This window comes from uncultured Aliivibrio sp. (assembly GCF_946479765.1).
Taxonomy (GTDB): domain Bacteria; phylum Pseudomonadota; class Gammaproteobacteria; order Enterobacterales; family Vibrionaceae; genus Aliivibrio.
The window spans coordinates 1-81,599 of the sequence record NZ_CAMLHO010000012.1; the positions used below are offsets into that span (position 1 = coordinate 1).

General features: G+C 39.1%; 63 protein-coding genes and 2 CRISPR repeat arrays. Of the genes, 25 read left to right on the forward strand and 38 right to left on the reverse strand.

Annotated elements, in window-relative coordinates; translation table 11 throughout:
* Positions 1-225 precede the first annotated feature (225 nt).
* Positions 226-795 carry a DNA-3-methyladenine glycosylase I gene (locus Q1K78_RS06545; RefSeq protein ID WP_300175655.1) on the reverse strand — a complete coding sequence of 190 codons (570 nt, stop codon included), beginning with the start codon at positions 793-795 and terminating at the stop codon, positions 226-228.
* Between the two features lie 298 nt (positions 796-1,093).
* Between Q1K78_RS06545 and Q1K78_RS06550 the strand changes: the two genes are divergently transcribed.
* The gene (locus Q1K78_RS06550) at positions 1,094-1,990 is read left to right on the forward strand and encodes a DMT family transporter (protein WP_300175657.1); all 897 of its coding nucleotides are present in this window, start codon (positions 1,094-1,096) and stop codon (positions 1,988-1,990) included.
* An 89-nt stretch (positions 1,991-2,079) separates the two neighbouring features.
* Here the strand turns inward: Q1K78_RS06550 and Q1K78_RS06555 are convergent, their stop codons facing one another.
* On the reverse strand, positions 2,080-2,337 hold the full coding sequence (locus tag Q1K78_RS06555) for a YdcH family protein (RefSeq protein ID WP_300175659.1): 258 nt from the start codon (positions 2,335-2,337) through the stop codon (positions 2,080-2,082).
* 217 nt (positions 2,338-2,554) lie between these two features.
* Here Q1K78_RS06555 and Q1K78_RS06560 point away from each other — a divergent pair, with 217 nt between their 5' ends.
* The gene (locus Q1K78_RS06560; protein WP_300175661.1) at positions 2,555-2,803 is read left to right on the forward strand and encodes a DUF3297 family protein; all 249 of its coding nucleotides are present in this window, start codon (positions 2,555-2,557) and stop codon (positions 2,801-2,803) included.
* 109 nt (positions 2,804-2,912) lie between these two features.
* Here the strand turns inward: Q1K78_RS06560 and Q1K78_RS06565 are convergent, their stop codons facing one another.
* The 17 genes from Q1K78_RS06565 to Q1K78_RS06645 all read right to left on the reverse strand — a co-directional run bounded on the left by Q1K78_RS06565 (position 2,913) and on the right by Q1K78_RS06645 (position 31,110).
* On the reverse strand, positions 2,913-3,713 hold the full coding sequence (locus Q1K78_RS06565) for a siderophore-interacting protein (protein WP_300175663.1): 801 nt from the start codon (positions 3,711-3,713) through the stop codon (positions 2,913-2,915).
* 35 nt (positions 3,714-3,748) lie between these two features.
* Positions 3,749-4,510 carry an iron chelate ABC transporter ATP-binding protein VctC gene (vctC, locus tag Q1K78_RS06570; protein WP_300175665.1) on the reverse strand — a complete coding sequence of 254 codons (762 nt, stop codon included), beginning with the start codon at positions 4,508-4,510 and terminating at the stop codon, positions 3,749-3,751.
* Positions 4,511-4,518: 8 nt separating this feature from the next.
* On the reverse strand, positions 4,519-5,469 hold the full coding sequence (locus tag Q1K78_RS06575) for an iron chelate uptake ABC transporter family permease subunit (RefSeq protein WP_300175667.1): 951 nt from the start codon (positions 5,467-5,469) through the stop codon (positions 4,519-4,521).
* Positions 5,462-6,397 (reverse strand): iron chelate uptake ABC transporter permease subunit VctD, encoded by a 936-nt coding sequence (vctD, locus tag Q1K78_RS06580; protein WP_300175669.1) that lies wholly within the window; start codon positions 6,395-6,397, stop codon positions 5,462-5,464. The genes Q1K78_RS06575 and vctD overlap by 8 nt, the downstream gene beginning before the upstream one ends.
* A 90-nt stretch (positions 6,398-6,487) precedes the next feature.
* Complete coding sequence (locus Q1K78_RS06585; protein ID WP_300175671.1) at positions 6,488-7,393, reverse strand: ABC transporter substrate-binding protein; 906 nt, start codon at positions 7,391-7,393, stop codon at positions 6,488-6,490.
* A gap of 126 nt (positions 7,394-7,519) precedes the next feature.
* Positions 7,520-12,170: direct repeats of the CRISPR family, unit length 28 nt; unit sequence TTTCTAAGCTGCCTGTGCGGCAGTGAAC.
* Positions 12,171-12,308: 138 nt separating this feature from the next.
* Positions 12,309-12,860, reverse strand: a complete 552-nt coding sequence (gene cas6f, locus Q1K78_RS06590; RefSeq protein ID WP_300175673.1) for a type I-F CRISPR-associated endoribonuclease Cas6/Csy4 — start codon at positions 12,858-12,860, stop codon at positions 12,309-12,311.
* An 8-nt stretch (positions 12,861-12,868) separates the two neighbouring features.
* Entirely contained in the window at positions 12,869-13,852 is a 984-nt protein-coding gene (csy3, locus tag Q1K78_RS06595; protein WP_300175675.1) for a type I-F CRISPR-associated protein Csy3, read from the reverse strand.
* 24 nt (positions 13,853-13,876) lie between these two features.
* Positions 13,877-14,848, reverse strand: a complete 972-nt coding sequence (gene csy2, locus Q1K78_RS06600) for a type I-F CRISPR-associated protein Csy2 (RefSeq protein ID WP_300175677.1) — start codon at positions 14,846-14,848, stop codon at positions 13,877-13,879.
* 1 nt (position 14,849) lies between these two features.
* Positions 14,850-16,196, reverse strand: coding sequence for a type I-F CRISPR-associated protein Csy1 (csy1, locus tag Q1K78_RS06605; RefSeq protein ID WP_300175679.1), 1,347 nt, complete (start codon positions 16,194-16,196; stop codon positions 14,850-14,852).
* Between the two features lie 226 nt (positions 16,197-16,422).
* Positions 16,423-19,827: a type I-F CRISPR-associated helicase Cas3f gene (gene cas3f, locus Q1K78_RS06610; RefSeq protein ID WP_300175701.1), complete on the reverse strand. Its 3,405-nt coding sequence runs from the start codon at positions 19,825-19,827 to the stop codon at positions 16,423-16,425.
* A complete protein-coding gene (gene cas1f, locus Q1K78_RS06615; protein ID WP_300175703.1) occupies positions 19,824-20,819 on the reverse strand; it encodes a type I-F CRISPR-associated endonuclease Cas1f in 996 nt (331 codons plus the stop codon). The genes cas3f and cas1f overlap by 4 nt, the downstream gene beginning before the upstream one ends.
* A 36-nt stretch (positions 20,820-20,855) precedes the next feature.
* Positions 20,856-21,848: a WYL domain-containing protein gene (locus Q1K78_RS06620; protein ID WP_300175705.1), complete on the reverse strand. Its 993-nt coding sequence runs from the start codon at positions 21,846-21,848 to the stop codon at positions 20,856-20,858.
* 144 nt (positions 21,849-21,992) lie between these two features.
* Positions 21,993-23,342: a CRISPR direct-repeat array (repeat unit 28 nt; unit sequence TTTCTAAGCTGCCTGTGCGGCAGTGAAC).
* Between the two features lie 793 nt (positions 23,343-24,135).
* Positions 24,136-24,495, reverse strand: a complete 360-nt coding sequence (locus tag Q1K78_RS06625) for a glutaredoxin (RefSeq protein WP_300175707.1) — start codon at positions 24,493-24,495, stop codon at positions 24,136-24,138.
* Between the two features lie 157 nt (positions 24,496-24,652).
* A complete protein-coding gene (putP, locus tag Q1K78_RS06630; protein ID WP_300175709.1) occupies positions 24,653-26,149 on the reverse strand; it encodes a sodium/proline symporter PutP in 1,497 nt (498 codons plus the stop codon).
* A gap of 115 nt (positions 26,150-26,264) precedes the next feature.
* On the reverse strand, positions 26,265-26,972 hold the full coding sequence (locus Q1K78_RS06635) for an aldehyde dehydrogenase family protein (protein ID WP_300175711.1): 708 nt from the start codon (positions 26,970-26,972) through the stop codon (positions 26,265-26,267).
* 14 nt (positions 26,973-26,986) lie between these two features.
* Entirely contained in the window at positions 26,987-30,145 is a 3,159-nt protein-coding gene (gene putA, locus Q1K78_RS06640; protein ID WP_300175714.1) for a bifunctional proline dehydrogenase/L-glutamate gamma-semialdehyde dehydrogenase PutA, read from the reverse strand.
* A 185-nt stretch (positions 30,146-30,330) separates the two neighbouring features.
* Complete coding sequence (locus Q1K78_RS06645; protein WP_300175717.1) at positions 30,331-31,110, reverse strand: AraC family transcriptional regulator; 780 nt, start codon at positions 31,108-31,110, stop codon at positions 30,331-30,333.
* Between the two features lie 503 nt (positions 31,111-31,613).
* On the opposite strand from Q1K78_RS06645, the gene Q1K78_RS06650 reads away from it, so the two are divergent.
* On the forward strand, positions 31,614-33,461 hold the full coding sequence (locus tag Q1K78_RS06650) for an SUMF1/EgtB/PvdO family nonheme iron enzyme (RefSeq protein ID WP_300175720.1): 1,848 nt from the start codon (positions 31,614-31,616) through the stop codon (positions 33,459-33,461).
* 168 nt (positions 33,462-33,629) lie between these two features.
* The gene (locus Q1K78_RS06655) at positions 33,630-34,682 is read left to right on the forward strand and encodes an aldo/keto reductase (RefSeq protein WP_300175724.1); all 1,053 of its coding nucleotides are present in this window, start codon (positions 33,630-33,632) and stop codon (positions 34,680-34,682) included.
* A gap of 82 nt (positions 34,683-34,764) precedes the next feature.
* Here the strand turns inward: Q1K78_RS06655 and Q1K78_RS06660 are convergent, their stop codons facing one another.
* Entirely contained in the window at positions 34,765-37,824 is a 3,060-nt protein-coding gene (locus Q1K78_RS06660) for a DUF748 domain-containing protein (RefSeq protein ID WP_300175727.1), read from the reverse strand.
* 372 nt (positions 37,825-38,196) lie between these two features.
* Here Q1K78_RS06660 and Q1K78_RS06665 point away from each other — a divergent pair, with 372 nt between their 5' ends.
* Together Q1K78_RS06665 and Q1K78_RS06670 are read left to right on the forward strand one after the other, a co-directional pair.
* A complete protein-coding gene (locus Q1K78_RS06665) occupies positions 38,197-39,099 on the forward strand; it encodes a M15 family metallopeptidase (protein WP_300175730.1) in 903 nt (300 codons plus the stop codon).
* Positions 39,100-39,179: 80 nt separating this feature from the next.
* Entirely contained in the window at positions 39,180-41,150 is a 1,971-nt protein-coding gene (locus Q1K78_RS06670) for a GGDEF domain-containing protein (protein ID WP_300175733.1), read from the forward strand.
* Positions 41,151-41,223: 73 nt separating this feature from the next.
* Here the strand turns inward: Q1K78_RS06670 and speB are convergent, their stop codons facing one another.
* Together speB and speA are read right to left on the reverse strand one after the other, a co-directional pair.
* Entirely contained in the window at positions 41,224-42,156 is a 933-nt protein-coding gene (speB, locus tag Q1K78_RS06675; RefSeq protein WP_300175735.1) for an agmatinase, read from the reverse strand.
* A complete protein-coding gene (speA, locus tag Q1K78_RS06680; RefSeq protein ID WP_300175738.1) occupies positions 42,156-44,066 on the reverse strand; it encodes a biosynthetic arginine decarboxylase in 1,911 nt (636 codons plus the stop codon). The genes speB and speA overlap by 1 nt, the downstream gene beginning before the upstream one ends.
* A gap of 325 nt (positions 44,067-44,391) precedes the next feature.
* Between speA and Q1K78_RS06685 the strand changes: the two genes are divergently transcribed.
* On the forward strand, positions 44,392-45,651 hold the full coding sequence (locus Q1K78_RS06685) for a hydroxymethylglutaryl-CoA reductase (protein WP_300175741.1): 1,260 nt from the start codon (positions 44,392-44,394) through the stop codon (positions 45,649-45,651).
* A gap of 47 nt (positions 45,652-45,698) precedes the next feature.
* Here Q1K78_RS06685 and Q1K78_RS06690 read toward each other — a convergent pair whose 3' ends face one another.
* Positions 45,699-46,211 (reverse strand): lipocalin family protein, encoded by a 513-nt coding sequence (locus tag Q1K78_RS06690; RefSeq protein ID WP_300175841.1) that lies wholly within the window; start codon positions 46,209-46,211, stop codon positions 45,699-45,701.
* 294 nt (positions 46,212-46,505) lie between these two features.
* On the opposite strand from Q1K78_RS06690, the gene Q1K78_RS06695 reads away from it, so the two are divergent.
* A complete protein-coding gene (locus Q1K78_RS06695) occupies positions 46,506-47,696 on the forward strand; it encodes a leucine-rich repeat-containing protein kinase family protein (RefSeq protein WP_300175746.1) in 1,191 nt (396 codons plus the stop codon).
* A gap of 123 nt (positions 47,697-47,819) precedes the next feature.
* Here Q1K78_RS06695 and astB read toward each other — a convergent pair whose 3' ends face one another.
* On the reverse strand, positions 47,820-49,154 hold the full coding sequence (gene astB / locus Q1K78_RS06700) for an N-succinylarginine dihydrolase (RefSeq protein ID WP_300175749.1): 1,335 nt from the start codon (positions 49,152-49,154) through the stop codon (positions 47,820-47,822).
* Between the two features lie 330 nt (positions 49,155-49,484).
* Here astB and Q1K78_RS06705 point away from each other — a divergent pair, with 330 nt between their 5' ends.
* Entirely contained in the window at positions 49,485-50,669 is a 1,185-nt protein-coding gene (locus tag Q1K78_RS06705; RefSeq protein WP_300175752.1) for a putative manganese transporter, read from the forward strand.
* 101 nt (positions 50,670-50,770) lie between these two features.
* Here Q1K78_RS06705 and yghU read toward each other — a convergent pair whose 3' ends face one another.
* From yghU to Q1K78_RS06720, 3 genes are all read right to left on the reverse strand, one after another.
* Positions 50,771-51,631: a glutathione-dependent disulfide-bond oxidoreductase gene (yghU, locus tag Q1K78_RS06710; protein WP_300175755.1), complete on the reverse strand. Its 861-nt coding sequence runs from the start codon at positions 51,629-51,631 to the stop codon at positions 50,771-50,773.
* A gap of 44 nt (positions 51,632-51,675) precedes the next feature.
* Positions 51,676-52,296 (reverse strand): DsbA family protein, encoded by a 621-nt coding sequence (locus Q1K78_RS06715; protein WP_300175758.1) that lies wholly within the window; start codon positions 52,294-52,296, stop codon positions 51,676-51,678.
* 93 nt (positions 52,297-52,389) lie between these two features.
* The gene (locus Q1K78_RS06720) at positions 52,390-53,259 is read right to left on the reverse strand and encodes a GyrI-like domain-containing protein (protein WP_300175761.1); all 870 of its coding nucleotides are present in this window, start codon (positions 53,257-53,259) and stop codon (positions 52,390-52,392) included.
* A 113-nt stretch (positions 53,260-53,372) separates the two neighbouring features.
* Here Q1K78_RS06720 and Q1K78_RS06725 point away from each other — a divergent pair, with 113 nt between their 5' ends.
* Together Q1K78_RS06725 and Q1K78_RS06730 are read left to right on the forward strand one after the other, a co-directional pair.
* Positions 53,373-54,527, forward strand: coding sequence for a PLP-dependent aminotransferase family protein (locus tag Q1K78_RS06725; protein ID WP_300175764.1), 1,155 nt, complete (start codon positions 53,373-53,375; stop codon positions 54,525-54,527).
* A gap of 45 nt (positions 54,528-54,572) precedes the next feature.
* A complete protein-coding gene (locus Q1K78_RS06730; protein ID WP_300175767.1) occupies positions 54,573-55,697 on the forward strand; it encodes a M14-type cytosolic carboxypeptidase in 1,125 nt (374 codons plus the stop codon).
* A gap of 96 nt (positions 55,698-55,793) precedes the next feature.
* Here Q1K78_RS06730 and Q1K78_RS06735 read toward each other — a convergent pair whose 3' ends face one another.
* Positions 55,794-56,453, reverse strand: a complete 660-nt coding sequence (locus tag Q1K78_RS06735) for a hypothetical protein (RefSeq protein ID WP_300175770.1) — start codon at positions 56,451-56,453, stop codon at positions 55,794-55,796.
* Positions 56,454-56,652: 199 nt separating this feature from the next.
* Here Q1K78_RS06735 and Q1K78_RS06740 point away from each other — a divergent pair, with 199 nt between their 5' ends.
* From Q1K78_RS06740 to Q1K78_RS06760, 5 genes are all read left to right on the forward strand, one after another.
* The gene (locus Q1K78_RS06740) at positions 56,653-56,994 is read left to right on the forward strand and encodes a winged helix-turn-helix domain-containing protein (RefSeq protein ID WP_300175773.1); all 342 of its coding nucleotides are present in this window, start codon (positions 56,653-56,655) and stop codon (positions 56,992-56,994) included.
* Between the two features lie 173 nt (positions 56,995-57,167).
* The gene (gene arsB / locus Q1K78_RS06745; protein WP_300175776.1) at positions 57,168-58,202 is read left to right on the forward strand and encodes an ACR3 family arsenite efflux transporter; all 1,035 of its coding nucleotides are present in this window, start codon (positions 57,168-57,170) and stop codon (positions 58,200-58,202) included.
* Positions 58,203-58,322: 120 nt separating this feature from the next.
* A complete protein-coding gene (norR, locus tag Q1K78_RS06750) occupies positions 58,323-59,852 on the forward strand; it encodes a nitric oxide reductase transcriptional regulator NorR (RefSeq protein ID WP_300175779.1) in 1,530 nt (509 codons plus the stop codon).
* 247 nt (positions 59,853-60,099) lie between these two features.
* Positions 60,100-61,761, forward strand: a complete 1,662-nt coding sequence (hcp, locus tag Q1K78_RS06755) for a hydroxylamine reductase (RefSeq protein WP_300175844.1) — start codon at positions 60,100-60,102, stop codon at positions 61,759-61,761.
* 92 nt (positions 61,762-61,853) lie between these two features.
* On the forward strand, positions 61,854-62,885 hold the full coding sequence (locus Q1K78_RS06760; protein ID WP_300175782.1) for a hybrid-cluster NAD(P)-dependent oxidoreductase: 1,032 nt from the start codon (positions 61,854-61,856) through the stop codon (positions 62,883-62,885).
* Positions 62,886-62,999: 114 nt separating this feature from the next.
* Here Q1K78_RS06760 and Q1K78_RS06765 read toward each other — a convergent pair whose 3' ends face one another.
* Positions 63,000-63,470: a YhcH/YjgK/YiaL family protein gene (locus tag Q1K78_RS06765; RefSeq protein ID WP_300175784.1), complete on the reverse strand. Its 471-nt coding sequence runs from the start codon at positions 63,468-63,470 to the stop codon at positions 63,000-63,002.
* Positions 63,471-63,574: 104 nt separating this feature from the next.
* Between Q1K78_RS06765 and Q1K78_RS06770 the strand changes: the two genes are divergently transcribed.
* From Q1K78_RS06770 to Q1K78_RS06780, 3 genes are all read left to right on the forward strand, one after another.
* Complete coding sequence (locus Q1K78_RS06770; RefSeq protein WP_300175787.1) at positions 63,575-64,585, forward strand: AraC family transcriptional regulator; 1,011 nt, start codon at positions 63,575-63,577, stop codon at positions 64,583-64,585.
* A 128-nt stretch (positions 64,586-64,713) separates the two neighbouring features.
* On the forward strand, positions 64,714-65,091 hold the full coding sequence (locus tag Q1K78_RS06775; RefSeq protein WP_300175790.1) for an MFS transporter: 378 nt from the start codon (positions 64,714-64,716) through the stop codon (positions 65,089-65,091).
* Complete coding sequence (locus Q1K78_RS06780) at positions 65,084-66,307, forward strand: efflux RND transporter periplasmic adaptor subunit (protein ID WP_300175793.1); 1,224 nt, start codon at positions 65,084-65,086, stop codon at positions 66,305-66,307. The genes Q1K78_RS06775 and Q1K78_RS06780 overlap by 8 nt, the downstream gene beginning before the upstream one ends.
* Before the next feature lie 102 nt (positions 66,308-66,409).
* On the opposite strand, the gene Q1K78_RS06785 is transcribed toward Q1K78_RS06780, so the two are convergent.
* Entirely contained in the window at positions 66,410-67,204 is a 795-nt protein-coding gene (locus Q1K78_RS06785) for a RecX family transcriptional regulator (RefSeq protein ID WP_300175796.1), read from the reverse strand.
* Positions 67,205-67,435: 231 nt separating this feature from the next.
* Between Q1K78_RS06785 and Q1K78_RS06790 the strand changes: the two genes are divergently transcribed.
* Both Q1K78_RS06790 and Q1K78_RS06795 read left to right on the forward strand, forming a co-directional pair.
* Positions 67,436-68,146, forward strand: coding sequence for an ABC transporter ATP-binding protein (locus Q1K78_RS06790; protein ID WP_300175799.1), 711 nt, complete (start codon positions 67,436-67,438; stop codon positions 68,144-68,146).
* Entirely contained in the window at positions 68,146-69,018 is an 873-nt protein-coding gene (locus tag Q1K78_RS06795; protein WP_300175802.1) for a hypothetical protein, read from the forward strand. Before Q1K78_RS06790 ends, Q1K78_RS06795 begins: the two co-directional genes overlap by 1 nt.
* Positions 69,019-69,094: 76 nt before the next feature.
* Here Q1K78_RS06795 and Q1K78_RS06800 read toward each other — a convergent pair whose 3' ends face one another.
* The 6 genes from Q1K78_RS06800 to Q1K78_RS06825 form a co-directional block, all read right to left on the reverse strand.
* Complete coding sequence (locus tag Q1K78_RS06800; protein ID WP_300175805.1) at positions 69,095-70,525, reverse strand: cyclic diguanylate phosphodiesterase; 1,431 nt, start codon at positions 70,523-70,525, stop codon at positions 69,095-69,097.
* Entirely contained in the window at positions 70,526-71,854 is a 1,329-nt protein-coding gene (locus Q1K78_RS06805) for a GGDEF domain-containing protein (protein WP_300175808.1), read from the reverse strand.
* Entirely contained in the window at positions 71,844-73,175 is a 1,332-nt protein-coding gene (locus Q1K78_RS06810; RefSeq protein ID WP_300175811.1) for a GGDEF domain-containing protein, read from the reverse strand. Before Q1K78_RS06810 ends, Q1K78_RS06805 begins: the two co-directional genes overlap by 11 nt.
* A 172-nt stretch (positions 73,176-73,347) precedes the next feature.
* Positions 73,348-74,628, reverse strand: coding sequence for a hemolysin family protein (locus tag Q1K78_RS06815; RefSeq protein WP_300175814.1), 1,281 nt, complete (start codon positions 74,626-74,628; stop codon positions 73,348-73,350).
* Positions 74,629-74,825: 197 nt separating this feature from the next.
* On the reverse strand, positions 74,826-75,371 hold the full coding sequence (locus tag Q1K78_RS06820; protein WP_300175817.1) for a sugar O-acetyltransferase: 546 nt from the start codon (positions 75,369-75,371) through the stop codon (positions 74,826-74,828).
* Between the two features lie 118 nt (positions 75,372-75,489).
* Positions 75,490-76,866 carry an MATE family efflux transporter gene (locus Q1K78_RS06825; RefSeq protein ID WP_300175821.1) on the reverse strand — a complete coding sequence of 459 codons (1,377 nt, stop codon included), beginning with the start codon at positions 76,864-76,866 and terminating at the stop codon, positions 75,490-75,492.
* Positions 76,867-77,073: 207 nt separating this feature from the next.
* Between Q1K78_RS06825 and Q1K78_RS06830 the strand changes: the two genes are divergently transcribed.
* Positions 77,074-77,517 (forward strand): dCMP deaminase family protein, encoded by a 444-nt coding sequence (locus Q1K78_RS06830; protein WP_300175824.1) that lies wholly within the window; start codon positions 77,074-77,076, stop codon positions 77,515-77,517.
* Positions 77,518-77,579: 62 nt separating this feature from the next.
* Here Q1K78_RS06830 and Q1K78_RS06835 read toward each other — a convergent pair whose 3' ends face one another.
* Entirely contained in the window at positions 77,580-78,431 is an 852-nt protein-coding gene (locus tag Q1K78_RS06835) for a mechanosensitive ion channel family protein (protein WP_300175827.1), read from the reverse strand.
* Positions 78,432-78,564: 133 nt separating this feature from the next.
* On the reverse strand, positions 78,565-78,759 hold the full coding sequence (locus Q1K78_RS06840) for a hypothetical protein (protein ID WP_300175830.1): 195 nt from the start codon (positions 78,757-78,759) through the stop codon (positions 78,565-78,567).
* Between the two features lie 315 nt (positions 78,760-79,074).
* On the opposite strand from Q1K78_RS06840, the gene Q1K78_RS06845 reads away from it, so the two are divergent.
* Genes Q1K78_RS06845 through Q1K78_RS06855 form a run of 3 tightly spaced genes read left to right on the forward strand, consistent with a single transcriptional unit; the run spans position 79,075 to position 81,413 of the window.
* Positions 79,075-79,812, forward strand: coding sequence for a nucleoside recognition domain-containing protein (locus tag Q1K78_RS06845; protein ID WP_300175833.1), 738 nt, complete (start codon positions 79,075-79,077; stop codon positions 79,810-79,812).
* Complete coding sequence (locus tag Q1K78_RS06850; protein WP_065592729.1) at positions 79,812-80,279, forward strand: YjiG family protein; 468 nt, start codon at positions 79,812-79,814, stop codon at positions 80,277-80,279. Before Q1K78_RS06845 ends, Q1K78_RS06850 begins: the two co-directional genes overlap by 1 nt.
* 9 nt (positions 80,280-80,288) lie before the next feature.
* The gene (locus tag Q1K78_RS06855; protein WP_300175838.1) at positions 80,289-81,413 is read left to right on the forward strand and encodes a M20 family metallopeptidase; all 1,125 of its coding nucleotides are present in this window, start codon (positions 80,289-80,291) and stop codon (positions 81,411-81,413) included.
* The last annotated feature ends 186 nt before the right edge of the window (positions 81,414-81,599 follow it).

Genomic DNA, 81,599 nt, shown 5'->3' on the forward strand with positions numbered 1-81,599 from the left:
ATCTTTATTACGACGCTCTTCTTTAAATCTTCTTTCATATAAAACTGACTTAGAGGGGTAATTACGTCGTTCTTTCTTTTTACGTAATTCTTCTTGGTACGTCCCATCAACATCAACCGTCTCTATAATTGTTTCTTCTGAATTTGGTAAGGATTTCTTGTCCATAATTCTCCCTCCCTTTCTGATAACAATGTGTTTAATAAATCATAAACACCCAAATTTTACTTATATGTTATTTTTAACATAGCAAGGGCAGTTAACCAAGTGATCATTAACAACACCAGTTGCTTGTAAAAAGGCATAGCAAATAGTTGGGCCAACAAATTTAAAACCACGCTTCTTTAAATCTTTACTTAATTTATCCGATAATTCTGTTGTTGCAGGGACTTCAGCCATTGTTTTCCAATGATTTTTAATTGATTGTTTATTTACATAACCCCATAGATACTCAGAAAATCCGCCAAACTCTTGCTGGATCGTCATAAATGCCTGAGCATTAGTAATCACCGAATTAATCTTTAGTCGATTACGTACAATTCGTGCATCTAACATTAGCGTTTCTATTTTTTCTTGATCGTATTGGCTGATGAGTTCAATATCAAAATTATCAAATAGAAATCGATACCCTTCTCGTTTCTTCAAAATCGTAGACCAACTTAATCCCGCCTGCGCGCCTTCCAAGATCAAATATTCAAACAACTCACGCTCATTATAAACAGGAACGCCCCATTCATTATCGTGATAATCTCGGTCTAAATCAGAAACCTCTGCCCATTCACATCGTTTTTTTTCCATTATCCTAACCTCTTTTTTTAGACAACCTAACTAAGCTCACACTACAGTAACAAGTACCCTATTCTGTATATTTCTTATGCTACCATTTACTTACTTTAACTTTGGCCTTATAGCCTGCATAACAACTCTTCCTTCTGTATTCAAAATACTCTGCGTTACTGCCTTATTCCTTACCGGCTTCTTTTTCTAAGATATCATAATGTCTTTCTACTAAATCAAAATGTCTGATTAAAGATATATACATTTCAATAGACCTGTCAAACTGCATCTCATTAGCCATTAACGAGATGCAGGTCACGTGTATTATTTATTACCTCTCTTTACTGTCCTTATTTGGGGCGGTAACTCCATCATCAATAAAATGGCGGCATCGGCTATAGAACCAAGTGCCATGAGTTTTTATCGTTGGGCATTTGCAATGCTGATTTTGACGCCTTTTTGTTTACCTTCAGTCATTAAATCACGCCATGTTATTCGCCCTTACCTATCTAAATTGGCATTTTTGGCGTTACTTGGCATGGTGCTAAACCAATCATTAGGTTATTACGCTGGGTTAACCACCACTGCGTCTAATATGTCACTAATTACCTCGTTAGTACCCTTGATTAGTATTTTTCTCAGCTTACCTTTACTCGGTAAACGAATCTCTAAACTAAGTATTGTTGGCGCGGTAATTTCGTTAGCGGGTCTTACTTTTATGTTAGGCCATGGTGATATTACGTTCTTCTTGCATCAACCAATCACAGAGGGGGATGGCCTAATGGTTATTGCTGCCTGTTGTTATGCGGCTTACTGCGTATTAATAAAGCGTTGGAAAATGCCCATCACAAGCTGGCAGCTTATTTACATGCAAGGCTTGTTTGCTGTTGTGATGCTGACACCACTATGGCTCACCAGTGACAGTTTATTACCAACCGAAAGCTCTATTCCGCTTATCATGTATGCATCAATTGCTGCCTCTATTTTAGCCCCTTGGATGTGGGTAAAAGCCATTGATGTCATTGGAGCTGAATCAAGCGCGATGTTCATGAACTTACTGCCGGTGGTTGCAGTCTCACTTGCTGCTATCCTGTTAGGCGAGAAGATTGAGAGTTATCATCTAATGGGTGGGTTAATGGTGATTTCAGGCGTTATTCTGGCTCAAGTTAAAACCAAAAAAGCCAAACAAGAAGCCAACCTACTTATCAAAGCGTAACCATCGTTACTGATAACTCCTAATAATAAAGCCGACTGAGAGTCGGCTTTTTTGTGCGTTCGAGTTTAATAAGTAAATTATACTTTAGATTAGTTACTGGCCATTTGATGATGCTGAGTTAATTGCTTATACAAAACGTCTTTTAATTCTATACGCTGGAGTTTTAGAATGTTCATGTTTTCATCATCAATCGGACTGCCGGATATCTCTAATTGACGAATATTGTAATCCAATTCGTGATACTTCTGAAGTTCTGCTTTGAATGTTGGATCATCATGATTTAGCTGAACAATATCTAATTTTAGCTCTGGAAAATCTAAGATAAAAGCATGGTTTTCATTTAGCATTGGCATTTCCTTTTCAATCGAATTACTGACCAGTATAGGAGGTATTTATTGAAATAAATGTGGGCTAATACGCAAAGTGATGAAGAGTTTACATTGTTGATAAAATAGCAGATTCAAGTTTACTAAATATATGAATACGATTTATCACTACAACTCTTGAGCGTTAGGCTTATAACGCCTACAATAGCGCACTTTTTATTAAATACAGGTCACAATCATGAACGATACTACATCGCAACCCGCTTTACCGGATCACCTTTCTGGCAATCCTCGTAGTCCACATCATGTTGCAGAATGTTTTGAACACCACATCGGTATTAAACTTAACGGCAAAGAGCGCTTTGATGTTGAAGAATACTGCATTAGTGAAAGCTGGGTAAAAATCCCATCACCTAAAGCACTAGACCGTCGCGGTCAACCGATCCTAATTAAATTAAAAGGCACTGTTGAAGCCTTTTATAAGTAAGTCTCGATATAAGAGCACTTATCATAAATAACAAAGGGCCTAATTGTATAGTTAGGCCCTTTTTGTTAACGCTATTTATATTAGAGTACCCACACTCTATAACTAATCATCAATCCGCTAGCTGATCTTCATGCTTAGCGATTTTATGGCCATCTTCGGTACAGCCTTCTTTCCAGTAACTGCTAATGTAAATATCGTCTTTATCGACGGCTTTTTCATTACGGAAATACGTACGTAGCTGCCTCATATTATTGAATTCACACGCACTCCATACCGCCACTCGACCTTGTTTCCAATCTTGAGCACGAACCGCGTCAATCAACCCGCCGTTCTCTGAATTCACTTCTGATTGAATAATCCAAACAATATTCATTCCTTCCGGTTTAGCTAAGGCTTGCTTGTCGGATTCATGGTTAATTTCAATCACCGCGTATCCCACCGCACTTGATGGCAGGGTTTCTAATTTTGCAGACAACGCAGGTAATGCGGTCATGTCAGCCACTAAGAAAAACCAATCGGCCTCTTTCGATAAACCTTTGATGGAACCCGGACCAACAATGGATATTTGACTGCCAGCTTTAGCTTGTTGCGACCAATTCGATGCAAAACCGCCACTATCAGTACTCACACAATCAACAGAATGATGATGACGTACAAAGTCCACATCCAATTCATTCTGTTCTTGGCGCAAATGACGAATGGTATAAGTACGCATTTTTGGACGAGTGCCTTCTTCAATACCAGAAAGGTCCGTTCCACCATTCTCATTAAACAACAGCTTAATGTAACCGCCTTCACTCTCGGTTTCAAAATCAGATAAATCATCGGCTTTAAACGTAATACGCTGCATATTTGATGTCAGCAGTACGCTACTAATAACCGTTAGTATTCGTGGTGATGGCTTACTCATAAACGCGTTCCTTATCTTATTTTGTACATCGTCTATTACTGACCATAGTACATACAAATACGTTGTCCATTAACTTCATGGATATCAAATTCAGTGTCATAAATATCTGAAAGAACGTCTTTTCTGATCACTTCTGCTACCGTACCATTAGCAACCACTTTGCCTTTTTTAAGCGCGACAATATTATCTGAATAGCATGAGGCAAAGTTGATATCATGAATCACAATTACGACGGCTTTTCCTAACTCATGCGCTAAGGTTTTAATGTTTTTCATGATCTGCAATGAGTGTTTAATATCAAGATTATTCAATGGCTCATCTAAGAACACGTAATCCGTATCTTGAGCAACAACCATTGCAATAAAGGCTAATTGACGTTGCCCCCCACTCAGCTCATCTAAATATTTATCTTGGATGTCCGTTAAATCAAGGTAATTAATCGCGTTATCAATCACCTCGTTATCATGCTTCGTTAGCTTGCCTTGGCTGTAAGGAAACCGCCCAAAAGCAACCAATTCACGCACGGTAAAGCGCATATTTAGATTGTTTGATTGACGAAGTACCGACAGTTTTTTTGCTAAAACTTTTGTGTCCCAATCGACCACTTCTTTGTTTTCAATTAATACGCTACCACTGTCTTTTGCTAACAAACGGCTCGCCATTGATAACACGGTACTTTTACCTGCGCCGTTAGGTCCAATGATTGACGTCACTTCACCTTTAATGAACGAGGCAGAGGCTTGATCAACCACTTTTTGCTGACCAAATGATTTTGATAGTTGAGATAATGAAATCATACGTTTCTCTATTGAATTTTTTGTCTAACAAGCAGTGATAAGAAATACAAACCACCGATAAAATTAATCACTACGCTTAAGGTCGTTTCAAACTTAAAGACATTCTCAATTACCCATTGGCCCGATAACAACATCGACATCGCCATTAAGCTGCTTCCCATTAATAGAGTTCGGTGACGGTAGGTATGAAAGAATTCTTTAGCTAAGTTTGCCACTAATAAACCAAAGAACATCACAGGGCCAACTAAGGCAGTAGATACCGAAATTAGAATCGCCACTAAAATCAGCACCTGTTTGGTTACCTTACCAACATCAACCCCTAGACTCGTGGCGTTGTCATTATCCAACCAAAAGATATCTAACACGTTAGACAGTCTAAAAAGCAATGCACTGATAAGTAGTAGAGGAATAACACAGAAATAAACGAGATCTTTATTGATGTTGTTAAAACTCGCAAACATGCTGCCTTGAATGGTAGAAAACTCATTTGGATCGATAACCATCATGAAAAATGACGATATATTGGAAAACAGTTGTCCAAAAATCACACCCAATAACAACAAGGTAATGACATTGCTATTGTTCTTTTTAAAATAAAAACCAAACAGCAATAACGAGAACCCAATCATAATAAAAACAGACAAGGCAAAGTTCACAAATGGGTTCAATATGAACACACTAAATGAACCAAAAATCACGACAACTAAAACTTGAGTTAACAAATACAAGGCATCAAATCCCATAATACTTGGCGTTAAAATACGGTTATGAGTAATGGTTTGAAACACCAACGACGATTGAGCAATCGCAATACTTGCTAAAATCATCGCCAATACTTTAGGTACACGACGAGATAAGAAATACTCGTAATTTGATGCATCTAACCCAATACCAATAAATAAAAACGCAAACAGAACCGTAATGAATGCTAACCCTGTTAATTTAATTGAATCAGACATTTTGTTTTCCTTTAACGATGAAAGCAATAAACACGACACCGCCAAGAATACTAATGATCATAGAGATAGGAATTTCATAAGGGAAGATAACAATACGCCCAACAACATCACACACAAGGATAAGAATCGCCCCCACAATCGCCGTTAATGGAATATTTTTACGTAAGTTATCCCCATAAAACTGAGCGACTAAATTTGGCACAATCAGGCCAAGAAACGGCAGTTGACCCACAATCATAACTACCGTTGCTGACATCACCGATACCAACATAATACCGATAAACAAAATTTGTTTGTAATTCAGGCCAATATTCGTCGCGAAGTCTTTGCCCATACCCACAGCAGATAAACGCGTGGCATACCAGTAGCTGATAATTGAAATCGGAACGGCGATATAAAGCAGTTCATAGTTACCTTGCAAAATGCTGGCAAAATTAGCCACTGTCCATGCTGACAGGTTTTGAACCGCATCATATTTGTAAGCGATAAAGGTCGCCGCAGAAGAAACAACATTACCAAAGATGATGCCGACTAATGGCACAAAAATGGCATTTTTGAATTGAATACGGTGGATAAATTGGATGAAGATTAACGTGCCAACAATCGACATACCGAAGATCAGTAATAAATTATCACCATGCCCAAAAATCACTAAACTGAGTACATAACCAAGCATTGCACACTCAATCGTACCAGATGTCGATGGTGCAGCGAATCGGTTCTGGCTAATCTGCTGCATAATTAAGCCCGCAATACTGAGACCCGCACCCGATAATAAAATAGCCAATAAACGCGGTAAACGACTCACTGCAAGTAATTCTAACGCTTCTATGTCACCACTAAAAATAGCGGTCAACGATAAGTCAGCAACACCGATAAATACAGAAGCAACGCTCAGTACAATAAGAACAAGCAATAACTTTTTCAAAGCTAACCTCAGCCTGCACAAAGCGTGCTATCTCAGAGAAATAACACGCTTTAAGGAAAATTAAGTGTAAGAATATTAGGAATTATTATCCTAAAGGTGAATAGATTGCTTTACGTCTTCAATCATCTGATCTGTTGCTGTAACCCCTGCGATGGCTATATACCAAGCATTGATATCTAAGTAAGTTAAGCTATCGTTTTTGTAGGCGTCCGTCGCTTTTACTAGTGGGTTAGCAAATTCTTCACGTGTGCGGCTTTTGTCTTTGTTAATTAATTTATCTTTATCAACAATAAGAAGATTTGATGGGTTCACATCACGAATGTACTCATAAGACACCAAGTCACCATGGTTAGATTCTTTAATGCCTTTCGCCGCTTCTTTAAAACCAAAATCTTTATAAATAGCAGAGAAACGCGATTGAGCACCAAAAGTCGTGATATTTCCACCTGCACTCATGACCGTTAGTGCCGCTACATTATTATTTTGGTTATGTGTATTTATCTTCGTTATTTCAACATCGACACTGGCAATTTTCGCTTCAACTTTAGGCTGAATTTCAAATACATCCCCTAGCATGCGCCATTGTTGTTGTGTGCTTTCCCAATACCCTTTTGAATCGACAGCAAATACAATGGTTGGGGCGATTTCAGACAATTCTTTGTACGCTTTAATGGCACGAGATCCCATGATAATCACATCAGGTTTTTGCATGTAAATTGTTTCAAAATCAGGATCACTAAGGCTGCCCGATGAAGCAAATTCGTTGGTTGTGTATTTAAGAAGATAAGACGGCATGGTTGTCGCTTGAGTTACCGCTACTGGTTTAATACCAAAATAATCAAGTGCATCAAGAGTGCCAGTTCCAATAACAACAACACGTTGAGGTTTCGTCTCAAGTGTAGTTTTACCTAACTGATGAGAAACTGTGATCATTTCTGCATAAGAAGACGCAGAAACCAGCAAACCCAATAACATTGTAGCGATATTCTTTTTCATACTCTTTACACTCAAGTGATAACTATTCGTATTTATGTTTACTATAATGAAAATCACTCTCATTCGCTAGAATAAAAAAGTAAAGATTGTAAAGGCGTAGAATTAAATGTGCATGCCTGCACTAACACATTTAACTGCCTGTGCGGCAGTGAACGCGAAGCGGCGCGGAGAATCGACAATTAATGGTTTCTAAGCTGCCTGTGCGGCAGTGAACTTGTTGGATATGATCCGAGAGGCGGCGGCCAATTTCTAAGCTGCCTGTGCGGCAGTGAACATCTCAGAGTTTCAAATAAACGCAGAGTCTCCTTTCTAAGCTGCCTGTGCGGCAGTGAACCCAAGCTTTTGAAGTGGTTGCGGGTAGCGCATTTTCTAAGCTGCCTGTGCGGCAGTGAACGCATTCACTTCAACCGAACCAAGTGATGTGATTTTCTAAGCTGCCTGTGCGGCAGTGAACTTATGGCCATTTCAAGTATAGCCAATGCGCCATTTCTAAGCTGCCTGTGCGGCAGTGAACATTTATTAGTACCAATAATAAAACGAGTTACATTTCTAAGCTGCCTGTGCGGCAGTGAACGATAGTTGAGCTGGCCGCCGCTGATGGTTGCGTTTCTAAGCTGCCTGTGCGGCAGTGAACACTATTTTCTTTTGCATTTCTCGCAACTGCTTTTTCTAAGCTGCCTGTGCGGCAGTGAACATTATCAATGGGGTTCCGAATGTTGGGATCGCTTTCTAAGCTGCCTGTGCGGCAGTGAACGCTAATTCAAAATTTCGCTGTTCATGCTGCAATTTCTAAGCTGCCTGTGCGGCAGTGAACGCTTTACTTGGCATTTCATTGTGCTTGCTGTTTTTCTAAGCTGCCTGTGCGGCAGTGAACCTTTGATTGGCGATCCATTATCTACAGTCGCGTTTCTAAGCTGCCTGTGCGGCAGTGAACCCTCGCTTTTTGGCGCTAATTGGGACAATGCATTTCTAAGCTGCCTGTGCGGCAGTGAACCGATAAATAAAACAATGCGCCGTTTTTTTGAATTTCTAAGCTGCCTGTGCGGCAGTGAACGCAACCAACCTTTACATACGTCTTCACCGTTTTTTCTAAGCTGCCTGTGCGGCAGTGAACGCAAACCTCACGAGGTTGTCAATACCTCACGATTTCTAAGCTGCCTGTGCGGCAGTGAACTACTGAATGGAAGCAGCGTTGGCATCGTGCAATTTCTAAGCTGCCTGTGCGGCAGTGAACGGTGGAATATTGCGAAGTTCTCACCCCCTACTTTTCTAAGCTGCCTGTGCGGCAGTGAACCTTCCGCCGAACTCACCCGCTACACTTGGATATTTCTAAGCTGCCTGTGCGGCAGTGAACAAACAACTCGATGCCGAATGGTACGCGGCCAATTTCTAAGCTGCCTGTGCGGCAGTGAACTTGAGACAGTCAGTGTAATGACACTATCGTCTTTTCTAAGCTGCCTGTGCGGCAGTGAACAGAATACAAAGAGGGGTTTCTCTTGCTTTGATTTTTCTAAGCTGCCTGTGCGGCAGTGAACTAATGTCATCACTAGAACTTGCTGAGGTATGTGTTTCTAAGCTGCCTGTGCGGCAGTGAACACCCCAACAACTATATCAACTTTAGGTTCGTGTTTCTAAGCTGCCTGTGCGGCAGTGAACCAAAAAAGGCTTTACCAGAGTGGGCTTGCTCTTTTCTAAGCTGCCTGTGCGGCAGTGAACGTTGCCGTATGCGCTGGCGCTATTATGCATACTTTCTAAGCTGCCTGTGCGGCAGTGAACGCTCTGGTGAAAAATCTATATCTTCACTTAATTTTCTAAGCTGCCTGTGCGGCAGTGAACTAACCATCGCTCGTAACTTGGGCGAACGTGCTTTTCTAAGCTGCCTGTGCGGCAGTGAACTCTAATATTACGTTGCTCATAATCTACCTTACTTTCTAAGCTGCCTGTGCGGCAGTGAACGCGGCTGACTCATTCAAAGATAAGCCTGCATTTTTCTAAGCTGCCTGTGCGGCAGTGAACGCGCCTTTACTTAACAGCGCCGCCCCCAACGCTTTCTAAGCTGCCTGTGCGGCAGTGAACGGCAGCGATTGTCGCGGCTATTCCGGATGAATTTTCTAAGCTGCCTGTGCGGCAGTGAACATGCAAGCGGCGTAATGGCAATTGCCGCAGGTTTTCTAAGCTGCCTGTGCGGCAGTGAACAATACACTTGGTTTAAAAACGAATTTGCAGCATTTCTAAGCTGCCTGTGCGGCAGTGAACTTTCATTATCAAACTGAAAGCCAAGAGTGAGTTTTCTAAGCTGCCTGTGCGGCAGTGAACCGACACGTTGACACTCATAACGAGGTTCTACTTTTCTAAGCTGCCTGTGCGGCAGTGAACCACGTCGAATAGGTTTGAGTTATTCCGTATACTTTCTAAGCTGCCTGTGCGGCAGTGAACGGGACAAAATCGCAACGGAAGTTCCATCGTCTTTTCTAAGCTGCCTGTGCGGCAGTGAACACAGCCTTTGAAGGGTTCCGCTCTTTACTATGTTTCTAAGCTGCCTGTGCGGCAGTGAACGAAACAACGATTGAAACGCTAGAAGAATGGGATTTCTAAGCTGCCTGTGCGGCAGTGAACTGGCTCAGGAGCGCCTATCTCTACTTATCTTTTTTCTAAGCTGCCTGTGCGGCAGTGAACGGTTTTCGCCATCCACATACCACCATTCGACGTTTCTAAGCTGCCTGTGCGGCAGTGAACATCCCCGACCTGAAGGACGGGGCTTTTCGTGCTTTCTAAGCTGCCTGTGCGGCAGTGAACAGTTATTGAAAAGAACGCTTGCTTAAATGGGTTTTCTAAGCTGCCTGTGCGGCAGTGAACTCGTTAGGCAACGGAACAGTAACAGCGAAACATTTCTAAGCTGCCTGTGCGGCAGTGAACAAGTAAATGTATTCGATCAGTGGGATTTCATATTTCTAAGCTGCCTGTGCGGCAGTGAACTAAGAAGCGGCGGAGAGTGGCCGCCGCTTCCATTTCTAAGCTGCCTGTGCGGCAGTGAACGGGTGCTGTACGGTTTACGAAACTACCTGTAGTTTCTAAGCTGCCTGTGCGGCAGTGAACGACCAACTACTACTACCCGTATTATTGCTATCTTTCTAAGCTGCCTGTGCGGCAGTGAACAAGTATTTTTTGAAATCAGTAACTTTTATCAATTTCTAAGCTGCCTGTGCGGCAGTGAACTGACTGCTGATATATTACTAGAGTTTGGTAACTTTCTAAGCTGCCTGTGCGGCAGTGAACCCAGCGTTGCGAAGTGACCCGAATCTTATAGATTTCTAAGCTGCCTGTGCGGCAGTGAACACGTATAAAACCGGTGGTGGCGGCCAAGGTGTTTTTCTAAGCTGCCTGTGCGGCAGTGAACACGCCACACTAGGTGCTATGCTACATTACGGTTTTCTAAGCTGCCTGTGCGGCAGTGAACTGAAACGATTAATGATATTAGCTGTACTTACTTTTCTAAGCTGCCTGTGCGGCAGTGAACGATTAAAACAGAAACCCAAGGCAACTGTTGACTTTCTAAGCTGCCTGTGCGGCAGTGAACAAGCAACTTAATCACTTCTAAATCGCTGTTATTTTCTAAGCTGCCTGTGCGGCAGTGAACACTGAGTGCGATATTTTCAGAATTGCACAAATTTTCTAAGCTGCCTGTGCGGCAGTGAACAGGCTCTGGCAAGACATTTGCCGCCGTTGCCTTTTCTAAGCTGCCTGTGCGGCAGTGAACGATTCTCTTATGTTGTATATTTAGATATCAATTTTCTAAGCTGCCTGTGCGGCAGTGAACTTAGACTCTAGCGGTGTACCATCTTTAGACGTTTTCTAAGCTGCCTGTGCGGCAGTGAACACCACTATAATACGTGAATGTGCCAAGGCTATTTTCTAAGCTGCCTGTGCGGCAGTGAACCGGGTAAATCATCTGTACCGATCGGTTATGCTTTTCTAAGCTGCCTGTGCGGCAGTGAACCTGATTTAGCAGCGACGTTCAATCTTGCAGTATTTCTAAGCTGCCTGTGCGGCAGTGAACAATCGATGCCTGTATTATTAACGTTAGATGACTTTCTAAGCTGCCTGTGCGGCAGTGAACGCGGCGTAACACTCGGAGCTGGTTATCGTGAATTTCTAAGCTGCCTGTGCGGCAGTGAACGTAAATTAACGTAGGGGTGCTCTGTGATGATTTTTCTAAGCTGCCTGTGCGGCAGTGAACTAAGTTGACTGATTACGTACCAGACTACATTATTTCTAAGCTGCCTGTGCGGCAGTGAACGTGGATGCAAGCCAGATGAGCGGCGGAATTAATTTCTAAGCTGCCTGTGCGGCAGTGAACTTTCGGTTAATAGTTCCATTTCGTCTAGTTCTTTTCTAAGCTGCCTGTGCGGCAGTGAACATGAAAAAACCCCGCAATTACGCGGGGTTTTTTTTCTAAGCTGCCTGTGCGGCAGTGAACAATTAAAGGGCTTCCATGAATTAGACTGTAGATTTCTAAGCTGCCTGTGCGGCAGTGAACCTTTCCGTTTTTTATTGCTGGCACATGGTAATTTTCTAAGCTGCCTGTGCGGCAGTGAACATCAGAAAAACAGCTTTTTAGAGGTTTAGTATTTTCTAAGCTGCCTGTGCGGCAGTGAACCTTTGCCGTTAACAAAAATGTCTTTTAATATCTTTCTAAGCTGCCTGTGCGGCAGTGAACAGCAGATGTTGTCGATGATATGGACAATGTGTTTTCTAAGCTGCCTGTGCGGCAGTGAACAATAGAATATCAGCACAAAAATAAGTTACAACAAGTAGATAAGTAAAAATACCCATTTTTACCTAATTTTTTATACCTATTGTAACTTACTGATTTTATTGACTCGTTTTTAAAGAGCAATTTTTTGGTTATTTTTGATTAAAACCAAGGGACAGTTGCTGATGAGCTTAATCCATAACGATTAAACTGCCCTTCAACTGCTTTATCTTGCAACCCACCATGCTCAATGAATAACTTCATCACCTGCCCTGTGGATGTACTTTTTAATTGAACAAAGGGTAAGCGCAGCATTTTTTGCTGTTCATTACCAATTTTCAATGTCGCTTCTTCTGCACTAAGCCAACCTTTAGCAATAGAACGCTTGCGTTTATTGTCCGCACTTTTAGCTTGTTTACGCTTTACGCAGCGATATTCACAGACATCAGGCACTTTTAATACTGATGTTTGAGAGCAATAATCACGTAAACCTTTCAGCCAATTTAAGTCAAATAACTGTTTTAAATCGGCCTCATCACCATGCAGGCGTAACGTATCCTCTAGCGTTTTATCCACATTTGGAAAGCTAATTCCAATATTAACTTCTTTTAACTCCACCAAAGCTCTGTGTAATTTCGCCATTAAATTGCTAATGAGTACAGGCTCTGACGCTTCTGGATCTGGTAATACTTTAATATCACAGTAAAAATTCATGACGACCTCTATTCACCAAATACGCCACCACGAATAAGCATTGCCATAATGTAATGCTGTTGCTCTTTCTCTGGTTGCTTATCTTTTAACATCCAACCATCCAATAACTTATAGAAATCATTATTTTCTTTTGGTTGACGGTAAGCAGCACCACGGTTGGTTACAGAGCCATACGGTTCAACCGCAATTGGGCCAACCTCTTCAAAAGCAGGGTGCCAAGTATCAATGGTACGTAATGCATTACCAATCTTTTGAGAGTGCATTGCCGCTTGACCATTTAACTGATACAAGAATTTACTCTTATCCCCTTTACCCCCACCCATCACTAGCTCTTGTGATGGATACACAGCTTGGCCTTCACCTAACTGCGTGAATGCTTCAACTTTAATTAACGAGTGATTTTCAACTAACCCTTTTTGAATAATCTCGGCTAGTTCATCAACCGATGGATTATTATCAAAGCTACGTAAATTAAAATCATGACTATTAAAGGTAAATTCTTTTCCTTCTGCTGTTACTTTCACTAATACATTTTCAGCGCCAACACGGTTACGCCACAAGAAACGACCATTAGCAATATTTTGTGCATAACGTTTGGCTAATTCAGAAAAGCCTTCTCCTTGCGTATAAGTTTCAATTTTTTCAGCAAGCGCCGCCTGATATTCAGGATTATTACAGGTCGATGGTACTTGTAAGTCGCTTAATACTCGCAGGGTAAATTGCACTTTCAATGTATCTGTGTGATGACCTAATGCTGCAATATCAACGGTTTGTAAATTGGCCTTTGATACTTCTGCATCAAGCTTCGTTGGATCATTTGCCATTGCTGCTTTTAAGCGGTTTGAGATCGTACCACGTACCGCTTTTTCACCCACCATAATTGGTGCCCACTCTTGTTTCTCCCAGTTACCCGCAAACATTAATGCATCAGATGGAAGTAGTTTTGCTTCAAACGCCAAGACTGACGGTGTTTTCAAAGTTGTTTTAGCCATTTTAAATTCTCTCTATTTTATAATTTAAATTTCTTCGTCATCTTCATCAAACTCATCCATAGATAGTTCGATAATAGGATCTATAAACGGTTTTGTTTTAGCGACATACCAAGGTTCACAATGCTCATAACGCCAAATGGCATCATCAATACAGGTTAAGCGATGCGGACTCATCCATTCACCAATACCATACGCTGCTTCAGCAAAAGCAACTGGAACCGTGGTGTCTCGTACATTGTCAACCTTTCCAGCCTCATACAGTGGCGAGATGGCACAATACCCTGACATGATTGGTACCAAGTATCCCATTTGAGGTTTCTTCACAAACTCCCACTTGGCTTTATTACTGAGTTCGCCTTGATCTTCTGCCTCACTTTCTACGCGCGTGGCTTGATATTTAACTTTGTAAAAATCACACCATGCATCAAATGCAGAGATTTGCTCACCTTGCTCATGTTTATTTTTAACGTATTCAGTTAAATATTCACTGCGATCTAACAATATAAACCCTGGCATTAAATGACGTAATACTTTTTTATCTTCATCTTTATTGGTCAGTGATATAGAACCAATTTGTGTTATTTGCCCTCCGGCAATTCTGAGTTTAGGCAGTAGATTTTCAACATCATTGACGAGTTGATCTTCCTGATACATGGCACCACCCAACAAACCGTGCACTTCAATTAAGAGAGAAATCGTCATATTCATACGACCTTCTTCATTAATTGGAGCTGTGGTTCCTTTTTGAGTTAATGGGTTACGCGTTAAGGCAAAGACATAATCTCCCCACTCTTTAGGTTGCCTTGCGTGAACCATATTTTCATGACTGATAACGGCCACTCCACCTAATGTGATGGCTAATTCAGAAGATAATTTTCGTGATAAAGCATGGGTAAATCCCAAAAAATTCGTCATGGCAGGGAAACCATACGTTAAGCCTGCAATCGCATTGGCGTTTTGTACGCTGATGTCTTTTAATAATAAATAGCGGCTCATGTTACAGCTCCCCTAATTTTGGCGTTGAGCGTTCAAAATGCTTTAATTGATGTAAAAACAACGTTGAAAAATAAGCGTGTTCAATATCACCTAAAACGTATTTTTCTTTCTGGCTCTTTAATTTATGTATTAACCAACTGGCAAAATCCGTCGCGATAAGCACCAACCAATCCCCTTTTTCACGGTGTTTTTGGAATGCCTCATCGGTGTTGTAAACATCTAACCACAATGCATGATTGGGCTTCATTTTACATTCATCACTATTTGACCAACCTGCATGATCTTTCATCATTTGAATGACCGCGGCGTGGTTTAACACCGTATCAATGATTGGCAAAAGGTACGCGTTATCTCGTTGACGGCGGATATTTACGTTTCGCTCATCTTCCCTTAAGTTTTCAAGAAATAAACGAAAATCACGGATCAATGCTGCCGTTTTAAAGCTTAATTCTCGCCCAAATACGCTTAAGCTGCTTATTGGTGGTGAGGTGATATGCTTCCATTGTGGTGGCGCACAATTTAATAAAAACGTTTCTCCATGACGTTCATTATTTAATTGCGAGATATTTTGAGGTTTAGACCCTCCAAAATTTTGCACAGCAAGGTTAAAGAAACGTTCATCTAACTTTTCATGATATTTATCTGTCTTATGAGCATCACGGATCTCTTTTGAGTCACCATACCGAGTGCGTCTTACTTCATGATATAGCTCATGCGCAAGAGCCGATGAAAACAGTGGGCATAACAAATGGTATTCAACTGAGGTTTTATCTTTACTAATTAAGGGAAAGTACAGTTGCTTACTTAATGTATGGCTAGATAACTTGCTGTCACCAAGGGCTTGTGCAAATCCCTCTTTCCACTCTTGTAATTGTTGTTCATCTTTAGCAAAAGGACGCAACGTATCAACATGGCCTTGCTGTAATTGTGTAATTAAACTTTTACCATCACACTCTAGCTTGAGTAATCTTGCGACATCTAACGCTGCGGCATTACCTACTGCATCAATGGCTTTCTTATTTAAGGATGCCGTCACCAAATAGTTTGACTCACTTAATTGCTCACTGACCAACATACTACTGGCTTTGGCATCACTGTGAGTAAACTTTGCTGCATGGGTAGCAAGACTTATCTGTTTTGCTCGTTTTGCTGCATCAGAAAGCCACATGTTAGTAACAAATGCCGCTTCTATTGGGGCTGATTCTTCTGCGTAAACCGCTTTCGCTTCTGCAATCTCAATAGGGTCTTCACTTTTTTCTAAGATCTTATTTAGTGCCTTTTGTAATGGCTCTAACTTTGCTTCTTTTCGTTGCTGAATATAATCAGCAATGGCATTTGATAATGTCATTCCATCAACCTTTTAGAACATTGCTTATGTATCAATTGACTTAAGTTTGCCACCATCAGTAAAACTGATCAACCTAAATATTATTTTTAATATGAATAATTTTTTAGGCCGTGACATCCGTGTCACTATTTATTAAGATTCACTGACTACTGATAATAGGTAGCTTAGAAATAAATCTTATTCTTAATTCGTCAACTACCGTACAGGTAGAGTGTTCAATACATTTCTATGTATTGAACACACCCAACTGCTCATGCCAATTCCAAATGAATTCTTGACCATCTTTTTTCGCAGCTCTTAAGCTAATACCACCAAAATATTGCCCGGTTATTATTACTGTTTGTTCTAACTGTTCTGCTAAATTGCTATAGATGGTTTCTGCATCGGTATTCATCCACCAGTAGTTACCCTCTGATAGCTCAATGCTTTGTGTTAGCACTCTATGATTTTGTGGCGTAAATACCCATTTTTTTTGCGTGGTGTCTTTTTGATGCCAGCCTAAATCGCCCCACTCATCGGCTTGACACAAAATGAATTCTTCTTGTGGATCGGATTTCCTAAACTGCGTTTGATTGATAAACTCACCATACCAATCAGCATGATAGTTATCTTTCCACCATAACAAGGCTTCTTTATCACTTTGATAATACTGAACTTGTTGCCCTTTTCCATTTGGAGAACTAGGGAGACCAAGAGCCAATTTCAACGCCCTATGCTCTTGCATAACAAATGAGTTTACCCCTACAGCTACTTTTTTATTCTCTGCAAGTTTTATCTCTTTTTTAGTGATCTTAGGTTGCTGGATCCTTGAAATCGCAGAAATACTTTCTAGTTCACCATTTAATAGTTCATTCAAATCATGAGTTGATAAAGGCAAATCTTTACTTTCAAAACCCGGTTTACAGTAAGCCGTCGAATTACCTTTTAATGCTCTGATATTTTTATTCAATACGATTAAGTTGCTACTGCTCGGCTCTTGTTGGCGATGACGTTGAATACGGCCAGCGAGTTGGATCAATGCTCGTAGTGAACTTGGCTCTGCAATGCCCCAATCGTAATCGTGATCTCGCCCTACCTCTACAACCGAAGTGCCAACCACAACAAATATATTATTGGTCGTCGTAGTTGTGTTTAATGCTGCAATTATTTCGGGTTGTTGCCAAAGTTGCGCTTCATCATATCGAGTCAACGTATTGTCTAAACGATTCTCTTTGTGAGATCTCACTGCTAATGGAAACTGTGAGTGGTATACACAAAAGTGAATACTGTAGTCATCTTGTGGCGAGATTTCCGACAAGCATTTCATCACATTAATCATTGGGTCAATATTCGCCATTCGCACAACACCACAAGAGACTTTTCGCCCTGAGCTATGTTTTACGTGATGACTATCGTGTAATTGATGGATCTGGCTATGAATGGTTGCTGCTACTAACTGATAAATATGATTATCATCTTTCTTTTCGCTTAACTCATCATCAAGGTGAACAGTGACTAACTCCCCTTTACGCAATATTTTTTTATTTTCGTTCAATTTTTTAATGCGCTTCTGCACGAAAATATCATTTTCTTCTGTAAAAGCGTCGGGAGATTTTATCTCGGTTACATGACTTTTATTCTCATCAAACCATCCACAAACCACACTTTGCAGCTCCCCTTCAGGAAAGTTGGCTTCATTAAAGTGCTTTCTTCCTGCTAAATAGGCGTGATATAGCGCACTGATTAGTGACGGTGGTAAGGTTGCAGAAGAGAGTAATACACGAGAACCAAGCATACCTGCCCAGTTAACTAAGCGGCATAGTGCTGGCAAATCTTCCAAACCAAAATCATCAGGCTCATCCAAAATAAGGTCAGAGGTTAATAAACGCAGCATTGGCGCAATTTGTTTGCCACCACGCAAGCTTTCTGTCGCAGGCATCAGATGATCAATAGTGCTAACGACTACTGGCGCACTCAATAGTTGCTCTAACTTAGGGTTGCCTTTTAACCAATGCTTTAAACGTCCATCATAAATTTGACCATCATAACTAATAAAAAGTTGCTCAAAAAAGTCGTCGCTTGATTCGCTGCCAGAACTCGGTTTCTCTTTATTTGATTCTTTATTAACTTGATGCAACGTTTTAACGGCTTGCGATCCAATTAATACAGCCAGTTCATCGTCACCTAACTTTAGTAAATCACGGTAACTGTCACCCGTTTGCAGTGTCAGAGTTCTTAAGCCAACGGCAACAGAGAAACGACACCCTTCTCTTTCATCAGCAAGTGCATACATAATTCGAGCATTGGCAATGGTTTTACCACAACCTGTTGAGGCCATATTGATTCCAAAGAAGCCCTGTTTTTCACTTAATCGAGCATACTCTTTGGCTGCCTTATAAGATTTATCTTGCCATGCAAATTTTTTCGGTGCATTTCGGCTGAATAGTTTATGCTGCCCAATAGCAGGTAAGGCGTATTTCAATGCTGGTAAATTTAACGCAAAGTGCATGGCATTATGCGCAACACCTATATTATGCTCATCCAACTGCTGTTTAAATACCGCTCTCCCTTCAAGCTGAGTCGCTTTTCTATCCGTGTTAGCTTTTGGTAAATAATCGTTATCTCGCCACTCCAATTGAGATCGTTCAGCTTCTAAAGAGGAATAATAGTGATCCGAAAGCATTAAAGACAAACGTGACAAATGAGCAACAAAACGTTGTTTCAGCCACTCTTGCTCATGATTTAGCTTTGTGTTTTTTAGCGCTCGATACGCCAACTTAGACGCTTGTTTTTGCCATGTTTTACTAATAAACGGAGTCCCTTGGCTGAAGGTCCAATTTTTAATAATGGTGTCATTACCAATTTGATCTAATTGCTCTGCGTTACTCGAATTCCAATCACAATTAAAAACACCCATTAACCAGTTTTTCATATTTCCATTAACGACATTTTGAGTGCGTTTAGTCTGAGGTAATGGCAACCGGTGATGAGACACAATCAACCAAGCGACCAAGGAGGCAAAAGGCGTTAATGACTTAAATGGAGATTGTGAGTTTGCCCCATTATCGTGATGAAGATTTTTTAGCACATAAGATTCAGTGTTATTAGCATTCTCTGAGCGATCTATTTCACTTAATTCAGATAGCCATTCTTGATCTGTCTTTCCTTTTACAAAAGCTTCAAACAAGCGTAGAGAAATCCACTCATGTCGATAAGGTTCACCTTTTGACCCACTTATTCCCTGTAGCTTTGCTTGAAATAAATCATTGGCTTTACCAAAGTCATGAAACAAGCCTGCAATGCTGGTGGCATTCGCAATCACTTCTAGCTTATCCCAACCGTTTTCCCATTCTTTATGATCAAGATTCAAACTGGTTCGATTCACTGGCACTACGCCTTCGGTATTAAATTTCAAACGATTTCCTACCACCCATAAAAACTGGCTGCGAGATCGTGATCGTATCCAATGACAACTCACCGCAGTGCTTTTACTCGCCGTTTGGCGCAGCATTTTCTTGACCGTTAGCAGGCCATCTTCGGTAATAATGGTCTGCCATGTGTTATCACCAATGCGGTTTGCAAAGGCATCTAATACTCTACGTGTTTTCTTTAAGGCATTTTTCTCGCACTGAGAAACAAAAGTAACCATCATAGAGTGTGCTCTCCACCATCAATGTGCTTTTGTTTTTGATACGACAACGCCACTTCTTTCACGGTATCAAACATGAAATCCAACACTTTGTGATCGGTAAATGCTTGCAGTACTTGTTGGCGAAACTCTTGCTCTGTGTCGTTTTCTTTGGCACAAATAAACGCCCACGGCAGCACGATGGTGTCTTTTATTAAATCCGCAACATCAAAAACTAATGCGCCTCGGCGAGTCTTGCCATGCATTACGGCAAAACCGTGAGGAATGCCTAATACCCACAATGTTGTCGCTGCCAAGCCATACGCCAAATAGTTACCATGATTCAAAAAATCATTAGCTTTGTCGGTTGATTGATGTTGTCTTTTAAAGTCTTGTAACTGGACATTGTTAGCGGCAAATTTATATAAATACTTCGTCAGCTGTGCCTCAGTTAATAATAAATCACTCTGCTTTGTTGCGGCTTCTGTACGTTCTTCAAACCGTTCAAACGCGGCTTGTAGTCCAGTATCTTTTACATTAAAGCCTTCTTGCTTTAACTCTCTGTCTTTTCCCCAAACTTTTTGTAAAAAACTTAATCTTGCTTGCTGGAATGCTTTTGCTGCTGCCAAGCGTTTTTCGTCATCAAACCAGAATGACATCCATCCTTGTAAATACTCTGTCGGGCGATATTCACTTTGTGGAGTAAACCATTCTATCGGTTGCTCGGCATCATTTGCCATGTATAAGGGTGTTCCACCGCCACCACTAAAACCAACAAGAACACCTGCTTGAGCTAACATTCGCATTGCAGCTTGGGTAATTGAAGTGCCATTGCCTAATAGCAATACAGTGGTATTGGCAATTGGGATATTAAAGTATTGATTCTCATTCTTCGCTTCTGTGAGATAAAGAACACGACCATCTTTTTGCATCACGCGACAATACTCAAGGTAGAACATATTGGCTCGCTTAGAATGCAAGATACTTTTTAGATCAGAAGACGAAAAATTGTCCATATACATTACCCTTGAATGATTAATATATTCATTTTACTAAACAACAAGGCCACATACTGACCCTGATCGCTCTTTTTGTATTTTTTCTACTGCTTGAAATAAACATTGTTCTACCGAGTCTTTCAAAAAATCAGGTGACACCACAGTTACATTAGGTTGAAAGCGCATAATTTCACGTACTAATTCACGATGATCACTAAAAGAAAAACTTAAAATTAAATCTCCATTATCTTTAGTTTCGATCTGCTGATCACCATGCCATGTATGATCTAAAACCCAAGGTGCTACTGATTTATCAAAACAAAGAATTGCTTGGTGCTGAGAGCAACCAACCATAACGCCATAGCTATTTTTTAGATAAGCCTGAATACTGTCTTCAGGTAGTGGATGAAATACAACATCACTATCTTGTGCCGACATCAATCGATTTAATGAAAATATACGAATTTGATTTCGCAAGTGGCACCAAGCTAAGAGGTACCATGCATCTTTATATAAGAAGACTTTTTGAGGTGAGAGTGTTCGTTGAGTAATGTTTTGCTGGCTGTCTTGATATTCTACATTAATACTTACTTCAGACCATAGTGCGGTGGTTATTTGATTAAATACATCTGCATGATTAATGGTTTTTATGGCACTGAGGATTTCTATTTTATTAGCGATGCCTAAATCTGTTGCTCGATTTTTTGTCTTTTGTAGAACGTGTTTGATCCCTTCTAGTTCTTTACTTAATGAACCGGTATGTAAATCAGTAAATAGCTTTTCTGCGGTTAATAACGCAAACCATTCTTTATCAGTAAAGTTCAGATATGGCAATGCAAGTTGAGGGCTATCAGGATCGTAAGCGTACCCTTTTAGCTCTCTATTATAGATAATTGAGGTATCAAATTCATCGTTGATTTTTCGAAGTAAGCGCTTAAGTGTCGATTCTGAGCACTCTAGCGCTTCTAATAATTGACTCTTCGATACCGGGTATCTTGAGTGACTTAGTAATCGATGAATGACGGATAAACGAGATAGCTGTTCCATTATTAATACTCTTATCAATAATCTATACAAAACAATAGCTTATGATAGCACCGTCTAAATAAAATGACATTCTAATTGTGGTTCAGGATTGATCTTTCTGTCGGCAGTGGACGATGATTCATTTGATATGCAACAACTGATTAATTTCTAAGCTGCCTGTGCGGCAGTGAACATAAAGAGCAACCCACGCTTTTGTGCCTCTTTTTTCTAAGCTGCCTGTGCGGCAGTGAACGATTCAATAACCATTTCATAAAGCTCTGAAACTTTCTAAGCTGCCTGTGCGGCAGTGAACGTACTTTCGTGATCGTCAGTGTAAGTATCGATTTTCTAAGCTGCCTGTGCGGCAGTGAACGATACGCGAGCATTAACAGCTTCGTCGCTAGCTTTCTAAGCTGCCTGTGCGGCAGTGAACTGCTCGCAGATTTGACGAGCCGCCATAATTACTTTCTAAGCTGCCTGTGCGGCAGTGAACCATGAGTCGCTATTACGGTCGGTTATGGTCGTTTTCTAAGCTGCCTGTGCGGCAGTGAACATTAAAACCTTTCGGACAGGTGATTATTGTTGATTTCTAAGCTGCCTGTGCGGCAGTGAACGTTTTTACAAAACAACGTCATTATCATTAAATTTTCTAAGCTGCCTGTGCGGCAGTGAACTTTATCGCTGTTTACGCTCATTGGTTCGAATTTTTCTAAGCTGCCTGTGCGGCAGTGAACATTGACCGACTGCGTGTTGTTTCGCTTGCACATTTCTAAGCTGCCTGTGCGGCAGTGAACTATTTGCTACTCATCAAAGCATAATAACAGATTTTCTAAGCTGCCTGTGCGGCAGTGAACATTTATCCATCTAAATCAATCACAACAATTAATTTCTAAGCTGCCTGTGCGGCAGTGAACAACTTCTTGCTCATCTTCATCAACCGTCTTTTTTTCTAAGCTGCCTGTGCGGCAGTGAACGTGATAAACACCTGTTTATTGCCGATACGGGTTTTCTAAGCTGCCTGTGCGGCAGTGAACAGCAAAGCAAAAACAACTGTTAAATTTCTATATTTTCTAAGCTGCCTGTGCGGCAGTGAACAGCATTATTTAACAGGTAAGGCAACTCGGAATTTTCTAAGCTGCCTGTGCGGCAGTGAACTGCATTACGTTACGTTCGTAATCGTTGGACTGTTTCTAAGCTGCCTGTGCGGCAGTGAACGTTGAGCTACGTCAGCCCTAACTCTAACCACATTTCTAAGCTGCCTGTGCGGCAGTGAACACCTTAAGTACCTTGACACGACACGGTGTTGATTTCTAAGCTGCCTGTGCGGCAGTGAACTTTACGTAAAGACTCTTCACCCTGACTTAACATTTCTAAGCTGCCTGTGCGGCAGTGAACTTGCTCACTAACTCTAATTGTCGCCGTCCAGTTTTCTAAGCTGCCTGTGCGGCAGTGAACATTATTTCCCACAGGGGAACTGCCGGACACTATTTCTAAGCTGCCTGTGCGGCAGTGAACTATAGAATATCAGCACAAAAATAAGTTACAACAAGTAGATACATAAAAATACACGTTTTCACCTAATTTTTCTAGCTCTCATAACCTACTGATTTTATGGTTTAATTTTTTAAACGGATTTTTTAGGTTATTTAAGCATATAAACAATAGAGAGTTTTAAATCACAAGTAGAACTTAAATGAATCAATATAAAAGAGAATAATGTGCAGATAATTACTTGAATTGGTATATACATTAAAAAAGGCCATTATTGGGGGAACAATAACGGCCTTAAAAATACATAGCTGGTTTACTTTAGTGTAAGTGTCTCTTCGTTATTTCACATGAAAGAGTCTCATGATCAAATAAGAAGCGAAATGCATGAGAATTAAAATATTTCCCATCACTCCAGAGAACTTCACCAAAGATCTTGCAGAGATCCATGTCTGATGCTGAACCTTTCTTATCAATTAATCCAATAACAGATAAAACTTGGCTCTCTATATCCTTGGGACAATTTTTAATTGACCATTTATGAGTCATACTCATTTTTTCCATAATCACTAGCCTAATGTGTTTTTATTTTATTGTGAATCAATTCACGGGAAGCAGTTTAACTGAACCGTAACCTAAAACCAAGCTTTTTGTGACTTAAGTCTCATAAAGTAATAAAAACGATTAATAATAGAACTATTAACAATCAATTCTCACAAACAACACACTTAGTTTTTCACATAAAAAAAACATAAAAAAAGCGAGTAAAAGTATACTCGCCTTTTAATACCACTTTAGTGGTATGCTAACCCTATGAGTTTTAAGGGTATTTTTGTTCTAAAAAAGTCATGATATCTGATGACTCATACATCCATGTTGTTTCACCTTCTTTATCAATACGTAAACACGGTACTTTTACACGCCCTCCACCGGCTAATAATTCAGATCTATGCTGTTCATTATTTTTTGCATCACGCAGCTCGATCTTTAATGATTGACGTTTAATTGTTCGGCGAACCTTCACACAAAATGGGCATGCTTCAAATTGGTATAATGAATAGTTAGCCGTTTCTACATCTATTTCTGCTTGCTTCTCTGATGCTCGTTTTACACCCGATGGTGAAAATACACAATCCAAGCCTAAAATGACTTTCCCAAGCACGAAACGAATTAATTTCATGTTTACTCTCCTAGTAATGCAATCTAATTGATTATAATTGTTATTTCTTTTTGAAGTGTTCGGATTGTAACAGTTTCATTTCATTGAACATACAAAAAAGCCCCAAATAGATAAGACTCTAAATGGGGCTTTCAATTTAAACTGTGATTACATTGATTTATTCAAATTCAGTTAAGTTACGCTCAAATTGTTCATGCTGTTTACGCACTTTTTCTTCTGGCTCACCTGTTAATTTACTTACTGCAATAATAGCCACAGTTGCAAAGATGATCCCTGGAACAATTTCATATACATCAAACATGCCGCCAGTTAACTGCTTCCAAATAACAATAGTAAAGCCACCAACAACAATACCAGCAAGTGCACCATTACGGTTCATTCCTTTCCAGTACAAACTTAGAATGATTGCAGGACCAAATGCAGCACCAAAACCAGCCCACGCATAAGATACAAGACCAAGTACAGAGCTATCAGGGTTCATCGCTAATGCAAGTGCAACCAGTGATAAACCAATAACAGCAAAGCGACCTACGTTAACGATTTCTTTACTCGTTGCATCTTTCTTAACTAATTGTTTGTATAAATCTTCAGACAATGCAGAAGATGAAACTAATAATTGTGAATCCGCTGTACTCATGATTGCCGCTAAAATCGCCGCTAACAAAACACCTGCAATTGCTGGATGAAAAATCGCGTTAACTAATAACATGAAGACTTTCTCACCATCGATCACTTCACCAGCCATTGACCCATTAACGTAAAGTAAACCAACCAAGCCAACTAATACCGCACCTGCCATTGAAAGCGCAGTCCAAACTACTGCAATACGACGAGCAGCTGTTAGATCTTTATTTGAACGAGATGCAAGGAAACGTGCCAAAATGTGTGGCTGTCCAAAATAACCTAGCCCCCAAGCCGCTAACGAAATAATCGCAATCGCACTTAATGGCTTACCATCCATACCGGTCCATAATGTCATCAACTCTGGATTAATGGCTGTTAAATCCGCACTTAATTGGCCAAGGCCTCCTTGCATTGCTGCGATTGGAACAATCATTAGTGCAGCAGACATTAATAACCCTTGAACTAAATCCGTCCAAGCTACTGCTAAGAATCCACCAAATAAAGTATACGATACAACACAAAGCGTTCCGATCACGACCGCAACTTTGTAATCAAGACCGAATACAGTTTCAAATAACTTGCCGCCAGCAACTAAACCTGAACTGGTATAGAAAAGGAAAAAAAGAAGAATAAACAATGCAGAAATTGTCTGGATAAGTTTTGAATTATCGTTAAAACGACGAGATAAGAACTCAGGTAAAGTAAGCGCATCATCTGTTGTTATACTGTACGTTCTTAAACGTTTAGCACAAATCAGCCAATTCAACCAAGTTCCTAGTAATAGACCACCAGCAAGCCATAGTGACTCAAGTCCTGCCGCATAAGCGTATCCAGGTAAACCAAGCAGTAACCAGCCACTCATGTCAGAAGCTCCAGCAGATAATGCCGCAGGCCAAGGACCTAATGTACGACCACCTAAAAAGTAATCCGATGAACTGCTTGTTTGCTTATATGCGTATACACCAATCGCAAGCATCACTATCAGGTAGGCGATAAACGTACCTGTAATGGCAAAATTATTTTCTATCATTTTATTTCCTTTATTTAATTGGCAGTAAATTTAACGTCGTTACTACTATGTATGAGCATCAAGGCCCTATTGTTATGGTGCAATAACGACGATGGGACATGTAATTATTAACTTGTTAGTGGTTACCGCCTCCAAGTTCTAGCAGCGTTGCATTGCCACCAACTGCTGTCACATTGATTGTTCGAGTACGCTCTGTGATAAAGCGTAGAACAAAATGAGGATCAGTAATATTTGCTAAACGCTCTTGGTCTGTTTCTGCGATCAATTGCGCTAATAATCCATCTCGTTTTGCTAATTGTTGATTAAGCTGTATTTCTTTTTGTTTACTTCCTACAAAGCAAACTCCAGCTAATCGAACATCATCGACATCTGTTTCTGTTGTATTTACCTGTTGAACCGTAAATTTTGGTACCTTTGCTTGATGCAAACCTTTAACAATAACAGAGGCAATCATTACCTCCTCATTTTTAAGGCCAACAATAATAGCGTTTCCAGCTGCTAATGCCGCAGTTATTTGCCCAACGATGGCAACAACTGATGCTTTATTATCCGATGTGATATAAAAAAAACCTCTTGACGCCGTATAGAGTTCGTTACTTTCACCTGTTGGCCCCGGCATCAACTCTGTTTCTGCTATCAAACTCAACGCTCTTTGACATTGAAAGCGCACCATTTTTGCAGCAAGCACACCAAAATCAGGATGTTCAGCTAAATAATTAGACCATTGAAGTAGCTTTTCTATACGCTGAGAAAATGAATGCTCAGCCCACTCGGCATGGCCTTGAGAAAGAGCTGAATCAATAATCTGAGTAATAGTTGTCATGAGGTTCTCCTTTCTCATTTATTCGATACAAAATTAGATGCAACTGCTTGGGTGTAGCGGAATAAATAACGCGGCCCACCCGCTTTTGGTCCTGTCCCTGATAACCCTTGCCCGCCAAATGGTTGCACTCCAACAACCGCTCCAACTTGATCACGATTGATGTAACAGTTTCCTACCTTACTATTTTTCTCAATACGGCTATAAGTCACTTCATTACGACTATGAATCCCCATTGTTAAGCCAAATCCTGTTGCATTAATATCTGCAACCATTTGGTCTAATTCACTCGCTTTAAAACGCACAATATGAAGAATGGGACCAAACTGTTCATTTTCTAATTGGGTAATTGAGTCAATCTCAAACGCACTCGGTGGTACAAAGTCCCCTTTTTCAGACCAATCAGGCAATGTCGCTTGAGCGATAAGTTTGCCTTCTTTTGTCATTCGCTCAATGTGCGCTAAGAGCTTTTCTTTTGCTTTTGTATCTATTACAGGCCCAACATCGGTACTATGTAGCTCAGGTAGGCCCACACTTAATTCAGCCATCGCACCTTTAATTAGATTAATAATTCTGTCTGCAATGTCTTGCTGAATAAACAAAACCCTTAAAGCAGAACAACGTTGACCAGCAGACGCAAACGCAGAGCGCATAACATCACGCACCACTTGTTCTGGCAGTGCTGTACTGTCAACTATCATGGCATTTTGACCACCTGTCTCTGCAATAAATGGGACTGGCGATATTCCTTGATTTTCAAACGTTCGATTGGCTAGTGTTCGATTAATTAGCTGAGCCGTTTCGGTTGAGCCCGTAAACGCAACGCCAGCCACTCGGTGATCTGATGTTAATGGCGCTCCCACCGTTTTACCATCACCTGGTAATAAGTGAACCGCCTGTGGTGCAATGCCCGTCTCTAACAATAATTCAATCGCTCGAACGGCAATAAGTGACGTTTGTTCAGCTGGTTTTGCAACCACGGTATTCCCGGCTACTAGTGCGGCAGTGACTTGGCCTAAGAAGATTGCTAATGGGAAATTCCACGGACTAATACAAACGAACACACCACGGCCTTGACGTGCAATTTGATGTGAAATGTCGTCAAAACCAACAATAGTTTCTGCTGTAGTAAAATTCAGTTTTGCTTGAACCGCGTAATAGCGACAAAAATCCACTGCTTCACGTACTTCGTCAATACTGTCATGAATGGTTTTTCCTGCCTCTTTATGGCATAACGCCACAAGTTCTGGCATATTTCCTTCAAGTTTATCAGCCAATGCATTCAAATAATCAGCACGATCTGTTACTGGGGTTTTCTGCCATATAGGGAAATAATCATCCGCTACCGTTAATGCTGTAGATACCTGATCTTGGGAGCTCCATACTAATGAACCGGCATTATTACTGCGATCATACGGAGACGTAATTACATGGAGTCGAGAGTCTCCATCCTTGATCATGCTTTCATAATTACGCGTATTATTAACAATAGGGCCCCCTTGCCAATAAGTATCCATTTTTGCTTTTATTGCCGCTTCAAATGGGTGCGCTTCACTCTCTACATCAAAATTAATGCTGTATGAGTTTTTACGATCAGAGAAAATATGTGGCGGTAATGGGATTAATTGATTCTCGAACGATGGGCAAGACAATAGTGTATCTACTGGATGTTCAGTCAAACTTTCAATGGGGCAATTTGCATCAACCAAACGATGAACAAACGAACTATTTGCTCCATTTTCAAGTAATCGACGAACTAAATACGGCAACAAGTCTTTATGGCTTCCGACTGGTGCATAAATTCGAACACTGCGATTGAACATGTCCAACGCATGATCGTATAACGCATCCCCCATCCCATGTAAACGCTGGAACTCAAACTCATCATGCGTTGCCATAGAAGCAATAGCTGCCACTGTATGGGCGTTATGGGTAGCAAACTGAGGAAAAATATTGCCTTTAACGTGATCACTTAATAGGTAACGAGCACAAGCAAGGTAAGACACATCTGTTGCTTCTTTTCTGGTAAATACTGGGTAACGAGCAAAGCCAAATTGCTGTGATATTTTCAACTCTGTATCCCAGTAAGCACCTTTTACCAAGCGAAGAGGAATCGTATCACCTTGCTCTTTTGCTAAAGCAGTTAACCAAACGAGGACTGGTAGCGCACGTTTTGAATATGCTTGTACCACGATACCAAACTTACCCCAGCCTTTAACAATATCGCTGTGATATAGCTTCTCAAATAATTCCAGTGACAATTCTAAACGATCGGCTTCTTCTGCATCAATCGTGATACCTACATCTAATTCACGAGCACGTTCAAGAAGCTGTAAGATTGAATCACGCATTTCTCCCATTACACGGGCTTTATTCGCCGTTTCATAACGAGGATGTAATGCCGATAATTTAATCGATACGGTCGGATCAGGGGAGCCTGTTATATTAGCAGTACGGCCCACGCTCTCAATTGCCACAATGTAATCTTTGAAATATTTATGTGCATCGGATTGAGTTAATGCCGCTTCACCTAACATATCGAACGAATAGGTATAACCCTTATCGCGCATAGGTTTACCTTTCTTTTGCGCTTCTTCAATGGTTCTGCCTAATACAAACTGGTGCCCCATTATTTTCATTGCTTGATTCATCGCTTGACGGATCACGGGTTCTGAAAACTTGTTAACTAAACGAATAATTGCATTAGAAGGCGAACCATCAGACTTAACATCCATACTCACTACTTTACCAGTCAGTAATAACCCCCACGTTGACGCATTTACAAACGTAGAATCGGAGTTTTTAAGGTGTGATTTCCAATCAGCAACGCTCAACTTGTCACGAATAAGTGCATCAGCGGTTGTGGCATCTGGGATCCTCATCAACGCCTCAGCAAGGCACATTAATAAGATACCTTCTTTAGTATCTAAGCTATATTCCAATAATAGAGCATCTATCATCTGTACTGCTTGTTTATCGTTACGCACTCTTTGAATAAGTTCAGCGGCTTGTTCTCGCATCACCTTAGCTTCATACTCACTAGGTTGAGCTAATGGGATCAGCTCTTTTAACCATTTGGCTTCATCTACCATATAAAGAGGAGAAATGGTTGACCACAACGCAGTTAATGATTGATCAACAATGGACGACAACAATACATCTTTCGCTTGAAACATACCTGTTTCCTCTTAATTACTGACAGGATTAACTAAAAGAACCCAATTCTTTAAGCTATCTTTTTATTATTAGAGCAAGTTGCGAAAGATTCTATTTCCTATTCAGAGGTAATACTTGTCAAAAACTCCGATTTAATTGCTTAATCATCCATGCAGTTACAAAATGAGAACAAAAGCAGTAATTTTCAGTTACGAATAAAGTGAATTTGACGATGTTTACTTGGTGAATGGCCGATATGCTTCATGAACGCATGACTAAAAGCGCTTTGATTAGCAAAACCGGTTTGCTGGGCTATCTCACCCACCGTGAATTGACCTGTTTCTAATAATGTCTTCGCAAATTTAAGACGTTTTTCAACAATATATTTATGAGGAGTAATACCAAGCTCTTGCTTAAAAATGGCATAAAATTGACTCTCTCCAAGAAAAACAGTACTTGATAGTTGAGCTATTGTGATCTTTCTTCCAATATTCTGCGCTATAAAATTGTCGATCACTTCTACATTGAGTCGTTTTATTATTTTATCGGTATTTTCATCAATTAAATGACGGTGTAACAATGAAATAATCGTATCACTGCACGCCTTGTTTAAAAGAGAATCATCACGACTTGCTTGGATTTCACACACTAGCAACTGAATTAAATTCTGAATTTGTGCATCGAGTTGGTAGTAACCAGAATCTACAAATAAATCATTCACTCTGTTGGCTAGCTCATTACTACCAAAAAATTGAGGAAAATTAAGAACTAAGACTTCCGCTTGAAATAAACTTGAAAAAGCATGCTGATAGTTTGCAGGTATAACGCCCACCTTCCCCGCATAAATAATGCTACTTTTATCATTAATTTCAAACTCCGCCTGCCCTTTTAAGCCAATCACTAACTGATGATATTGATGAGAATGCAGATCTTTTTCTTCAGGTAGCATGATGATTTGTGTCGGTAAAATCCAATTCATTTGCATGATAAATCCATTAATAAACCATAGCGCTAGAAATAGAGAGTGTAACCAAGATAATTAAAACAGTCCATCCGTATGGATTCACGAAAGCATGATCATGCCCCAATATAATACAGTCAATGTGATTTCAATTATAAATAGATAGCTTAGTGAATGACTTATGATTAAAATCATTTTATTTACAATAAGTTATGCAAACCAAAACATTCAATAAAGCCATAGCACATTATTAACCTTGATCATGTTTCATAATTAATAGAAACAATGATCAAGTAAATCAACACATCACACACCTGATTAATATGCCTTCATGTGGTATAGATATTGCATTAAATTACAAGTGTCAAAACTATGAATAATAGATACTCATCTGCCTAGGTTATTTATTATAAATGAGCTATGCAGATCAGTATCAACATACGATTAACCTTATAATAAATGAGTTAATTCAAATCAATTTCAAATGAAAAAATTATCTTATGTCTAATATTAAAAGCAGAAAATTTATGAACCGTAAAGGATTACCCGCTCTAGCACTATTGTTATCGCCGGCACTTTTTACCTCTGTTGCGTTTGCTAATACTGACACTCAATCTACTGCCCCTGCGGTTGATTCTGTTGCTTCAATTGATGCTAAGCTAATCAATAAGCGCAGTGAAGTGAAGCAATTAGAAAGCACTGTAATTAGCAATCAAAATCAACTTCGTGATTTACGCAATCAAAGTAACGCTTTAGATAAAAAAGCAGATCAATTGGATGCAAAACGTAAACTTGCTCAACGAAATTTAGACGAGCAATACAACCAAATGATTGATGATCCTGAATTAGATATCACTCCTTTCCAAAAACAATATCAAGATTCTTGGAAAGAAGTAAAAGAAAATCAAATCGCTAAACTGGCAATTCAACAAGATATTCAAGAACAAACTCGCGTATTAAAAGCAAGTAGTACTAAAAAACAACGATCTTTAGATGAATTAGAAATCCTTGGGGAATCTCGTCAAGAAGCCCGAGTTATTCGCCTACAAGATGAATTAGCGGCTCAAGATACTCTAGATGTTGTTCATACGATTACTTGTAAGATGTCAATGACATTGAGTGCGTGTGCAAGCCAAGGTAAAACCCTGAGCATGCAGAAAGCCGTAAACAATTTTCAACAGCAACTTATCAATGGCTTTACTGAAATGGATACAGTAAAACAGCACATTGAAAATGTATCGTTAAATATTCACGTATTAGACAGCGCGATTATCGATAGTGGTTTTAATGGCAGCAATCGCTACACAACTAAGTTGCAAGCATCATTACTAGCTCGCCCAAATACAGTAGCAGCATGTCAACTACTTGGTTTAGAAAATCGTTATTGTATTGAACAAGGCACCGCTCAATCCTCTAACGATAAGATTAAAAAAGAAAAAAAATGGGTTGGTATTACTATCCGTTCAAACCGTCACGAAGATAACGTAACCGTTAACGGTGTTAACTACGGCAGTACACCTGTTGATGTAATGCTACCTGCGGGTCAGCACCAGATCACGGTTGAGAAATCAGGCTTTGAACCATACAGCCGCCAAATGTCATTAGCTAAAGATATGTCCATTTGGGCAGAGCTTAAAACACAAGAAAACCGCCCAAAGCCAGGTAAGAAATTTGCTGATAGCTTAAGTAACAATCAAGAAGCGCCTCAAATGGTTGTAATTGGTTCAGGTGATTACCAAATCGGTAAAAATGCAGAACAAAACATCAGCATTCCAAAAGCGTATTCTATTGCAGCAACACCTATAACGGTAACTCAGTTTGAAACATTTGTTGCAAATTCTGGCTATATTACAGAGTCAGAAAAAGGTGCTGGTTGTAACGCGATTAATGGCGGAGAAACAAAACGTCACCAAAACCAAAACTGGCGTAAACCAGGGTTTGAGCAATCAAAAAATGCACCCGCTGTATGTATTACAAAAAAAGATGCTGAAACTTATGCACAATGGTTAACTGCACAAACAGGCTTTACTTACGCTCTTCCTTCTGAAGCACAATGGGAAGTAGCAGCACGAGCTGGCAGTAAAGAAGCTTACTGGTGGGGCTCTGACATTGGTTCAGGTAATGCGAACACTGGCTGGGGCGGTTCATCTTGGGCAAACAAATCAACCTCTCCTGTTGGTAGTTTTGGCGCAAACCCTTACGGCATCTATGATACAGCAGGTAACGTATGGGAATGGACAAATACTAAATCAGGTGTTGTTCGTGGCGGCGCATGGAGCTTTGCACCAACAAAAGCAAAAGCGTATGAGTCTCTAGAATTATCGCCATCAACAAGCGCTAACTACACTGGTTTCCGCGTGGTTCGCTCTTTGTAATTGACACAAAAATAACAGAATCTAAAGCCGTAAACTGATGAAGTTTACGGCTTTTTTTAGTTCTGAAGCATCATTACACACAACAAATCTAATTATTTTATTTAGAATCCTCTCTATTATTGCGATAATCAATAATCTAATAAAAATCAAATAAAGGAGCCTTCTTAAATGGAATATACAACACTCGGTAGCAGCAATGTGTCTGTTTCTCGCATCTGCCTTGGTAGCATGACTTGGGGACAACAAAATTCTCAAGAAGATGCCAATCAACAAATTGACTACGCGCTTAGCCAAGGAATAAACTTCATCGATACCGCTGAGATGTATGCGGTTCCGCCTTCCCCTGATACGTATGGGAAAACAGAAACTATCATTGGTAACTGGCTGGCCGAAAATCCTGATCGCCGTACAGAGATTATTCTTGCTTCAAAAATTGCAGGTCCCGGTTTACCTTGGGTTCGTAATGCAGGACCAATCACAGGTGAAGCCGTTATTGCCGCGGTAGATGCATCACTTGCGCGTCTGCAAACCGATTATATCGACCTGTATCAACTGCATTGGCCTAATCGTACATCGCCACATTTTGGTAAGCACTTTCCTAATCAATTCAAGTTCAGTGATTTTGATGCGAAGAAAGAAGAAGCGGATATGCTTGAGATCTTACAAGCACTAAATGAATGCATTAAGGCAGGGAAAATTCGTCATATTGGATTGTCTGATGACACACCATGGGGAATTAATACTTACCTTAAACTGAGCGCTAAATACGATTTACCACGCATGGTTTCCATTCAAAATGAGTTCAGTTTATTACACGCAAAAGATTGGCCGTATTTAATTGAACATTGTCTTCACGAAGACGTAGCCTATTTACCATGGTCACCACTAGCGGGTGGGATGTTAAGTGGTAAATATCTGGATGGTAAAATGCCTGAAGGAAGCCGTTGGACCTATTCACAACGTAACGGCATATTTCGTGACACACCCGCAGCAAACGAAGCGGTCAAAGCTTATATGGATGTTGCAGACAAACACGGTTATACGCCTTGTCAGCTTGCATTAGCTTGGTGTAATCAAGTGGATGGCGTGACATCAACCATTATTGGTGCTACTTCTCTAGAGCAGCTAAAAGAAAATATTGACGCGTTTTCTAAACCATTAAGTGAAGAAGCTTTAGCAGATATCAATACGGTCTTTAGAAAATATCCAATGCCATTTTAATGATAAACACTAGATAAAAAAATAGCGCATCCCTTCATGGCGCGCTATTTTTCCGTCATTTTCACAGCTATCTAATCGGCTATTATTTAGCCTCTAACGATAATAATACACTGCTTGTGTCTTGCTCGATATCAAATCTGCTATCCAATAAAAACACGCGTGATGCATCAATTTTAACAACATCAACCAAATATGCTTTCACTGCTTGTGCGCGTTGTTGAGCCAGTTTACCTAATTCGCCTTTCGCTACTTCTTGCTTATTAAGCACCAGATTATAAAGTGCTATATGCCAGCGCTGATCTAACTCTTCATCGGTTAGTTCAATGCCCTTTTCATCTTGCTCATCTTCGATTTTATCTTCTACTTTACTTGCTTTTTCACCAAATTCGGCTTTATAAAGTTCTTGTAAGGCACCAGATAATTTTCCAGAAGTTGGCATAGTACTCGCACTTAAATTCTCTGGTAATTCAGCGACTGTCATTTGCGCTGTCTCTGCTAATTTCTCATTAAATTGGACAAGTGCTAATGCTTTACTGTCTTCTGGAGCATTCACCGCACCATCGACTGTTAACTTTAATTTAGGACGAGTTTCTAATGCGGTACCAAGTGTTTGTAACTTTTCTTGCTCTTCAGCCGTTAATGTATTCGCACCAAAATCAAAAACGATTATATTCAACTCTTCATCTGAGCCCGCAAGGCCAGCAATGAAAGAGAATGGCGCAGTTACGGCTTTAGTTATGATATTAGAAATCGTACTCCAAATAACCGCACCAAGGCTGAATTCAGGGTCATTCACATCACCAGACACTTCAACCCCTAAGTCAATCACCCCATTATTATCTTGCAATAAGGCGATAGCTAACTCTAATGGCAGTGAGGTTGCAAGGTCACTATCACTGGCTTTACCTAATTGTAACTGGTCGATAATTACGTGGTTCGATCCCTTTAATTGGTTATTTTCTAATTGATAATTAAGCGCTAACGTTAATTGCCCTTTATCAATATAATGCCCTGCGTAAGTGCCTGAATAAGGATTTACCGTTGTTAATTCAACACTTTCGAAAATAACATCCAAATCCAAATAAGGCTGCTCAAGTAGTGGGTTGATCTCTCCTTTTACTTTCATTGGTGCATATTTTTCAATATTACCGCTGATATCAACCGTTGCTTTTGTTCCCGGAATACTGGACACATGACCAATATTGCCTTTTAGTTGTTCAATACCCGATGAGAAATTAGGCGTTAACGAGTTATCAGCAAAGAACGCTGACCCGTTATTAAACGCTATTTTTCGCATGCTTAATGCAAATGGCTTTTCTTTCTTACCCTTTGGCGCTGCGGGTGCTGACTTCTTCTTTTTAGCTTTTGGTTGAGCAACAATCAAATCACCAATATTAGTGCTTCGATCTTCATTAATCACGACTCGTGCGTAAGGTTGACTTAAACTCAACGTATCTACTGCCAGTGTGTTTTTTTGTAAATCAAAATCAAATTTATTAACAGCCAGTGAACGCCATTTTACAAACGGTTTTCTTAGTTTATTATCACGAATTGAAAGATAGTTAACTTGAACCCCGCCACTAACCTCAACGTTACCTTCAGCATTTGCGTCTAGCTTAGCTTGCGTACTAACTTCTCCTTTAGTTAACGTCGCATTTACTACTGTGGCTAAATAAGGTTGAAACTGAGCTAACTTCAATGATTTCACATCTATATCCGCCAGTACTGATTGTCGCTTGGCATCCGCTTGACCTTTAACGCTGATATCACCTTTGCCATTGACAGAAGTAAAGAAATCAAAATCAATCGGCTTAGATAAATCACTTACAATCTGACTTGTGGTTAGATTAATTGGCGACATCACCCATTGGTTGGCTTTTTTAGTAACGACTTTTTCTTCAACGTTTAATTGGTAATCTTTTATTTCAATACCATCGAGAGTGACTAACCACGCAGGAGAGTCGTTCTTAGGTTCTGATACCTCTTCTTTCACCTTTTTTGAGGTCACCGATTCTTGAGAAAGAAATTTAGGCGTAAATAAGGTCACTAAATCAGCGCCTTTATCGTCTACTTTTGCTGATACATTCAGCCCTTGGGAGGTAATAGAAGTAATATTGACGGTTTGATTTTCAACATTAGCCGCAATATTATTCACTGATAAATTAGGCAGAGAAACGATAGATTTATCGTCTGCATTAAAATTCACATCATTAAGAGAGAACATCCCTTTCGTGGTTGAAAGACTCATGGCATCATCCGCTTCAGTGTCACCCATCGTTTGTGCAAGATGATAATTTGATGAGAAGTTCACTTCACCCGATGTTAATTTTGCGATGATGTTTTTTTCAATAAATCCCCATAAACGTGGTAATTGAATATGCTGAACATCAATATCACCTACGACTTCTAGTGGTTTTAATTGAACTTGACCAATCAACTCAACCGTACCTGAATCCACATCAGTAATATGTAAGCGGTAGTCGTTCTTTTTCTCTATATCCGTCAGCAAGCTTTGGGTCGAAAACTCACCAAGCGTGATAGTAATATTTGGGTAAGCAAGCTGAGTTCCTGTTACTCCATCCAACAAACGGACACTGCCCTGAATTAATGCGGTGTGTTTAATCAATACAGGGAATAACGGTGCTTTTCTATCAATGACTTCATCTGTCTTTGGTTCTGGCTCTGGATTTTCTGTCGCCGTCGTATTACGCGCAACGGCATCGATAATATCACTAAAATTAAACCGCAATTCATCCGTATTATTTACGCGTTCAAGATTAATGTAGGGCTTATCAAGCGAAATATATTCGACTGAAACAGCGGCATTTAAAATGGATTGCCAGAAATTAACCTGAACACTGGCATGTTCAAATTGAACGAAAGGCTTAGTGTCTTCTAAAATAGTAAATTGATGGACATCAAACTGAAGCGTAAAAGGGTTAATCGTGATATCTGTTAATGTCACAGGACGTTCAATCAGTTTCGATACTTGCTCTGGGATTTGTTGCTTCGCAATATAAGGAACAAGTAATCCGAGTAAAGCAGCATAGAGAAGGTATGCGCTTAATGTATACGCACTCCAACGAATGTATCTAGGAAAAGCACGAAACGTTACAACTGCTGCTTTAAATTTGTTCGACATTATGACTCTCTACTCCTACGTCTATATCGACAATAATCTGATACTCACCTGGATAATTCTCATTTAAGGAACTTATTCAAATGGGTATTTATCCCTGATTATTCTAAATAATGGCCATCAATGGCATAACTACAATAAATGGTTACTTTCTGCTATCGACATTAAGTAACATGCAAAATATTATCCCTCCCGCATTGGTATGTCTACCACTCTCACCTCATCTGTTCACAAAATCCAAAGATATTTACTTTGGAATAAAGATCGCTATAAATCATAGGTGAGCAATGCTCGTATTCTTGTTGCTAGGAACAATTCATAAATCATGGCATTATCTTTTCATAATCAAAAACACAAAGTCAACTAGGACTATTTATGAATAAAACTCACTTTATTGGTACATTAATATTAGGGCTTTCCTCTGCCTCTGTTATGGCAAGTGTTTCAAACGTTACCCCATCACAGTGCCAAGCCATGAAAAATAAAAATGTCATGTCACCAAACGCACCTGTGCAATGTGAACGATTAAAGAATATCACGTTTACGCATTATGACTTTAAGGGTAAAACGGTAACAGGTCATATCGTTGTTTTAGATGCTGTAGCCCCATATGTTGATCGTATTTTTACTGAATTATATCAACAAGGCTTTCCTATCGCTCAAGCAAAACCAATCGAAAACTATGCTGGTGACGATAGTAAATCAATGGATGCCAATAACACGTCTGCATTCAACTATCGCCCCATTGCCGGAAAATCTTCTCTTTCATTACACGCTTATGGTGTAGCGATAGATATCAATCCATTGCAAAACCCATTTGTTGAATTTACCTCTTGGGGTACCGCCACATTCAAGCCACTTAAAGGCCATGAATATTCAAACCGAATGATCCAGCGCTTAGGTAAAGAAAATAGAAAGGGATTTGCAGAGGAAGTAATAAATATCTTTACTAAAAATGGATTCATTTATTGGGGTGGTTACTGGGATACGCCGATTGATTTTCAGCACTTTCAAACTAGTCGAGATATGGCGTATTTGATGACGGCTATGCCAACCAAAGATGCCTCAATATTCTTTAAAAACTACGTTAGTTGGGTTCAATCCTGTCAGCAAAATTACGGCTATGAAAACATGAATAAATTCAAAGATTACAGCTCATATTTACAAGCAGAATTAAATACAACAACGTCTTTGAACCGCCTATATAAAGTCGATCCTAAAAAAATAATACACGTGATAAACAAGAAGGCAAAAGTGTCGTCATCATCTTGTTTTTAATGATCAATTCATCATTGTCACAAGCATGAATCCATAGTATTATCGCGCTTTTATTGTTTCATTAAAAAACGAATATCAGCATGAAAAACAACAGATTACTGCTCATTGTTATCCTAGGTATTAGCGTGTTTGTTGCCATAATAATCAATGAACTATGGATTCAAGCTGATTATAACAAATATAATGCAACAACACCGACTCAATTTCACCCAGATAATATCGTCTCATCGACTTCAAATGGAAAGCAGCTTATCAAGATAAGAGAGCTCTCATCTGTCGATCCTCAAAAGGCACGTGATGCAATCCATCAATTTGATATAGCACATTCAGAAGACTTAACACCAATTGAGAATGCATATCGATTGTTGATCCTATTGTCGATAGAGTGGCCTAACAAAAACCAAGAAACTATTGATAAATATATTAAAGAGTTACATCTCATCGCTGATAAAGAGCAATATGATTGGTTAAAAGCCACTGTATATATCGATCAAGCTGGAATTTATGCTCGCCATAATAAAACCGAACAAGGAAAAGAACTAATAATTAAAGGTATTGAACTCGCAAAAAAGAGTAATGCTCTTTATCTTTTACCAAGAGCCTACAATACCGCAGGATTTGTAAGTAACACCTCAAATAAATTAATACATGCTCAAGATTATTTTATGCAGGGAATAGATATTGCCAATCAACTATCAATGATTGAAGAAAATGCGAAATTGCATAACAATCTTGCTGTTGTATATATGGTTATTAAAGACTGGAACAAAGCATTAGAAACCATAATAATAGCAAATAAGTTATATAAAGAAAGTCCGATTGAAAACAAATCGATAATGCATATTTTTTACTCAAACAAAGCACGAATATATGGCCATCTAAATAATAAAGAAGAATCAAAGCGAGCGATTGATGACGCTGATTTATATTATAATGAAAAAACAGCCTCTCCTCGCAGTAGAATACTTCACTGGAAAGGGCATAGCACTCTCATGTTACTGCTGGGAAAATATGCCGAAGCAAAGAAACTTGCAGAGCAATGTTTATCTTACCCCTTAATCAAGAGTTATCCACATGAAGAGGGACAATGCAATTTATTGCAGTCAAAAATATTATTAAAACAACATGAATATAATGAAGCCTTAGTAAATATAAATAAAAGTATATATTTATTCTCCTTAATTAAGCACGACAGATCACTCACGCGTGCTTATTTACAAAAAGGCGATGTTCTAATATCATTAAAAAGAGATCGCGAAGCATTATATGCATATAAGCTTCATTACCAGAGAGATAAAGAACAATTTTTAAACGAAATGTATGATGTAGTACATTCTGTTGCCACTCGTAAAATTTCACAAGAGCGCGATCTATTAGATATTAAAAATAAACTAGCAGAAGCCTTACTATCAAAACAGAAACTGCATTTAAACATTGCTTTTGTCTGTACAATAATCATTATTATGATATTACTACTTGTCGTACGCCAAGTAGTAAAAATAAGAAAAACAAATAAAGAACTTGAAACATTATCATATATAGACACATTAACTGGGTTATATAATCGCCGTTATTACTATCAACAACTGACCCAATGCAATGCCATAAATGCTAAAAATAAATATCGCATTATTTTATTCGATATTGATAACTTTAAATTAGTTAATGACCAATATGGGCATGATATCGGTGATGAAGTGCTCGTTGAAATGTCAAACCGTATATCATTATCACTATTGGACAAAGAGCTACTGACTCGTTGGGGTGGTGAAGAATTCTTAGCATTGTTGGAAGATAATGAACAACTTATTTCTAGAGTTGAAGCGATAAGGAAAACCATTAGTGAACAGCCATTTTTAACTAAAGCTGGAGAGTTACCTATCACGAGTTCTATCGGTGTCAGTTTTTCAGCTCTTCCTAGTGAGATAGATGGTAATGATGACTATTTCCGTAAAGCTGATAAGAACTTGTATGAAGCTAAACGTTCGGGAAAAAATAAAGCGATTTTCCCTAGTGTAGAGTATTCGAATCGCTCAAGAGAGTTGAAATAAAAAATAATATACTAAATAAAAAATGGTCACATAATGTGACCATTTTAGTTTTATATAAGATAAATACTAATGTTTAACTTATTTTATTAATCTGATTTGCCGTCCAAACATAAAGTAGTTCTAAAGCAATCGTCGCACCGGCTAATGCTGTGATATCGCTTTGATCGTAAGCTGGTGATACTTCTACCACATCCATACCAACCATATTGATACCTTGCAAACCACGAATGATTTTTAAGATCTTATCTGAATTCAAACCACCACACACAGGAGTTCCTGTACCCGGTGCAAACGCAGGATCAAGGCAATCAATATCAAACGTTAGGTAGACTGGCTTATCGCCCACAATGCCTTTCACTTGTTCGATAATTGCCTCTGCACTCATGTCATTTGCTTGCATTGCGTTGATAACATTAAAGCCGTGGCCTTCTTGTTTATACTCAGTACGGATACCAATTTGTACTGAGTGCTCAGGCGAGATTAACCCTTCATTTGGCGCATGATAAAACATAGTACCGTGATCATAACGGCTGCCGTGACTGTAAGTATCAGTATGCGCATCAAAATGGATCAATGCCATCTCACCGTATTTCTTACCGTAAGCACGAAGCAAAGGTAGAGTAATAAAGTGATCGCCCCCTAAACCTAGTAATGTTTTACCACTATTGAGGATTGCATCTGCGGCTGCTTCTAAGCGCACAGTAAAGTCTTCTGCATCACCGGTATCAAATACTAAATCACCCGCATCAATCACTTTAGTATGATCAAATACATTGAAATCCCATGGGAACTTTTTGCCTTCCCATGCTAGATTGACTGAAGCACGACGAATGGCATCTGGCCCTAAACGCGCACCCGGACGACCCGACGTTGCCATATCTAATGGCGCACCTAATACAACGATGTCTGCATCATTATCAATTGGGTTTTGTACCAATGGACGACGCATAAATGTCATTGCATTTGAGTACAATGAGTAATCTTTTTTAGTGAATAAATCGTTCATTAAAAATCTTCCAAATAGGTGTAACCCATCAAGCCTTGCTCTAACTCTTCAAGCACGCTTTGCTGTTCTTCTTTCGCCACTTTCGCCGTCACCATGTCTTTGTAGTTTTGACGGATCAAATCCACATCGATATGTACATAACGCATCATGTCTTCGACTGTGTCACCTTCATTGATGTAATCAATATTGGCTTCGCCATGTTCATCGACATTAACGACAACGCTGTGAGTATCACCAAATAGGTTATGCATATCACCCAAGATCTCTTGGTATGCGCCCACTAAGAAGAAGCCCATCAAGTACGGCTCATCTGGGTTCCATGCTGGTACAGGCAATGTAGTTTCAATGCCTTGACCATCAACGTATTGATCAATAATACCGTCAGAATCACAGGTAATATCGAGTACAACTGCACGATGCTCATCCGCATTATCAAGGCCGCTTAATGGCAATACAGGGAAAACTTGATCAATACCCCATGCATCTGGTAACGATTGGAATAGAGAAAAGTTAACAAAGAACTTATCAGCTAAACGCTCACTCAATTCATCTAAAATTGGGCGATGGTAGCGGTTCTTTGTGCTCATTTTTACGCTTAACTCGTAGTTAATACGTAATGAAACTTGCTCTGCCCATGCACGGTGCTGAAGATTGATCATCCCCGTTGCAAATTGATTATGCGCTTCAGAGACATCACATTGTGTGTCGTTGTAGATCTCAATTAATGCGCGATCATCACTGCCATTTTCTAACTGCTCTAGGTTACGCCACATGTTGTTCAGCAATAACGGTGCATCACAATGAGGAGCTTCAATCGCTTCTGGTGTGTAGCTTTCTGTGCCGATCACATTGGTAATTAATACCGCATGATGCGCCGTCAATGAACGACCAGATTCAGAAATAATCACTGGCATTGGTTGTGAATATAACTGACAAATATCACCAATAGTCATCACGATATTACGTGCATATTCAGCTAAACCATAATTCATTGAATTAGACGATTGACTACGAGTACCATCGTAATCGACAGCCAAACCGCCGCCAACATCAAGGTATTTTAGTTTCGCTCCAATATCGCGTAATTCACAATAGAATCGTGCAGCTTCACTTACGCCATTACGCACATCACGAATATTCGCCATTTGTGAGCCTAAATGAAAATGCACAAGCTCTAGAATATCCAATTGGTTTTCTGCTTTTAAACGCTCAATTACGGTTAGCACTTGAGAGGCAGATAAGCCAAATTTAGATTTTTCGCCACCACTCGCTTGCCATTTACCCGCACCTTGCGATGCAAGACGGATACGCAAACCTAATCTTGGTGTTACTCCTAATGCTTTTGCTTCGGATAACACCAAATCTAATTCTGATAATTTTTCTAATACGATGAATACACTATGACCCAGTTTTTCACCGATAAGCGCCAGACGTACATACTCACGGTCTTTATAGCCGTTACATACAATCACTGAACTCGCTTTTTGAGCCAAGGCTAATACTGCCAATAACTCAGGTTTACTGCCTGCTTCTAAGCCAAGCTGTTTCTGTTCTAATTGCGCTTGGCTTGCCAATATCTCATCAACCACTTCTTTTTGTTGATTTACCTTAATTGGGTAAACTAACAGATAATGGTTTTCATACTGATATTCTTCAATCGCTTGGTTAAATGCATTACAAATACTATGCACACGCTGATGTACTATTTGAGGAAAACGAACCAAAGCCGGCAGTCCAATATTTCGCTGCTCTAATTGATTTACAATATGACTTAGTGGGACCTGATGATCGGAATCGCTACGTGGTGATACATACACTTCACCATTATCATCAATACCGTAAAAACCTTGGCTCCAATGCTTTACATTATACTCCGCACGAATGCGTTCCAAATTAACCGAATGTTCCAAATCTAGAGACCTCACACAATAGGGCCATCAACAGAAAATACCTCGTTGGAATATCGAGGCATAACCCAACAAACATCGCAATCTAGCGAAGTGTTGACGGCATTAACTAACATAATTTAAATGTAGTCCAATAATTAATATTTATCGTAAATATCAAAAACATTTATCGATAAATATTACCTTTATTGTGCAGTTTTATCACCTTATTTTCGCTCTAATAAGCACCACAAAGACAAGCAAACTGTAACCGTTTATATCTAGCTCTTGTTTCTAATGTATTACTCAGTAAAATCATCATCAACATTTTCTGTTATATATTTTTCTTATGCCAAAATTGAATCTGCACCGCCGTGACTACGTATCAATCTTAGGGAGTGATATCTCAGCAGATAACTTAAAGCAATCACTCAAACCTAATTTTGAAAAACCAACCAACAAACTAACTCCAAGCCCATACCTCACTGATAAAAATCTTATTCGTCGTTGGGACAAATTAGCGAACCCTGCGTTGCAAGCTGAGCTACTTGATGTTCATACTCAAGCGCAAAGCCAAGCCTACGAAAAAAACATCGAGCACTTTATTGGTACCGTCAAAGTGCCTGTTGGACTGACGAGTCCCTTACGTGTGAATGGTTTATTTGCCAAAGGCGATTATCTAGTCCCCCTTGCGACGACAGAGGCTGCATTAGTCGCTTCTTATAGCCGAGGTTCACAGCTGATCACTGCCTGCGGTGGTGCAAGTGCCATGTTATTAAATGAAGGCGTAACTCGCACTCCTGCATTTGCGTTTTACAACTTAGCCGAAGCTGGACAATTTGTGGCGTGGGCCGTCACTCAATACGATACGTTCAAACAATTAGCTGAAGCCACCACTTCTCACGGTAAACTCAGCGACATTAATATCAGTATTGAAGCCAATCACGTTTATTTAGTGTTTGAATTTTTAACCGGTGACGCTTCTGGTCAAAACATGGTGACCATTGCGACTAACGCTATTTTTGAATTCATCATGGATAACTCCCCGATCACGCCTGAAAATGCGTATTTAGATGGCAACTTATCAGGCGACAAAAAAGCCTGTAGCCAGTCTCTTCGTAGCGTTCGCGGTAAAAAGGTGACTGCTGAAGTGCATATTCCAGCCGAACTGGTTAAGAAATATCTGCACACCACACCAGAAAAAATGATGCAATTTACTCAAATGAGTACTGTGGGGGCAACGCTCAGTGGCACGATTGGCATTAATGCTCATTATGCTAATGCACTGGCTGCGCTATATATTGCGTGCGGTCAAGATGCGGCGTGTGTTGCTGAATCTGCCGTTGGTATGACGCGAATTGAAGTGGATAGAGATGGTGGATTATACGCAAGTGTAACACTACCAAATCTAATGCTAGGAACGGTTGGCGGTGGTACCGGATTACCAAGTCAAAAAGCCTGTTTGGAAATCATGGGACTACACGGTTCAGGTAAATCTCAAGCACTTGCGGAAGTGTGTGCGGCATTATGCCTTGCTGGCGAATTATCTATTGTGGGTGCATTTTGTGCGGGACATTTTTCACGAGCGCATCATAAATTAGCGCGCTAGTTAATCAGTTGGATTTCCCAAACCCCATTAACTAACGCGACAATCAATTATTGCTCAACAAAAATAAGTTCATTTGTTTTAAAACCTAGAGATTGAGCTGTTGATACAAAACGCTCAATCACTTCTTGGTCAACGTCTTTAGTTCGAGATAACAACCACAAGTAATCAAGATCAGGGCCTGATACAAACGCATATTGGTAGTTTTCTTTATCTAGCTCAAACACCACGTATGACCCGTAGAAAGGCCCAAAGAACGAGACTTTAAGATAGCCTTGATCTTCTGCATCAATAAACTTAGCTTTCCCTTCTGCCTCATTCCATTCTTGATCTTTTTTTGAATAGCCTCGGTTAATGACCTTAACGCTTCCATCTTCATTAATGCTGTACTCGGCGCTGACTTTACTCAACCCTTCTTCAAAAGAATGATTTAACCGTGCCACTTCGTACCATTTACCTAAATAACGATTTAACTCAAAGCCTGAAACAGGCTCAACACCTTTTGGCATACCTAAACAACCACTAAGTGCTAACAAACTTATCCCTGCAAGTAGTGTTCTCATCGTATTTTTAATCATCGTTAACTCCCTTAACTTAGTATGTAGACTATATACAGCTACTGTGATGAAAAAGATCACTTGTCGTTATTATTCTTTTTATCACACCTATTCAATACAATCCATTTACATCGCTTGATCACATCTTGTCACCTAGGATGACGCGGCATTAATCTACATTCGCTGTTATTAGATTTTCACATTAAAACACCGTACAATCAGCGCTAAATTTTGAGACGGTTCATTCCAAATGACACTTTCCAATAAGCCTCATATATAAACGACAATAGGTAGAGAAGTTTGCATACATTAGCGCAGTTACAATCCGGCGAATTACAAGGTATTACTCGATTACAATTAAGTGAAGGGATAACAGAGTTTCCACTTGAAATCTTATCCCTTGCTGACTCATTGGAAATCTTAGATTTATCGAATAATCAACTAACTACGCTACCGATTGAAATCACTCAATTACCTAAATTGAAGATCTTCTTTGCATCAAACAATCCATTTACTGTGTTCCCTGATGCTCTGGCGCAGTGTCCAAATCTTGAGATGATTGGATTCAAATCGTGTCAAATTCAGCATATTCCTGAAGATGCCTTTCCACCGAAACTGCGTTGGTTGATCTTAACGGATAACCAAGTTGAAGCATTGCCAAACTCATTAGGTAACTGCCACTTAATGCAGAAGCTAGCATTAGCGGGTAATAACCTAACTGAGCTACCAGCCAATTTATCTCAGCTACACAATCTTGAGTTATTGCGAATTTCAGCAAACCAGTTAGTCGAATGCCCAGAGCAATTGTTGGATTTACCAAAACTGGCGTGGTTTGCCTTTGCGGGAAATCCATTCTGTAAATCAGATTTAAAAGTAAAGTCAGTGCCGAGTCTTGCGTCTTCAAGTTACACCTTAGAAAACGTATTAGGCCAAGGTGCATCTGGTGTGATTTCTAAAGCACATTGGAATAACGAACAAACGGATTTCCCACAAGAGATTGCTGTTAAAGTCTTTAAAGGCGAAGTAACGAGTGATGGCTACCCAGAAGATGAATTACAAGCGTGTTTAAAAGTGGGCAATCACCCAAGCGTAGTGCAATCATTAGCGCAAGTGAGTGAAGATAATTACTTAGCGTTGATCATGAATTTGATCCCACCGCATTACAAAAACCTGGGTTTACCACCAAGTTTAGAAAGCTGTACTCGTGATACTTTCCCTGAAGGGTTTAGCTTATCGTTAGAGCACATCAATAAGATGGTTGCAGAAATGCGTAACGTGTTTGAACACCTGCATGATAACCAAGTCTGCCATGGGGATTTATACGCACACAACACCTTGTTTGATGAAGAGGCGAATATTATCTTTGGTGATTTTGGCGCAGCAAGTATGTATCACATGCTGACTGAAGCGCAGCAACAGAAAATAAGATTGATTGAAGAACGAGCACTTAATTACTTTGTAGACGACTTAATGAGTGTTTGCACGGACTAGATAAATTACACGCACATCAAGCTATATCGGGGATTTACAATGTAAACCTCAAGGATTATAAATACAAAAAAGCCTTAAACTCGTTAACTTGAAAGCAACGACTTTAAGGCCTTATTTTTGGATTTATTTTTGGAACGGATACACTGAACCTAACTGCATGATTTGAGTTAACTCATCCAATGCAGCTCGTGATTCTAATAACAATTGAGGATCTGCAAGATCATTATCGCCAATACGGTCACGGTAATGTTTATCAGCCCACTGATTTAGCGTTGTAAACAGGTGATCGTTCATCAAAGTATGTTGATTCACCGCTTTTTGCTCTGCTTCATTTAATACCACACGTAAACGAAGGCACGCTGGCCCCCCCCCGTTTTGCATACTCTGTTTTAAATCAAAGGTATGTAGCTCATCAATGCCACGCTTTTGCTCCACAAGCTCGTTTAAATAAGCCCACACTCTTGGGTTCTCACGACAATGTTGTGGAAGAATGATCAAGGTTTTACCATCCGACTTTGTTACTAATTGGCTATTGAACAAATACGTTTCTACGGCATCTTGAAGAGAGACTTTATCAGTTGGAACCTCAATAACATTAAAGCCAGAACCATAAGAAGCACTTAAATCAGACTTCACTTGTTCTTGATTCAAAAACGCTTGTTGATGACAAAATAACGTATTCTTATTACCGACAGCAATAACATCATTATGGAAAACCCCTTGGTCGATAACATCAGGGTTTTGTTGTGCAAACACAGTAAATTTATCACGCAAACCGTGTGTTCTTGCTATCGCTTCACTGGCTTCCAGTGTTTGTCGCGCAGGGTATTTTTTAGGTGCAGGGTAACTGTCATTAAACGCACTCTTACCAAACACAAAGAACTCGACACCTTGCTCGCCATACTCATTACAAAAGCGCGTATGGTTTGCTGCACCTTCATCACCAAAGTAATCACTGTGTGGTAAGGCTTCGTGATGTGCGAAATGTTTTTCATCAGCAAAAGTGGCTTTTAGAATATTACCTGTCACTTCATCTTCAATTGAGCGATGAAATTTATTAATGAGGTTTGCGGGCGTAAAGTGAATTTTTCCATCCGCCGTATCAGAGCTTGGGGATACTGTCGCTGCGTTTGCTGTCCACATACTTGAGGCTGAGCTACAAGCCGCGAGTAACTGAGGAGAATATTGATGTGATTGTTGCAATACATTCGCGTCTGACCCAGAAAAACCCAAACGGCGTAACGTAGCAATATCAGGGCGTTCTTGAGGTACTAATACCCCTTGAACAAACCCCATATCATGCAAAGCTTTCATCTTTTCTAAGCCTTGCTTCACCGCTTGTTTTGGATTGGAAGCACCTGATTTATTATTTTTAGAGGCAATATTTCCAACCGATAAACCACTGTAGTTATGCGTTGGCCCAACAAGACCATCAAAGTTCGCTTCAACTGCTTTCATATATTCCCTCATGACTGTTCTTTACTGCGTATTGAGTTCTTTGACTCAATCTATTTGGCTGATAGTAGCAAATTAAACTCAGTCAGCAGCATTTAATCTCATCAAACAAGCGCACAATCACAACTTTTATTTAACATTTATGCACTTTTAATTAACTATTCTCTGTAATCAAATATCTATGCAGATTTTTATTCTAACGATTAGTCATATCATAATTTATACGATGACCAATCATTTATTCATCGGTAAAAACTATTGAAATGATAGTTGATAATAACTCTCATTTACATATACTAATAATCATTCGCATTTACTGATGGCTTTATAATTATGATGACTACTAATTCATTCTCACAATCATTCTCATTTTCGCAGTTCTCACTGCAACACAAGCGTCTATTATTGCCTATTACATTACTCGCGTTAGTCACGGCGGAAACAACACGCACCATCACTGTCACTACTCTTTCTGATGCATTTTGGGCAGTTTCTACTTATGTGGCTTTCACGTTGGTCATTTATCATTACCTATCTAACATTATGAGTAAAACCAGCCGCATTACGGCCTTATATAATAAATCTCGTACCAACCAAGTTGTTTTCTCTTCTTTACTTGGTGCATTACCGGGCTGTGGCGGCGCTATCGTTGTTACCACTCAATACATTAGTGGCAAAGTAGGCTTTGGGTCAGTGGTTGCTGTTTTAACGGCTACCATGGGTGATGCGGCTTTCTTATTGATTGCAGCACAACCCAAAGTCGGATTTGGTGTGATGGTGTTAGGTGTGGTTGTTGGTGCCGTATCTGGCATCATCGTAAACGCCTTGCATAAAGACGACTTTTTACGCCCAGAAGCGAAAGACATTGTAGAACCTAAACGTGATATTCCTTGCTTACAAGTTAAGGCTATCAATCTACAAGGTGCATTTTGGAAGTGGGTATTAGTTCCTGCGACTATCGTTGCGGTATTAGGCTCTTTCCAAGTCGATATTAACCAATTGCTTCATGTTCCTGAGCACACGATTGAGTGGATAGGTGCGGTATTATCTATTGGTAGTATGCTGTTATGGTCATTAACTAAAGAGATCAGTGATTATCAATCAACGGTTTCTGAAGACAATAAATGTGTAACCTCCCACCCTATGCAAAAAGCAGCACAAGACACTAACTTTGTCTCAGCTTGGGTGATTGTGGCTTTCTTAATTTTTGAACTAACGACCTACTTTTCTGGCATTGATTTACACACGGTATTCTTAGGTTACGGTATGTGGATGCCACTGATTGGTTTAGCTATTGGTTTACTGCCGGGCTGTGGTCCTCAGATTTTAGTGACTAGTTTATACTTATCAGGCGCAATGCCGATGTCAGCACAGCTTTCAAATTCAATATCAAACGACGGTGATGCACTTTTCCCTGCGATTGCATTAGCACCAAAAGCCGCAATGGTCGCGACCTTCTACTCAGCAGTCCCTGCCTTTGTGGTTGGTTATGGTTACTACTTCTTATTTGAAATGTAACCCGTAGACCTTAATATCATAAAGCGAACTATAGCGAATATAAAGAAAGGCGACAGCATAATACTGTCGCCTTTTTTCAAATAGATAACCTATAAATACAATTACTTAGGTTGTTTTTTTAATACCATATCAATATCTTCAGCAGAATGACGCTCTGGTACTTGCTCCCACTCTTCGCCCCACCCACGATTGACAATTTTACCGCGCTGTACTGCTTCTCTGGCTTCAAGCATTTTTGCCCAGCGCACTACGTTGGTATAACTTTCTACTTGCAAAAACTCGGCAGCATCATACAAGTTACCTAATACCAAGTTGCCATACCACGGCCAAATCGCCATATCAGCAATACTGTATTCTTCCCCTGCAACGTAAGTATTTTTAGCAAGTTGCTTATCAAGTACGTCTAGTTGGCGTTTTGCTTCCATAGAAAAGCGGTTGATTGGGTATTCTTGTTTTTCATCAGCATACGCGTAAAAATGCCCAAAACCACCACCTAAGAATGGTGCAGAGCCTTGCGCCCAGAATAACCAATTAAAGGTTTGTGTTCTTGCACTGCCTTCTTTTGGTAAAAACTGGCCAAACTTTTCAGCAAGATGAACTAAAATAGAAGCGGATTCAAAAACATGAACTTCAGGATCAATCGAGTGATCCACTAATGCTGGGATTTTTGAATTTGGATTAACATCCACAAAGCCTGATGAGAATTGATCGCTCTCGCCAATATTAATCAAATACGCATCATACTCTGCTTCTTTAATGCCTAGTGCTAATAACTCCTCTAAAAGAATAGTTACCTTTTGTCCATTTGGTGTCGCCAAAGAATAAAGCTGTAAAGAATGCTCACCTACTGGAAGCTTTTTCTCATGCCTTGCACCTGATTCAGGGCTGTTTATATTTGCCCATTTATTACCGCCATCAGTGTCATTGACCCAAATTTTTGGTGGGGTGTATTCATTTTTCATCTTTAATTCCTTATCCATTTAGAAAATCAAGAGAGTTACTATTCTTAATATAGACGACTTTTGAGCAAGCCTATGGTTCCTTCTGATTTTTCATAATCAATTGGGAACTCTGTTAACTCATCCTTGGTTTTGAAAAATAAAGAAGGAAAGCCATTTTTTCCAATTGAGCGAGAAAATGTGATTTCATCGAGTAGCGCTTGATGTGTTTCTGGCGACAATAAATCCAGTTCAAATTTCGTCATATCTAAGTCAATGCTTCTAGCGCAATAAAGTAGAACCTCATTATCGCTTGGATTTTTCGCTTCTAAATAATACGCTTTTTGAATCGCCTCAAGCATCGCTAATTCAGCGCCTTGAGATCGTGCAGCAAGAATGGCACGACAAGAAGGATAGGTAGAACGGCGCGGTGTGTTTTTCTCCCAAAAATCATGATTGAAAGAAGTCCCTAAATAATTTTCAATTTTCTGCCAATATGAGGCGATTTGTATCTGCATCTCTTGTGGCATTGGTTCAGAGGAATCTGGCGCTAATCCACCAAGAACATAAACGATTTCGATATCATTAGAGATAGCTTGTTTTACTTTCTCCCATACCGGCTTGTAGCCCCAACACCATGAACACATTGGATCATAGACGTAATAAAGTATCGCTTTTTCTTCTGACATAATTTAATCCCTTTATATTAATATCAGTAATCGTTACTTTCATCATATGGGATGCATTACTTAATAGCAAAACCTCACTCTCTAATCACATCCTCAATAAAAGCTAATAGGCAGGTAAAAATCGAGTTCAAACTCTTCTTCTTCGTTTAAAAAATGATTTTTGTGATAACGAACATACGCCGGTGTTGATCTAAGTTTAAAGCCTGACGCCGGCAACCATTGCTCTAATACCGTACTGATCTGTGGTAACAATTGACCATAAATACCTTGTAATCGAAACACCGCATGTAACCCACCAGGGATCACCATTTGGTTCACTACCCCACGATATTTCAACGGTTTATCTATCGCAATACACGCCACATAACGGCATCTATCGAGATTGACCCACGCAGGGTTTGAATGATGCAAACCAAATTGTGTCGAGAAGTCTCGGTTCTCTGAATTCGCCCACGCTTTAAGTATTAACCACGCGTTTCTGATAGAGCGGTTATAACCGTCATGTCGAACATAGGCGGCTAATAACTCAGGGACTTCAATAATTTTAGGCGGCGGTAAATCTCTATCAGCAACCGCCAAGTACCCTGCTGCAATTTCTGGATCTTTTAAATACGGCTTATCTGATATTTGTAAATCATGCTTACGCCACTCTCCCGGAGACATATCAAAGGTTGATTTGAACGCTCGACTAAATGAAGACAGTGAACTAAATCCACATGTATTCGCAATATCCAAAACGGTCGATTTCGTATCAAACATTAGCTGATTCGCTGCATATTCCATGCGTGTTCGACGAATATACTGATGAATAGACTCCCCAACCACTTGTTTAAAGATGCGATGAAAATGCTGTTCAGAGTAAGCGGCAACTTCAGCTAAGTCTTTTGCTGCAAGCTCTTGGCTGATATCTTGATGAATATAAAACAAGACATCATTAATTCTTGATATGTGTTGTTGGCTCATAAATTTAAAATAGCATAAATGGACATATTTATAAGCATAAACGGACAAACAAAGTTAATCAACGCCTTGTACTATCAAGAGATAAAATAAATAAGATAATAATGGGAACACATATGGAAATAGCTCATTCATTGCAACAGATCCAATCTTCTTACATCAGAGAGATCTTAGCAGCAGCCACGGACAAGAATGTTATCTCTCTCGCAGGCGGATTACCTGATGAGAAAACGTTCCCAATTGATTTAATGAAACCGACATTAGAAAGCCTATCTGATATGCCAGAAGTCTTTCAATACGGTGCAACAGCAGGTTACGGCCCTCTGTTAGACCTACTGACAGAAATGTACCAATTACCAGAAACACACATGCCGATGATCTGTACAGGTTCTCAACAAGGCTTAGACCTTATCGCTCGTGCTTATGTTAATCCAAATGATACCGTTGTTATGGAAGCACCGAGCTACCTTGGGGCAATGCAGGTCTTTGGTTTAGTGCAAGCGAACATCGCAACCATTTCTCAAACCGAGTTTGGCCCTAATCTTGAAGAGCTAGAACAGTGCTTTATTCAAGAGTCACCAAAAATGTTTTACGCCGTGCCTGATTTTCACAACCCGACTGGTGTATGTTGGTCGTTAGAAACACGTAAGAAAGTGGCTGAGTTGTGTATTAAATACAAAGTCGCGTTCATTGAAGATGCCCCGTACCGTGAACTGCGTTTTACCGGTGAAGCACTGCCAATGGTGTCAACCTTCTGCCCTGACGATTCTATCGTACTGCGTTCATTCTCAAAAATTGCCTCTCCGGGTTTACGAATTGGTGCGGTAACAGGTAAGAAAAGCTACTTAGAACCACTGATCAAAGTAAAACAAGGGGCGGATTTACATTCAAGTGTCCCAATGCAAGCCCTATTGGTTGGCCTATTAAAACACCCTGATTTTGGTCTGCATATGGAACAAATTCAGTCACTATACAAACAACGTTATGATGTTTTATTCGCAGAGCTACAAAAGCAATTGCCTGAAACCTGCGTACTGAACCCAGTAGATGGCGGTATGTTTATTTGGTTATCTATTCCAGATTGCGATACGTTTGCCCTAGCTAAAACATTAATCGCTAATGGCGTTGCGGTTGTACCAAGCCCTGTTTTTTATCCAAAACCAGAAGGCACACCCTCTGCATTACGCTTAAACTTTACTAATGCTAATGCTGAAGAGTTGGTTGAAGCGGTAGGTCGTTTAACTAAAGTATTGAATGAAGCGCTGAACTAAGCGTAGACTAATAATCACTATATTTATAATTTGAGTAGTATATAAATGAAAATATTCAGTAATTTTGAAAGTGGTAATATCCATGTAGTCGCAGCGAATACGCCTGATGATATTCAGTTAACTATTCCTGCTGATAACCAAACTGAGATCGCTCAGTGGTTTCATTTTCGTCTAGAAAGCCAACCTCAACAGCAGCATTCATTTAAGATTTTAGGGTTAGCAAAATCTGCTTATCCAGAAGGTTGGCAAGACTACGATGTGGTTGCTTCTTATGATCGTGAAAAGTGGTTCCGTATCCCGACTAAATTTGATGGTGATACGCTTAGCTTTAACGTTATGCCTGAGTACCGTTCAATGTACTTCGCGTACTTTGCGCCTTACTCGTACGATCGTCACCAAGATTTATTGCACGGTGCACAAACGCACCACAGCTGCCAATTAGAAACTCTGGGCGTTACGTTGGACAATAACGACATCAGTATTCTAACGATTGGTGAACCAGAAGAAGGCAAAAAGAACATTTGGATCACCGGCCGTCAACACCCTGGTGAAACAATGGCGGAATGGTTCATTGAAGGTCTACTATCTCGTTTATTAGATGAAACTGACACCGTTGGTCGTGCCCTACTTGATAGCGCGGTATTCCACATCGTTCCTAACATGAACCCAGATGGCAGTATCCGTGGACACCTACGTACTAACAGCATTGGCGTGAACTTAAACCGTGAATGGCAAACACCATCAATGGAAAGATCACCTGAAGTATTCTTAGTTCGTGAACGTATGTTAGCCACAGGCGTTGACATGTTCTTAGACATTCACGGCGATGAAGCAATTCCATACAACTTCGTTGCCGGTAGTGAAGGTATTCCTTCTTACAATGAACGTATTGCGAAACTTGAAACCACATTCAAGCAAGCATTACTGGTTATCACGCCTGAGTTCCAAGATGACATTGGCTACGATAAAGACGCTCCGGGTACAGCAAACTTAACGGTTGGCTCTAACTGGGTAGGCGAACAATTCAAATGTCTTTCTTATACTGTTGAAATGCCATTTAAAGATCACATTAGCCACGCTGATGAGCTTTATGGTTGGTCTCCAGAGCGAAGCGTTGCCTTTGGTCAAGACGTATTAGCTGCCGTTTGGGCGACAGTTGGCGAGCTTTAATTAGCCACGTCATCACCATATCTACAGGTTATAAAATGAAAAAAAACCGATCTTATGATCGGTTTTTTTATCTATTCATGACTGGGATTGATATTACTATTGCTGCACTTTAGATTGGAGCTCTGTACCCGCTTCTCTTAATAAATTAAACGGTGATAAAATCACACCTTTTACCGCCCCTTGTGTCGCTAGCTGAGAAAGCTCTTCCGTTTTATCAATAATCTGATCCGCTTTTAACATGATAGGTGGAATTTCATTGCGTAATCTTTCTGATTCGTTAATGATCGCCGGAATGGTGGTTACGCGGTATCCCTTACTTTCAACAAACGCTTTAGGAAATACTTGTTCACGATAATGTTTTAATTCTACCAATGCGGTTGGCACTGTCTTCTCATTTACTGCGTTCATTACCGTAATAACATCAGGCAAGGATTCAGTTCGAATAGATTTTACTTCATTAAGGATCAATGGGATTTTACGGTCTACCGACGCTATCGTTTGGTTTACGTTATTGACAGTACTTTTAACCTCACTGACTAGAGTTAATACTTGAGGGGTCAACTCTTCAATATGTTTTGCCAATAGTAACCATTGGTTTATTTCAAGTTTATCAGCCGTCTTATTTATCTCTTTCATCAACTCAGGGTAGCTATCTACAACGGTATTAATCGAATGGGTAAATGAATAAATAGTATAACCAAGATAAAAAATTGAAATTGCCAATAAGGCTTGTATTGCCATTGCGAGTCTAGCCATGTGTATGGTCCATAAAATAAGTTATAGTCGCTACCTTACGACACCTATAAAAATAGGAACAGGACTATTTAACAAACAATTTTTTAGCTTAATCACTTTTCTTTTGCAATAACATTTATTTTTCAATCTTCATTACTTGATATTCTTTTTTAATCCGACTATATTAATCGTGTTTTTACGATTAATTAGCGAACTGATAATGACAACTCAATGCCAACCGACAGACAAGTGTACCTTTTCAACTTCGGAACAAGATCTGAAGCAAGAAAAAGAATTTGCAACACTCGCTAAAGCATTAGCGCACCCTGCTCGTGTTCGTATTCTGAAGATTTTATCAACATTAGAAAAATCAGGTGGCTGTTTAAACAGTGATTTAGTTTCTGAACTCGGCTTAGCACAATCAACCGTATCAGAGCATTTACGTGTATTGAAACAAGCAGGCTTTATTACTGCTGAATCTATACCACCAAAAATGTGTTACCGAATTAACCGAGAATGCATTGCTCAATTTGATCAATTAACCAATCAAATTTTAATGTAATTCCCAACATTACAAGTTTAAACATCATCACGTTACTTATTTAACACCTATAATCTGTATGAATAAGAACGTGATTATTTTTAGCTATATCAATCGCAATTCGACGATACTCGATTGATACAGCACTATTTACGAAACCAATAATTTATTAGATAAAACCGTAAGGAGGTTTTATGCAACCTAAGCTCAGTTTTCTTGACCGATATCTAACACTATGGATTTTTCTAGCGATGGCTATCGGCGTTTTCATTGGCGTCCAGTTTCCTCAAGTTGCAGAATGGAATGAATCCATGTCGGTAGGAACAACCAATATTCCTCTCGCTATTGGCCTGATTTTAATGATGTATCCGCCATTAGCTAAAGTGAACTACAACCTACTTGGTAGCGTTGTAAAAGACAAACAAGCCATCACATTATCGCTTGTTATGAACTGGATTGTGGGTCCAATATTAATGTTCATCTTAGCACTGACATTTTTAGGCGATCACCCTGGTTATATGGTTGGCATCATCCTTATTGGCCTAGCTCGCTGTATTGCTATGGTATTAGTTTGGAACGACATTGGCGGTGGTAATAAAGAGTATGGCGCGGCATTAGTGGCGATTAACTCTGCGTTTCAAATCGTTACTTACAGCTTAATGGCGTGGTTATTCATCAGTGTACTTCCACCAGTGTTTGGTTATGAGAGCATGGTCGTTGATATCTCTATGATGGACATCGCAGAAAGTGTGCTTATCTATTTGGGTATCCCTTTCCTTGCTGGTTTCTTAAGCCGTAAGATCTTAGTCTCACAAAAAGGCGAAGAATGGTATAACACGGTTTTCATTCCAAAAATCTCACCAATCACTTTGATTGCGTTACTTGGTACTATTGTTCTTATGTTTAGCTTAAAAGGTGAAATGATCCTTGAGCTACCAATGGACGTGGTTCGCATTGCTATTCCACTAACGATCTATTTTGTCTTAATGTTTTTCTCTAGCTTCTTTATCGGTAAGAAAATGGGCATTCCTTATGATAAGAACGCCTCTATCGCTTTTACCGCAACAGGTAATAACTTTGAGCTAGCGATTGCGGTTTCTATTGCGGTATTTGGGTTGAACTCAGATCAAGCGTTTGCCGGTGTAATTGGCCCTCTGATTGAGGTTCCTGTATTAATCGCATTGGTTAATGTGGCGTTGAGAATGAAAGGGAAATCAGAAGAGAAATAAACCAAACAACCATTTTATTCGCTAATTCATTATCCATCTAAGATTGAACCATACTAGTTAATGATGTATTTTTAACATCACCTAATATCCTAACTTCTCAGCTTTCTATTGGTGCATGCAATGAAACCTTCTATCGAAAAAGTCTTACTTCAAATCGCTCTAGATCTTAGCTCTAACTTATCCAGTGATTTGCACTACCAACGCTTAATCTCTTCGATTCATCAGGTGTTCCCTTGTGATGCCAGTGCTTTGTTTGTCTTAGACCATGATGGCTGCTTAAAACCTGTCGCCGTTCAAGGACTGTCCACCGCCGTATTAGGTCGTTGTTTTCCACCAAAAGTACACCCTCGATTACAAGCCATTTTAGAGAGCAAGCACCCTGTCCGTTTTGAATCCAATTCAGACTTACCAGACCCCTTTGATGGCTTATTATTGGTGGATGAACACGTCAGTATTGAAGTACATGATTGCCTGGGTTGTAGCTTGTATGTGGAAGACACCTTGGTTGGCGTATTAACTTTAGACGCTTTAGAGGTGGGGGCGTTTAAAAAGATAGATAACATCACCATCGAAACCTTTGCGGCCTTGGCCGCGGCCACCTTGCATAATAAGGCACTAATAGAAACGCTAAAAAACAGTAACCAGCAACAGAAATCAATCAATCAAGCGTTAATTCAACAAGCCCGAAATCAAAAAGGTGAATTGATTGGGATTAGCCCTCAAATTGACCGATTACGTAATAATATCAAGATGGTAGCCTCTTCTGATTACGCAGTACTCATCAGTGGTGAAACCGGATCAGGCAAAGAGTTGGTCGCTCATTCTGTTCACGAGCAATCTCTGCGTAATGAGCAAGCGATGATTTATGTAAACTGTGCAGCACTGCCAGAGTCTCTCGCGGAAAGTGAATTATTTGGTCATGTAAAAGGCGCATTTACTGGCGCAAATAACCATCGAGCCGGTAAGTTTGAATTGGCGGATAACGGCACCATATTTTTGGATGAAATTGGCGAGTTACCGCTACTAATTCAAGCCAAATTATTACGTGTGATTCAACAAGGTGAAGTGCAGCGTGTCGGCTCAGATAAAAACGTCATGGTAAACGTACGCATCATCGCAGCCACCAATCGAAACTTAGCGCACGAAGTAGAAACAGGACGCTTTAGAGCTGACTTGTTTCACCGTTTAAATGTATTCCCAATTAACGTTCCCCCACTGCGCGATCGTGAGGGTGATATTTCAGTATTGGCAGGGTATTTATTAGACAAAGTTCGCACTCAATTTAACGTTCCGAATCTTCATATTCATCCACGAACCTTAACGCATTTAGAAAACAGTCCATGGTTAGGAAATGTACGAGAACTTGAACATACGTTAATGCGTGCTGGGCTTCGAGCGATACAAGACAGCGACACGAGCATTACTCTTGCACACTTTCTAGGAGACGTTGAACACACCGACGATGTAAAAATAACAACAGCCTTTCTACCTAAAGAAAGTAAACCTATGCGAGAGCTAGTCGAAAGCTACCAAAAACAATTAATTGAGCACGCTTTATCCGAATCGAATGGAACATGGTCACAAGCTGCTGAATTTTTGCAAATGGACAGAGGAAATTTGTACCGCATGGGTAAGAAATTTGGTTTATAAAACAACCTTATTTAACCTGATGATGTATTTATCACAACAAGCACGATGTCATAAATACATCCGCACGTAAAGAAAAGAAAATAAAAACACTGTAAATCAATAACTTAAGCATGGCACGCCCTGTGCAATAGAGAACCCATCAATGTAGAGTCAAGTCTCGATTAGTTCAGCAATTTGCTCAAGGTAGCAAAACGCACTGACCTAACAGGATTTGAACAATATGTATTCAATGACTGGAGTTCCAACTATGTTCTGTATCCAATGTGAGCAAACAATTCAAACACCGACAACGAAAGGCTGTTCTTTTGCACAAGGTATGTGTGGTAAAACAGCAGAAGTATCTGACTTACAAGATATTCTAGTTTACACACTACAAGGTGTTTCTTTCTGGGCAGAACAAGGTCGTAAAGTAAATGTAGTGATTGATGAGATCGATCACTGGGCACCAAAAGCCTTCTTCGCAACACTAACAAACGTTAACTTTGACCCTGAGCGTGTTATCGAATTCGCACTGCAAGCACACGCTTACAAAAAACAACTTGAAGAACAAGTTCGTGCAGCGGCATTGTTATCAAACACTGAATTATCTGAGCTTTCTCCTGCAGCACTATTTGATTTACCAACCAACGTAGAAGAATTAATCGCATTGGCACCACAAGCGGCCGTTAACCGTGGTCACGATTCAGAGCATGAAGATGTGATTGGTCTACGTCTACTTTGTCTATACGGCCTAAAAGGCGCAGCCGCTTACATGGAGCATGCTCGTGTTCTTGGTCAAACTGACGACGCGGTGTTTGCTGAATATCATGAAATCATGGCGTGGTTAGGCACTGATCCTACCGATCTTGGTGAGTTATTAGATTGTTCAATGAAAATTGGCCTAATGAACTACCGTGTAATGGAAATGCTAGATGCCGGTGAAACAAAAACATTTGGTCACCCAGAGCCTTCACAAGTAAACGTAAAAACTATCGAAGGTAAATGTATTCTGGTTTCTGGCCATGACTTACATGACTTAGAAAAAATCCTTCAACAAACGGAAGGCAAAGGCATTAACGTTTACACCAACGGTGAAATGCTTCCTGCTCACTCTTACCCTGAGCTTAAAAAATACCCTCACCTTGTAGGTAACTACGGCAGTGCATGGCAGAACCAGCAAAAAGAATTTGCTAACTTCCCTGGTGCTATCGTAATGACATCAAACTGCCTATTGAACCCAAATGTAGGTCAATATGCAGATCGTCTATTTACTCGTAGTATCGTAGGCTGGCCTGGTGTTGCTCACTTAGAAGGTGACGATTTCACAGCGGTTGTTGATTGTGCATTAGCGCAAGAAGGCTTTAAGCATAACGAAATAGAACAAATGATCACGGTTGGATTTGGTCGTAACGCACTAATGGCAGCTGCACCTGCGGTTATTGAACAAGTTAAAGAAGGCAACATCAGCCACTTCTTCCTTGTTGGTGGCTGTGATGGTGACAAAGCAGAGCGTAGCTACTTTACCGACTTTACCGCTCAAGTACCTGACGATTCAATTATCCTAACGCTTGCTTGTGGTAAATTCCGTTTCAACAAAAATCAATTTGGCGATATTAATGGTATCCCGCGTTTATTGGATGTTGGTCAATGTAATGATGCTTACTCAGCTATTCAACTCGCACTTGCACTAGCAAAAGAGTTTGATTGTGGCATTAACGAACTTCCATTAACGCTGGTACTTTCTTGGTTCGAGCAAAAAGCGATTGTTATCCTATTAACTCTATTTGCTCTTGGCGTAAAAGGCATTTACACAGGCCCGACTGCCCCTGCGTTCTTAACCGATAACCTACTTGCGATTATTCAAGATAAGTTTGATATGCGTAGTATCACGACGGTTGAAGACGATCTAAAAACGATTTTAACGGCGTAATCTACGCTTAGTTTTACTAATTTATGCCTCAGTTATCTGGGGCATTTTTCGCTATAAAGCGAGCAATAACTTCTAAGTAATAGAGAAAAAACATGACACAATTTATTTGGCCAATAACCCCAGTTCAACTTCGTTGTAATAAAAAATGGTTTGAAACCACTGATACCATTAGCTTACAACTGACAAGCCAACATCAAGAAAGCTTTGATTTTAAACCGGGTCAATTTATTAGTGTCGGTATTGAAATTGAAGGTAAGATGGAATATCGCGCCTACTCTATCAGCTCAATACCAAATCAAGATTTTCTGCAATTAACCATTAAACGTGTTGATGGCGGCAAAGTATCAAACTACTTAATTGATCAACTAAGTGAAGGGGACGAGGTTGCCGTTTTAGCACCTACAGGTCCATTCAACTCAATCGATTGTGAACCAAGAAAAAAAGTCGCGTTATTAAGTGCCGGTTGTGGCATTACACCGGTTATGTCGATGGCAAAAACTTGGATAGCTCAAGATATTGAGATCGATATTACCTTTATCCATATGGTAAAAAACAAAGAACAAACCATCTTTTTTAAAGAACTTGAGCAGCTACATGAGACTCACGCCAACTTTCATTTAAAACTGTTATTAAAAGATAATGCAGAGACAACTCACCCACAAGGACGCCTAGATCAAGAGTGGTTACATACGCTTTGTCCTGATCTAGCAGATCGCACGGTTTACTTATGCGGTCCTAACTTATTTATGCAAGACATGAAAACCAATGTCGAAAACCTTGGTTTAGATATGGCGCACTTCTTTCAAGAAAGCTTTACTCCTATTGAAGCCGAAGTAAGTAACACTGAAGACCCATCTGGTGTGGTTCAATTTGAAGTCCCTGCATTTGGCGTTTCAAAAGAAATAGCAAAAGGCTCAACACTCGCTGATGTTTTAGAAGAAAGTGGCGTACCGATCATTATCGCCTGTCGCAGCGGTATGTGTGGCTCGTGCAAATGTAAGGTAGATAAAGGCGAAGTAAGCCGAACCAGTATAGAAACACTGAGCGAAGAAGACATTGCCCAAGGGTATACGCTTGCGTGTTCAAGCCAAGTGCAAAGTGATGTAGAAGTAAGTTTGGTTTAATCTCAGCCCAAATAAATAGCGTCCATGTCTTATTATTCAATGACAAAAGCCGATAATTGCTTGTCATATACAAAGTAATTATCGGCTTTTTGCTTATTTATTCTAAAGAAGTCACTACACCAACAGCGCACTGTTCACTTTAATAATCAGCTTCTTCACTGCTGCCGGCTTATCATCAACAGCAACCAATGGGCGATGTGGTTGCTTAGGAGTGAAGATAATAAACTCTCCAGCCGTTAACGTGACAAATTGCTCATCTTTCACGTCGTTGCTAAAAGCAATGTCTTTCTCTTCAAGATAGTCATCTTCAATCGACAGTAACGGATATTCACTGTATCCAAAGGTTTCTGTGCCTTCTAATATCAATTGTACATCAAGGTATTTATGATGAATTTCAGAGCGACGTTTTTCTCTTAACTCGGTTTTATCATCAACAATAAAATACACCGACTCATCATAAGATAATGGGTAATTCCCAACCTCTGTATTGTTGGCAGTTTGCTCTTTTACTTTCTGAATAATCTCAATGATAACAGGGTGTAATGCAGCCCCTTGAATATCGTCACTCCATTTACCTTTAAACAAAATAGCCTCTCAATGATATCGATTATGAAGTTCAAAATAGTAGCATGAGATATTGATATCAGTAAGATATAATGCTGTTTAAAAGTGACTTTTAATGAGGCTTCATGGCTAAACCAAACGCAACTTATCTCGTGCGAGTGCATAGTGCAAAAATGCTGATAGACCATGCTATGAAATATTATGGTTTAACCTATGCCGATTTTGATATGCCTCCTCACTTATTTGATTATCAACTAAAATTGATGCCATTAAGCGATCTCGAAGCGCTACTCTGTAAAATTGAATTATTAACCCAAGATCCAGCGTACACTGCAAAGTTGACACAATCAGACAGTTTGAAACAGTTTGGCCCTTTTGTGCAGTTACTAGCAAGCTCGACCAATTTGGGTATGGCAATCAAGCGTATGAACACCATACATAATGCGCTTCAGTCTGGGGTGCAAGTCAATATGCTACTTAGCGGCTCGATTGCAAAATGGCGAATTTTAACGCCAACAATGCTTCCTCAAGCTCGTATCCATGAGAGTATTTTGGCGGCGGGATCATTCGTTCGATTACTAAAACTATTCCATGGCGATGACTATCAACCCGTCGCCATTCACTTATCAGGTAACATGATTGGTAAAACAGGAGAAATCGAGGCTATCTTTAACTGCCCTATCGTGTGGAACAGTCCAAATACTCAAGTCTGGTTTCCTGTTAAAGACATCACTTGCCCTCGCCGCTTTAAGCTACCGACGTCACAAGTAAAGGCATTTACCGTAGAACAAGCCATGAGTTATATGCTTATTCCACAACCCCAAGATACATTAAAAGTGGTGTTTGAACTCACTAAATATGCCTTGTTTTATGGTTTCCCAACGCTTGAATTTGTCGCGCAGAAAATGGGGATGAAACCTCTTACTCTTCAACGTCGCTTACAAGATCAAAGCATTGCCTTTTCCGATATTGTCCACCACAGCATTTGTGATGAGGCTATCGCATTAATGGGTAGTGATTTATCAATGCAAGAAATTGCACACCGAGTTGGCTATAAAACGACGGCTTCATTTTCTGTTGCGTTTAAGCGCATGTACGGCGTTACTCCGGTTCAATACAGAAAAACATTGCTTTAAACTCTAAACAAAAACATCCGAATACATCAATGTTAGCTATAGTTTGATATATAAAAATAGATTCAATCGACATATTACTCTATTTACCTTCATGCTTACTGCTCATTATTATTTAAGGTACATCATTTATGAGTTTAGTCAGCATGCCCTTTGTTGGATCAGGTCAGGATCTTGGGCTGCATATTGCTGCGAGCGTCGTCATGATAGGAAGTATTGTCGCTATCGCGTATGGTTTCTGGAAACTTCATGAACTACCAATCAACAAAGCACACAGTAAACAACACCAACAAATAGGACTGATTACTGCCCTCACCTGGATAGGATTTGTCTGGCATTGGGTCTGGGTTTTAGCCGTGATTTGTGCTTTTGTCGATGCAGAAAAAGCATTAATTAAAATTCGTGATATTTGGCATCAACCAACTTCACCATCACAGACACAAGCACAAACGCCAATAACAGAAACTGGCACAACGCAGCCAACTCAAGAGGAGAACCACAATGCTTGAGGGATTAGCGGTATGGGCTCTGTTTATTTATCTTCTTCGTCTGGTTGGAATGCCTTGGAATAAATTTACTCAAGGGTTTGCTTATATTGGTGGCGGATCTTGGCTATTATTTGTCTGGGCGGGCTTACTTAATTTCACGCCGATGGATCTTTCTGGCGGCTCTGTGGTGCAATCTCCACATATTCAACTTCGTCCTGCGAGTACGCAAATTAAAGGGGTTGTCACTCAGATCCACGTGAAACCAAACCAAGAGATCACAAAAGGCCAATTGGTTTATGAGATTGATGATGAGTTATATCAAATCGCACTCAATAAAACAGAAGTCTCATTAGAAGCCAGTGATATTGCGCTTGAAGTTGCGCAGCAAAATGTGAAACTGGCACGCCAAGCTATCACCGCATCAGAAAGCGATATCGTGGTTAGCCAAAAACAAATTGAAGCAAAAAAACAAGATTTGAAGTACAAAAAACTCACATTACAACGCTATATTAAACAAAACAGTAAAGTAAAAAATACCATTACTCAAAGCACGCTAGATGAACAAGGTACCTTGGTATCCATTGGTGAAATCGAAGTGGCAAGTGCCATTGCTCAGCTAGATAAAGCCAAACTTGCCAATGAAAGAGCACTGCTTGATTTTGATAACGCAAAGCTAGGTGTAAAAGCCAAAGAAAGTGAGCTTGCAAGTGCAAAAGAAAGCGTCGCTCAAGCACAATGGAATTTGGACAACACTAAAGTCTATGCCCCTGCTGATGGTTATGTAACAAACTTTATTCTGCGTGAAGGTCAATATATTGGTGCCGTTCCGCGTATGCAAATGTACACCAATGAAAAATACGTATTAATGCGAGTTAATCATCAAGCAATACGCAATGTGACGGTTGGTCGTCCTGCTGAGTTCTCTAGCCCGGTTTATCCTGGAAAAGTGTTTGTGGCTGAGGTAGAAGGCATTGTTGAGGCAACAGGGGAAGCACAAGGTAATTTACTAGGCCGAGAAATGAATGTTCGCCAAACGACAGGATTAAACGTCAATAATAAGCACCACTTTGTACGTTTAAAACTGGAAGAAGGTGAAGGCTATGATATTCCTGTTGGCTCCGTTGGTTTAGCATGGATATCTGGAGAGAAACCCGTTGGCTTTATGGCTTTCTTAGATGTCATTCGTGGGATTATTATCCGTATGAAATCACAAATTTACTTCTTCTATTCATTGTGATTTTTGGCTACTTTTAGCCCCATAGTTCACTCTCTCGAACTATGGGGCTTTTTTATCTTTCTATTTTTTGTAGCCGTTAGTTTAAACCCATTTCCAATATCATTAATTCAACGTCTCTTTAATTTCATCAGAGCTAAAGCCATGAGAATACAGATACGCATAGGCTTTGCTTTTGTCTTTTGAGTTACTCAAATCAAAGCGTTTTTTATCTAATCTTGCTTGGCAGTTCTCATAAAAATCAATCGAACCATCCATCTCTAGCTTTTCAATTTCTTCATCAAACGTAGATATATCGATCAGTTTTTGTTTTAGCTCTCGTTTAATAACAGACTTACCTTTTAGCTTACGGGCAAGCTTCTCTATCTCTTTAACGAGATCCGCTTTATCGGCTTTTATTTGCATTTTAGAAGGCAGTGCTGATGCGATTGGGTGAGATTTGATTGCCTCTCGAACATCGGCAGATTTAAAGCCAAATTTAGTCAAGGTAGCATATAGTTTATCACTCGATAATGAGTCTAAATTCATATCAGCCAATCGGTTATTCAATAATGTTATTTCACACACTTCATCGCGATTAGATACATACGCAATCGCGTCATTAACGATGGATTCATTGATCCCTTTTTCTCTCAATTTAGACAAAATAAACTGACTGCCTTTTTCGCCACTAAAGGCCATTTCAACAAAATTAATCGCAAAGTTCTTATCTGATTTTAAATAACCACGTTCAACTAAATCATTCAAAACCGTATCAATCCATTCTTGATTATCGGTTTTAGCGATCAATTTCTTACGTAATTCATCAATAGTTCTATCTTTGGCTTCAAGATGATAAAAAGCACTGCCATACACGTTATCAATAGTTTTTGCAGGTTTTACGGGACGTTGACTGAACATGATGACCTCTGGTGCTAATGAGCTTATGAGCTTATGAGCTTATGAGCTTATGAGCTTATGAGCTTATGAGCTTATGAGCTTATGAGAACCGAATTTACCGTATCCCACGCTAATATGCTATCAATCTACGCTAATAACCAAGTTTAATAATTAAAGTTATCTGTATCGATGAACGTTTTATGATATTTTCACTCCATAACAGTAAGCAACTTCAACAATGAAAGGCACAAAATGACGTCTCTTGTTCATGTAAAGCACGTATCTAAACAATATTCTGACTCAAATCAGCAAGCGATTAATGACATCAGTTTTGATCTTAATGCAGGGCAAGTTTTAGGTTTACTCGGTCACAATGGCGCAGGAAAATCAACACTGATCAATGCCTTACTCGGTGCACATCGCTATCAAGGTGACATTAGCATTAATGGCTTGCATCCTATCGACCAACACGCTGAGTTAATGCAGCACCTTGCTTATATTTCAGATGTAAATGTTTTACCCGAATGGATGAGCATAACGCAATTATTAAAATACACTTCAGGCATTCACCCTAGTTTTAATATTGATAAAGCGACTGCCGTTTTAGCAAATACCAACATCAAGCTAAAAAGTACCATTAAAAGCCTATCTAAAGGCATGAAGGTACAAGTTCATTTAGCCATCGTGATTGCAACAAATACAAAAGTACTAATTTTAGATGAGCCTACATTAGGATTGGATTTATTATACCGCGATACCTTTTATCAGCATTTAACGTCTTGGTTTAACGCGGGTGAACGCTGTTTGATTATTGCAAGTCATGAGGTGTCTGAAATTGAGCGCTTATTAACGGATGTTCTAATATTAAAACAAGGCCGAATAGTGAAACAAGAAAACATGGAGAACATCCCACAGGGCACGTTAGCTAAGCTCTTTATCTCACTTCAAAAGGAGTCAATCTAATGCGTCCATTTCTATTTATGCTTGAAAAAGAATTCATTGAACATAAAACTGTTACGCGTGTTCCGCTGTTTATTCTTCTTTGTGGTGTGATACTTTTTATCAGTTTGATGATGAACACAAGCCTGCAAGATAACCTATTTATTTCAGTCCAAACTCAAGGTGATTTCACGCCATTTTCGACTGAGTTTTCTGATGATTTACAAAGGATGTCGAGTTTTATGGCTGGCATTCTGTCATTAGCGCTAACAACGACCTACTTCTCAAAAACTCTCAGAAAAGAACGTAAAGAAGGCAGCTCTGCATTTTGGCGCAGTATGCCAATATCAAGTCAGTATACGCATGCCGTAAAACTGGCATTTGGTCTGATTGTGATCCCATTGATCTTCTCTTTACTTGTATTAGTTGCGAACCTTTGCTTCTGGATCATTAGTTTATCAAGTGACACCGTTTTAGTGATGCTTCATGAGCACACGTCCTTTATCTCGATTATCACCAACTGGCTACAATTTATGGGCCGCATGATGTTAGTTAGCCTTGTAATGTTACCGATGGCCGCGTTAATCCTTAGTATTTCACAAGTTAGTAACTCACCATTAATTGTTGTTTTTTTAGGGGGTTATGCTCTGAAAGTAATGTCTACGTGGATATTAGGATTGGATGGGATTGCGGTGTTTTTAACGCATATTTATAAAATACCTACAACAATTTTACTCTCGAACAATCCACTAATGAGTTTTGCGAATGCAGGCATTGGCTTTCTAGTCCTTTATTTATTTATTGGGGTTATTGCTCTATTTATGAGTGTTTCTTTGTATCGTACTACTGAGCTCTCTTGGCAATCACTCAATCCAAATTGGTTATTTACAAAATAGTTTATCTGCACCTTAGCAAACATGCTATAAAAAAGGGAGAGACTAATTAGTCCCTCCCTTTTTTATTGAATCAGCTTTATCGTTTTACGATTGCATAAAACTCATTAAGAGGCATCGGTTTGAAGTACAAGAAACCCTGATGCGATGATATATTCAAATCATTCAGGATCTGTTTCTGATTCTTATTTTCAACCCCCTCAGCCACCAGATTTATATTCAAATTATTCGCCAATAAAATGATGTTCTCTAATATTTTCAGAGATTGTTTACTAGTTTCAATATCATCAATAAATGATTTATCAATTTTCACAAAATCAAACTGATAATAATTCAAATACTGCAATGATGAATACCCGGTTCCATAATCATCTAACGCAAACTTAACCCCGATTTTTCTGAATTTTTTCATGTATGAAATGATTTTATGTCTATCTTCAAATTCAGTCGATTCGGTAAACTCTAAAACTAATACAAACTTGTCACACAACTGCTTGCACAAAAGGTATATATCATCATCATACAGACAGCTTTCCGTTAAATTAACGCTGATCCTTAACTCACTTTTTGGACTATTTTTATAGCATACATTTAATTGTGTTAATAACGATTTGGTCATTGCATTCATCAAGCCAAATTTTTCAACCTTAGGAATAAACTCGAAGGGTGGGATAATCTTCCCTTTGTCAGTTATCCAACGAGCCAGTACTTCACCACCAATAATGTGTTCTTTTCCATTCACAATCGGTTGAACAAATGGTTTGATTCTATTGTTATTTATCGCCTTTTTAAGCTTAAAAAAGTCCGGATTAAATAAAATATTTTTTACCAACAATACTTCTAGCAATGCCATTGCCAACAACGAAATAACAATAATGAGTCGATTATCTATCAAATAATGTTTCATTGAAGACAGCACATCGTATTTAAGTAAAATTAAAAAATCGTACTTCACTGACGGATAATTTCCATCATCACTCGATACATGTCTTCCAAACTGATTATCTTTTGATAGAGTGTATTCCAGATTAGATAACGTCACATGGCCTACACGGCTTTCTTCTAAATCAAAAGGGATCCCTTTCATGAAAAATTGAATGCCATTATTATCATCATAACGATGGTAATAAGAGATGCTTGGCAGACCCGTTAATGCGTTTTTTTCTTTTATATGGATCTCTTTTTCTGGTGCTATTTTCTTCGATATGTTCATACCAACAAGTGAACTGCAATAATATTGACCATTTCGAATAATAGAAATACTATTTATCGTAGGACTTAATGCCACTATCTTTTGCAAAGATAACATCATATCCTGGCAGTTTTTATCTTTAAATTGTTCCAGTTCTTGAACCGTTTCTTTCGCTTTATCCAACTTAACTTCAATCTTTGCTATAGTGCCTGCAACATTAGATTCAACAAACCTTTTATAGTCGGAAAAAATCACATATTTAGACGCTATAAAAATGACAAATATCCAAACGAGGTATCTATTACAGATAAATTTCATTTACTTCACCTCTTCTAGTACAGTCACTCTGTTTCTTCCAGAATTCTTTGATTGATATAAGGCTGTATCAGCTAGTTTAAAAGCCTTTTTAAAAGAGATCCCTTTACCTGTCGTCGCACCAATTGACACAGAAACAGTAATACCTGAAATCGGATCTATGCAGATAGAGTGTCGAATGGCTTCTGTACGACTGATCAACCCAGTGTATGATATATCATTTAATACAATCACAAACTCTTCTCCACCCCAACGAATTGCTAAGTCATTCTTTCTTACATGCTTTTGTAACCGCCTGCATACTTCTTGAATAACCACATCTCCTTTCGAATGCCCCAATTCGTCATTAATTAATTTAAAATTATCAATATCTATAATAATAACTGATTTACCTGACATTCTATTTAATTTAGTTTCATGAAAATCACGACGATATAATCCTGTCATTTGGTCTATAGAGTAATAATTAAAAAAGTGAGACCATGATCTTTCAACAACAAAGAATATACTTGTCATAAATAAAGAAAACATCGCGCTTACAAATAAAACCAATGCCATATTTATGGATACTTTCAATTCATTATCAATAGGCGTACAAGGTATTTCTATTGTTTCTTGCTGTATCAGAAACTTATCTAAACCAGAATAATACTCTAAAAAAACATTTCTTCTTTTATTAAATTCATCTAACCAATGAATGAACATTGTATGACTTAAATCAACTAAAACCATGGCTTCTAAGGCTTTATTCACATATACTGGATAAAAAATAGTTCTCATTTTTTTAGAAGAATGCATTTCTATATAAGGCTCAGTCAATTTTAAGTCGCATTGTGAAAAGGCTTGATAGTTTTTAGACATCTTTTCATTTTCTAATATTCTATTTATCCAATTTTCATCAAATTTATATCTTGAATTTAAATCAATATGCACATCACCTAATGGTTTAACATATGCATTATTTACATTTGATGCTGATTTTTGTAATACCGTAATCCCACAATAACCCTCTTTAATGTTGAGTTTAATCTCCTCTTCTAAACGATTAATACCACATGAGAGTTTTTTTATTTTACCACTTTCATTTACCATCACCGATACCTGTTCAATCATATGAATGCCTTCCTTCATATCGACTGAACTTGTATTTAAATAAAAAGGGGTTACCTTTCTGATCGTATCATAAAGTTTAGTTATTTTTTGGTGGAACTCCATTTTAAATGAACTTGCTTCTAAGCTATTATATTGATATAACCCATAAACAGATAGTAAGAACATACACAAGAAAACCTTCCAATACATACTTTTAATGATCAATTTATTATGTTTCATGTTGATTCTTATTTATGGTAACTCGGTTACGTCCTGAGTTTTTTGATTGATAAAGAGCAAGATCAGCTCGTTGTATTGCATCTATTACGGGTTCTGATTCTTTTTTCTCGACCCCTCCCAAAGAAATTGTAACTGCAATATTATCAATTAATTCAGATTCTATACATAAGCGTAATTTTTCTGCTTTATTAACAAAATCACTTATGTGCATATAAGGGAAAATAATAATAAATTCTTCCCCTCCCCACCGAATTGCAATATCTTTCTCTCGAATGTGTTTACGAATTCGAAAAGCAACTTGTTTTATAACATTGTCACCAACATCATGACCATAACTATCATTAACTCGTTTAAAGTGATCGATATCTATCATTAAAATATAGGTACTATCTAACTGGTCTAATTTGGTTTCATAAAAATCTCGACGATAAAAATTCGTCATAGCATCATAATGCAATCGACGTTCAATTTTCAAAAAGCAAATATGAATAAATATGATAATTAAATAAACTATCGTTGTAATATATATACTTACCAAGAACACCTTGTTAACATCAACACTAACATTATAAACTGCATTTTCTGATGAATAAGGTAATATTATATTAAACGTTAACCAACTTATTCCATTTTTATTATCAATAAAGACCCATTTCTTATCGTCAAACTCTCTGATTAATTCTTGATTCCAATCTTCTTTTATATCAATAATAATAACGGAAACTAATTTTTGTTCTAAATAAATAGGATAAATAATGGAATGTATTTCCTCATTAGTACCTAATTCTTTATATGCCTCAGTTATTTTAATATCATCGCGATGAAACCCTTTATAAGTTTCATTTAAATCCTCTAATTGAACAATACGATCTAGCATAAGGCTATCATGTAAATTCTTGTCGTTAAAAGTTATGTAGATATCTCTTAATGGTTTAAAGTACGAATTTCCTGTATTTTCATCATGTAATTTTTCAACAACGGCAATAGACCATAGATATTTTTTATTTATTACTTCAGATAAGCTTTGATGTAGTAAACTTATTGCTGGTGATAATACTTTTACTAAACCCGCTTTATTAACAATAACACCAACATTATTAATTTCATGAATCCCCTCACTAAGCTGAATTTTATTTGCATTAATATAGTACCCATGAAATCTCTTCGTAACATCGACAATGTTTTGGTATTTTATCTCCATATTTTTCTCTAGGAGAGATATGGAAAAAACGTTGTAATATAATAGAGATAAAAACACACCTATAAAAATAATAGGGTACAAACTTACCTTATATTGTTTTAACACATTAGCTTTATTCATAAAATGACTTACACATAATAATAAACATCGTAATTACGGATTCTGTATAAACATCATCCATTAATGAATTTATCTATTCCTTTATTGGATTTCTGTATATCCTATACCCAACAATTATTAAAGTCGCTATGATTTAAGTTAACCATAACGACTTAATCATCGACAAAGAAAACTAAATACGAATGACTCGTACCTTATTTGCCTTATTGTTATCAACCGACAACACTTCAAAATTCCATTCTTGATATTGAATTGAAACTCCAATCGTTGGGACGTTACTAGTTAACCACATAAACATTCCCGTTAAGGTTTGGTAATTGGCTTCTTTTTCTTCTGGTAAAGCAGTTAAATTCAATGTGTCTTTCAATACGGTCGTTGGAATAGATCCATCTAATACCCATTCATCTTCTGAAATCTTATCAGCCCATGAATCATTCGGGTTTTCAGATTTGAACTCTCCTGCAAGCGCTTCTAATAAATCTTTTTGAGTCACTATACCTTGAGCGTCACCGTATTCATCAACAACAAGAGCTATCTCTTCACCTGTTGTTCTTAACAACTCAAGCAGTTGACTGCCCACTTTATTTTCTAATATGGTTAAACATGGTAATAAATTGCGCATTAGCCATTTAGTTCGGTGCTCTTGATGAGACGCCTTTAACAAAAATCGAGAGGTGGTAAAACCTAATACGTTATCCATTCCACCACGGGTTACTGGATAGATAGAATAGTCTGAACGTAATAGTTTAGATAAGTTTTCGTCCCATGATTGTTCAGTATCAAAATAGACTAATTCACTTCTTGGCGTCATTAATGAAGCCACTTTTCGGTCATCTAAATGGAAGATATTGCGCATCATGCTGTGTTCTTGTTTCTCAATCAGGCCTTGTTCTGAACTTTCATGTAATAACGCATAGATATCATCTTCAGTAATCGATGCTTCATCCGAGCTAGAACGCCCTAATAAACGTAAGATCGCATCTGTAGAGATAGATAATAAGAATACAAAAGGTTTAGATATCAAAGCCAGTAAGCCAATAGGTCCAGCAATAATGGTTGAAATTCGTTCGGCATGGAATTGAGCGATACGCTTTGGTACAAGCTCACCAACCACAATAGAAACATAAGTAATAATCACAACCGTTGAGATTGTTGAGATCGTCGGTGCTAGATTTACAGGTATGCCTACAGATATGATCAACTCTGACAGTGGACCAGCTAAAGCCGCTTCACCCAAAATACCATTAAGAATACCGATGACAGTGATCCCTATCTGTACGGTAGATAAAAATTGCGTTGGGTCTTCCCCTAGCTTTATCGCTTTGGCAGCAGATTTGCTTCCTTCTGCCGCTAATTTTTGTAATCGACTCTTTTTTGCTGTCATCAATGCAATTTCTGACATAGCAAACACACCATTAATCACAATTAAAAAAAGTAAAATGGCAATATCCAATGTAAACCTCTAACTAATAAATAGACTATTACAGTTAAAATAGACTGTATTTTTATAATCTTATATTACTGATTTACGATAAGGTCAATAATTATATTGGCCTTATTTTAAGCAATAATATTAAAAATACATATTTATGAATTAAATTAATTAATCTATTCACTATCAATGTAGGTTGTTAATATTTTAACTTAATCTCAATCAAGTCGCTTAATAAGTTTGGCTGGAGCTCCCCCATAGAGACAATCTGGTGGTACATCGTGATTAACCACTGAATTTGCGGCAATGACAGATCGAGCCCCAATCGTCACCCCTTGATTAATAATTGCACTACCACCAATCCATACATCGTCTTCAACAACGATAGGTTTACAGAAAGTTTCCCAGCGTCGGCGGCTTTGATAATCTAATGAGTGCGATGCTGTATAAAATTGAACATTAGGCGCAATCAACACATGATTGCCAATCGTAATTGGCGCACCATCAAGCATAATTACGTTCATATTGATGAAGGTTTGATCACCAATTGAGATAGTTTTACCAAATTCACATGAAAATGGCGATTGAATAACGCTTTGACCAAACTCATTAAGTAATTCAACTAACAGCTCGCCACGTTGCTCTTGTTCTGTCGCTTGGTTGAATGCTGATAAGGTTTGAGTTGCACGAGTTCTAATCGCATCTATCTCAAGATCTCCGCCATTGAATATGTCTCCGTTTATCATTTTCTCAAACTCTGTCATTTCTTCCTCGCATAAAAAATCGAATAGCCCATTAATGAGTCTATTCGATTAGCTTTGATTAAAAAGAGTAAACGTTAGAGGTGAAAAACTTCCTCTTTTTTACCCCTTAACTTTTCATCTATATATTATTTTGATGAATAAAAACCTGTGATATTGGTAAAGGCTTTATGACCTTTTGCGCTTTTAAATGACGCCATACCATTGGGGTGATACAAATAATAAGTGCGATATTTGAAATTGGCATGGCTAACCATACTCCATCAATACCAAACCATTTAGGTAGAATAAGTAAAAATGGCAATTGAATTATAATATTACTGATTGATATCATCATTGCTTTCTTACCTTCATTCACAGATAAGAAGTAAATGGTTACTAACACAATAATGCCATCTAAGAACATAGCGAACAGATGATAACGAATACCGACAATCGTTTCGGCAATTAATGACTGATCACCATTTGTAAATAAAGCCGTCGTAAATTCTGGTGAAATATTCAATATACCGACCCAAGCAACACCTGTAATTGTGACCCACTTTAGTGCCAGTTTAAATATTTGATACACCTTCTTGTTCTCTTTTGCACCAAAGTAGTAACTGATCGGCGGTTGTGCGCCTTCAGCAATGCCTTGAGCAAGAAGGTAATACAGCATGAATAAGTAACCGACTATCGCGTAAGCTCCTACTGTTGTTGCTGAACCATAATGCATCATTAAGGCGTTATGCATAGCAACAACAAAACTACCGTACATGTACATGACCAGTGCCGAAGATCCTAGCATTAAAGACTGCTTTGCTTTGTTACGAGAAAACAGTACTTCTTTAATCGACAATTGAATGCTTGAACGTTTAGTAAAGAAATAATGAATACCAAATACCGTCACAACTGCTTGAGCAATAAGGGTGGCTAGCGCTGCCCCTGATAGCCCTAAGCCCATCACACCGATAAACAAGTAATCTAGTATTATGTTTATCAATGCCCCGACAACTAGTAAAAAAGTCGCTACATTCGGTGATTCATCATTTCTTACTAGCATTGGTAAGGCGGTGGCACACGCAGTAAAGAACCCACCAAACATTAAAACATTGATGTAATCCATCGCAAACTCAAAGTTCTTACCTTCGGCACCTTGAGCGTGCAAAATATTTTCAGCAAAAAAGACGATACAAATAATCGCAATAAGGCTTAATATCACCAGTAACCAAAAGCCTGTTGTTAGTGCTATTTTCGTTTTTTCTAATTTATTTTGGCCACGGTAAATAGACATAACGCTGCCTGTTCCCATACCAATCATGACACCAAGTGCACCTAATATACATATCGCAGGCCATGCCATGTTGATACCTGCCAGTCCTTCAAATCCGATATAGTGACCGACAAAGATCCCATCGATAATTTGATACAGTCCACTCACCACCATTGCAGCTATAGAAGGGATGGCATAACGCCAAAAAGTACGAGTAATGGATGAATCTGCATGAAATGTTGTCATAATTTACCTCAGTAACAACAATGAATTGAGGCGATTCTATGGCATAATTTAAGATTGAAAAAGTTGGTATCCATCCGATTTCCGGATACTTTGACCGTTATTAATAATGATTACTATTTTACTCTTATTGACAGTCACAAACTGTGTTATAAGCTTATGATATAGATAAATTTATATTAGTTAAATACAGAGATAAAGGCCGAAATTATGGTAACTAAATGGGCAAAACGATTTTTCCAGATGGCTGAATTAGTCGGCTCTTGGAGTAAAGATCCCTCAACACAAGTGGGCGCTGTGATTACAAAGCACAACCGCATTGTGTCTGTTGGCTTCAACGGCTACCCTCATGGTGTATCAGACAGCGCAGATACTGATGATCGTGAATTAAAGTATTTAAAAACACTTCATGCGGAAGAAAATGCGATTTTATTTGCTAAGCGTGATTTAGAAGATTGCGATATTTGGGTAACCCATTTCCCTTGCCCTAACTGCGCAGCAAAAATTATTCAAACGGGTATTTCAAAAGTGTATTGCCCAGAGCAAACGGAAGATTTCTTATCTCGTTGGGGTGAGAAAATCCAGATCAGCCAAGATATGTTTTCACAAGCGGGTGTCACCGTGACATGGTTGCCGTTGGATGAGTTGAAATAATCTAATCAGATCCTACAGTAGTCGTGAACTCACCATCATGAGATCACGACTACTGTCTCTTTCTATTCTTTATCTGCTTTTACTGGAAATTTCACTTCATACATTTCCATAAAATCTTGTCGAATAAGTTGCTCTAGATGAGAAGCTTTCTCTGTCGGACAAAAAATCATGTAATGTACTTTTTGATCACCCATTGAGGTCGTTGAAATATGAATATGAGGCTCAGAACCCGGTAAATCGACCCCTGCATGCTTTTCTATTACGCTATTATAGCGTCTTGCTACGTCAATAAAATCTTCACAATGAACATCTATTTTAGTCAATAAATCTGGCAACATTGGGTAAATATTAACGAAGTCTCTCACACAAATAGAAAAATTATGATAAACATAACGCTTCATGAAATTTAGATTTTTTACTGGATAGGTAAAGAACATACTATTGGGAAGTGTCGCCGTTTTGCCTGTGTAATCGTATTGACCATGATGCAGATCGATCTCTTGGATCACCGTTGCCATCATATTGTGTTCAATCACTTCGCCACACAAAGTACCGACTTCTATCCAATCCCCAATCCGAAACGACCGTGAGCTTGCACGTTGAATCGAGCCAGTGAAACACAGAATAATCTCTTTCGATGCCACCACAATCGCCACAGCAATCGCGGTTACTGACAGTGCAAATTCATTTATTTCAGATTTCCATAAAATAAATAAGATAAGAAGAATGAAACTGAACGAGCCATTTTTAGTTCTGGAGATCCATTTACGCTGATCTTCAGTTAAAAAAGCAATGTCACCTCTGATCCGTTTTACCGCAAAATGACGCAATAGAAAAATAAAGCTAATAATCAACACACTAAAAATCATTTTATGTGCTAATAAGAAATCTATGACTAATACCAGTCTCTCCACGCTCACCTCTTCTATTTACCGCTGCTTTCTAAAATCAACGGTAAATATCCCATAGGTTAGCAACAATTTCACCTTTATCTCTCTATTTTCTCGAATTTTATTCACTTTTTATAGATCAAACTTAACCAATTTATTAGTAATGCGTTACGTCTGAGTATTCACCTTCAATAATGTTTGCTTCTTTATTTACCGTATTCTCTGCTTTATTTGTGTCCATTTTTGACATAAAGAAACCAACAATACTCAACCCAATCGCAAAGAATAAGCTTGAAACTAATACAAAAAAACCAACGAACAAAGCAACAATAGTAACAAATATCTGTTTCATGATATGACTCTCTTTTCTGAATGAAACTCCACTCTACCAGCTCAATCTGAACAGAAGATGAACGATATTTCTCCTTCCTCACTTTATTAACTTATAATTTCCAACAGATCACCAATAAAACCAACAAAACCAACAAACCCACATAATAATCTACAATTTCAGATGGATCACAAAATAATAATCTAAATATCTAGAATATTACTTTTAGAAACAGTTTTTGATTCGAATCAAACACTTTGGACCAAATTAACGCACAATACACCTAAATGGTTAACCCATCTCAATTTTTAATCTTAACTTTTAAACGAGGTAATTATGACTCAATCGACCGATAAAGGTTCTAAAGTCGGTATTGGCAGCTATGTGGCATTAGCCTTCGCTGTTGTGTTCTTTTCTGGTGTAATGCAATCTAATGAATGGTATGGCGTTCTCGACTTCACAACGCTAAATGGTTCTTTTGGACAAGTCGCTTATTCTGTATCTGAAACCGCTGATGGCGTTCAAGCTGCAACCACTTCTCTTCGCGGTAAAGGCGGTAGCGGTGCTCGTGACGGTTTCATCTTTGCATTAACACTTATTCCTACCGTTATGTTTGCATTAGGTATGATCAACGTTCTTGAGCATTACGGTGCCCTTAACGCTGCTCGTAAACTGCTTACTCCTCTTCTACGTCCTTTAATGGGTATCCCAGGTAACTCTGGTTTAGCCTTAATTGCATCTCTACAAAGTACCGATGCGGGTGCGGCAATGACGCGTCAACTAAAAGATGAAAAACATTTGACCAAGCGCGAAACTGATGTTTTCACCATGTTCCAATTCACTGCGGGTGCTGCGATTGTAAACTTCTTCTCATCTGGTGCTGTGCTATTTACGTTGACTAATCCTGATGGTTCTTTAGCAGTTCCTTCTTCTATCGGTCTTGCTGTTGTTGTGATGTTTGCCTTCAAATTTGTAGGCGCAAACTTATTCCGTATTTACCTAAATATTACTGAGGGTAAAGAAGGCCAAGACAACGATAAACAAGACAAGAAAATGACTGAGGAGACAGTATAATGAGCGACGTTAAAGCAAAAAAACCAATGGTGACAGACATCTTCGTTGAAGGCGCTAAAAAAGGCTGGGTTATTGCAACGACTTCTACTGTTCCTAACGTATTAATGGCATTTGTTATCATCAAGGCGCTGCAAATTACTGGCGCGCTTGATTTAATGGGCACTCTGTTCTCTCCTATCATGGCTATCTTTGGCTTACCGGGTGAAGCTGCTGCAGTATTAATTGGCGCATGGATGTCAATGGGTGGTGCGGTAGGTGTGGTTATCACACTGTTTGACCAAGGTATCTTAAACGGTACTCACATTGCGATTCTTGCTCCTGCAATCTACCTAATGGGCTCACAGGTTCAATACATGGGTCGCATCATGGGTCCTATCGGAACTGAAGGCCGTTACATTCCAGTAATGATTGCAATTTCAGTATTAAACGCATTTGGTGCAATGTTTGTTATGAACATGATTCTATAAGGATTGACGATGAATTTTTCTCTAAACGATTATCTAGAAGAGCTACGCCCACTGATTGATGTGGATTGTGGAACCTACACGGTTGAAGGCATCGAAGTGATTGCTAACCACATGGCGGCAAAATACGAAGCGATGAACGGCTGGTCTGTAAAGCGCATCGATTGTGGTAAAGCAGGTGTTGGTCTTGAAGTTCGCAACAAGCCAGACGCTGAGCATATTGATGTAATGATGATTGGCCACATGGATACGGTTTTCCCTGTAGGTACTGCGGCTGAACGCCCAATGTCTATGGATGCTGAAAAAGCGTATGGCCCAGGGGTTTCTGATATGAAATCTGGCCTATTGAACGTGGTATACGCACTTCGTAATCTAGACCAAGCAGTATTAGATAAGCTGTCGATTTGTGTTTGCATGAATCCAGATGAAGAGACTGGCTCATTAGATTCAGTTGATTGGATCCAAGAAACGGCGAAGAAAGCGAAAAACGTATTAGTCGCAGAAGCGGCTCGTGCGAACGGTGGTTTAGTTAAAGCACGTAAAGGCATGGCTAACTACAAAGTAACGTTCAGTGGTAAAGCAGCTCATGCAGGTAATGAACCAGAAAATGGCCGCAGTGCAATCACTGAAATGGCAAACTGGATCTTAGCAGCCAATGCAATGACGAATTTTGAATCAGGCACTACGCTAAACGTGGGTGTTGTTTCTGGTGGTGCTGGTGCTAACATTGTTCCTGATTCAGCAACAGCAGTGATTGATGTGCGTTTTTGGGATAACTCAGAATACGATCACGTTGATACTACATTAAATGGCATGACTCAAATGCCGTTTGTTGATGGCGTTTCTATCACAGTAGAACGTGAAGCCTACAAGCCATCAATGGTGCCATCAGTACAGACTGAAGCACTAATGGCAGTGGTTGAACAATCAGCACAAGAGCTTGAGATTGATATCAATTGGCAAGAAGTCGGCGGCGGCTCTGATGCCAACAACACGGCTATTTTAGGTATTCCAACACTTGATGGTTTAGGTCCAATCGGCGCAGGCTTCCACAGTGCTGATGAGTACTTGCTGCTTGAGTCAATTGAACCTCGTATTAAGTTATTGATGAGTGTGTTGACGAAATTAGCTAAGTAATATCTAGCTGATACAAATAAAAACAGCGAGCCTAAATGCTCGCTGTTTGTTTATTAATTCTTAGCTTCTTCAATCTTATCTTGAACTTGTTCAAAAGCATCTGTATCCATAATACTTTCAATCTCATCTGAATAATTCATTCCTAAGTAAACACCTACAAAAATAAAAACAAGTGCAAAAATTTTA

What these genes read in the sequence shown, in the direction of transcription:
- Q1K78_RS06785 (WP_300175796.1), bottom strand. Translation starts at nt 67,204, where the DNA reads ATGTTCAGTCAACGTCCCGTAAAACCTGCAAAAACTATTGATAACGTG.
- Q1K78_RS06855 (WP_300175838.1), top strand. Translation starts at nt 80,289, where the DNA reads ATGAATTTTTCTCTAAACGATTATCTAGAAGAGCTACGCCCACTGATT.
- putA (WP_300175714.1), bottom strand. Translation starts at nt 30,145, where the DNA reads ATGTTTCAAGCGAAAGATGTATTGTTGTCGTCCATTGTTGATCAATCA.
- Q1K78_RS06565 (WP_300175663.1), bottom strand. Translation starts at nt 3,713, where the DNA reads ATGAGTAAGCCATCACCACGAATACTAACGGTTATTAGTAGCGTACTG.
- Q1K78_RS06740 (WP_300175773.1), top strand. Translation starts at nt 56,653, where the DNA reads ATGACAACTCAATGCCAACCGACAGACAAGTGTACCTTTTCAACTTCG.
- csy1 (WP_300175679.1), bottom strand. Translation starts at nt 16,196, where the DNA reads ATGACATTATCAAATGCCATTGCTGATTATATTCAGCAACGAAAAGAA.
- Q1K78_RS06730 (WP_300175767.1), top strand. Translation starts at nt 54,573, where the DNA reads ATGAAAATATTCAGTAATTTTGAAAGTGGTAATATCCATGTAGTCGCA.
- Q1K78_RS06645 (WP_300175717.1), bottom strand. Translation starts at nt 31,110, where the DNA reads ATGCAAATGAATTGGATTTTACCGACACAAATCATCATGCTACCTGAA.
- Q1K78_RS06635 (WP_300175711.1), bottom strand. Translation starts at nt 26,972, where the DNA reads ATGACAACTATTACTCAGATTATTGATTCAGCTCTTTCTCAAGGCCAT.
- Q1K78_RS06690 (WP_300175841.1), bottom strand. Translation starts at nt 46,211, where the DNA reads ATGAGAACACTACTTGCAGGGATAAGTTTGTTAGCACTTAGTGGTTGT.
- Q1K78_RS06575 (WP_300175667.1), bottom strand. Translation starts at nt 5,469, where the DNA reads ATGTCTGATTCAATTAAATTAACAGGGTTAGCATTCATTACGGTTCTG.
- Q1K78_RS06650 (WP_300175720.1), top strand. Translation starts at nt 31,614, where the DNA reads ATGAACCGTAAAGGATTACCCGCTCTAGCACTATTGTTATCGCCGGCA.
- Q1K78_RS06775 (WP_300175790.1), top strand. Translation starts at nt 64,714, where the DNA reads ATGAGTTTAGTCAGCATGCCCTTTGTTGGATCAGGTCAGGATCTTGGG.
- Q1K78_RS06820 (WP_300175817.1), bottom strand. Translation starts at nt 75,371, where the DNA reads ATGACAGAGTTTGAGAAAATGATAAACGGAGACATATTCAATGGCGGA.
- Q1K78_RS06670 (WP_300175733.1), top strand. Translation starts at nt 39,180, where the DNA reads ATGAAAAACAACAGATTACTGCTCATTGTTATCCTAGGTATTAGCGTG.
- Q1K78_RS06800 (WP_300175805.1), bottom strand. Translation starts at nt 70,525, where the DNA reads ATGAAATTTATCTGTAATAGATACCTCGTTTGGATATTTGTCATTTTT.
- cas3f (WP_300175701.1), bottom strand. Translation starts at nt 19,827, where the DNA reads ATGATGGTTACTTTTGTTTCTCAGTGCGAGAAAAATGCCTTAAAGAAA.
- Q1K78_RS06585 (WP_300175671.1), bottom strand. Translation starts at nt 7,393, where the DNA reads ATGAAAAAGAATATCGCTACAATGTTATTGGGTTTGCTGGTTTCTGCG.
- astB (WP_300175749.1), bottom strand. Translation starts at nt 49,154, where the DNA reads ATGAAAGCAGTTGAAGCGAACTTTGATGGTCTTGTTGGGCCAACGCAT.
- Q1K78_RS06555 (WP_300175659.1), bottom strand. Translation starts at nt 2,337, where the DNA reads ATGCTAAATGAAAACCATGCTTTTATCTTAGATTTTCCAGAGCTAAAA.
- Q1K78_RS06845 (WP_300175833.1), top strand. Translation starts at nt 79,075, where the DNA reads ATGACTCAATCGACCGATAAAGGTTCTAAAGTCGGTATTGGCAGCTAT.
- vctC (WP_300175665.1), bottom strand. Translation starts at nt 4,510, where the DNA reads ATGATTTCATTATCTCAACTATCAAAATCATTTGGTCAGCAAAAAGTG.
- Q1K78_RS06790 (WP_300175799.1), top strand. Translation starts at nt 67,436, where the DNA reads ATGACGTCTCTTGTTCATGTAAAGCACGTATCTAAACAATATTCTGAC.
- Q1K78_RS06810 (WP_300175811.1), bottom strand. Translation starts at nt 73,175, where the DNA reads ATGAATAAAGCTAATGTGTTAAAACAATATAAGGTAAGTTTGTACCCT.
- csy2 (WP_300175677.1), bottom strand. Translation starts at nt 14,848, where the DNA reads ATGAGCCGCTATTTATTATTAAAAGACATCAGCGTACAAAACGCCAAT.
- Q1K78_RS06620 (WP_300175705.1), bottom strand. Translation starts at nt 21,848, where the DNA reads ATGGAACAGCTATCTCGTTTATCCGTCATTCATCGATTACTAAGTCAC.
- Q1K78_RS06725 (WP_300175764.1), top strand. Translation starts at nt 53,373, where the DNA reads ATGGAAATAGCTCATTCATTGCAACAGATCCAATCTTCTTACATCAGA.
- Q1K78_RS06840 (WP_300175830.1), bottom strand. Translation starts at nt 78,759, where the DNA reads ATGAAACAGATATTTGTTACTATTGTTGCTTTGTTCGTTGGTTTTTTT.
- Q1K78_RS06795 (WP_300175802.1), top strand. Translation starts at nt 68,146, where the DNA reads ATGCGTCCATTTCTATTTATGCTTGAAAAAGAATTCATTGAACATAAA.
- Q1K78_RS06685 (WP_300175741.1), top strand. Translation starts at nt 44,392, where the DNA reads ATGCCAAAATTGAATCTGCACCGCCGTGACTACGTATCAATCTTAGGG.
- Q1K78_RS06720 (WP_300175761.1), bottom strand. Translation starts at nt 53,259, where the DNA reads ATGAGCCAACAACACATATCAAGAATTAATGATGTCTTGTTTTATATT.
- putP (WP_300175709.1), bottom strand. Translation starts at nt 26,149, where the DNA reads ATGATAGAAAATAATTTTGCCATTACAGGTACGTTTATCGCCTACCTG.
- Q1K78_RS06805 (WP_300175808.1), bottom strand. Translation starts at nt 71,854, where the DNA reads ATGAAACATAATAAATTGATCATTAAAAGTATGTATTGGAAGGTTTTC.
- Q1K78_RS06660 (WP_300175727.1), bottom strand. Translation starts at nt 37,824, where the DNA reads ATGTCGAACAAATTTAAAGCAGCAGTTGTAACGTTTCGTGCTTTTCCT.
- Q1K78_RS06770 (WP_300175787.1), top strand. Translation starts at nt 63,575, where the DNA reads ATGGCTAAACCAAACGCAACTTATCTCGTGCGAGTGCATAGTGCAAAA.
- cas6f (WP_300175673.1), bottom strand. Translation starts at nt 12,860, where the DNA reads ATGAATTTTTACTGTGATATTAAAGTATTACCAGATCCAGAAGCGTCA.
- csy3 (WP_300175675.1), bottom strand. Translation starts at nt 13,852, where the DNA reads ATGGCTAAAACAACTTTGAAAACACCGTCAGTCTTGGCGTTTGAAGCA.
- Q1K78_RS06760 (WP_300175782.1), top strand. Translation starts at nt 61,854, where the DNA reads ATGACACAATTTATTTGGCCAATAACCCCAGTTCAACTTCGTTGTAAT.
- Q1K78_RS06850 (WP_065592729.1), top strand. Translation starts at nt 79,812, where the DNA reads ATGAGCGACGTTAAAGCAAAAAAACCAATGGTGACAGACATCTTCGTT.
- yghU (WP_300175755.1), bottom strand. Translation starts at nt 51,631, where the DNA reads ATGAAAAATGAATACACCCCACCAAAAATTTGGGTCAATGACACTGAT.
- speB (WP_300175735.1), bottom strand. Translation starts at nt 42,156, where the DNA reads ATGAACGATTTATTCACTAAAAAAGATTACTCATTGTACTCAAATGCA.
- hcp (WP_300175844.1), top strand. Translation starts at nt 60,100, where the DNA reads ATGTTCTGTATCCAATGTGAGCAAACAATTCAAACACCGACAACGAAA.
- Q1K78_RS06705 (WP_300175752.1), top strand. Translation starts at nt 49,485, where the DNA reads ATGATGACTACTAATTCATTCTCACAATCATTCTCATTTTCGCAGTTC.
- Q1K78_RS06735 (WP_300175770.1), bottom strand. Translation starts at nt 56,453, where the DNA reads ATGGCTAGACTCGCAATGGCAATACAAGCCTTATTGGCAATTTCAATT.
- Q1K78_RS06655 (WP_300175724.1), top strand. Translation starts at nt 33,630, where the DNA reads ATGGAATATACAACACTCGGTAGCAGCAATGTGTCTGTTTCTCGCATC.
- Q1K78_RS06625 (WP_300175707.1), bottom strand. Translation starts at nt 24,495, where the DNA reads ATGAAATTAATTCGTTTCGTGCTTGGGAAAGTCATTTTAGGCTTGGAT.
- arsB (WP_300175776.1), top strand. Translation starts at nt 57,168, where the DNA reads ATGCAACCTAAGCTCAGTTTTCTTGACCGATATCTAACACTATGGATT.
- Q1K78_RS06825 (WP_300175821.1), bottom strand. Translation starts at nt 76,866, where the DNA reads ATGACAACATTTCATGCAGATTCATCCATTACTCGTACTTTTTGGCGT.
- Q1K78_RS06715 (WP_300175758.1), bottom strand. Translation starts at nt 52,296, where the DNA reads ATGTCAGAAGAAAAAGCGATACTTTATTACGTCTATGATCCAATGTGT.
- Q1K78_RS06830 (WP_300175824.1), top strand. Translation starts at nt 77,074, where the DNA reads ATGGTAACTAAATGGGCAAAACGATTTTTCCAGATGGCTGAATTAGTC.
- Q1K78_RS06780 (WP_300175793.1), top strand. Translation starts at nt 65,084, where the DNA reads ATGCTTGAGGGATTAGCGGTATGGGCTCTGTTTATTTATCTTCTTCGT.
- Q1K78_RS06665 (WP_300175730.1), top strand. Translation starts at nt 38,197, where the DNA reads ATGAATAAAACTCACTTTATTGGTACATTAATATTAGGGCTTTCCTCT.
- Q1K78_RS06545 (WP_300175655.1), bottom strand. Translation starts at nt 795, where the DNA reads ATGGAAAAAAAACGATGTGAATGGGCAGAGGTTTCTGATTTAGACCGA.
- norR (WP_300175779.1), top strand. Translation starts at nt 58,323, where the DNA reads ATGAAACCTTCTATCGAAAAAGTCTTACTTCAAATCGCTCTAGATCTT.
- Q1K78_RS06560 (WP_300175661.1), top strand. Translation starts at nt 2,555, where the DNA reads ATGAACGATACTACATCGCAACCCGCTTTACCGGATCACCTTTCTGGC.
- cas1f (WP_300175703.1), bottom strand. Translation starts at nt 20,819, where the DNA reads ATGGACAATTTTTCGTCTTCTGATCTAAAAAGTATCTTGCATTCTAAG.